This window comes from Cohnella sp. (assembly GCF_041641335.1).
Classification (GTDB): Bacteria; Bacillota; Bacilli; order Paenibacillales; family Paenibacillaceae; genus Cohnella.
The window spans coordinates 1-90,527 of the sequence record NZ_JBEPYQ010000016.1; the positions used below are offsets into that span (position 1 = coordinate 1).

Sequence of the window (90,527 nt, forward strand, 5' to 3'; positions counted from 1 at the left end):
ATTATATCCATTATAGCACATACGTTCGTTTTTCTCACAACAAAAAGGCATCGATTCATCCCCGACTTACACATTCATGTTGAAGTCGGAGTCTTCTCGACAAAGCTGATAAAGCAGCTCACATCAAGTTCAGCGGGTGCGGAATTCCATGAGACGGTAATCTGCAGCTCGTTCCCGGGGTTCAGCGACACGTTGCCGCCAGTCACGAGCGTGGATGTCGAAAGGATCATGTTCGCAGCTCCTCCTAGCCCATGTTTATATTCCAACATTATACAACACAATTCGCTAGATCAGAGAAGTAAAAAAGATGCACCTCTCTCGAGATGCATCCCATTCGCTTAAGTTGGTCGCATAGGTGTCTCCTTATATCCTTTCATAAAGAATGCCAGATCACTAGCGTTTCATTAATGTTATCTGAATTTTCGAGCGAGAACCAGCCTAGGACCAGCTTTCGACGCAGCTGACAAATCGCACCAGAAAACTGCAACATACCAACTAGTAGGTTTAATTCTGGAGGGGACACACGATGATGATAGACCCGAACATTCCGGAGAAAAAGAACAAGTTGGTGAATGCTGCCCTTAAGCTGATGCTTTCCAAAGGATATTACGCCACGACTGTCGATGACATATGTGCGGAGGCCGGCGTCACGAAGGGAATCTTCTTTCATTATTTTAAGAATAAAGAAGATATCGGGAGAGCGACGCTGGGCCATTTTGAAAAGCTGCAAACTCACCTGCTTACCTCCGCGGATTGGGATCGTAATGCCGATCCTTGGGAGCAGCTAAACCGCTACCTGGATATTTTCGTTCTTCTTGCGCACAACCCCGAAGCTCCCGAGAGTTGCTTAACGGCGCTCATGACGCAGGAACTGGCGACGAGCCATTCCGAATTCCGTGCGTTGTGCCAAGAAATATTCGCAAGCAACGCCAAGCCGTTGAAGGATATTCTCGACATGGTCATCGAGAGATACCCGCCTCTGACTCGCGTCGACTGCCAGCAGCTGGCGGATCATTTTCTGGCCGTATACCAAGGCTCCCTCATTCTCGCCAAGGCGAGGCAAGATCGGACAGTACTGGTACAGAATGTGGAACATTTCCGAGCCTATTTGTCCGCATTGTTTCATCGTGATATTTGAGATCTCCCACCCATTCGGCGCGCAGCAATGCGCCCTTTATCATAGATTTGTACATACCAACTAATTGGTATGAAAATCCCTCAGGAAGTTGTGATTCGCATGAAATTGAAACAAGGACAGAAAGCGCCGTTGTTCTCAACGCCAGATGCGCTCGGCTACACGATCGACTTGAACGCATACCAAGGGCATAAGGTGATGATCTCCTTTTACCGGTTTGCTTCATGTCCGTTCTGCAACTTGAGAATCCAACACCTTCTCAAACAATAGGCGTTCGACGATTTCGACTTCGACCGGATCGCACGCTATACGGAACACGACCTTGTCCGACTGCTCAGGGACGAAGGCATCGTCCGCCATCGCGGCAAGATCGAGGCGGTTATTAACAATGCACGGCGGGCGCAGGAGATCGTCATACGAGAAGGTTCACTGGCCGCCTTCATCTGGCGATACGAGCCGGACAGAAGTCAGCTGGCGAAGCCGCAGACCGTATCGACCTCGGCGCATTCGATCGCGCTGTCGAAGGAGCTCAAAAAACAGGGCTGGAAATTCGTTGGGCCGACCACGGTGTACGCCTTCATGCAAGCGATGGGGTTGATCAACGATCATGTCGAGAACTGCTCGATCCGGATAGAGGTTGAGCGCGCACGTCAACATTTTCAGCGTCCAGGGAATGGGTTGGCAATCGTTAAGCGCATCCAGTCCCAATTTGGTACGTCGGATGACCTCACTGGGGTTCATTGACTTAAGTCAATGAACCCCTCCCCCGGTGCAGGTTACAATAGGAACCATTAAGGGGGGCAAGCAAATTGATCAAACTTACAAATGACCAAAACGTTCAACGCACATCGGCGATCGCCGCAGGCGTTTCCTTGTTCATCATGGCCATTGCAGCAGCGTTCTCTTATGGTTATGTTCACACTTCGCTTATCGAGAATGACGACGCCTTGATGACACTGTCAAACATCCAGCAATCAGGCTCGCGGTTTGCATTCGGGATTCTAGGATGGCTAGTGGTTATCCTCACGGATCTGCTTGTATCATGGGCTTTTTATGTATATTTAAAGCCCATAAATCATGAATATTCCTTATTGGCTGGTTGGCTTCGTCTCATGTATACGGCCATTCTCGCAATTGCCGTCTCACATCTTGTCGTTGCCGGCCGTATCGCGCAAGCAGAAACTCCCCCGTTCAACGAATCAATCAACGGAATGGCCTCTCAAACGATGTTATCGATTACAGCTTTCGAATCCATCTGGTCATTAGGATTGATCCTGTTCGGGCTGCACCTGCTGGCCATCGGTTTCATCGCTCTATCGTCTCGGCATATTCCCAAATACGTCAGCATCATGATTGCGATCGCAGGCTTCAGTTACGTGATCGTCCATGTGATGGACAGCTTTTTCCCCCAACTTGAACCTATCGCATCATCGCTGGAAACCCTCCTAAGCATCCCCATGATCGTAGGTGAATTAGGCTTCGGCATCTGGCTTTTGATAAAAGGAAGAAAACGGTCTCATCCGATCGATGAACAGCCTTAAGACCGCTTATTCAAAACGCTTCTTGATGCGGCTAAGCGATTCGGGCGTAATTCCCAGGTAGCTGGCCAATTGATATTGAGGCACTCTGTTGATCAGATCCGGTCTACTTTTCAATAGGGACTTATACCGCTCTTCCGGGGTTGCGGCAATAAAGGCGGCAAATTCATCGCGCACCTCTCCCAGATTTTCTTCGATCATTTTGAGGATCATTTTCTCCAGTGCGGGGTGCATGTCATACATGACTTGCTGCGTGGATAGATCGCCGACGACCAGAACGCAGTCTTCCACGCAACCAAGAGAATATTTGGATGTTTTATCGTCGGCATGTTGGTTAAAAATCGCGACTCCCTGCATTTCCGTAAAAAATTGAAAGGTTGACTCCTTGCCGTTCTCATCCGATGCATATTGCCGAACGCAGCCCTGTAGAACAAAGTAGCATTTGTCGGGGATCTCTCCTTGCCGCAACAAGATCGTTCCTTTCTTGAAAGCAGCCACAGGGATCTCTTCTACGATCCTCGCAAGTTCTGCCTCGCTAAGATCGGTAAAACGCTTTGCGTATTTGATTAGGATATGTTTCATTCAACCCTCTCCATTGAATTGATAATTTCAGTATATCACTGGTCAGTCAAAAGTTTTTCATAAGGTTCACCTTATTATCTTAGAGCTAATTTGAAGGAGCTGTCCCGCAGGTCAAGTTTATGACCTTTTGGAACAGCTCCTTCCGCCGTCCGATTCAACCGAAACGAATCCATGCCGCCGTCTTGTCATCGGCGACCTTCAACCGCGTATACTTGCCTTGCTGAGACTCGTCGTACTCGTTCGCGATCAGCCAGTCGACGTAGCCGGCCAACCCTTTCTCGTCGATCAGCGCCACCATGTCGGCCATCGCCGGAGCCGGCTCTCCCGCCTTGCGGGGAAGGAACAAGCCGTCGGTCACGAGCAGAAGGGAAGCAAGCTGGATGCGATTGAGATAACCATGCTCGACGTAGCGCTCCAGAGCCGGATCGCCGTTCAGAATAGCGTAGCCTTCCGGGGTGTTCGTCTTCAGCCGATTCGTCTTGATAACCTCGTACACGCGGGCGCGCACCTCCTCCGGCGGCAGTCCCTCCAGCGTATACTTCTCCCACAGCAGCCGGGAATTCTCGTCGAAGTGGTCCACCTGATCGTGCGTGACCGTGCGCACCGTACCGTCCTTGTACACCGCGATCAGCATACAGTCGCCCGTCTGCGCGTACTCGATCTGATGCTCCCCGATGCGAACGACGGCGATTCCCGCCGCCCATACCGCTTGCTTGTCGTCGGCATCCACTCCGCGCTCGATCATCTCCGCCCGAATGCGTTCGTTGGCCTGCAGCACCAGGCTCCGCAGCGACGCGTCCGAGCTCTCGGTCTCTTGGAACACGCGCTGCGCCGTACGGGAAGCCAGATATCCTCCCGTCTCGCTGCCGTCCGCGCTGGCCAGCGATGTCGCTCCGTCCAATACGCCGTAAATTCGCCCCTTCTCGTTCACAATCAATGCGTCTTCGTTCCACTCGTTGCATCCCTGCACCGACAGATGTTCGATTTTCACCTTTCATTTCCCCTTCCGGCCGCTAATGCCTCAATCTATTCCGCAGCGCTTCCGATGAGACGGCGGGAGAAGACTCCAGCCATTCCTGATCGCCGCTGTATTTATTCCACGTATTCTCGTCGTCGACGGTCGGATACTTCACGGCGAATCGGTCCTTGAGGCGCATAATCGCGTTCTCCCTCTCGGTCAGCTCGCCCGAGCGCAGCAGGCGTTCGGCGACGTCCCCCCGGGCGGGTACGAGCGAGGCGTCCCGCATGAGTCGGTCCTGCACGCTCTCTTCCAGCATGTACCCGACGCATTCCCACGCGAGATCCTCGTTCCCCGCGCCGGGAGCCAGCACGGCAAGCCCGTTGATCTCCGGAAGCAGGTCCGCCTGCCCCGGTTCCCCCGGAAGCGGAACAATACCGAATTCGAACTTGCCTCCGATATACTTCTCCAGCGTCGGCCTCTTCCTGGACGTCCCGAGCAGCATACCGGCTTTCCCGTAAATAAATTGGCTCATCGCCAATTGGTGCTGAAGCGGAGGGGTGATCCGGTCTTCGTTCAGGTACTCCCTCCACCGCTCGAAGCTTTCGTATATCCGCTCTTCGCCCCGCCCTCCGAGCGAAGGATCGTAAGCCATATTCATGTGATGCCAGGCCATATTCGCATCGGCGACCAGTCCCCAAATATCGGGCAGGCCATCCTGGTCGATATCCTTCGTGAGCGCTTTCCCTGCGGTCGCGATCGCCGGCCAGTCCCGCAGCGTCTCGCTCTGCTGCGCGGCGCTGAACAGATTCCGATTGTCGTAGAGGACGGGCACGCTCCCGCCAAGCGGAACCGCCCACGCGATTCCTTGATTCGAGAAAGCCGCCGCGAACGGTTCCGATACCCGTTCCCACAGCTTCGAATCGATCCGCTCGCCGGCCGGAAGCATCGCCCCTCGGTTGACGAGCTGCATCACGCCGTACGTGCTGGCGATCTCCGCGATCTGCGGCGCCGCGTTGGCGGATACGGCCGTCAGCAGTTCCTCGTACAGCGTTCTCCACGAACGGAACACCCGCAGATTGACATTGACTCCCGGATGCTCCTCCTCGTATCGGTCGAAAAATCCGGCCAGCTCCTCGCTGTAGATCCAGACGCTCAGCGACCGGGATTCGCCCGTCTCGCGTTCCGAGCTGGACCGCTGGCTGGAAGTTACGATCATATAAGCGGCTGCGCAGCCGACGATTAACATAAATCCGACGAGCAGGCTGAATCGCTGTTTCATCTCTGTTCCCCTAACGCGCGTTCGTTATGGAACCCAGTATATCACACGATTACACGTTCATTTCCTTGCGTCCGGATACGAAGTAGGCAATCAGCAGGGAGACCAGGGTCGTCAGCGACAGAATCGACGCCAGCGCCGCGCCCGTGCCGTAGTTGGACGTGAACACTTCGCTGTAGATCGTCACCGAGATTGTCGCCGTCGCCCCGAAGTAGAGCACGATCGTCGAACTCAGCTCGTTGATCGTCGTGACCCAGCTCAGAATGGCGCCCGATGCGACGCCCGGAACCATCAGCCTGGCCGTCGTCTTGAAGAACGTCTTCGCCGGCGGCACGCCAAGGCTGATCGACGCCTCTTCCACGTTGCGATCGAGCTGATGCAGAATCGCCGTGCTCGATCGGATCGTATAAGGGATTTTTCTGACGATATAGGCGATGACGAGAATGATCCAAGTGCCGGTCAGAACGATCGGCGGCTTGTTGAAGGCGATGATCAGACTGATCCCGAGCACCGTTCCCGGCATGACGTACGGCAGCATCACGATGCTGTCCATCGCGGCCGTCAGCTTCGACTTGCGGCGCACCAGAATATAGGCGACCAGCATTCCGACGACGACCATGATGACGATCGAGAGGATCGAATACGTGTACGTGTTGATGATCGCTTTCGGCACGCGGAACAGAATTTCCCGGTAGCTGTCCAGACTGAACCCTTTGTGGAATACCGGCCCCTTCTTCTTGATGAAGGAGGTTACGATTACCGTCGCCTGCGGGATGATGGAGACGCTGACGACGGCCAACGCTCCCAGCGTCAGCAGAAACTTCGGCAGCGGTCGGAGCTGCTTCACCTTGGGCGTGCGCATGCCGGACATCGCGTAGTTTTTGCGCGAGACGATATACCGCTGCGCGAACAGAATCATCGTCGTGCACAGGATAAGCACAACGCTGAGCGTGCTCGCCATCGCCGCGTTGCCGCCCATTTCGCTGATGAACTGCTCGTAAGCCAGAATAGGCAGCGTTTTATACCCTTGCCCGATCAGCATCGGCGTACCGAAGTCGGCGAACGAGGCCATGAACACCATGAGCGCTCCGGCCGACAGCGTCGGGAAGATCAACGGCAGCGTCACGGTGCGCAGCCGTTTCCAGGCGGACATGCCGAGGCTTTCCGCGGCTTCCTCCAAAGACGTATCGATCGTCTTCAGCGCTCCGGATACGTACAAGTAAATATGGGGATAAAGCTGCAGTGTAAATACGAACACGATGCCGTGCATGCCGTAGATCGACTTGATATGAATGCCGATATCGCGCAGGAAATTCGTAATGAACCCGTTGTTGCCCAGCATCAAAATCCACGAGTACGCGCCGATGAACGGCGGAGAGACAAGCGACATAATAATCATAATGTGCATGAGTCCCTTGAAGCGGACATTGTAACGCGTCGTGACGTAAGCCATCGGAACGCCGATCAGAATCGCGAAGAAAGTCGCCAATCCCGACACGGCGAAGCTGTGCCAGAGCGCATTGCGGAAATACTTCAGCGTCGCGAAATCAATGTAGTTCTGGAACGAGAACACGCCGTTCTCGTCGTAGAAGCTCGTCGCCATCAGCGAGAACAGCGGGTATACGATGAACAAGGCCAGGAACACGTAGACCAGCAGGGTCACCCATCCCCAGAAATCCCATACTTGCAGACTAAGCCGTTTCCAGACCGGCGCTTGAATCGTCTTGGCTTGCACGGTATACGGCCTCCTTCCCCGTCTCGTCGAAGATGACCGCCCGATCCAGGCGAAGATCGACGAACACGCTCATCTTCTCCCGCAGCATCCGGCGCGGCTCCACCGAATGAACGGAAGCCTCCAGCTTCTGCCCGTCGGCCAGGCGAATGCCGTAGCTCACCTTCTCGCCGAGGAAAGTCACCGTCTCGATCTCCCCGGCCAGCTCCTCCTCATGCCCGCGCTGCACGGACACGCCGATGTTCTCCGGCCTTACGGAGATCAGAACATCGCCTTCGTATGACGAAGTCAGCTTCATCGTCTTCGACATGCCCTGAACGCCGATCTTGGCCGACCCGGTCGCCGCATTGTACTGGCCGCTCGTTCCGCGCACGAAATTCGACGTTCCGATAAAGTTGGCGACGAAGCGGTTGGACGGGTAGGAATAAATTTCGTGAGGCAGGCCGATCTGCTGCACGCGCCCTTCGCTCAGGACGGCGATGCGGTCCGACACCGCCAGCGCTTCCTCCTGATCATGCGTCACGTAGATCGTCGTAATGTTCAAGTCCTTCTGAAGCTTGCGGATGTCCGAGCGCATCTTGACCCGCAGCTTGGCGTCCAGGTTGGACAGAGGCTCGTCCATCAGCAGCAGGCTAGGACGAATGACAATCGCTCTCGCCAGCGCGATGCGCTGCTGCTGGCCGCCGCTCATATTGGAAGGCGCGCGGTCGCGCAGATGGCCCAGCTCGACCATCTCAAGCGCCTCCATGACGCGCTCCTCGATCTCCTTCTTGCTTACCTTGCGCGCCCGCAGACCGTAGGCGACGTTCTCGAACACGGTCATATGGGGGAAAATCGCATAGTTCTGGAACACCATCCCGATGTCCCGATTGTGCGTCGGCACGTCGTTCATCAGGCGATCCCCGAAATAGAGGTTGCCTTCCTCCTGCTTGTAAAACCCGGCAATCGTGCGCAGCAGCGTCGTCTTGCCGCACCCGCTCGGTCCGAGAAGCGTGAAGAACTCGCCTTCCTCGATTTTGAAGTGCGCGTCGTTCACCGCTTTGCTCTGGCCGAAGTATTTCGTAACGTGTTCGAAGGTAACGCTCTGCATGTTGATCTGTCCTTTCGATTCGATAAAGAAAGGAAGGCAACCCGACCTCGATCATCTGTCAGGCCGCCTTCCGATCCGGCGTTTATTTGTCTTGTCCCGTTACGATCCGGGTAAACTTCTTAATGATCTCGTCCTTGTTCTGGGAAGCCCAGTCGAAATCGTAGTCGACCAGCTTAATGTCCTTGGAAGCCGGAATGCCTTGCGTTTCGTTCGCGTCCGTTCTGACCGGACGGCGTTTGAACTCCTTCTGCAGCATATCCTGCACGTCCTTGCTCACGGCGAAGTCGACGAACGCCTTCGCGTTCTCCATGTTCTTGGCGCCCTTGATGACCGCAAGCCCGTCCGGAACGGCGGAGGTGCCTTCCACCGGATAGATGATGCCGACGTTCGCGCCGCCCTCCAGGTTGCGCAGCGCAGCTTCCTCCAGCGTGACGCCGAGCGTGAATTCCTTGTCGGCTACGCCTTTGTAGACCATCGAAGAGCCGCTCAGCATTTTGCCGTCCAGATTGTCCAGGAAGCTCTTCACGAACTCCCAGCCTTGGCCGTCGTCCCGTCCGAACGCCGACAGGAACGTCACGATCTGCGTGAAGGAGGAGCCGGATTTCGCCGGATCGGCGAAGGCGATCTTGCCCTTCCATTTCGGGTCGAGCAGATCCTGCCAGCCTTGCGGCTCCTCGCCCTCTTTCACGAGGTCCTTGTTGTACATAATGATCATAGGAAGCGCCGAGAACGGCGTAAAATGATTCGCGCTGTCCTTATAGGCGTCGCCGATGTTGGCCGATTCCGTCGTCTCGTAGACTTCGAAATATTGGCCGTACGCGGCCAGGGATTCGGCTCCGCCCCCGAAGAAGACGTCGCCCAGCGGATTGTTCTCTTCCGCTTGCACGCGTTTGAGCAGCTCGCCCGTTCCTCCGGAGATCAGCTCTACCTCGATGCCCGTGCGCGTCTGGAACTCTTTCAGAATCGGGTTGTTGATCTCCGCCTGGTTAGGAGAATAGATCGTCACCTTGCCGCTCAGCTTCGCCGCGCCTTCCGAACTCGCGCTGCTCGCGGACTCGGGCGCTTTGCTCGCCTCCGGGCTTGCGCCGCCTTTCGAATCGTTCGAGCCGCATCCCGCCAACAAGCTGACTGACAGCGCTGTCGCGACCGCGCCGGCGTACCATTTCTTTCTCATGTCGGACCCTCCTCATATCGTGTCCCGCTTGGGATAGCTCTACTATACAAGCCCCCTGGCAGCGCTCTCAATGCGACAAAATTGCAGGATCGTTTAATATTTTGCTGCGATCGCCTCCAAAGATTGCTGCAAATCTTTCGACACTTCCGTCAACCGTTCCGCCAGCTCCACCAGATTGGCGCTCACTTTCAGCTGCTCGGCGCCAAGCGATGCGACCTGCTCGCTATAGGCGGACGATTGCTCCGAAGTCGCGCCGACCTCGCCGATCGCGTCGCCCAGGGTCCGCTGGGCTTCGGTCAACTCCGCCCTTACCTCGGCCATGTCGGCGAGCTGGCCGCGGAACCCGTCCATCCTCCGGCCCACCTCTTCGAATATCGCCTCCGATTCCTTGGCCGCTTCCAGCTGGGCCAGGAACAGCGGCTGCGCTATGGCGAGCAGCGAGCCCGTCTCGCCCGCTTCCCGTTCGACCGCGTCGGTCACGCGCCCCGCTTCGTCGATCGAAGCTTTCGAGCGCTGGGCGAGCATGCGAATTTCATCGGCGATGACCGAGAAGCCCCTACCCGTTTCCCCCGTTGAACGGGCGGACTCGATCGATGCGTTGAGAGCGAGAATATTCGTCTGCTTGGACAGGTTCTCCAGCATTCCGAGAATGCCCCGAATATGGCCAGCGCTCTCTTCGAAACGCGCCGCCCTCGCGGCCAGGGAACGAACGATCCCCTCCGCTTCTTCCGTCTTGCCCGCCAGCTCGCGCATATATTCGGTTCCTTGCGCGCTCACGGCCAGCACTTCCTCCGCCGACCGTTCCATCGCCAGGCTGGACTCCTCGACCTGCCGCATGCGGTCTTCGATGCCCTGCGCCTGAAGCATGCCGCGCTCGGCCTCCACCGCCAGATTCGACGCGCCCTGGGCGATATGCTCGGTGGCGGTCGCAATCTCCTGCGCAGAGGATTCGGTCTGCTTCGAAGACAACGACAAACTAAGCGCATGCTCGTTCAGGCGGTCCGCGGAACCGCGGGTTCGGCCGACAAGCGCGCTTAGTTTGTCCATCATTTCGTTATACCCGTCTCCGAGCTGGCCGATCTCGTCCTTCCGGCCCGACGGCATGCGGCCGGTCAAGTCTCCTTCGCCGCTCAGCTTCATAAGCCGGCTGAGCTTCACGATCGGCTTGCTGATCATGCGCGAGAGCAGATAGCCCGTTCCGGCGGCCAGTCCGAGCGACAGCGCCGCGACGATCAGCGTCATGCGGAACAGCTTATCCACCGCCTCCAGCAGAACCGATACCGGAGTCATGGAGACCAGCTGCCAGCCGACGCCCGGCATTCGGCGCTGCACGACCAGCTCCTCCGATCCGCCCGCCTCTTGGCGATACTCCGCCGCGACGGTCTCCGCGGTCTCTCCCGTTTCGTATCGCCCGCCCAGTCCGTCCTCTTGCGTATCCGCGAATACGCGAGCATCGGCATCGGCCAACAGCGCCCGGCCCGCTCCGCTGTCCAGCAGCTCGGCGAGCAAGTCGTCGATCAGCCCCGCCTTCAGCTCGATGAGCAGCACCATGCTTTGGCCGCCCGCCGCGGCCGCATCGACTTTCCGCGCGAGAGTGAATACCGGTTCCTTCGCGACGCCCGTCTGTCCGGCGGCGGAGACCGGCATCCAGATCGTCTGGCTTCCGGAATCCCAGATGTGCCGGTACCAATCCGAATTCCGCTGCTCCTCGGTAAAGCTGAAGGTCACGGTCGAAATCGAGCGCCCGCCCTCCGCCTCCGGAAGCAAATAGAGGGCGCTGATTCCCGGATTGGCGTACGTGTAGCTGTTCAGCTTATCCGTGATCGTCTGTCCCGCTTCCAATCTCGTCTTATGGTCGCCGCTCGTGGCCATCGCGGCCAATCGGCTTCCGATATCCGGGTCGCCCGCGATCTGCTTGGCCAGCTGTTCGTAAAATCGAAACCACAATTCCAGCTTGTCGCCCGTCTGTCCGACCGCCGTCGTCGCGGACTGCGCGGCCTGCTTCTTCACCGCGTCCGCCGAAATCACGTATGAAGCGAAACCTACCGCCCCGACGGCCAGCACGATGCAGCAGACGAAGCTGGCGAACAATTTGACGCCGATCGATTTCATCTTGATTTTCCCTCCGTTTACTCGCAGTGTTGCGGTTCGCCAGAAGTATAGACGGGGCCGCCGGCGCGGGCAACGGGAGAAAATTGCATAATGGTCGATTATTTTATCACTCGGAACGACGTTGGACAGTTAACCGATCCCGAACCTGCTTCGGTATTCGGACGGCGTGTCCCCGGTATATTTGCGGAAAATTTGGCTGAAATAGCGGGAGTCCTGGTAGCCGACCGCCAGCGCGATCTCGTACACCTTCTCGTCGGGACGCAGCAGCAGCTCCTTGGCCTTCTCCATCCGCAGCTGCGTCAAGTATTCCACGAAGCTGACCCCCGTCTGCTTCTTGAACAGGCGGCTGAAGTTGCTCTCGCTCATCGGGATCGAACCCGCCACTTCCTGCAGCGAGATGTCCTCCTGATAGTGCTCCTCGATATACCGGATCGTCTGCCGCAGCTCCGATTTCAGGCTATCGATATTCGGCAGCTCCGTTAATCGCGTCGCGGGACTCGGAGCGATTCCCGTGTGCGCGGACAGCCTTCGCTCCGCTTCCTCATAGGCGGAGGACAGCTCGTCCAGCGATTCCCGCGGCTCGCTCCAGGCGGTCAGCAAGCCGTCCCGGCTCCCCACGGAAGAGCCGAGCTCCGCGGCGAGCGCAGTCCACTCTTCTTGCGGCGCCCCTTCGCCCAGCAGAACGGCGAGCTTATCCCGCACGCGGGCAAACGTAAGCTCCGTCTCGTACAGCCGATCCTCTGCCGCCGCCAGCCGTTTCTTCTCCTCGGCCCCCCGAGCGCGGCGATCGAGCTCCACGATCGCGACGCGATATGCGCCAAGCGCCAGCGCTTGCTCCCCGAGAAGCTCCTGGAACAGCTCCCTCTCCTTGTCTCCCGCACTGTCCATCAGCAGATCGTAGAACAGCTTGCTCGCCACGATCGTGCCGCTGTCCCTGAACCGGGTCTGGCTCAGCAGACGCTCTACGTGATTGCCGGCTCGGCGCTTGCGCACCTTATCTCCGACCCTGCGAATCACCTGCATCAGCTCGTCTGGGTTGGTCGGCTTCAGGACGTAATCGGCCGACCCGATCTTGAGCGCCCTCTGGGCGTAAGCGAACTCGTCGAATCCCGTCAGGAAGACGATCTCCACCTCCGGCAGCATCCGAACCGCCTGCTGCGCCATCTCCAGCCCGTCCATGCCGGGCATGCGGATGTCCGTCAGGATGACGTCCGGCCTCGTCTTCTCCAGCAGCGGCAGCGCGGCCCCGCCGCTGTCCGCTTCGGCGACGATCTCGCATTGCAGCTCCTCCCACGGGATCGTCGATTTCAACCCTTCCCGCACCAGCCATTCGTCCTCAACGATCATTAGCTTGATCAAGTTCCTCACCCGCGCTCTCTCTTATCGGAATAGTGACTTTGACGACCGTTCCCGCTCCGGGGGCGCTGCGAAGGCTCAATCCCGCCTCTTCTCCGAAATACAGCTCCAGCCGCTTGCGCAAATTGCCCAACCCGATCGCCGTATTGCCCGATTTCGACGAACGGTACGCGCTCCCGGATTCCAGCTGCCTTAGCTGGTCCTCGCTCATGCCCGCTCCGTCGTCGGTCACCGTGAAGACGACCTTGTCCTGCTCCCTGCGGCATTCGATCCGCAGCGTCCCCATTCCCTCTTTCATCTCCAGGCCATGCGTAATGGCATTCTCGACGAGCGGCTGAATGAGCAGCTTAAGCGTATAGTAGGACAGCACCTCGTCGTCGACCTCGACGACGACGTTCAGCTTGTCCCGGTAGCGCATCTTCTGCAGCAGCAAATAATTGCGAATCTGCTGCATATCCTCTTCGATCGTAATGAAGGGCTGCCCTTTGCGAATGCTGAACCGCAGCAGTTCGCCCAGCGAGAGCACCGTCCGGCTGATGTCGTCGATCTTGTGAATGCGCGCCATCCAGTTGATCGAATCCAGCACGTTGTACAGAAAATGCGGGTTAAACTGAGCCTGTATCGCTTTAAGCTCGGCTTCCTGCACGCGAATCTGCTTCTGGTAGTCCTGCTCGATCAACGTGTGCAGCTGCGCGACCATCTTGTTAAAGCTCCGGCCCAACTGGCCGACCTCGTCGTCGTACTGCGTAGGGAAGGTCACGTTCAGATTCCCCGTCTCCGCCTGGCGCATCAAGCCCCCCAGCTTCCTGAGCGGCCTCGTCACGTTGACCGACAGCACGATCGCCAGCCAGATGGACAAGACGATGCCCGCGATCATGATCAGCAGCGTCAGATTGCGGATAACGGCTCCGTCCTTCGTGAGGGAGCTGACGGGAACGACGGAGATCAGCTTGAACCCGGTCACCTGGGACGTATCGTAGACGACCATCTGCGCCTCGCCCTCCGCGTCCGTCGTGCGGAAATAGCCCTTCGTTCCCTTGGATACGCGCGACGCGAAAGCCTCCGTCAGCTTGGCGCCGACCTGATGCTTGGAAGGGGAGCTGGAGATGACGTATCCGTTCCGATCCGACAGATACATCTGGCCGCCCGGAATCTGCTGCGCTTTATTGTACTTGTCGGCCGCTTCGGCTTCCCCGATGTCGATGACGACGTAGCCGAGCGGCTCGTTCGAATTGATGTCCCGGATCTGCCTTCCCGCGCTGAGCACGACGCCGAAGTCCTCCGTCTTCTTCATCGCGTAGTGAGTGTCCCAGACGACGTTCCCTCCCGACAGGCGGGCGATGCGGAACAACCCCCAGTTTTCGTTGTACTCGTTATACTCCCTGGGCAGCAGCTCGCCGGTGAAGTACCGGTCCCCGTTCGTTCCCAGCAAGTAAATCTGAATATCCCAATTTTTGAACCCGATGAACGATTCCAGAATGGCCTGTATCCGTTTCTCGTCCCGATGCTTCTCCTCCGGCCCGCGGTTTCCGTCCTTGGCGAGAACCTCCTGCACCTGTTCGTTCCCGTAGATGTACATGGACAGCTGCTCGATATCCTGAACGAAGTAATCGATGCTGTAGTTGACCTGGGACAGGCTCTCCAGCAGCGTCTGGCAGACCTTGTCCAAAATCATGCGCGAAGATTGGGAATAAGAGAACGCTCCCAAGACGCCGAGCGGAATGATGGCCAGAAGCAGGAAAAAGACAATCAGCTTGTGCTTCAGCTGCATTCCGAGCAAATACGCTCGCCATTTCGACGGCATTCGACGCGCCTCCTCCCATTTCATTCTTATACTAACGATTTCGCCGCCGATGGACAATGGAAATTGACTCTTGCGGCTTACCCTAGAGATACTTAAAGCCCCGTCGGCTGCTGCCAACGGGGCCTTCTTTGTTCTATTACGCCACGCCCTCGGCGGCTCCCTGCTGGAGCTGGTACATGGCGAAGTATTTGCCGCCCTGCTGCATCAGCTCGTCGTGGTTGCCGCGCTCCACGATCTTGCCGCGGTCGAGCACGAGAATCTGATCGGCCGCGCGAATCGTCGACAGCCGGTGCGCGATGACGAACGTCGTCCGGCCGCGCTTCAGCACGTCGAGCGCCGCCTGGATGATCGCCTCCGTCTCGGTGTCGATGCTGGCCGTCGCTTCGTCCAGAATGAGAATGGCCGGATCGAACGCCAGCGCCCGGGCGAAGGAGATGAGCTGCCGCTGTCCGGCGGACAGCGTGCTGCCCTTCTCGATGACCGGCTCGTCGAGCCCTCCCGGCAGCTGCGTGAACATGTCGTACGCGCCGACGTCGCGAAGCGCCTGCTCGACCTTCTCGCGGGAGATCGCCGGATCGTCCAGGCTGACGTTTGAAGCGATCGTTCCCGTGAACAGGAACGGGTCCTGCAGCACGATACCCATATGCTGGCGAAGCTGCTGCTTCGTCAGCTCCTTCACGTCGGTGCCGTCGATCAGAATCCGCCCCCGCTCCACGTCGTAGAAGCGGAACAGCAGGTTCAGAATCGAGCTCTTGCCCGAGCCGGTGTGTCCGACGAGGGCGACCGTCTCACCTTGGCGAGCGGAGAACGAGATGTTCTTCAGCACGTCCTCGCCCGGCTTGTAGCCGAACGTCACGTCCTCGAACACGACATGGCCTTTGTACCGCTCCATCCGGCTGTCGGACACTTCGATTCCCGGCTCGTCAAGCAGGGTGAACACCCGCTCCGCCGACACCCGCGCCACCTCCAGGTTGGACAACTGGTTCACGATGCCGACGATCGGCTGCATCATCCGGTTCATGTAGTCGATGAACGCGTACAGGACGCCGACCGTAACGGCCGTTCCGAGCCAATCCCCGGCGAACATCCAGACGACCGTCATGAACAGCACGTTGCGCAGGACGTTGACCAGGTTGTGCGAGGTGACGGAGTTCAACGTGAGCAGCTTGTTCTGATACTTGTAGTACTCGTCGTTCATCTCGTGGAACTCGCCCATCGTCTCCTTTTCCTTGCGGAAAGCTTGAATGATCGGCATGCCCTGGATCGACTCGTTGATCATGCCGTTGATGTCGCTCAGACGGGAACGGATGACGTGGTTGTACCTTGCCGCGAACTTGCGGTAGATGACGATCCAGACGTACAGAATCGGGATGAACGGCAGCGCGATCAACGCCAGATTCGCGTCCAGCACGAACAACGCTCCGATAATCGCCGCGATATAGATGATTCCGGAGAAGAAATTCGCCAGCACCGACACGTACAGCTCGCGGATCGCTTCCGTATCGTTCGTTACCCTGGCCACGACCTTGCCGGCCGGCAAGTTGTCGAAGTACTGCACCGGCAGCCTCTGAATGTGCCGGAACACGTCGTTGCGCATCTGGCGCACGATCCGGTTGGCCGATACCTGAAGCAGCAGCCGCTGCCAGTAGGCCAGCACGCCGCCGATCAGCAGCAGCCCGACATACGTCGTCGCCAACAGGAAAATGCTGCGAAACTCCGGCTTGTAAAACTCATAGACGTCGCCCTTCGTGAGCTTCGTTGCCGGGTAGCTGAGGACGCTCCCGTCCTCCCGCCCGATCGTCAGCGTTCCGTCCGCGAAGGCTCGCTTTCCGGTATCCGGGACGCCGGACGCGGGAACGAAGTAGTAGCTTCTGCCCGATTGCAGAATACGCACCTCTTCGCCCTTCGCCTCTCCCGCCGCAAAGTGGTCCTCCCGCTTATACCAGCCGTCCCCGTAGGACACGGCGTACTTCTCTCCTTGCTGCACCGCGTACCAAGGCTTCTCGATGCCCATGATGTTCGTATCGATCATCCGCTTGGCGATGAACGGTCCGACCAGCTCTACGCCGACCGCCAGCAGGAGAAGCGCCAGGGCGACGATAATAGGCCGCTTGTAGTTCCATGCGTATTTAAACAGTCTTTTGCCGTTGATGCCCATTGATTTGCTCACCCGCATTCTGTGTTTAATTCTCCGCGACCGCAGCGAGCTGCTGCCGGTCGTACTGCTCTTTGTACCATCCGCCGAGCTTCAGCAATTGCTCGTGGGTGCCTTCCTCCGAGATCCGTCCTTCGTCGAGCACGATGATCCAGTCCGCATGCTGCACCGCGGTCAGCCTGTGCGTCGTAATGATCGTCGTCTTGCCCGCGCGCTCGGTGCGGATGCCCTCCAGAATTTCCGTCTCCGTCTTGGCGTCCACCGCCGACAGCGAGTCGTCGAGAATGAGAATTTCCGGGTCCGCGATGACCGCCCGCGCGATGCTGACGCGCTGCTTCTGGCCTCCGGACAACGCCACGCCCTTCTCTCCGACGAGCGTCTCCAGCCCTTCCGGCAGAAACTCCACGTCCTTGCGGAACGACGCCAGCTCCAGCGCCCGGTTCAGACGCGCTTCGTCTCCCGATGTATCCTCCGTGCCGAACCAGATGTTCTCGCGGATCGACTTGCTGAACAGGATCGGCTGCTGCGGGACGTAGCCGATCCAGCTCCGCACCCGGTTCAGCTCCACCTCGGCGATCGGAGCGCCGCCGATTGTCAGCGCGCCTTCTCCCATCGGGTACTCGCGAAGCAGCTGCTTCAGCAGCGTCGTCTTCCCGCTTCCCGTCCGACCTACGACGCCCAGCGTCTGTCCCCGGCGCAGCGTAAAGGAAATATCGACGAGATTGTCGATCGACGAAGAAGGATAACGGAAGGTCAGCCGTTCGAAGCGAATCGTCTCCGGCACCTCGACCGACACCGGATCTTCCGCGTCCTTGACGTCGGGCTTGGTGCCGAGGGTCTCGTTGATCCGGTCGAGCGACGCGTTGCCGCGCTGCATGATGTTGATCAGCTCGCCAATGGCGAACATCGGCCAGATCAGCATCCCGAGGAACATGTTGAACGAGATCATCTCGCCGAGCGTAATGTCGCCCCGGAAGACGAGCACCGCGCCGTAGCACAGACCGATCAGATAACTTGCGCCCACCAAAATTTTGACCGTCGGCTCGAACAGAGCGTCGATCTTGGCGACGCGAATATTTTTTTCGAACACGTTGTCCGTAGAATCGCTGAACCGCTTCCGGTCCGCCTGCTCCTGCACGAACGCCCGGATGACGCGCACGCCGGACACCGACTCCAGCACCTGGTCGTTCAAGCCGCCGAACGCATCCTGCGCCTGCATGAATCGGTCGTGAATCTTCTTGCCGAAGTGCTGCATCAGCAGCGCCATGATCGGCAGAGGCAGCAGCGCGGCCAGCGTCAGCTTCCAACTGATCGTCGCCGCCATGACGATGAGAATCGTCAGCATGAACAGCGTCGAATCGATCAGAGTCAGAATTCCGAATCCGGCCGTTACCGCCACCGCCCCGAGATCGTTCGTCGCCCGCGCCATCAGGTCGCCCGTCCGGTTGCGCTCGTAGAACGTCGGACTCATTTTCATCAAATGCCGCATCAGCCTCGAACGGAGCAGCCGCTCCAGCACGAACGCCCCGCCGAACAGCTGGTACAGCCAGATGTAGCTAAGAATGTAGCTCGCCAACGTCAGTCCGCCCCAGAAAACGAGCAGCTCCGTCATGCCGGAAGCCGTCAGCGTCTCCGACTGGATTCCGTCGATGGCTACGCCGATCAGCTTGGGAGGGATGATGTCGATAATGCCGACGACCGTCAGCAGGAAGATGGCGATCGTGTATCTTTTCCAGTGCATTTTGAAAAACCAGCTCAATTTCTTAAGTACGATAAACATCCAGGAGTCACACCCTTCTCTATAAGAACGTCTTGCCGCCGCAGAAGCGCCCAAGCCGCTTGAACCGTTGAAGAACAAAAAAGGCATACCGCCGTAAGCGATACGCCTTGAGGATGGTTGCCCATCCCCCGCCGCGAACGGGGCTGAAGCCGACTGTCTAGGACTGCCGTCATTGCCCCGAATGCGATAAAAAAGGCGCGCGATTACGTAACGTAACCGCGCGCCGCGCCACATCTGTCCGGAAAATCCGCCATTCTCCGGTCTGTCAGTGCCCGTTCGCGCGAGGGTTACGTCCTTGCAGTTGATTCATTCCGCCGTTAAGCGGATTAGGTGCCGTATGGATAAAGTTGCGCATGTTCGTAACCCCCCTTTCCGTTCATCAAAAGTATATGAGTCACTTTACCATCCGCGCTTGAACGCTGTCAACGGGCTAACGAAAAATAATTTCAATTTTTTTACTTCTTGGCTGAGCCTGCAAAAATTCTGATAGATTCGGATCCTCCGCCCGTTCCGGCTATAATAGAGTTAGATTTAAGAACGGGAGAGAGCGAACCTTGACGAGCCATTCGGAATCTCATGATCGTCTGACCGCTGAACTATGCTTGCTGGCGGGGAAAATCATTCTACAGAGCGGGGGAGAAACCCATCGGGTCGAGGATACGATGATTCGGATCGCCGCGGCGGGCGGATTTCCCGATTCGCAGAGCTACGTGACTCCGACGGGGATCATCTTCGCCATGGGCGGATCGAATCCCGTCACGCGCTTCGTGCGCATCACGGACCGTTCTACCGACCTGAGCAAAGTCACCTTGGTGAACGACGTCTCCCGGCGGATCGGCGTCGGGGACCTGACCGCGTCCGAAGCGCTCGCCCGGCTTAAAGAAATCGAGTCGGCGCGGGTCGTCTACCCGGATTGGCTGCAGGTCGTATCGGCCGCGATCGCCAGCGGCTGCTTCCTGATCATGTTCAAAGGCGGCTGGCACGACTTCTTCCCGGCCATGCTGGCGGGAGGCGCGGGATTCGCCCTGCTGCTGATCCTTCACCGTCTCGTGCCGATTCGGTTTTTCGCGGAATTTCTGTCCGCTACGGTCATTGGGGGGCTGTCCATCCTGTTCGCCCGCACGGGCTTCGGCCATGAGCTGGATCTGATGATCATCGGCTCGGTCATGCCGCTCGTGCCCGGACTGCTTATTACGAACGCCGTGCGGGATCTGATGGCCGGCCACCTCGTGTCGGGGCTGTCGAAGGGGGCCGAAGCGCTGCTGACGGCTTCGGCGATCGGGGCGGGCATTGCGGTCATGCTGTCCGCGTGGAACTAAGAGGAGGAGACGCACAAGATGATCGCTATACTTGAACAGCTCGCGACGAGCTTCGTCGCCTCCGCGGCGTTCGGTTTGATTTTTAACGTGCCGAAGCGTTCACTCGTCCAATGCGGCATCGTCGGCATGCTCGGCTGGGCGCTGTACGTCGTCCTGACGCAGCAGGGGGTCAACGCCACGATCGCCACTTTGCTCGCAGCGGGATGCGTGGCCGTGCTGAGCCAGATCATGGCGAAGCTGTACCGAATGCCGATTATCGTGTTCAACGTATCAGGCATCATTCCTCTCGTACCGGGAGGGCTGGCCTACAACGCGATGCGCAGCGCGGTGGAGAACGAGTTTGACGCCGCTTTGCAGCTAGGAACGCAGGCCTTCATGATCTCCGGCGCGATCGCGATGGGGCTCGTGCTGTCCGAGGTGATCAATCAGGCGATCCGACGGTCTCGCCTGTAGCCGCTAGCCGGAGTGACGGCTGCGATACAGCAGGTAAATAAAATACGGCGCGCCGACCGCCGCGGTGAACACTCCCGCCGGAACGTCCAGCGGCAGGAAGACGGTGCGGCCGATCGTATCGGCGAGAAGCACCATCAAGCCGCCGACCATCGCCGCAGCCGGCACGAGGCCGTCGAACGAAGGGCCGACCAGCTTGCGGGCGATATGGGGCGCGATCAGGCCGACGAAGCCGACCGCTCCGGCGACCGCGACCGCCGCTCCGGCCAGCGCCACGCTGACCATGAGCAGCAGGAACCGATGAACCTGAACCGGAGATCCGAGCCCCGTCGCCACCTCGTCCCCCAGCTCCTGAACGTTGAGGTGCCGGTGCAGGTAAAGCGCGAGCGGGATCAGCACGAGCACCCAGGGCAGCACCGAGTAGACATCCCCCCAGGAGGAGCCGTAGACGCTCCCCGTCATCCATACGTACGCTTGGCCGGCCGCGTTAACCGGACTGAGCACGATCATCAGCATCGTCAGCGAGCCCGTCACCGCCGAGATGCCGACCCCGATCAGCACGAGCCTGATCGGGCTCACCCCTCTGTTCCAGGCCAGCAGATAGATCACGATCGAGATCAACGCCGCTCCGGCGAAAGCCGCGGCAGGGAGCCACTTGATGCTGACCGCGCCCCCGAGGTACGTAATGAAAGCCACCGCGGCGAACGTCGCTCCTCCGGTAATGCCGATGATGTCGGGCGAAGCCATCGGATTGCGGATAATTCCCTGAAGAATGGCTCCCGCCACGCTCAGCGCGGCTCCGGCGAGCACGGCGACCAGCGCTCTCGGCAGCCTCAACGTATGAAGGATGAGCGACTGCTCCGCCGTTCCGTAGCCGAACAGCGTCCGGACGACGTCCGGCAGAGCCGTATTGCGGCTGCCCAGGCCGATGCTGACGAAGAAAACTAGGATCGCGATTCCCGCTAACGCGAGAAGAATGTACGGCATTCTCCGGCGGGAGGAAGGCGGCTGACCGCCCGGTCTTAGCGGCACAATGTTGGACCGGCTCATTTGGCCTCTCCTTTCGCGCGCAGCCCTTTGCGGGCGATGTAGATGAAGAACGGACCGCCGACCAGCCCCGTCATGACGCCGAGCGGAATTTCGCCAGGCTGGATCAGGAAGCGGGCGGCGATGTCCGCCAGCAGCAGCAGAATGCCGCCTAGAGCGGCGCTGTAAGGCAGCACCCAGCGATAGTCGACGCCGACCAGATAGCGAGCTGCGTGCGGAATGACCAGGCCGACGAAGCCGATGGCCCCGGCCACCGCGACGGAGCTGCCGGCCAGCAGGACGACGGCAAGCGCGATCGCCGCCTTCACGAACGCCGTTCGCTGTCCCAGCCCCTTGGCCATCTCCTCCCCGGAAGCGATGAGATTGACCGAGTGCGCCATCGCCAGGGCGGCGACGCCGGCGCCGAGCATGTAAGGCATCACGGGGTAGAGAGCGCTCAGCTCCTTGCCGGCGATGGACCCGGCCAGCCAGAACAGCACGCTCTGCAGACCCGACTCGTTCAGCACCAGCATGCCCTGGGTAATCGAGGTGAACAACGCCGTCATAGCGGCCCCGGCCAGCACGACCTTCATCGGCGTCATGCCCCCTCTGCCCAGCGAGCCGAGAAAATAAACCGTCAGCGAAGCGACGGCCGCGCCCATGAACGCGAACCATACCAGCTGGCTCATCGAGGAGACCGGCAGAAACTTAAGCGCCAGCACGACGCAGGCCACCGCGCCGGCGTTCACTCCGAAGATGCCGGGAGACGCCAGCGGATTGCGCGTCAGCGCCTGCATCAGAGCTCCGGCGACGGCCAGACTTCCCCCGATCAGCACCGCGTACACCGCCCGGGGCAATCGGGTCGTGCGGATGATGACATGCTCGTTGGAAGACGAATCGTATCTCAGGAACGATTCGACCGTCGCGGGAAGGCCGATTTTCGTCGAGCCGATGGCCACGCTCAGCGCGAAAGCGAGCAGCAGCAGCGCGGCAACGACGATCAAACCGAACGTCTTATAAGAGCTTCGAGACAGTAATGGAACCACGAGAAACCTCCTTCAGGCCGCGAAAGACAGGAAAGGAGACTGCCGACAAGTGACCCGGTCGACAGCCTCGGCATTCCCGCTTTATTTCAGTTCGTAGATCTCATACAGATCTTCCAGCATCTCCACGGCCGCCAGCGGACCGGAGCCGTTATTCCATACGGCCGTATCCACCTCGAACACGCGATTGTTTTTCACGGCCCGGAGATTTTGCCACAGCGGATGCCCGCTCCATTCCTTTCTGAGGTCGAGCCTTCCGTCGTCCCGCGACGTGCTCGTCTGGTCGAAGATCAGATCGGCGTCCATCTGCGGAATGTTTTCCTTGGACGTCAGCTGCACGCCCCAATCCTCGCCCTGCTGGCTGGCCGGACGCGCGATGCCGAGCTCGTCGAGCACGAGCGCCGAGAAGCCGGTGAACACGATTCGAGCGTGGTCTACGCGGAAATCGACGATGCCCGCTTCCAGCTTCAGCTGGTCGCCCATCTTCTCCTTGAACTCGGCGACCCTGGCGCTCCAGTCCTCCAGGAACTTGGCTTCCTCGTCCTTCTTGTTCAGCGCCGCAGCCGTCAGACTGAGCGAATCTTTCCAAATATGCACTTCCTCCGTCATGACGGTGGGAGCGATCGCCGACAACTGCTCGTAGATTTTCTCGTGACGCGTCTTGGACGCGACGATGACGTCAGGCTTTAGCGCGATGAGCTGCTCCAGATCCGGCTGATTCTCCGAGCCGAGATTGGCCGCGCCCTCCATCTTGTCGCGGATATAGTTGTACCAAGGCTGCTCGATCCAGGCTTCGACCGCGCCTACCGGCTTGACGCCCAGCGCCAGGGCGGCGTCCGTCGCTCCCTGGAACAGCGTGGCGACCTTCTCGGGCGTACCCTTCACCTCGGTCTTGCCCATGGCGTGCTCGATGACTCTGACTTCCTCTTCCACGACCACCGTCTCGGACGAGGACGGGGACGCCTTTTCCGATGGCTCCGCTTGCGACGCCTGCTGGGTCTGCGCCGGTGGGGACGACGCCCCTTCGTTCTCTTTCCCGCCGCACCCCGCTAACAACAACGCCATGACAACCGCCGCCAATAGCATCAGCGACAGCTTTCCAAATCTGACCACTCCCGTTTCCTCCTCTTGCCGCAAGTTTGTTGATATTGATTCTCATTATTAATTATAAAAGAAGTCCGAGCGGTGAACATGGAAATTTAAGTTCTTTTTTTGGACTATTCCGGTATCGGGTACGGCAGCCCCAGGTGCTCTCTCAGCGTGCGTCCGGAATATTCCGTGCGATAGACGCCGCGGTTCTGCAGCTCCGGGACGACCTTGTCGACGAAATCGTCCAGGCCCCGGGGAAGCAAGGGCGGCATCAGGTTAAAGCCGTCGGCCGCTTCGCTCCGCAGCCAGCGCTCCATCTCGTCGGCGATCTGCACGGGAGTTCCCGCATACGTAAAATGGCCCCTGCCCCCCGCGGTGCGGAAGATCAGCTCGCGGATCGTCAGTCCCTCTCTGCGGGCGAGATCAACATATTGCTGGAATCTGGCCTGCTGGCCTCTAATCTCCTCCACCTTGGGCAGCCGATCCAGGGGCAGCGGTCCGTCCAGCGGATAGCCGGACAGATCGGTCTGCAGCGTCGCCGACAACGTGTTCAGACCGTATTCCGTCACGGTCAGCTCGTCCAGCTCCCTCATCCGCTCGCGGGCCTCCGCCTCCGTATCGCCGATGAACGGCGTAAAGCCCGGCAGCACCTTCAGCTGCTCTGCGGATCGGCCGTATTTGCCCATGCGGCCCTTCAAATCTTTGTAGAACGCCTGCGCTCCGCCCATCGCGCTCTGCACCGTGAAGACGACCTCCGCCAGCTCCGCGGCGAATTCCTTGCCGTCCTCCGAGGAGCCCGCCTGCACGAGCACCGGATACGTCTGCGGGGAGCGCGGAATGTTGAGCGGTCCGCTCACCGAATAGAAACGGCCCTCGAAGTCGGCCGGACGGATTTTGTCGGTGTCGGCGTAGATTCCGGATTCCCGATCCACTACAAGCGCCCCTTCGCCCCAACTCCTCCACAGCCGCTTTGCGATCTCGACGAACTCCTTGCCCTGCTCGTAGCGCTCCCGGTGCTCGGGATGACGCTCCTTGCTGAAGTTGCGCGCCGTCACGTCGCCCGTCGACGTGACGATATTCCAGCCCGCGCGGCCGCCGCTGATATGGTCCAGCGCCGCGAATTTCCTCGCGATATGGTACGGCTCGTTGTACGTCGTCGACGCGGTCGCCGTCAGGCCGATCCGCTCGGTGACGGCCGCGATGGCCGACAGCAGCGTGAACGCCTCAAGCTGGGGAATGACGCGGTATTTGACCATGCTGTTCAACCTGTACTTCTCCGCCAGAAATACCGAATCCATCTTGCCCCGCTCCGCCGTCTTCGCCAATTGCTGATAGTATTCGAGACTCGTCGCCCTTTCGGGAAAAGCTTCGGGGTGGCGCCAGGACGCTTCATGATGACCCGTGCTCAAAATAAACAGATTCAGATGCAGTTGACGGCCGGATTGGCCCATATCGACACCTCGTTCCCGCCGTCTCGCGGCGATCGGCCTGACGGCGATCAGCCGCGGGACGGCTTGCGAATTTGTTTGGCGTAGGCTTTCGGCGAGCAGCCGATCTCCGCCTTGAACTTCCGGCTGAAATAAAATTCGTCGCTGAAGCCGACGCTCTGGGCGATCGTGCGCAGAGACTCGCCGGACTGCGCCAGCAGGCGCTTCGCCTGCCTGATGCGAATGTCGGTCAAATATTCGATCGGACTTTTGTTCAGCCGCTTCTTGAACGCCTTGGAGTAGTAGTCGGCGCTTACGCCCGCCATATCCGCCAGCTTCTCCCGCGTAATGTAGAGAGGATAATGCCTCTCCATATACTCCAGCGTCCTCTGGATCGCCTGGCCGAGATCGGCCATCCTCTCCCGCCCCGCGTCGCGGAACAAGTCCGCCACGAGCTCCTGGAACAGAATGTTCGCCTTCATATCGTCCCAGGCATTGCCGCTTCGACGCTTGCGCTCCATGTCTTCGATCCGGTCGAACGCGACGTAAGCCGTCTCGCACTCCACCGGACAATCGAGCTGCGCGGGAACGTAATGCCCGTTCTGGGCGGGCTGCAGCGCTCGGAACCGAACGTCGTAATATTCCAGCCGCTCCTGCGGACGAATGGACAGACGGACGGCAGCGCCGGGCGGGAGCAGAATCGCTTTGCCGCGTCTTAGGGGGCGGCTCTGCCCGCCGATCGAGATTTCTCCTTGCGCTTCCTTGAACAGCAGCAGTCCATGCATGGACGCATCGTGGCGCAGCCGGTCTTCGTCCGCCGCGACTCGCTGCACGTCCTCCAGTTTGTACATGTATGCGGCAAGCCGCGACGAGAATTCGGATCGGTCCATCATGGGCGCTTCCCCCTTTCGGCTCTATCGACTACACTTGCAGATGGCCGTAGCCCAGTTCCTGCCTCTTCTTCGCTTCCCTGCGCTGCTTCTCCAGCGCCGCCAGGCCGAACCGTTCGGCCTGACGCGGGTCGACGGCGAAGACGCCGTCGTCGTCCCCGACGATCAGGTCGCCGGGATTCATGCTGGCTCCGCAGACGCTGATCGGGACGTTCACCTCTCCCTCCAGCTCCAGCGAACGCGTCGTCAAAGCGCTGACCCCGGTCGAATAGACGGGAAAGCCTAGCGCGGACAGCGCCCGCACGTCCGAGACGCAGCCGGATACGATCGCTCCCGCCAGCTTCTTGCGAAGCGCCGCATACGTTCGGAATTCTCCCCAGCACGCTCGCTGGTCGTCTCCCGACATGTCCACGACGAGCACGTCTCCCGGCTCGGCCAGCTCCAGCGCATGGCGGATCGCGGCGGCGTCGATATGCGGGATGCGCACGGTCACCGCGTTGCCGAGTATCCGGATCGGACGAAACAGCGGACGCAGCCCCTTCAGAAATCCGAAGTCGGTCAGATGGCCGATCGTCGACGGACTGACCTCCCGATACAGCTCCAGCAGCTCGGGCGTGACGCCCTGCACCCTCGGTTCAATTCTCATCATGACGGTCTCCCCCTTCGGACAGTTAAAGTTTTAGCGACGCGGCATGGACCCGCAGCGGATTCGGAGCCTGCCCCATTCCGAAAGGCATGCTTCCGGCCACCCGCGACCGGGGCTTGAGCAGCGGACGGATCAGTTGCTTCCACGGCCAAGCCTCCGCCTCGAACAGATGACGGCTAGCGGTCCGTCGCGCCTCTTCCGTCAGCCCGGCCGAATCGACCGCCTGCTCCAACGTCTCGCGCAGCTCCAGCCATAGCCGCTTTTCCGGGATGCCGTAATAACGGGACAGACTGTCGAGAACGGCGTAGCCGTTCACCTGAATGCCCAGCGTCTGGAAAAAGGAAAGCAGCTTGCCGGGATCGTCGTGGTACAGGGAGTTCGGATAGTTCGGCCGCAGCTGGTACTCCGGGTCGGCAAGACCGTTTGCCGACAGCCAGGGCACGTGCACGCGCAGCGCGTCGTGATCGCGGAGCAGCAGTCCCTTCACCCGCCCGCGCTCCACGACCAGTACGGAGTTCTGTCCGTGCACCTCGGGCATCATGCCCAGACGGAACAGGCGCAGGACGACCGTGCAGAAAGCAAGCATCGCTTCCCCGAACAGCCGGACGACGGCCGCTTCGGTCTCGGCTTCCCCGCGAGCGCAGCCATTCGTCGAAGACGTGCCCGCCTTCCGAGGAGCCGAACACCGCCAGGGCGGACATCGGAACGAGCCTCACGCCTTCATCGGCCGCCAGTTCAGGCGGATACTGTCTGAGCATCGCCGACAGATGCCGCGGCGCTTCGGCGAACAAGTCCCGGCTCTCCGGCAAGTAAGCCCACCAAGCCGTCTCGTCGCACAGGAACAGACGCCTCCCCAGCTCGGCATCCCTCTCCAGCGCCGACCTCATCAGCCTCTCCGCGCGCCCTCCGTTCATCAGCTTGATTGCCGACAGATAGCGCAGCCCCCCGAGCGAATGAAGGCCGAGCGGCAGCTTGACGTGAAGCCCTTCCCCGCTCTCGGGCATAAGCGACCGCAGCGAAGACGTGGCGTGATAGACGCCCGCCTCTGCGGCCAGCGGCACGCATACGCCGGCGGCCATCTCCTCCCGCAAATGCTCCGCCAAACCCGTCATCTGCCACGGGTGCACGGGGAGCGGAACATAGTCGTCCGCGGCCAGCCCCCGCTTTTCCATCTCTTCCCGTACGCGCGCCTCTTCCTCTTCCGCCAGCAGCAGCCGAGCGGGCTCGGCGTCGCGAGCGCCCTCGCCCGCTACGATATGCTTGCGGCTCACCGCCATCCATCTCAGCGTTATCCCGCCTCCGAACTCCGGCGAATATCGGCGATAATCGGCTTCCGCGAGACCCATCTTGACCTTCGCGACCGGATGGAACGGCCGATCGCGGAAAGCCGCTTTGCGCTCCAGCGCTAGCAGCGACGACGACGCGTCCTGTCCCGGCAGAACGTCTCCGGTCAGCTCGTTCTCCAGCGTCCACGCCGTCTGCTGCAGCGTCTGGGCGATCATATCCAGCAGCCTCTTCGCCGAGTCGGGGTCGACCTCCTGATTTCCCTCGTGCAGATCCAGCGTCCGGGTCATCAGCTCCAGCGGCCCGATTTTTCTCGGCACCGCTCCGCCCTCAGCGCCTGTCGCTAGCTCGTATACTCCCGCATTCGCGACGAGCCGGTACGCCTGAACGACCGCCGGGAATACCGGAAATACCAGCTCGGCCGCCCGCCCATCCCCGCTATTCGCCCGCCACCTGTACACATGGGCTTTCGCATGCGGCCCGAACAACCGATCCGCGGCAGCCAGCGCTCCGTCGATCCGAATCAACTCCCGCCACTCGTCCGGGGAGACGAGCGTGACCCGATCATATCCGTCGAGCATCCCCTCCGCTAGCAGCGCGTTTACAAGATCCTCCATCACCCGGCTCTCCGTCTGCGCCTCCGCCCGCTCTTGCCGGGCTTGGGCCGAACGATCCGTCCCTTTTTCGCTCATCCTCGTCCGCCCCCTTCCCTGCGGTACAGACGGAGCGGATTCGGAACCGCTTTGGGATCGACCTCCGCATCCTTCCACAGGCGTCTTCTTGCCAACTGCTCGATCCGGATCGTCTCCGAGAACAAGTCGTACCGGGCATAGTTGGCAGCATGCTCCGGATACCGCTCCTGATAGTCATAGATCACGTCGGCCGCCAGCTCCCAGAACGCCTCCTCCTTCAGCCCGTACCGCTCGTTCAGGAACAGGCACAGATCGGCGGCGAACACGAAGAAGAAGGCGCTGTGCAGAAAATCCTTAACCGACTCCAGATCGTCGGTCTGCATGTACGAATGCCGGTTCAACGCGCGATGGCGGGCCGGCTCCGGATTCAGCTCCGGGCACAGCTCGGGACGAGTCAGATGCGGCTTGGAGAAACGCAAACCGTCATGGAAGTCCTTCAGAGCCAGCCGGACGGGAAGCCCGTCGCGGTGGATGAGGATCAGGTTCTGGGCATGGGACTCCGTCGCGATTCCGTGGGCGTACAGCATGTGGATCAGCGGAGTCGCCGTCACCTCCAGCACGCGGCGCGTCCAGGCCTCCAGGCCGTACCGGCGCAGCCACGGCTCGATGAAGCTGCCGTCGCCCGCGGTCAGGCACAGCGCGCTCAGCGGAACCGCCCGCTCTCCGGGCCGCAGGTGCGGGTGAACGCTTTGCCTCCAGATCGCGCCCAGGCTTCCGTATGCGGATGCCTGCATCGTCAGGGGCAGCTTTTCGTAATCGTAGGAAATGCCGGCGAACTCCGACAGCAGCGCGAAGTCGAGCTCGCGGGCGACCTCGTCGCTGCTCGCCAGCGCCGCCAGCCAATCCGACACGAGCGGCGCGTTCAGCACCGTGTGCTTCGCCAGCGTCCTTCGGGTCGACGTGTTCACGATGCCGAGCGCCAGCTTCAGGTACGCCTTGTCCTTGCTCGAACGGTTCGCCAGGCTGCGCACCGACTGCTGCGCGCGGTAGCTGTCCGGACCGCTTCCTAGCAGGACTAGCTCCCGGTCCGCCAACTGCCGATGGAAGCCGGGCAGCACGACATGCTCCCACTGCCACGGATGAACGGGCAGCAGGAGATAATCCCCAAGGCTCAGTCCTTGGCTCCCCAGCTTCGCGGCGAAGCTTCGAACCGTCTCCTCCCCCAGCTCCCGCCGGAGGAACGAGTCGTAATCCGCCTCCGCCGACAAGGCCAACAGGCTCCGGACGCGGGAAACCGCCACCCATACGGGGCGAAGCTCCGCGCTGAATTCCGGTCCGAACAAGGCGTTCTCCCGCAAGCCGAACCCGATCCGCGACTTGTAGCACGGATGGTAGGGATGCCCTTCGAGCCAGGCTTCGAGCTCATCGTAATCGGCGTCTTCTCCCGGAGCGTTAAGCCCGGCTCGATAGGCTTGCGCCTGCGCGTCGTTCGCCAGCGTGCGTTCCAGCTCCGCCATGAACGGGACGAGCTGTTCGGTGTTCCGGACCCGGCCCAGCACCTCTTCGGCGAATCCGGCCAATGCGGCCGGGGTTTCGCCCTCGCCGCCTCTGCGGACGACCGAGCCTCGCTCCACCCGAAGACGGCCGAAGCTGAGCATGCGCCTGCCGCGGCATGCGTATTCGACGGGCAGGCCGCGCGAATCGATCCCGGGAACCGAATACGTTCCGCTCCGTTCTCCCTCGGACCGCGGCTCGAAAGAAAATGGCGCAATCCCTTCGTACAAAGCCGCCTCGATCAGTTGGCAGAGCACCCTCTGCTCGACCTCGGCGTAATGATCAGCGTGGAAGACCGGAATCCGTTCGGTCTCTTCCGTTTTGTCCAACGTGTGCACCTGCACTCAGCTCCATTCGGTTCGTTTCTTGTTTCAGAACGGTATATTTCATCCAGACGTTATTCATCAACAACAGAAGAGCGGAGCCGATGAAAATCATCGGCAATCCGAACTGCGACGAGACGGCGCCCATCCCGACCGATCCGACCATTCCCCCGAGGAACAGCGCGCAGTTCAAGTAGCCGTATGCGCTGCTCTCCATCCCCGGCGGGGCATAATGGCGCATGAGCGCGTTGACCGACGGCATCATGCCGCCCAGACAAGCTCCGGTTAGCGCGCGCAGCGCGATCAGCTGCCACAGCTCCTGCACGAATGCTTGCGGAATCAGAAACAGAACCGCCCCGCTCACCGCTCCGACCAGAACGTAACGCGAGCCGAACCGGTCTCCCAGCTTGCCGAGCTGCGGCGCCGTGACCATGTTGCCCACGCCCATCGCCGCCGTGGTAATGCCGGCCAGCAGCACGAGATTGTTCGCCCCCGGCGCCAGCTGCTGCACGTACAGCGGAATGAGGGGCAGCGTGCCCACCATCGCCATGCGGATTGCCGCCGCCGAGACGAGCAGCGAAGAGACCGGCTTGCGGCCGACGATCGTCCGGAAGTCCTGAAAGAACGGCGTCCTCGTCTTGACTTCTTTTTTCTCGAAGCTCTCTTTCACCCAGAAGATGACGATCAACGATGCGATAAAAATACTGATGCCCAGATACAGAAAAACGGCGCTGAAGCCGAAGCGATCGGCCATGATCCCGCCCAGCAGCGGCCCGATCATCGTGCCCGCGACCGCCCCCGAGTGCAGGACGCCCAGCGCGTACCCGCTATGTTCCTTGGGCGTATGGGTCGCGACCAGCGCAATGGCGGAAGGGCTGAAGCCCGACACCACCCCGTTGACGAGCCGGAGCAGCAGCAGATGAACGGGGGCCGCCGCGAAGCTCATGAGCGTAATCGTGACCGCCATCCCGATCCCGGAGCGAATCAGCATCGGCCTGCGGCCGTAACGGTCGGCCAGCCTGCCCCAGATCGGGGCGAACAGGAAAGCCGTCAGCAGGTTCGAGCCATAGATGATTCCCGTCCATAGGCGCACTTGTCCCGGGTCGGTCAGCCCCATCTCCTGCAGATAAAGCGGCAGGAACGGAGCGACGCAGCTCGTGGAAGCCATGGCCAGAAACTGTCCCGCATACAGAATGAACAGGTTGCGTTTCCACTTTTCCACCGGGACGGCACGTTCCTTTCCGATAGATTGCTATGCAGGCCGGAGGCTACCGGGGAATTTTCGGACAGGCGTCGCAATATTCCGCATCCGGAGCCGCCTGGTAGTAGAAGCAGCACGTTCTCCGAATGCGTATGGCGGACGCTCCCGAAGACGGCGCGATCCCGGGCGCTCCCTGGGAAGCCGAGGTCGCGGACTTTCCCGAAGAAGACGCCACGGCCGTGGAACCTCTCGGAGATGCCTCTACCGCGGACGACCGCCATCCTCCGTAAAACCATCCCAGCGGATTCCTCCGCTCCCCGAACGCTTTCCCCGTCGCGCCGCGAATCAAATAGTCGTAATCGGCACAGGCGTCGGCCTTGCCGGAAATTCTTTTTTCGTACAGCGAATACACCCGAACCGCCGCGTTCTCCCACAAAATAGGCAGAGGAATGTTTGCGACCTTCGATACGGTTCTCCATATTCTCGCGATATGTTTGGCGAACAGCCTCGCTATTAATTCCTCGCGCCATCGCTCGCGCATCTCCGCCCTCGGAGTCGTGACCGAGACGTCCGCCGCCAGTAGCCTGATTTGCCCGATCCGGGCCGGCGACGCGTCCAGTGAACAGTTTTCGATCGCCAGATCCACCCCCTTGCCGTACGCCGTCATGGCATACAACGCTGGAACCGCCGCGACGAAAGCGTACCTCTTCGCAAACTGCGAGGCCGCGATCAGGCGGGAAGGCGACGGCAGCGTCTCCGCCAACCGGTCCAGATAAGCCGCGCATCGAGCCTCGTCCAGCAGATCGAGACATGGAATGCGTTCGGACGAATCCGGCGGACTGCCGGTGAGCATGCCGAAACTTTGCGAGAGAACTTCCGCTTCCGCGGGGGTGAATGCCGACTTTTCAATCATGTACGCGCGTCTCCCTTGATGGGGTTTGGAATAGGTACGAATACCGGCGTTTCTCCACGGCCCGCCATGCAGCTCTTCAGATTGGCTTTGGCCGGAAGGGTGTCGCCATCGAGCAAATCGTCGATCAGCTCGCTCAGCCTGCCCGGCGATTGCCGCCGCTCTCTGCGGAGCAAGCGGCTTACGACGCCCCAATAGCGCCGCTCATCCTCCCTGGCATAAGCGGCAATTTCATGAATAAGCGAGCCGAGATGATTGACGATAAAATAGTATTTCGTACGATGCCAAACCACGGCTTCCTCGTACAGCACCGGACTGCTCTCGTCCACCAGGCTTCCGATCCAGCCCGCTTCGGCCGCCTTCCGGCGGTCGACACTGACTCCTTCGAGATCGCGAACGTAGAAGTGGTCGGGCCAGCCGTTCTTCAAGGTCAGCAGCGAGTTTTGCAGATGAGCCTCGAAGCCGACGCCCTGCTCCGCCGCAAGACGAAGAAGCGGCAGCAGAGACAGGCTCAGATAGCGTTCCAGCCACTCGGACCAATCGGGAAGCGTTCCTCCCGAACCGTCCAAGATGGCTCCGACCAGCTTCGGCTCGGACTGTCCCGGATAGGGCTCCAGCAAGGAGGCCAGCACGAACGTCGTCTCTCTCGGCAGACGCAGCGGTCTGTGAATCACCGTGAAGCATGAGGACCACTCCGCAGCCTCCCCCGTCCCAAAAGAGACCTGGCTGCAGCCGATCTCCTCCAGTATGGCGAACCCCTCTCCGGCCGGATCGCCGTCAAGCCGCCGCACGATCTTGGCCGCGTCGAGCGTTCGCCTCGCCTGCTCTGGCGTATTGTCGCGCACGAGATTGGTGATCCTCACGTGCAGCGGCAGCTTGTAGCCGTCTCCCGTGTCCGGGCTCCATACCGTCCTTACCGACGAGGTCGGATAGACAACCGGACCTGCCGGGCCCAAGTCGACGATCTCGGAGCGGCCGATCAGCTCCTGAAGTCCCGGCTGCCGCAGGAGAAAGGCAAGCTGCCAAGGATGCATCGGAAGCAGCGCATATTCGTCCGCCTTGCCGCCCAGTCTCTCCCTGGCCCGCGTAACTGCGTCGGCCGGAGGAGCTTGCCTCTTCTCCCCTACCCTCTCCTCGCTGACATAGCGTCGGTGGACGGCCGCATAGCCGAGCTGGAACGATGCCCCCAGCTCGGGGCTGTACCGCTCAAGCTCGTCTTCGGCGAAGCCCTCCGAGCTTTTCGGGTAGGGGTGGAACGGGTGGCCGAAGAGGAGCGACTGCTCCGACCGGATAAAATCGAGGGGCACATCCGCCGAGCCTTCCCGCTGTCGTGCCCGATCCATGTAGCGGCTCATGTTCCGCAAGCTGCTCTCGGTACGTTCCCTGACCGCGGCAAGATTGGCCGCCCGACGCTCCAGTAGAACGGTCCGGCTTGTTTCCTCCAGCAGCAGCGCGATCAGCCTCTCGCAGCTTAACACGCGGCGCAAGCCGTCCTGCCGTATCTCCTCGAATGCAGCTCCATAATTGTGCTGCCCGATTCGGGAGGCGTATACGAGCGTCCCTTCAATCGTTGTTGCCTCGCCGTCCGTATCCAGAGAAACCTCGAACGTATCTCCCGGCTCCGACGGCCCCATCTTTTCCCGCTTTTTCGCCCTGGGGTCGGCGATTCCGTTCTCTCGGAAATAGCAATTCAGCAGCCCCCTCACGGTCGCGCGCTGCGCCAGATCGCCCGCGCTTACAGAGGCTCTCTGTTCCGCCAGAAGCCCCTTCCCCGACGGCTTTCTCTGTTCCGTATGCGGCCCCTTCTCCGACAGCTTCTTTTGTTCCGTCTGCAGCATAGTCCCCCCCGTCTCCTCTCCGGCTCACTCCGCCGCGCAAGCCGCGTGTACGGCCTCGCCGAAAATGCGGGCGATCTCGTCGATGTCCGTCTCCGTTACGATCAGCGGAGGCAGAAAACGCATAACGGCGGAATGGCGGCCGCCAACCTCCAGAATAAGTCCCCGCCGCAAGCATTCCCGCTGAATGCGGCTGGCCAGCTGCGGATTCGCAGGGCTGTGCCCCAGCCGATCCGCTTCTTTCCCGGCATCCACGATCTCTACGCCGAGCATCAGGCCCCGGCCGCGCACGTCGCCGATCTGGGCAACGCGGCTTTGCAGCTCCTCCATCCGTTCTCGCAGCCGAGCGCCCATTCGCTCCGCATGCCCCGGAAGATCGTTCGCCTTCATGTATCTCAGCGTCGCCAGCCCCGCCGCCATGGCCAACTGGTTGCCGCGGAACGTCCCGATATGCGCCGCCGGCTTCCAGACGTCGAACTTGCTGCGATAGACGACGACCGACAGCGGCAGGCTTCCGCCGATCGCCTTGGACAGAATCAGCACGTCCGGGATGATTCCGGCATGCTCGAAAGCGAACATTTTGCCGGTGCGGCCGAAGCCGGTCTGCACTTCGTCGATGAGCAGCGGAATGTCCCGTTCCTGCGTAATCCGCCGCATCTCGCGAATCCACTCCGCCGGCGCGGGGATCGATCCTCCCTCACCCTGCACCGCTTCGAAAATCATTCCGCAGGGCGGCACGATGCCGCTCTCGGGATCTCTCAACAGCTGCTCGACGTATCGGCTGGAAATCCGGTGCGTCTCCTCTCCGCCGACACCGAACGGACAGCGGTAGGAATACGGGTACGGAAGAAAATGAACGTCGGGAATAAGTCCCTGCACGTTCTCCTTCTGTCCGAGCGTTCCGCTCAAACTCATCGCCGCGTGCGTAGAGCCGTGGTACCCTCCTTGAAAAGAGAGGATGCTCCGCCTTCCGGTCGCCGTCTTGACGAGCTTGATCGCCGCCTCGACGGCATCCCCTCCCGTCGGTCCGCAAAACTGAATGCGCGCATCCTTGGCCAACTCCTCCGGCAGGCTCGCGAACAGTTCGTCCACGAAGGCCTCCTTGACCGGGGTCGTCAAGTCCAGCGTATGCATCGGACGCTTCTGGTCCAGCATCTCCCGGACCGCTTCCAGGACGACGGGATGGTTGTGGCCGAGCGCCAGCGTCCCGGCTCCGGCAAGACAGTCGTAATACGTCCTGCCGTCCATGTCTTTAACGTAAACTCCCTCCGCTTCCTGAATGGCGATCGGAATTCTCCTGGGGTAAGATCTGGCGTTGGATTCCCGTGCGGCCTGGCTTTCGAGATAGCGATCGTTCCTCGACTTCTGTACGGTTCCTTTCACGTTCTCCCATCCTCCTCAGGCATGTTCGCGATTATCCGGGGCTTCCCCGTTGCTCTCCGGAAATCGCCCTTTAACTTTAATAATGATAATCATTATCAATATGCCTGAATATAGATTAGCAACGCGGACGGGTTCCGTAAATTCTCCGATCGGATAATATGGACTATTCATTTGGAGTAAGCTCTGTTTCCGTCAACGTTCCCCCTTGCATCAATCGATTTAGCAAATAAATAAAATCGGCCCCGGACGACTCGACCCTCAACGCCCTCTTCATGTTCTGAATATGCTTCTTGACCGTGTTGACGCTGACGAACAGCTCGCTTGAAATCCTCTTGATCGAATAGTGCGCGCACAGCATGTCCGCAATCTGCCTCTGCCGGCCGCTAAGCGCGCTCATCGGGTCGCCCTGATTTCGCAGCAATCCTCCCGCCTCTCCCGGCGGCGCTTCCCCACTTTCCGCCCCGTCCAGCTCCCAGGTGATTCTGACGTACTCGTTGATGTTGAGACGCATCGTCTGTTCCACCACCATGCGGTGCAGTTCGATTAGCTTCCCCAGATTCGAGCCGTCTCGCGGAGCGGAATCGATGATCAACCTTACTTTGGCTTCTCCCATGCTCTCCCCCTCGCATCCGTCGGTTCGTACCAAAAAAGGAGGCGTCGTCGTTATCCGTTGTCGCCCCCTTCCTGTCGTCTTCGTATTCAATTATGTCGCCGGTCTAAGCAATGCCTCGGCGACTTCGTCCAGAACCCGGCCAATGGCGATCGGCCCGTAGTAGCCGACCCACAGCGTCGTATTCGCGGTGTACACCCGATTCCCTCGCACTGCCTCCAGCTCTCGCCAGATCGGCGTGCTTCGAAATTCTTCCGCCAACTGCAGATTGGAGTCGTCCTCAAGCACGAACAGATGGTCCGCGTGCAAATTCGGCAGCGTCTCCAGCGAGATCGGGAGGCTCGTATTCCCCGCTCCGACGGTCATTCCCGGCGCGGCCAAGCCCAAGTCTCGATACAGCAGCTCCGCCGTGCGGTGCGCCGTCGTGTGCAAGCGAATGATTCGGTCGCGCGGACGCACCAGGGCAACCGTCTTGCCTGCCAGATGGCTGGCCAGCGCCGCTTGCAGCTTCTCGAGCTTTTTCCGGTACCGGTCGATCAGCCGTCTCGCCTCTCTCGTCTTGCCGACGATTCTGCCGATCTTCAGCAGCGTGAAGCGCCAATCCTCGTTCCGATCGAACATGAGCGTCGGCGCGATCATGGACAGCCTGTCGTACAGCTCCTCCTGAAACCTCGTGCAGACGATCAAGTCCGGCTTGGATGCGATAATCGCTTCGAGATCGGGCATCTCCTTCGTGCCGAGCACTTTAACGTCGCTCAGCCGATCCGCCAGATAGGCGGGAAAAGCGGAGTTATCGCTCGTGCCGATGACGCTGCCGACGGGAACCTCGCCAAGCGCCGCCAGATGATCGATATATTGATAGTCGAGAACGGCGATTCTTATCGGCTTGCGGGTCAGAACCAATTCTCCTCTTAAGTGCGGAATCACCCGATGCTTGCCTAAGCTGCTTCCAAAATTACTATAGCCCTGCGGCTCCGGAGCGGCAATGGCGTTTCGCGACGGCCGGGATGGGAAATGGCGACGCTCACCCGTATCAGAACGGTCCTGCTCTCTGTACAGACCGGGAGATACGCCCGCGTGCTTCTTGAACATACGGCTGAAGTGGTAGCCGTCCTCGTAGCCTACCGCCTCCGCGATCTGCTTAAGCGGGACGTCCGTCTGTCGGAGCAGCGCCTTCGCTTTATCCATTCGAAGCTGAATCAAGTATTCGATCGGTCCGATCAGCAGCTTGGCCTTGAACAGCCGCTGCAGCTGCCTGCCCGTACAGTTCAGCGTCGAAGCGAGAGACTCCAGTGTCAACGGCTCGGCGTAGTGGGCGCCGATATGCCGAACGGCCAGGTTTACGAGATCCGCCGTCTCCGCCGCCCTTCCCGCTTCCAACAGCTCCCCAAGTACCTCGTATACGAATTGATGAAACAGCGCTTTGGCGTGAAACTGCTCCAGCGTCCCCGCTCGCTGCCATTGCCTGTGCATCTGCTCGACTTTCTGGCGCAGCGGTATCGGGGTGCGCGGCATAAATCCATACTGCTCCTTGAACGGATCTCCGGGCCAGCGCAGTGGGGACGGTTGACCGCTGCACGGATCGGCTCCGATCGCCTGATATCCGATCAGATAGTATTCGAAGATTTGCGAGGCCTGCGCGATATGAAGAATGGAGTCCCGGCCGGCATGACAGACGAAATCTCTGTCCGCTTCAAACTCCGTGTCGCCGATCCTTACCTTCGCCCTGCCGCAAGAAACGTATAGAAACGCCCCTGCGGGCAACCGATACCCGCTCACTTTTCCCCTCGGACGCACGACAAACTTCCCGACGCTATTCAACTGGAGAGCCGCATAATTCCACGCCATTACATGACTGTGCAAATTCATTTTCGTACCTCCCGCAGACGGTTGTTTCGCTAATACGATTTCGTGATCAGTTTATCATATTGAGAACGATTATCAATACTGTTTATGTCTTGTCTTAATAGTTGGCGTTTCCCCCGTTTGAATTCCCGATTCCCGCTCTTCTCTTTTTTCTCCAGCCCCTCCCCTCTTATTTTTTTCCATATTTTTACTGACTGTGTCCGTCCGTATATCTCATTTTCAGCCTACCTGAGTCATCTGCAGATCCCCCTAGCTGCCGCACTTTACCCGCTTTGAACCATTTCAAGTCTGTCCTGCTCCCCGTTCATGCTTATCGCCGCTCTACGGAATCTATTGTCGTGTTAGTTCCTGTAGCAAGTCTACAATTTCCGCCCATTCATACCTATAAAACCGCCTCACGGGATCCTAGCCTTATTCGTGCCTATAGCCGCTCTACGGAATCTTCGCGCCATTCTTGCCTATAGCCGCTCTACGGAATCTTCGCTTCATTCGTGCCTATAGCCGCTCTACGAATCTTCGCGCCATTCTTGCCTATAACCGCTCTACGAATCTTCATGCCATTCATGCCTATAACCCCTCTACGGAATCTTCGCGCCATTCTTGCCTATAGCCGCTCTACGGAATCTTCGCTTCATTCGTGCCTATCGCCACTCCACGAAATCTATGCTGCTTTGGTGCCTGCAGCCAGCCTACGATAACCTCCATCACCCCTCCGATCATGTGGTCGACCGCCCGCCGTCATGCAGCGAAGCAACCCCGCACCCCCATCTGCCATTCACTCAGGTAAGCCGATTTTGAGATACAAAGGCGTTCATACGGACAGGAAAAATCGTGAAAATTCCTATTTATTCGCAAATTTGAGTTGAAATGAGAACTAATGTTTGGTATGATGTGAATAAGAACAAATGTTCGATTTTGTGGCGGAGGAGAGATTCGATGGCGTCCATTCGCAAGTTTATGGCATTGTTTCCGGACGAGCAGTCCTGTCGGGACTATTTATTCGCCGCTCGTTGGCCGCGCGGTTTTATTTGTACCAAGTGCGGAGAAATGCGGTACTGCTTGATCAAAACGCGGAATGTGTACGAATGCGCCAACTGCAAGACGCAAACCTCCATTACGTCCAATACGCTGATGCACCGCACGAAGCTGCCCCTGCGCTACTGGATGGTCACCCTCTATTGGGTCGCTTCGGGTCAGCGCTGTTCTGCGCGCAAGCTTGCCCAGACGCTGCAAATCCAACAGCGCACGGCCGAAAGATTGCTGCGCAAGGTTCGGCTTGCCATGCACAAGTCGGAGGGTCCGCCGATGCTCGATTTCTGGGTACGCGAGAAACGCTCGGCCCAGCAGCCGATCGTAAGGCGAGCCATGCTGATGATGTACAAGAAGGCCCGCTCCTTCATTCGCAAGTACTACGGCAAACGCGTGTCCAACTGGAACCGGCTTTACTATTATTACGAGTATCGTTTCCGCAACAACAACGGCCACAATCCGATAGAAGCACTCAGTAAGCTGATCCTCGGTACTTGCACGACGATCTACACGTTGAACGAGTACGGGATGCTGCGCGAGCGAAAAAGCGCCTCCTGACCAAGCACGCAGTATGCATACATCAAAAAAGACGCTCCTGCAAACAAGCAGCAGAAGCGACTCTTCCGACCCGGCCGAAAACCGAAGTCGGACGGATAAGAGCTATACGATTAAAATTTCCGCCGGATTGCCGCACCACTCGCAATGCTGGGGCGGAGTCCAGGCCGAGAACGCCGTCGTCTGCAAATTCACCAGATCCGGCGCGTCCTCGTATTCGTCCACGAATTTATCGATCGCCAATTCCACGTGCTCGCGGCATACGCAATACATTCCGTTAATCCCTTCCAGTCCGCAACATCTGCTTCGTATTCCCGTCGGCGCTATTCTTGCTCATTCGCTTTCTCCGCAAGCTTCACGTCCAGCGTCTGCTTCTTGCCATCCCGATAATAGGTTACTTTCATCGATTCCCCGATTTTCTTCGAGTTATACAAGTATTTGCGAAGATCCAGCGTGCTTCCGATCGCCGTGCCGTCCAGCGCCACGATAATATCGTTAAACTTCAGCCCCGCATCAAGCGACGGACCTACGGATTCCAGTACGATCACGCCCTTGCTCACTCCGTCCGGGACGACCGGTTCGGCAGGCTCGAACGCCTCTCCGTCCGATTCATCGGCATCCTCCGGCCACTCTTCCTCTTCCGGATCGTCCAATCCTCTCATCTCCAGGCCGTCCAAATACAGGCCCAGATTCATCGTGTATACGCCCATGTAAGGTCGCGACACTCTGCCTTTATCCATCAGAGCGTTCAGCACGGGAAGAGCCTGATCGATCGGAATCGCGAAGCCGATGCCTTCGACTCCTCTGTCGGCCACTTTCATGCTGTTGATTCCGACCAGCCTGCCGTTCAAGTCGACCAAAGCTCCGCCGCTGTTGCCTTGATTAATCGCGGCGTCCGTCTGGATAACTTCCTGCTCCCAATCATAATTGCCGTCCTGGTTGATCGATACCGGAATGATCCGTTTCGTCGAAGAGACGATTCCCTGCGTGAGAGAATCCCCGAAGCCGAGCGGATTGCCGATCGCGATGACCATCTCCCCGACCCGAAGCTTATCCGAATGACCCAACTCCACGACCGTATCGATCCCGTCCGCGCTCACTTCCAGCACCGCCAGATCGGTAATGATGTCCTTCCCGACGATCTTGGCTTTTTTCCGGTCTCCGTTAACCATTAAGGCTTGAATTTCGCCCGCGTCCTGAATGACGTGCGCATTCGTAATGATGTAGGCTTTGTCGTTCTTCTTCTGGAAAATAACGCCCGAGCCCATGCTCGTATTGTACGGCAGCTCGCCTTCTTCGAAATCCCCGGCCTCCTGAAGCTCCAGCGCCTGGGTCGTCAAGTTAATGATGCTGACGACGGCCGGCCTCACTTTCTCGGAAGCGGAAATAATCCTCTCCGACGTCTCGACGTACGACTGCCCATCCACGATCGCCGGCCTAGCTTCCGACCCGGGGCTCCCTCTGCCGCTTCCGAATGCCAGGAACAGCGCGGCTACGAAGACGGAACTGGTCAGCGAAGAGATCAGGGCGATTCTCAGCGTCGATCCGGGACGGAATCTTCCCGGTCTCGAACCGGAGCGCAGCCAATATCGCGAGCGCCGCCTGACTCGCGTAGAATAGAAATCATCATTGAACAAACTCATGGCCATGCACCGTCCTTCTCTCGGGAAGCTGTCCGCTCCCTCTCTCCGCTGCAAACTTTCTCTTATCTATTCTAGCTAATCGCGGCCGATCTAATCATGCAAAACCCAATTTAATAGGAATGTTTCTTAAGGTTTTGACTAGAATAGTAATAGAATCCATGAGGACAAGCAAGTGATTTCCCCTCAACTTTCACATGTAAAGAAAGGAAGGATATCCAATGAAAACTGCGGAATTCGGCTGGCGTTTCCTCGATCTTGCCTCGCAAGTGTCCGAGATGAAACACGACAACTACAAGCAGCTTCTTGCTCTTAGCACGCTGATTGAGCTTCTGGTCGACAAAGGCATTCTGACGCCGGAGGAGATTCGGCAGAAAGCTTCCGAGATGGAGGCCGAGCTGAACCGGCAGCTTCTATTATAACTCTGCACTCATCCTACGATATCCCATGGCGTAGGGCGGTCGTAGTATGTATCGCAAAGCGCGAATTCATGCTTATGATAGAAAAATCCGTTGTTCTCTAATACTGTATTCACGGTCAGTTTGGCTAAATCCATCAAGTTGTGCTCCTGGCTGAGATGCGCCAGATAGACCCTCTTCAGCCTCCCGGTCAACAGACTGCACAGCGCCTCGCCGGCCGCCTCGTTGGAGAGGTGGCCCATGTCTCCGAGAATGCGCCGTTTCGTATTCCACGGATACCGGCCCATGCGGAGCATGTTGACGTCATGGTTCGATTCGAGCACCATAACGTCCGAATCCTGCAGCTGCCTCATCACCTTGTCGCTCACGTAGCCGAGATCCGTCGCCAGGCTCAGCTTCGCTCCGCCGGCCTGGAAGCAGTATCCGACCGGCTCGGCCGCATCGTGGGAGATGGCGTAGGATTCGATCCGCAAATCGGCGATCTCCATGACGCTGTCGGTCGGGAGAACTCTCCGGTTCCCTTCGGGAATGTCGCCCACCGACTTCTTCATCGCTCCCCAGGTTTTCTCATTGGCGTAGATAGGAAGCTTATGCTTGCGCGCGAAAGCCCCCAAGCCTCTGATATGGTCGGAATGCTCGTGCGTCACGAAGATCGCGTCGAGCTCCTGGCCGGAAAACTCTCTTTCTCTCATCAACTCTTCTATTTTCTTGCCGCTAAGTCCGACATCGACCAACACGCTCGCCGCATCCGAGGACACGACGGTCGCATTGCCTGTCGACCCGCTGGCTAGCACCGTGAATCGAAGTCCCATAATCGCTTTCTGTTCCTCTCCCCGGCTTGACGCCGTTTCTCCTCGGTTCGTTCGTCTACGGATTGGCCGGCGCGTCGCTTTTCTCCACCGTAACTTCGGCGCTGATCGCGTTCACATAATACACTTCTTCGCCATTTTCCAGCAAAACCCTCCAAGACGGCGTCGAAACTTGCTCTTCCAACTCATCGAAGATTTCCCCATGGTAGCCGAGCCGAACTTCCTTGATCACCGACCCCGACGGCAGATTTCTCTCGATCACCTTGGCCAGAGCCTTGGCGGCCGGAAGCACCTGCTGATCCTTGGCCCCGGCAAGCGGCTTGATCTCGATCAAGTCCTGCGTATACGCGCGTATTCTCTGCTCGCTGTAGTACAAAGTGAGGTGAGTATCGAACATCGGCCAGCCGCCCTCCATCCGGTTAAAAACGAAGTAAGAGCCCTCTCGGCTCCCGGGCTGATCGAGCGCGTACTTGTCGAGTTCCGGAATGACTCCGCCCAATACCTTAAACAGCTCTTCGCCGAATACGATGCGCGTCTCCGGAGGAGATACGATCTCCTTGCGCTTGGAAATGCCTTGTTCCGATCGCTGCTTGAACGTATAGCTGATCTCGCGCATGTTCGGAGTCTCGGTCGGGATTTTGGCGTTGTCGTCCACTTGAATGTTGTTTTCCCGCATGAACTGAATCGTCTCCGGAGGAAGGGACGTCCAGTTGACCGTCGTGTTCAGCCTCTCGCGCCATTCGATCCACAGCTGATAACCCAGTACAATATTGAGCAGCAGAAAGGATACGATCAACACGCTCTTAGCCCGTCTCCAGTCCATCCCTCTCCTCCTTCCTCGCCTTGTCGCGGTTTATTTGTCCTTCGTTGCTGCGGCCGCAGTCGAATCCGCCGCGATCGCCACTTCTCCGCCGGCCAATCGAACGGCCCATACCGGGACGAGGACAACCTTATCCTCCAACATTTCCGGCCGGAAGGCCGGGAATACCGCCTCGATCCTCCCTCCGACGGACTCCTTGCTCTTCAGGATGGAGCGCAGCTCGCTGCCGGCGGGAAGCGTCCTGATCTTCTTATTCGACACTTCCTGATCGAGCAGAACCAGCGAACGGGCGTAAGAGGTGACCTGCCCCCGCTGCAGCGTCATCTGCATATAGCCGAAATTCATCACCGGACCCGATACGACGGGAACGTCCCGATAATATTGCTGAAATCGGATATTTGCGTTGTCTTTGACCGGGTCGGTCCCCTGAACCAGCGCATGCTTGGAGTTCCAGCCGCCGTGCTGGTTCACGAAGCCGACCGCGGCGATCAAGTTCTCGACGAGCTCGTCGGCGCCTTCGGTCGGAGCGACAGGGTCCGTGTAGGACAGCCAGGTGCCGCCCTGCTCGATCTTCATTGCCCGTTTGGCATCGTTGTAGAAAGTACCGCTCGGAATCGCCCGCACGCTGCTGGCGTCGAAGAACAAATTGTCCTGCATCTGTTCCGCGGTATAGCGGTCGTATGGCACATCCATGGCCAGCATTCGGGAGATCGGCTTCTCCGGAATGTATATCTCTTCACCGTAGATGACGTAGGGGTCCCAGTACTGCCCAAAACCGACATAGCCTTCGACGTCGCCCACGGTCAAATCCGCTTTCTGCGCTTCGTACACGTTGCGACCGTCCGAGCTGAAGAAGTACGTCCTTACTTCGTCCCGGAGCTTGCTCGTGTAAACCCAGATCCGGTCGATCGAATCCCGGGAGAACAGGAAATCTCCGTCGATCCTGAACACCCGCTGCAGCAATTCGAACGGAATCGCACGACCGAAACGCAGCTCGACGCCCTGATTTTCCCGGGCAATCCGATCCCAATCGACCGCATTCACCGAGTCCCGCTGCAAACTCTTGAACTCACGGCTGCGCAGCTTCTCCAGAATCAGATTGTAATACGGAACGGTGCTCGGATAGAACACCGTATGCCTGTCTTCTCCCAGATGAACAACAAGCTGTTCGGGGAAGATCAGGTCTCTGACCTCCAGCTCCGTGCCGAGAGGCTCGGTCTTCACGTAGTTCAGCTCGGTTTTCACCTTTGCCTCCATGAAGGGCTTGCTGTAAGCCAGCAGATAGCTCTGGTAAAGGCTCATGACGACGAGCAGAAACAGCAATACGGATTTGCCCTTCTCGATCATGCGCTCTCACTTCCTTCCGGCACGATCGGCAGCAACACGGTCACGACGGTACCGACGTTCATCTCGGAGTCGATCGTCATCGAGCCGCCGTGCGCGCGCACGATTTCCCGGGCAATCGACAGCCCCAGCCCCGTGCCGCCCATATTTCGCGAGCGCGCCTTGTCGACGCGGTAGAACCTTTCGAAGATCCGAGGAAGATCCTTCTTCGGAATGCCGATCCCGGTATCCTTGATTGCGATGGCCAGCTGTCCCGTTTCGTTCGTTCTGGCCGTAATATCGATCGAGCCGCCGTCCAACGTATATTTGATCGCGTTCGAGACGAGATTGTCCAACACTTGGTCGATGCCGTCTCGATCCAACAGGGCCGCCTTGTGCGTCTCCTCGACCTTCACCGATACGGTAATTGCTTTCTGACGGAGTTGAAAGGAGAACCGGTCGACGACCTCCTCAAGCATCTCGAGCAAATCGACGTGCTGGCGCAGCAGTTGGTTGCGTCGGGAATCGAACCGGGATAAATGGAGCAAATCGGTAACGAGCCGGATCATCCGCTCGGTCTCGCTGCGAATGACGCCGACGAACCGATCGGCCAGCGGCGGCTCGTCCAATGCCCCGTCGTCCAGCGCTTCCGCGTAGCTCTTGATCGTCGTCAGCGGCGTTCTTAGCTCGTGGGAGACGTTCGCGACGAACTCCCGCCGCGACTGCTCGAGCTTCTCCGCCTCCGTAACGTCCTGGAGCACCGCGATTGCTCCGGCTACCCCTCTGTCTCTCCGCCGGATCGGCGTCAGCGTCACCCGGTAGATCTGGTCTTCCGTCCCGTCGTCCGTCTCGCGGTGCAGCAGCATGGACGATTCCCTGCCCTGCAGCGTCTCCGCGATCGGTTCTTTCGCGATACCGAGCGCCTCGGACAGCGTAATCCCGTCCCGCGGCTCCCGCAGACCGAGCATCGCCCGCGCCCGGCGGTTGGTGACGATGACGCTGCCCACTTCATCGGTGGCAAGCACGCCGTCGCTCATGTTGGATAGAATGGACGCCAGCTTCTCCTTCTCTTCCTCGTTTACCGCCAGCGCATCGCTCAGCCGGTCGGTCATCTCGTTAAAGGCGACGCTGAGCTGGCCGATCTCGTCTCTCCCGAACACCGGCACCCGCTCGTTGAACCGTCCTTCCGCCACCGCGCCCGCTTGGCGGGTCAGCGCCTTGATCGGCGACGTAATCGTTCCTGCTAGCAGCACGCCCAGCACCGCCGTCAATCCGAGCGCGATCAGCGTCGCCGAGACGAAGATACGGTTGATATTTTCCATCGTCTGGTACAGGTCGTTCATCGAAGCGACGATGTAGACCGCTCCGACGATTTTATCGCCGCTGAAAATCGGCTTGGCGATGACCTTGTTGCGGACGTTGTTCTCGTCAATGATCTCTTCCTCGTTGTCCCGGACGCCCTGAAGCGCCCGGCTGACGAGCAGGGATGTATTTTTTCTTCCGATGTAAGATTGAGTGTTGTTGGAGGTGGCCAGTACTTTGCCGCCGGCGTCCAGCACTTGCACCTCGGCCCCGCTATTGGTAAAGAAGTTGCTGACCAGATCGCTCAGCGTCCCCTCCGCTCCCGCCTGCAGGCTCGCTTCGTTGTTCGAATTCGAAGAGGAGAGCATCGTCGTCAACAAATTCGCCTGATCGTTCAGATTGCTGGAGAACGAGTTGATCAGCGAAGTTTTCATCGTGCTGATGAAGTACACCCCGATCAGTTGAACCGCGATCAGAATGAGCAGCAGCACCATCATAATCAGCTTAATCTGAATGCTGCGAAACAACCGAACGCCTCTCATCCGTAATAACCGCCCGCCATCTTCGGATTACGCACCAAGTAGCCCAGCCCGCGTCGGGTCAGAATGATCTCCGGGCGGCTCGGATCGTCCTCGAGCTTCTCCCGAAGACGGCGAATCGTCACGTCCACCGTGCGCACGTCGCCGAAATATTCGAAACCCCATACCGCCTGAAGCAAATGCTCGCGCGTCATGACCTTGCCGCTGTTTTTCGCCAAGTAATGAACGAGCTCGAATTCCCGATGGGTCAGATCGAGAGGCTGATTGTTCTTATAGACCACATACATATCCGTATCGATAAACAAATTGAACAGCCGGATGCCCTGACGCTCGGCTTCCTGCTGCGCTTCTTCGTCCGACCGGGGCGTCTCCACCTTGCGCTGCCGGCGCAAGTGGGCTTTCACCCTGGCGAGCAGCTCCCGCGTTCCGAACGGCTTCGTCACGTAATCGTCGGCGCCGAGCTCCAGCCCGAGTACCTTGTCGATCTCGTTGTCCTTGGCCGTCAGCATGATGATCGGAGTGGACAGTCTCGTCCGTACTTCCCGGCACACGTCCATGCCATCCTTGATCGGTAGCATCAGGTCGAGCAGAATCAGATCCGGCTCCTCCTCGAACGCCAGCCGAACCGCCGCTTCCCCGTCGAAGGCGCAGACGACCTCGTAGCCTTCCTTCTCCAAATTAAACTTCAAAATATCCGCAATCGGCCGTTCATCGTCGACGACCAGAATTTTACCCAACATAGCCTGCACCGCCTCCCTGTTCTCGGAAGCTAATCCTATCCTTCTATCTTAACATAATGCGGGCAAGACCCCAATGGCGTATGTACATCCCCATTCCCAAACCGCTCCTCGACCTGCCAGAATGATTTTGAGGGTATTTTGAAAGAGATATAGACGGCCCGTGAAGCTGTTGGGCTTGCACGGACCGCTCTTATTTATGCTCTTAGGTCTGTCCTTCTTCAATGTACGTTTTCACGGAAGGCGGTTCGTATGCGCGAAACTTGTCCAGCAAGCCCGTTGGGCTGGAATCGGAGAGAACCATGGACGCATATTTGTCCTGAAGAAACTGCTGCTCGTTCATATGCCCGAAAAACGCCAGCAACAAATCAAAATACCGATCGATGTTCAAAATGCCGCAAGGCTTCCTGTGGAGCCCCAACTGCCCCCAAGTGAAAACCTCGAAAAACTCTTCCATCGTCCCAGGACCGCCCGGCAAAGCGATAAACCCGTCCGCCAGATCGGACATTTTCGTTTTTCTTTCGTGCATGGAATTCACGACGATAAGCTCCGTCAAGCCGCGGTGGGCGATCTCCCTGTCCTCCAGCATCTTCGGAAGCACGCCGATCGCCTTGCCTCCCGCTTCCAGCACGGCATCCGCGACCGTCCCCATAATGCCCACGCTTGCTCCTCCGTAGACAAGCGTAATTCCCTGCCGGGCCAACTCTTTACCCAGTTCGACCGCACCTTCCCTGTAGGAAGGGAGAGCCCCCATACTGGAGCCGCAAAACACCGCAATACTTTTCATTTCTATCCCTCAAATCCACATGATGTTCTCCACAAAAAGTATACAGAAGCGAATGCGGCAGTTCCACTGCGTCACTTAGTTCTCTTGTTTCTCAAACATCACTTCCATTATCAGCAAAGCCCCGAGTTTGAACCCGTGCTCGAACGATGCGGCCAAATCCATTTCGATGGTCTGGACGCGCAGGTCAATCAGGTTTTCCAACTGCTTATATTCGTCCTCGGTCAATCGCTTCCTCCACACCCCCATCTCCTCCGAGATTCTGCGCCCAATCTCCCGATAAACAATGTTCTTTGACACGATCTGCCCTACCGGACATAAGTCTCCGTTGTATAGATCCTTCAATACGCTTTTCATTCTCCGACGACCTCCCGCAACCGTTTTTTTCTCCCCCTTAAAAATTATGCGAAAAACGCATAAAAATCAATATGCAATTTCCGCATAAACTAAGATAGCTTTGGGTGATGATAAATGTTTATACGAATTAGAGCGTTACGAGAAGACAAAGACTGGACGCAGAAAGAAATCGCCAATCTGTTGAAAGTAAGCCAGACCACCTATTCACGGTATGAGACTGGGGAGTTGGATTTGCCAACCTCTGCGCTGATCAAACTAGCTGACCTCCACCAAACTAGCACCGACTATTTGTTGAACCGAACAGACCGCAAGGAGCCTTATTCGGCTAAAAAGAAGTAAATCGCCGAATACCAGTAGGGTAGCGCCGCTCCTTTTAGTCCCACGGACTGATCCTTCAGCCAACGATTGTTCAGTTTGATCAAGCCGCCATGCTCGACAGGCGCGGCGTGGTCGTCAACCTTGGGCAGCTCGAGAAAATGCAGTTCTATATCCTCAATAAACGGGATACCGCTCCGATCTTCCCTTAAATGGGCGATTACGAACAAGCTCTGTGTGATATAATAAATCTAGACGGTCTAGCTGAATAGAGGGGAGGATTGTGTATGCAATGGCAACTTCAGGACGCGAAAAATCAGTTGAGCGCGGTCGTTAAAATGGCTGGTGACGAAGGGCCGCAAATCATTAGCGTACGAGGAAAACCCGCTGCTATCGTTCTTTCTATGGATGAATACCACCGACTAACGAAACCCAAAACCCGTCTGACGGACTTCTTTAAGGATTCTCCTCTGCGCGACCTCGAGCTCGATTTGGAAAGAAACAATGACCTCGCGAGAGAGGTAGAGCTATGAAATATCTCTTAGATACAAATGTTATTTCGGAATTAATAAAAAAGAACCCTCATCAGAAAGTGCTGCATTGGATCGATGAACGCGACGAATCTGCGCTGTTCCTGAGTGTAATAACATTCGGAGAACTACAAAAAGGAATTAGTAAACTAGACGATAAGGATCGGGCTACTCGACTGCAAGCATGGATTGACAATGACCTAACCGCCCGGTTCGAAGGACGTATTCTTCCCCTCGATCTCGATGTTATGTTGGCATGGGGACAACTGCTTGGAAACTCAGAAAAGAACGGAGTCGTACTCCCTCTCATGGACAGCCTGATTGCCTCCACTGCGCTTGCTCATAATTTAACCGTTATAACGCGAAACGTAAAAGACATAGAGCGTTGTCAAGCACCCGTTTATAACCCATGGGATTAAACAAAACGCCGCGTACCTGTTAGGGTAGCGGCGCTTTATTTATGCCCCGCCGCGGAATTTGAACCGCAAACGGAGCTGCTTAAGATTTACAGGTAACTGGTCGGGTTTTTCAGCTTGCCGTTTAGATGGACTTCGAAGTGCAGATGAGTCCCGGTAGATCGCCCGGTGCTGCCCATAATGCCGATGACGTCGCCCTTCTCTACGATCTGACCCTTCTTCACGCTGATGCTCTTCAGATGGCCATATACCGTTTTGAATCCATTCTTATGATCAATGATGATGGCATTGCCCAGGCCGCCTTTCTTGTAACCGGCGAATTCGACGACGCCTTCGTCGGCGGCCATAATGTTGCTCTTGCCGATGAGGTCGATGCCGTTGTGCATCCGTCCCCATCTGGAGCCCATATAGCTCGTGATGCGCGCGCCGGCGACCGGCCAGATGAATTTGCCCGAGCCTTCGCCCCGGATCACTTTCGTTCCTTTCAGAATGATCGTCGGGATCGGCTCTTTCAACACTTTGCGATCGATCTGCTCTTCTTCGATCAACGCCCCGTTGCGCTTCAGCAAGCGGTAGGTGACCTGCTGACTGCCTTCCGTGCCTTCCTTAAGCACTTTCTGCTGGCCGAGCTTCATCGAATCGCTCTTCTGGTATTCGATCGGCGGCTCGATGACCTCGATCTCCGTCACTTCTTCCTCCGAGTTGACGTTCAGAATCGGAGGCTCCTCCTCGGACAGATCGAGCACGTCGCCGATGTTGATGAAATCGTTCTTGATCCACGTATTGTTCTTGTAGATCAGTTCTTCGGAGATTTTCAGCTTCTGCGCGATGCAGCCGATGCAATCTCCCTTCTTCACCGTATAGGTCCGAGGAATCGGTTCGCCTTCCGTCAACGTCTTGAACAACTCGTCCGGATCGGATAGCTGCGCGGGGTCGATGTCGGATTCGACCGTCTCGACCTTCTCGACGAAGGAAACGGCGGTTACGATTCTCTTGGGCGTATCCGCTGCTTCCGCCTCGTCTTCCGTTGCCGCCGCATTCACGGACAGAGAACGAACTTCCATATCGCCCTGCTTCGCTACGAGCCTCGCGGGAACGTACTTGTTCTTCACCCGCTGCAGCAGCTTCTTGGCGGTATCTTCGTCGCGGACGACGCCGACCACTTCTCCGTCTACGACGACTTTGACGCCGACGGCGTGGGTTTGAAGCATGCTTTCGAGACGATTCAGCGTCGCCTCGTCGTCGGTCTTCTTCTTGTAAGCCCTTTCAGCCGTGTAGGTGACCTGATCGTCATTCAGCACCAACTGTGCAGGGGTGTCGGCGTGCTCCAGCTCTTCCGCCTTCGCTGCGATCAGCTGTTCGACTATGTCCGGGCTGCTGATCTCTCCCGCGACTTCGCCGTTGACTACAACCTTATAGTAGTCTACCTTGTTCGCTTCCACGTAGTTGAATCCTACGACAGCGGCCGCTATGGAGATTGCGATGCTGCTTGATGCTATAAGGATTGGCTTGCGGTATTTGCGTATAGGATGAGTCTCTCTTGCGTTAGTCTCCGTACGGGTCTTTCCGTTCCTCTGCGCGAATCGAACGAAGCGGAAGGTTTGCCGCGCTGCGGCAAGGATTTTCCGGATCCGATCCGTTCCCCTGAAATCGGCCATGATCTTCCCCTTTTCCCTTGCTTTCGGTGTTCTTCTTCCCGGTTATGGCAATTGCTCGTACCTCACTTTAGCATAGGTCTTAGGACTCTATCAACCGTTTGGACGGATTAGAATTATGAAAAATGGAAATAGCCGCCGGTTGACAACACCCGCGGCCACATAATTTGTAAGCGCTCTAAGCCCTAGAGTCAAGCCTATTCTTCCAACGCCGGCTCCCCTTGCAGCAGCCTCATCATCTGCATATACTCCTCGTCCGTCAACGACGTCCTCAGCATGTCCTGCAGCTCCTCCAGCTCCTCCGGCGTCAGCCCGTCTTGCAGCGAATTCGACAATTGTCGCAATTGCTCCGGGTTCAGCTTCGAGACGACGAGCGAGTAGAGCGACTGTCTCTGTTCGTCGGTCAGCTGCCCGATCGACGATTCGTCCCCGAACACCGGCACCGCCTCGTCCGGCGGACTCTCCTCTCCGTAGTCCGGCTCCGCTCCGGCCGGCTCCGGAGGCGGGACCGCCTCGTCCGTCGCTTCTCCTCCGTCCGCTTCGCTTCCGCCGACGGACGGCTGCGACGAAGGCGACGGGGAAGACCGACTCTCGCCTTGCGTTTGCTGAGACGCTCGAGAAGGCGATTCGGCCGCTTCCTTCTGCGGAGCTCGCTCCGCTCCCCACAGCGTTCCCCAGACGCCCGACAAAGCGAGCGGCTGCACCTCAAGCGGCAAATTCAACTGCTTGAGCACCGATTCCATATAGCTGTTCACGATATAACCTGTCGTCCATATGCATAGGAAGCTGAGCAATAGAGCCGTCGCGACCAGCCGCAGAGCCCAGCTTATCCACTTGAACATTCCCGTACCTCCTACGTCCTGCTTGAGTTTCATAGTTTTTAGTATGGGCAAACCTCCTTGCAAACATTCATAGGAATGAATGAAAGAAAGAGCGGCTCCCTGTTCGGGAACCGCCCTTCGCGTTAAGCCGCTTCCGCCGCCATCGACGACGTCATCGTCCGTTGTTTGCGGGAACGCCTGAAGTAGAGCAATTCGTACATCACCGGCACGACGACAAGGTGAGCAGAGTCGAGCTCGTCAGGCCGCCGATGACGACGACCGCCAGGCCGCATTCCTTCCTTTAGCCATCGATAAGGATACCCATATTTTTAGCCGTACCGGCGATAATTTTCATAGCGCTCTCCAGATTTGTCGTGTTCAGGTCCGGCAATTTAATTTCAGCGATTTGCCGCAGCTGCTCCTGCGTAATAGAACCTACTACCGTGCTTCCCGGTTTTGCGGCGCCTTTGTCTACTCCGGCGAACTTTTTCAGGAGAAAAGAAGCAGGTGGAGTTTTCAGCACAATTTCAAACGAACGATCTTCATACACCTTGATTTCGGCAGGGATCACTTGTCCCAGCTTGCCTTTTGTCTGTTCGTTGTATTGCGTACAAAACTGCATTAAGTTTATCCCTGTTGGCGCCAGATCCTTACCTACTCTTGCCGGATTCGCTTTTCCGGCTTCCAATTCCAGCTTTAGAATTCGTTTAACCTCTTTATTTTTGGCCATTGTTCCTCACCTTACCTTGGTTTTGAATATGGAATGTCCCACAACGTGCAGTTTAAAGGATTACGCTGCGTGAACCTCAAGAGCTAATCCAAAAAAGAAGGCTACGAAGGAGACTGGCCCAAAAGTACTTCTAGCTCACGTTGAGAACAGCTCGCTTGCGAGAAAAACAAGCATTTCATGAAAATGGCGGCAACAGGGTCGTTATCCCTGTGCCGCCATTTCGCGTTTTTGGTCTATTGCTGCTTTCTTGAGAAAACGCCGGAATCCCCGGTTGTTCTTCATATCCGTTCGGAGCGGATTGTTGACATTTGGGATAGCCCCTTCCGGGCAACGCCGGCTCAGTCTGCTTTATTCAATTCCTTCGATCCACTTGCTCACTTTGTCCTCGTTAGCCTCGACCCACTTACGGGCCGCTTCCTCTTCGCTTGTGCCGCTGAAGATGTCGACCATGACCGCTTCCATGTCGGCCGGCGTCCATTCGAACTGGTCAAGGAAGAGATACGCTTCCGGGTGATCCGCTTTTAATCCCGATCTGACCAACGTGTGAATCTGCTCGTCCCCGCCGTACACGTTCTTCGGATCTTCCAAATACTTCAGGTCCATCTCGGCGAACATCCAGTGAGGCGTCCAACCCGTAACAACGATCGGCTCTTGCTTGGCGTAAGCGTCCTGAAGCACTTTGGCCATCGCCGCGGACGAGCTCTCCAGCAGCTTCCAATCCTTCAGCCCGTACTCCTCGATTGCCTTGCTCGTCGCCGTCATAATGCCCGCGCCGGGCTCGATCCCCGTAATCGTATAGTTCAGCGATTGGGCGATGTCGCCGTTCAAATCCTCAATCGAGGAAATGTCCATGTAGGAAGGAACGGTCAGTCCAACCTTCGTGCCGTCGAGGTTGACGCCAAGATCCTCGAACTTATCCTTGTTCGGCTCGTAATAGTTCTCTCCGTGCGTGCTCGGCAGCCAAGCCGCCACCATCGCGTCGGCGCTGCCGTCCGCGATGCCGAGGTACATCGGACCCGCGTCGACTTGAAGCATATTCACCTTGTAGCCCAGCTTGCTCTCCAGCACTGCCTTCACGACGTTCGTGCTGGCGATTTCGGAGTCCCACGCGACGTAGGCCAGCGTAATCTCCTTATTTTTCGCCGGGGAACCCGACGCTCCGCCCTCGTTGCTCTCTTTGGAGCATCCCGCAAGCACGAGCGCGAAGACCAGTACGGCTGCCAACAACGGATTTACGCTTTTCTTCAAATTCATCACGATCCTTTTCGTTTAGTTTTCACCAGATTTTGCGTGATCCGATCGAGGATGATCGCAAGCACGACTACGGCCAAGCCCGCTTCGAAGCCGACTCCCGTCTTGGCCTGGGTCACGGCGCGGTACACGTCTGCCCCTACGCCCTGCGCTCCGATCATCGAAGCAATGACGACCATCGACAGCGACAGCATGATCGTCTGGTTGACCCCCGCCATAATCGTCGGTGCGGCGATCGGAAGCTGAAGCTTGAACAGCTTCTGCAACGGCGTCGAGCCGAAGGCGTCGGCCGCTTCGACCAGATCGGCGGGGACTTGGCGTATGCCCAGATTCGTCAGACGGATCGTCGGCGGAATGCCGAAGATGACCGAAGCGATGACGCCCGGAACGACGCCCAGGGAGAAGAAGGCGACCGCGGGCAGCAGATAGACGAACGCCGGCATCGTCTGCATGAAGTCCAGCACGGGCGTTACGACCTTCTGCACCTTATCGCTTCGGGCGCAGGCGATTCCCAGCGGAATCCCGATCACGATGGAGATGATCGAAGCCGTCAAGACGAGTGCCAGCGTCTCCATCGTGTTCTCCCAATAGCCCAGGTTGTAGACGAGATACAGGCCGAGCAGCGTGAAGACCGCGATTCTCGTTCGCCCGATCCAATACGCCAACCCGGTAAACAGCACGATCAGCAGCAACGGAGGAACCTCGTTAAATCCGTCCGCCAATCCGTTCACGATCGTGCCGATGAACGCCTTGATGCCCTGGAACACCGGTCCGGCGTTTCCTTCCAGCCATTTCTCGATCGCTTCGACCCACTTGCCGATCGGAATTTTCGGCAGATCGAGCGCCGATAGCCAATAAAGCATACTCACGTCGGATCACCGCCCGCTCCCGTTCGGTCGCCGCTGCCGCTCAAGGCGGAGAGTACCGCTCCGCGGATGATGATGCCCAGCAATCTGCTCCTGTCGTCGACGACGGCGACCGGAATTTTCGCGACGCTTACCGCGTCGAACAATTCGCTCAGATGCACGTCCGGTCCGACCGTCGTCACCTCTCGAATAAGAATGTCTTCCAAGCCTTTGCCCGCCTTCACCGCTTCCGCCGAAGCTTCGGCGGTCACGGCTCCGATCAGCTGACGGCCCTTATCGACTACGTACAGGTTCGAGATGCCCCGGTCGCGCATCAGCTGCAAGGCCACTCTTGGTCCGCGATCCGGCGCGATCGTCTCGGCGCGCACCATGACATGGGACGCCGTCAGCACCTTCGACAGATCGACGTCTTCGACGAAGCGCTCCACATATTCGTTCGCGGGATCGGTCAGAATCTGTTCCGGCGTGCCGACCTGCACGACCGCGCCGTCCTTCATGAGCGCGATCCGGTCACCGATGCGCAGCGCCTCGTCCAGATCGTGCGTGATGAAGATGATCGTTTTCTTCATCGATGCTTGAAGCTCCAGCAGCTCGTCCTGCATCTCCTTGCGGATGAGCGGATCGAGCGCGCTGAACGCTTCGTCCATGAGCAGAATCTCGGGATCGTTCGCCAAGCCGCGGGCCAATCCCACGCGCTGCTGCATCCCTCCGCTCAATTCGTCCGGGCGCTTCTGCTCCCAGCCTCCGAGGCCGACGAGCTCCAGTGTCTCCATCGCCTTCTTCCTCCGCTGCTCCTTGGGCACGCCCTGGATCTCCAAGCCGTATTCCGCGTTTTCCAGCACCGTGCGGTGAGGAAACAAGGCGAACTTCTGGAACACCATGCCGATCGTCTTGCGTCGTATCTCGCGAAGCTGCTCCGCGCTAAGCTGAACAATGTCTGTCCCGTTGACGAGCACCTTCCCGGACGTCGGTTCGATCAGACGGTTAAGCAAGCGAACGAGCGTCGACTTGCCGCTGCCGGACAACCCCATAATGACGAAAATTTCGCCGCGCTCGATCGTGAAGCTCACCCGATTAACCCCGACGGTGAGCTTCGTCTCTTTAGCGATTCGATCCTTGGTCCAACCTTGTTCGAGCAGCCGAATCGCCCGTTTAGGATCGCTGCCGAACACTTTCGTTAAAGCTTGAACTTCTATAATCGCCGTCACCGCTTATCCCCCTTTCCGTTGTTTCTCTCCTGTTTCTCTCGTACAGCCGCTTTTACAAGTGTAGACGTCCGGTCTCGGAGGGGTCAAAACGGATATAACATCGTATAGAACGTACAGTTTTAACTTTACACACTTATTTTACTGTATGCTCTCATTTCCTTAAACATCCTCCCGAACCGTATTCTTTACTTACGATCGACTCTTTTCTACAATAGAAGTCAGGCATCACCGACCGCTCGCGGAGAGACGGGGATAGGAGTGTAAGGCATGGCGACTTTCGAAGGACTATCGGAAGAGCAGATTAAAATCATAGAGAAATCGCGCCGAAGAGTCGTGGATTCAATCGGCAACAATATGGATTTATACGGGGTCACGACTTCGATCGGTCATCTGTACGGCATGATGTATTTCCACGACGGTGCCGTTACGCTGGACGAGATGGGCGAGGAAATGGGGCTCAGCAAGACGAGCATCAGCACGGGAATGCGCACGCTCGTCGACCTGAAGATGATCAGCAAAATCTGGGGTAAAGGCTCCAGAAAAGATCTGTACGAGGTCGAAGAAGATTGGCATCAAAATTTCGTCGATTACTTCTCTATCAAGTGGCGCAAGTCTATGGAAGTGAATATGTCGTCGTTGAACAAGTCGATGGCGGAGCTCCGGAAGATGCGCGATCAGGATCCGGACAACGAGAAGCTGGCCGAGTTGATCGAGTACGACATGACGAAAATGGCCCACGCCCTCCGGTATTACAGATGGCTGGACCGTTTCATCGACGCGCTCGAGTCGGGTGATATTTTCAATTGGGTGCCGAAGGAAGAGGAATAAACGAGCGCAGGCCATCGTTTATTTCTTCTTTTCTTCCTTTGCGGCCTTCTCAAGACGGAGGAACCGCTTCAGGTCCGCTTTGCGGATCGGGAGCGGTTCTTTCCTTAGGAGCTTCGCAATCGACAGGACAAGAAGCAACAGCACCAAGGTAAAAGGCAAAGCGGAAATCAGCGAAGCGGTCTGCAAGGCGTCAAGGCCGCCTGCATAAAGAAGAACGCTCGCAATGGCCGCCATAAGAATTCCCCACACGAACTTGGCGAACCGCGGCGGATTGCGGCTTCCCTTCGACGTCATGCTGGACATGATGAAGGTCGCGGAGTCCGCCGACGTCACTAAGAAAGTCAAAATAAGAAGGATTGACAGAACCGAAGACAAGATCGTTAGCGGCAGAAATTCGAAGGTCTTAAAAAGCGCCGAGGAAACATCCATCTGTACGGCGTCCGCTATGCCGGCATTTTTGTGGGCATCGTTCCACAGCGCCGTTCCTCCGAATGCCGCAATCCAGATACAAGCAAGGGCCGGAGGAACGGTCATGACTCCCATGATGAATTCCCGGATTGTCCTCCCCTTGGACACTCTGGCGATAAAAGCCCCGACGAACGGCGACCAGGAAATCGCCCATGCCCAATAGAAGATCGTCCAATCCCGAACCCAGGTTCCGCCCCGATAAGGCTGCAGCCGCAAGCTGTAACCGATGAAGTTGGAGATGTAGTCCCCGACCGCAAGGGTGAAAGTTTCGAGAATGAACAAGGTAGGTCCCGTTACGAATACAAAGAGAAGAAGCACGATCGCAAAAACCAGGTTCAAGTTGCTCAAATACCGAATCCCTTTATTCAATCCGGTCGTTGAGGACAGCATATAGGCGCAGAAAACGACGCCGATGATCGCCAGTTGGACCCAGAAGGAAGTGCCGGTGCCGAACACGGCATTCAATCCGCCATTCATTTGGAGAGCGCCTAATCCGATGGATGTGGCGACTCCCATCACCGTTGCAATTACCGCAAATGAATCGATTGTATTCTTCACGCCCGGCTTTTGCCCTGCGATGGGCTCCAGCGCCGTTGAGATTAGTCCGTCTTTCTGTTTTCGGTACTGCATGAAAGCGATGACGAGACCGACCAAGGCGTACACGGACCATTGACTGATTCCCCAGTGGAAAAAGGAGTAGCCCATCGCGACTCTCGCCGCTTCGACCGTCCGTCCTTCCAGGTCGGCGAACGGCGTCGAGAGGTAATGGCTCATCGGCTCCGCCACTCCCCAGAAGACGAGCCCCACGCCGAATCCGGCGGAGAACAGCATTCCGATCCAGGTGAAGAAGGGAAATTCGGGTCTCTCCTCTTCCCCGCCCAAACGAATCGCGCCGTACTTGCTCAACGCTAATCCCGCCAAGAAGAGAATAATGAGAAATACCGACAACAAATAGAACCAACCGAAATTGATCGTCGTGAAATCGAACAGCGTCCCGGCGACCCGGCCGAACGGTGCGGGCATAAGGCCCCCCAGCAGCACTAATACGATCAATATGGACGCCGACACCGAGAATACGGGATTTTTCCAAGCCTTGTTCTTCATATCCATTCCGCCCTTATGTATTTTCCTGGCTTATTGTTCCCGGATACGGGCGGAATTGATACTCCTCGCCTAAAAGCCGTTCAGCGCTTCGCGCCAAACTGAAATGAGAAGAAGGATATCGACCTTGGATTTAATTTTTGAACAGCACTACAGTCCATACAAGCAGAGATGTAGTTTCAATCGATTTAAAGCGGATTTCCCGCTCTATTTCCGCGATTCTCCCGTTTTGGAGAAATTAAAAGCGGGTTTTCCGCTCTATTCCGCGATTCTCCCGTTTTTGGAGAAATTAAAGCGGGTTTTCCGCTCTACATCTGCGTATTTTCCCCATTCGACAAAATTAGCGCGGGTTTTCCGCCCTAAATTGTTCCGTCCATTCCCCCAGCCAAAAAACCTCAAATCCCCCCTTAGCTAAGAAGGATCTGAGGTTCTTCGGCGGCTATTCCTTACCGACGCAACACCTCTGCCGAAAGGCTTCTTTCGTCGTTACTCTCCGTAAATCTTGGCGACCTGATTCGTCTGCTCGCGGTTGCGGCCGACCGAGAAAATGGCGATGGGAATGCCCGTCAGCTCGGTAATGCGCTCAATGAAACGCTGGGTCGTCTCCGGCAGATCGCTGATCTGCTTCGCTCCGGAAATGTCCTCGTTCCAGCCCGGAAGCTCCTCGTACACCGCCTCGCACTCCTCCAGCAGCTTCAGGTTGGCCGGATAGTGCTCCATCAATTCTCCGCGGAACTTGTAGGCCGTGCAGATCTTCACCGTGTCCAGACCGGTCAGTACGTCCAACGAGTTCAGGCTGAGTCCCGTGATGCCGCTGACGCGGCGGGCGTGGCGGACGACGACCGAGTCGAACCATCCGACGCGGCGGGGACGTCCCGTTACGGTGCCGTACTCGTGCCCTTTGTCGCGAATCCATTGGCCGATCTCGTTGTCCAATTCCGTCGGGAACGGACCGTCTCCGACGCGAGTCGTATACGCTTTGGCCACGCCGATGACTTCCCGGATCTTGGACGGGCCGACGCCGGAGCCGATGCACACGCCGCCTGCCGAAGGGTTCGAGCTGGTCACGTACGGATACGTTCCTTGGTCGATGTCGAGCATGACGCCTTGCGCGCCTTCGAACAGCACTTTCTTGCCGGTGTCGATCGCGTCGTTCAAGACGACCGACGTATCGGTCACGTACGGACGAAGCTTCTCGGCCAACTCCAGGTACTCGTTGATGATGCCGTCCGCATCGAGCGCTTCTCCGCTGTACATTTGGGTAATGACTTGGTTTTTGTCCGCAATAATGGCGCGGGCCTTCTCCGCGAACGCTTCCGGCACCATCAGATCGGCGATCCGAATGCCGTTGCGCGCCGCTTTATCCATATAGCAAGGACCGATGCCTTTGCGAGTCGTGCCGATCTTGTTGTCCGCCTTGCGGTCTTCCTCCAAGGCGTCAAGCACCAGGTGATACGGCATAATGACGTGGGCGCGGTCGCTGATCTTCAAATTGTCGGTGGAAAATCCGTTGTCCTGGATGTACTTAATTTCTTCCACGAGAGCGGCCGGATTGATGACCATTCCGTTCCCGATGACGCAGAGCTTGTTCTGATTGAAAATTCCGGATGGAACCATTGTTAACTTGTATTTCTTGTTATCTATGAGAATAGTATGCCCGGCGTTATTCCCGCCTTGATAACGGGCGACGACGTCGGCCTTCTCGGCCAAATAGTCGGTAATCTTGCCTTTACCCTCGTCTCCCCATTGCGTACCAACGACAACGACTGTTGACAATGCAATCCCTCCATCCGAATGCGTCTGGCGCACATCGGCATGATAATGCCGCCCGACTATCGCCAATCGCGATCAGGCAGCATGATTAGTTTATCAACTGTACCGAGGGAAGTCAACGCAAAAACGAACAATGCCGCAACCGCCCATATGAATGTTCGGAATTCAGCTTCAATAAACGGGATTATGCGCTGCCGGCATAGGCTTCGCCATGCGATCGGTCCAGACTGACGAACTTGTTGAAGTTTTTCAGGAACACGAGCTCGACCGTTCCGACCGGGCCGTTCCGCTGCTTGGCAATAATGATCTCGATGATGTTCTTCTTCTCGGATTCCTTGTCGTAGTAATCGTCCCGATACAGGAACGCGACGATGTCGGCATCCTGCTCGATCGAGCCCGATTCCCGGAGGTCGGACATCATCGGCCGTTTGTCCTGCCGCTGCTCTACGCCCCGGGACAGCTGGGACAGCGCGATGACCGGCACTTCCAGCTCACGGGCGATCTGCTTCAGCGTACGAGAAATTTCCGAAACCTCCTGCTGACGGTTCTCTCCGGCTTTGCCGCGGCCCTGGATGAGCTGCAGGTAGTCGATGAGAATCATGCCGAGGCCTTTCTCCTTCTTCAGACGCCGACACTTGGCCCGGATGTCCGACACGGTAATGCCCGGCGTGTCGTCGATATAGATCTGCGCTTCCGATAAGGAGCCGATGGCCATCGACAGCTTCTCCCAATCGTCGCCTTCCAGGTGGCCCGTTCTCATCCGTTGGGCATCGACGTTGGATTCGGCGCAGATGATCCGCTGCACGAGCTGGGCGGCGGACATCTCGAGACTGAAGATCGCCACTGTCTCCGAAGCTCGAACGGCGACATTCTGCGCGACATTCAGCGCGAAGGCCGTTTTCCCTACGGAAGGACGGGCGGCCACGATAATCAAGTCGTTCTTTTGAAATCCGGCGGTCATCCGGTCAAGATCGACGAAACCGGAAGGAATGCCGGTTACGCCTCCCCGGTTGTTATACAGAAACTCGACGCGCTCGAACACTTCCATCAACACGTCGCGAATACTGATGAACCCGGTGGACGTGCGCCGGTTGGAAAGCTCCATGATACGCGCTTCGGCGTCGTTCAGCAGCACGCCTACGTCGTCCTCGGTCGCATAGCCGTTGGAGACGATCTGCGTCGCCGTGCGGATCAGGCGGCGAAGAATCGCTTTCTCTTCGACGATCGTTGCATAGTATTCCACATTCGCCGCCGTTGGAACCGCGTTGGCGAGCTTCGTTAAATAAATAATTCCTCCGACCTCTTCCATCTGCCCCATGTCCTGAAGCCGGGAAGCTAACGTAACGAGGTCGATCGGCTGATTGTCGTCGTTCAGAGCCACCATCGCGTCGTAGATGCGCTGATGGGCCACGCTGTAGAAATCATCCGACTTCAGACGTTCCATGGCGGAGACGAGAGCTTCGGCTTCCAGCAGGATCGCGCCGAGCACGGCCTGCTCCGCTTCCATATTTTGCGGCGGGACGCGGTCGTACAGCATCGGCTGCTCCACGTTTCCGTTCATCGGATCATTCCTCCACGACTTGTACGCTTAATGTGCCCTTTACGTCAGGATACAGTTTGACCGCGACTTTCGTAACGCCCAGCACCCGAATCGGATCGTCCAGCTCGATCTTTCTCTTGTCGATCGAGATGTTCAGCTTCTCGAGCGCTTCCGAGATTTGCTTGCTCGTAATGGCTCCGAACAGACGGCCGCCTTCTCCCGCCTTCGCCTGGATGACGACGGTCATCTCGCCGAGGCGCGCGGCGAGCTCCTGCGCATCCTTCTTCTCGTTGTCTTTCTTTTTCTGGGCCGATGCCGCTTGCTGGTTCAACGTTTTCTTGGCGCCCTCGGTAGCGATCTGAACGACCCCTTTAGGCAGCAAGAAGTTGCGCGCGTAGCCTTCCGATACTTCCTTGATCTCGCCCTTCTTTCCTTGGCCCTTCACGTCTTGCAGGAAAATAACTTTCATTCGAATAACCCCTCTTCCTTTTCGAGTTCTTGTAAAGCTTGCTTCAGCTTGTTGGTCGCTTCCGCAATCGTGCCCTGCAGCTGAGCCGCGGCGTTCGTAAAATGGCCGCCGCCCCCGAGCCGTTCCATGACGATCTGAACGTTGATCTGTCCCAGAGACCTGGCACTGATGCCGACGAGCCCGTCCGGCCTTGTGCCGATGACGAACGACGCCTTGATACCCGTCATGTTGAGCAGCGTATCCGCCGCCTGCGCGATCAGCAGCTGCGGCACTTGCTTACCGGAGTCGGCCGCCGCGATCGCGATGCAATTGCGGAACGTCTCCGCATGACGGATCAGCTCCGCCTTGCGGATGTATTCGTCCAGGTCCTCCTTCAGCATCCGCTGGATCAGCGCCGAATCGGCGCCGTTGCGGCGGAGGAAGGAGGCCGCCTCGAACGTGCGCGAGCCCGTGCGAAAGGCGAAGCTCTTCGTATCGACGGTGATGCCGGCCAGCAGAGCCGTCGCCTCGCGCATGTCGAGCACGACGCGTTCGTGAATGTATTGCAGAAGCTCGGTCACCAGCTCGCACGTCGACGAAGCGTAAGGCTCCATGTAGACGAGCACAGCCTCGTCGATGAACTCCTCGCTGCGCCGGTGGTGATCGACGATGACGATCCGTTCGGTCGCCTGAAGCAATCGCGGTTCGGCGACCATCGTCGCCCGATGCGTGTCGACGACGACGGCGAGCGAACGCTTGCCGATCAGGTTAAGCGCCTGCTCCGGGGAGACGAACCGCTTCATCAGCTTCTCGTCTTCCTTCAGCATATCCATCATCCGCTGGATCGAAGGATTGACGCCTTCGAGCACGATGTAGGCCTCTCTTCCGTACAGCTGCGCCGCCTTCAGCACCCCGATCGCCGCGCCGATCGCGTCCATGTCCGGCATTTTGTGACCCATGACGATAATATTGTCGCTTTCCTTCATCAGGTCGCGAAGCGCGTGTGCGATGACCCGGGCACGCACCCTCGTCCGCTTCTCCACCGCGTTGCTCTTGCCGCCATAGAAGCTTTGGCGCTGACCGAACTTGACAACCGCCTGATCGCCGCCCCTGCCGAGCGCGATGTCCAGACTCCCCTGGACGAGATGCCCGAGCTCGATCACGTCGTCCGAACCGGACGCGAAGCCGATGCTCAGCGTCATCGGCAGCTTCTGTTCGATCGTAATTTCCCGCACGTCGTCCAACAGCTCGAACCGCGACTGCTCCAAAGCCTTCAAGGTGCCTTGCTTCGTAATGACCATATACCGATCCGACGACAGCCGGCGCAGCAGCAGACCGTACTTCAACGCCCATTCGTTGATCTCCCCGGTCACCTTGGACAGCATAAGCGCGCGCTGCTGCTCGTCCATGCCCTGGGCCACTTCTTCGAGATTGTCCATCATGACGATTCCGAGAGCGAGCTTCTCTTCCTCGTACCGCTTCTTCAGCGTAGAGCGTTCGGTAATGTCCACGACGTACAGCACCCGCTCGCTCGCCTTCAGTTGAAGCTCGAACACCCGGCCGCCGATCGTAATCTCGTGGCCCGGCTCCTTGTCCTTGCCCGACGGCTGCAGCACGGGAAAACTCGCGAACAGCGACTCGCCTACGATCGAAGCTTTGCCGATCACCGTAGACATGTAGGCGTTATGCCACTGGATCTCATGGTCCTCGTCGAAGATCGCGATCCCGATGGGAAGATGGCCGATCACGTCGTTGCCTACGCTCTTGATTCGGTAAGAGAGCGTCAGCACGTAGTCGTCCAGATCTCGCCGGAACGCCTTCTCCGCGAGAATACCGTATACGGCGACGATCCCGCCCAGCACCAGGCCCAGCAATCCGAGCAGCCACTGATACCAGGCGAGAGCGACGGTCATCATGAATATAAGCACCAGCGCCCAGACAATATGCATGCCGTGCCAGCGCTGCACGAGAAACTTGGGCATACCCGCTCCGCTCCCGTCTAATGTTTATCGGAAGACGGCCCCTGCAGGCCCGCTCATCCGACGAACGCCTTATTTCTCGAAATATTTCCGTATAGGAAACGCCGTGTCCAACAGCCCGATGATAAACGCATGAGGTATAAACAAAATCGGCAAACACAGCAGCAGAGAAATCGCCCTCGGCCATTTCTTGACGCTCGTTAAGAAGAAGACGAAACCGATCGCCTGGATCGTGAACGCGAGCTCCAGAATCGGAATGAGGTTCGATACGGCGATCCACCAATAACCGCTCGACTCTTCCGACATGGCATACATGGCAATGATCGCGATCGCGAAATACAGCACCATGCTCCTCGGCAGCTTCCAGGTCTTGGCCTGGGGCAACGCCGGAGCGTCGAACGGAACGCTGCGCAGAGAGAGTCGGGACAACCCGTGCGTGACGATCGCAACGAGGAACGACGATACGAGCAGCAGCATCGGAAGAATCGCCATGAAGTAATCGACGAACTGGGTCGCCGCATCCGCGGCCCATCCCGCTTCGAACAGATTGGCCGTCTCGAACTGCTTGAAGTTGTCCGCCAGCATAGCCGTTAATTCCGCTTTCATGTCGATATTGGACAGTGCGGAGAAGAGCGCCAACACGAGCAGCATCTGGGCCAGAACGATGACGAAGCCCGCCGTAACGGCCGATCTGGCCGAGCTTCCGCGCTTGTACAGATGCCCCATGGCGATCGCCGGGACGAGAAAGTACAGAGCCAGCGTCACCAGCATCGTTCCCATGGCCGCGCCCGACAACAGGAAGACGGCCAGCCCGATCGGAACGAGGTGCACAACGAACGATCTTAAATCCAACATCGTATATAGAACGACGAAGGGCGTCATGACAAGAAACAAAGTAATGGCATTTAAAGGCGTTACCAGGGTTAGCAACAATAATACCGCCGCCGCGCTCCAAGCGAGCGACTTCCAGCTCATCTTCAACCGATTCACCTCTTGCGGATATGTTCGGACAGCTCTGATAGATCCTTGTAGTGATCCTCGAGCTGGTGACCTTCTTGTTTAAGTTTGGCTAGCTTGTCCGCAATGGCGCTGTCCAGATCCCGGTACGGAATGCCGAGCCTCCGGCCCAGAATGTACGAGCTGGCGATCAGTCCCGCCAGACTGTCGACGACCCGGGAAGTGCTTCCATCCCAGATTGCTTTGAACAACCGGGACATTTGGTCCACGACTTCGGTTTTCAGCCATTCGATCATGCGCGTTCGAGTCGCTACGTCCAAATCTCGTTCCATCGCTATTCCTCCTATGCTCTTCGACTGTACCTAGATGCATAAGCCCGGAAAGCTGCAAATTCCATTATATCATAACTCCGGCTTCTCTCGGCAAGCAATAGACAGAGAACCCGGCCGCGGGGACCGCAGCCGGGTTCTCCATATATTCCGCTCGGCATGGCGTCTTAAGCGGTCGTCAGCTTAAACGTCTGCCCCTCCTGCGTCAGCTTCCAGCCGCGGTCCTTCAGCGCCGACACCGGCACGTAGTTCCGCTCTCCGACGGACAGCAGCTCCGTGCGGCTTCCATCCTCCCAGACGAGCCGATGGCCCCGCTCCAGGATCAGCTCTCCGACGGCCGGATCGGGTACGGCTGCCTGCCTGGAAGCCGCTCCCGACGATACCGCAGCCGTCCGTTCGGCCTTATTCCACTGCACCGAATAGCCTTGCCCTTCCAATGCGTCCAGGTCCACGTAGTTGGAGCCGCGATATTCCAGCAGCGTCAGCTTGCTCTCCCCCCAGAGGAGAGTCGGTCCCTTGGACTTTACGCGCACGAACTCGCTCTTGATCGGCTGGCCGACGCGGATATCCTTATGAAGCCCTTCCTCGTCGAGCGCGACCTGGCCGTTCACGAGCACGTACTCGATTCCCGCGGAGATCAGCTCAGGCTTGGCCACCGTCGAGCGGTCGCTGATCGTGTCGTAGTCGAACACGACGATGTCGGCGTCCATGCCTTTGGCGATGCGGCCCTTCTTCTGCAAGGCGGGAGCTTGCTTCTCCAGCCGCTGCGCCGGAAGCAGCGACATCTTGGCGATCGCGTCCGACAGCGAGATGACCTGCTGCTCGCGAACGTAGAGCCCGACCGTCCGGGCGAACGTTCCCGACGCCCGCGGATGGTTGTTGAAGCCCGGCTCCAGAATGGCGTCGCTGCCGATCATGACATACGGCGCTTTCAGCGAGTCGATGACGTCCTGCTTCGGAATCGCGTATGCGACCGCCAGCTTGCCTTCCTTCTGGTATTTGCGGAACGTCTCCTTCGTCAGCCGCTCCTCCGTCCCGGCGATCTGCAGATCCTCGTAGGAAATGCGGAAGCGCTCCTGCCACCCCTCGTCGAACCTCGCCGAATTCAGGTACGTGCCCCAATAATCGTAAGGATAGATACAAGCGGTAATGTCCAGCCCTTCCGCGATCGCGTCCTCTACCATCTGCAGCGACTGCTGCATCGAGAACGTGCCGCCGGTGCTGTTGATATGATCGATATGTACCGCGGCGCCCGAGGCGCGAGCGTAGCCGATCAGTTCATTCAGTGCGTCGATGTTCGTCCCCGGTTCTTCCATATCCGAATATCTGGCGTGAAAATAAACCGGAACGTTATACTTCTGCGCCAGCTTCATCAGCGGCAATATTTCCTTGTCGTTCACGCCGGGAACGTACTCCAGGCTGAACGAGATGCCGAGCACGCCGTCGTTCAGCGCCTTCTCGGCCTGGTCCACCAGCTTCTGCGTCTGCTCCGGCTTGGCCGTGTCGTAGCGGCTCAGCTTGAACTGGTTGCGCGCTTGCGTGTAGAAGAACGAAGCCCCGAAATGCAGCGGCGTCCTGTTGCGTTCGTAATACGGGTACCATTTCTCCGGACTGGCGGTTCCGCCGTGCATGGCGATATTCGCGGTCACGCCGTCGGCGATCTTGTTCCAGACGCCAACCGGGTTCGGATCATAAGACAGATTGTCAATAAAACCCGGGGCTACGATGAGTCCCGTCGCGTCGATGACCCGCTTGCCCTTGAGCTTGCGGTCGGTAACGAGCGCGATTTTGCCGTCCTGCACGGCGACGTTCAGTCCTTCCCGGTCCAGCCTCGTCTCGGGATTGATGACGCGGCCGCCCGCGATGACGATGTCGTACGTCTGCTCCAGCTCGGACGAGGTCGGCGCTTCGATCTCCGCCTCCGGCTCCTCCGCCGCGGCCGGCTTCGATGCGGCCGGGCCGGACGAGCCGTCCGCGGGCTTCGCCGGGTCGTTCCCGGCCGTTCCTTCGCTGCCCGCCAACGGAGAAACAGACGGCCCTGAGCCGCTTCCCCCTGTGAACAGGGAGGAAGCCGCCCATATGCCGCCTGCGATAACAAGCATGGAAAGCGCGATTAGAATCGGATAAATCGTACGATTGCGTGAATTGCCCCGACTGTTTGTCATCGTTCCTCCGCCATTGTCCAATATTTTCCTAGGCTTCCCTCTTCAGTCCTTTTTCATTCGGCGCGGCGGTCAGCAATTTCGCAGTATAGTCGATAATATCGCTGCGGCGCACGATGCCGATGAAGTGACTCATATCGTCCACCACGGGGACGAAGTTTTGCGTCTTTGCCAAAGAGATCAGATCGACCATGTTCGCGTCGATGCGAACCGGCAAATTATTCAATCTAAGCGGAACTTCGCTGAGCCGCACGCGGTGAAGCTGATCGAAGCTCAAATCCGGATTCGCCTTCAAGTACCAGAGCAAATCCCCTTCCGTAACCGTCGCCTTGTACTCGCCCTTCTCGCTGATGACGGGAACGGCCGTGTACCGGTGACGCTCCATCCGCTCCAGCGTCTGGCGCAAGGTCGCCTCTTCGCTGACGCTTACCACTTCTTGCTTGGGCAGCAAAAAAAACGCGATATTCATAAGTTCGTAAGTTCCTCCTTCGCAGCAACGAAAGACCCGCGAATTCCGGGCGCGGTATTCTCATTATACCACGGCAAGGCGATGCTCTACCATGGAACCGCGCTTTTTGTCCGTTTATAGGGGTTGCTCAAAAAGTCCGCTTTTGATCACGAAGCCTCTCGGGAAGCAGACTCGACATCGAATCTTGAATTCAGCCGGTTCTTCCGGTGCTCACGTAGCTTCCACTACGCTCCGCTCCTCACACCCGGCCTTCATTCAACCTTCTCGGTGCTGAAAACCGAACTTTTTGAGCTCGAACTTATAGCGAACGGTCAGGAGATGCACCGGATGGCGCCTCATCCTCTTTGCCGGGAACGGTGAGCCCGTCTTTCGGCGTCTCCGGGTCGAGCCATGCCGCGATCGTCGTCCGAACGGAGGCAAGATCGCCCTCGTCGACGACGAAGTACCACAGATTTTGCGATCCCATCCGCTTGCCCTCGCCCTTCAGCGTATAATTCTGGATTTCATGGCCGGTTTGCAGAAATTTCTTGGCCAGATCGTTCATCGCGGAAGGCGGCAAGTCGGTCTGGAAGTTGTCGCCTACGATGTCCAGAACTTCCGGGATTTTGTTCCATTGCTGCAGAGAAGAAGCCTTGTGAATAAGCTCTTCCAGGAATACGCGGTTCCGGTTGGCGCGAGCCATGTCCCCTCCCGCATCCTCGCGGTAGCGGACGTAGTTCAACGCTTCGACTCCCGTGTAGCTATCCTTGTTCGCCTTGACCGTGAATTTCTCGTGGCCGTAGCCTTTGTTGACGATATCTTTGCCAATCGGCAGATGAATGCCTCCGAGCGTGTCGACGACCTGCACGAAACCCTGAAAATTAATGGAAGCGTAATGGTCGATCTGCGCGTCCAGCAGCTTCTCGACGCTGTTGACGGCCATCTCCGGCCCTCCGAAGGCGTAGGCGTGCGTGATTTTATCCCTCTTGTTCTCGCCTACAATGTCGGCATACGTATCCCGCGGGATAGACACCATAAGAACGTTGCCGTCTCCGGGGCGCACGACCGTATAGATCAGCGTATCCGAGCGGCCGCGCTCCTTCGCCCTCGCGTCCACGCCCATCAGCAGCATGCTGAACGGCTTCTCCACTTCCGGCTCCTCCACGATCGGCCGGTCGGTTAACGGCTTGTAAGAATTCGCGAAGCTTGACTCCACTTTATCCGACAGAAAAATATCGTACCCGAGCGCCGACAAAGCCCCCCGGTTCGCGTAACCGATGCCCGCCAGGACGATCAGCAGCGCGGCCGAAGTGGCGACGATTTTGTGCCAACGACGCAGCTTGCGCATACAACCTCTCTCCTTCTCCTATCTGTTGTTCGGTCTATTTGATCTATCTCTCTCTGTTCAGCCAGACCCCTAATATACGATCCTCGAATAAGGATTGTTACATATGAACCTTAAACTTTCATGAAAACCATTGAATCGCTGCCACGCGAACCAACATTCACCTGAGTTTCCGGCGAGTGCCTACCCCGACTAAAGTACGGGCGCCGTACTCATCCCAAGGCCGTTTTTCGCACATCCCCTCCGCGGTATACTTCAACTCATGCGCAGTACTTTGAGGAGGATTGAACGAAGATGAAAGAAGCGGTTCTACAGCTTCGGAACGTAACGAAAACCATCGGCAGACGCACGATCGTCAGCGATCTGTCGTTCGACATTCCCGCCGGAGAGGTATTCGGGTTCCTCGGGCCCAACGGCGCGGGCAAAACGACGACGATCCGCATGATCGTCGGTCTCATCTCGATGACCAAGGGGGAAATTACCGTTAAAGGCGTGTCCGTGCGCAAGCAGTTCGAACAGGCCATGACCCATATCGGCGCGATCGTCGAAAATCCCGAAATGTACAAGTTCCTGACCGGTTACCAGAATCTCGTTCATTTCGCGCGTCGCCACTCCGGCGTCACGAAGCAGCGGATCGACGAGGTCGTGCAGCTGCTCGGCCTGCAAAACCGCATCCACGAGAAAGTGAAGCGCTACTCTCTGGGCATGCGCCAGCGCCTCGGCGTCGCTCAAGCGATTCTGCACAAGCCGTCCGTGCTCATTCTCGACGAGCCGACGAACGGTCTTGATCCTGCCGGCATTCGCGAGCTTAGGGATTACTTGCGGAAGCTGACGCAGGAGGAAGGACTCTCCGTGATCGTCTCCTCCCACTTGCTGTCGGAAATGGAGCTGATGTGCGACCGGGTGGCGATCATCCAGGGCGGCAAGCTGATCGACGTCCGCTCCCTTCAGGAAGCGAAGCATTCGATGCAGACCAAAATCATCGTGGAATCGAGCGACATCGAATCCGCCCATCGGCTGCTGTCCGGAGCGTTTAATCATCAGGGCGTCACTCTGGCCGGGGATCGGATCGAGATTACGGCCGATCGCAGCCTTATCCCGGATATCGCGAGATTGCTCGTGAAGGCGGGACTGGACGTGTACGGCATTCATGCGTCGCAGCAATCGCTTGAGGATCAGTTCTTGGAAATTACCGGAGGTGAGATGGTTGTCTAGCTTGGGGAATTTGATACGGAACGAAAATATGAAAATTTACCGCCGTCCCCGCACGTGGCTGATGGTCGGCTTCCTCGTGCTCGCGTTGGGATTGATGAGCGGATTGATGAAGTGGGATGAGAGCCGGAGCTCCGGAGGCGATTGGAAAGCCAGCTTGACGCAGCAGAACAGTCATTACCAGACCCAGCTGGCCGAAAGCAAAGACATGGACTCCGATTACAAGGAGTACCTGACGAAGGAAATCAAGATTAACGAATACTACCTGGCCAACGACATGAATCCCCATGCTCTGTCGCTCTGGGATTACGTCAACAGCTCCGCCGCGCTCGTCATGCTGATCACGATTCTGACCGTCATCGTCGCGGCCGATATGATCGCCGCCGAATTCACGTGGGGTACGATCAAGCTGCTGCTCGTAGGTCCGGCCTCCCGTTCGAAAATCATGCTGAGCAAATATATCTCGACGATGACGTTTGCCCTGCTGCTTCTCCTTCTCTCTTTCGTGCTCGCCTTCGCGGCCGGAGCCGTGCTGCAAGGTTTTGACGGGCTCAGCCTTCCGCATCTGAACGTAGGAGCGGACGGCGTCGTCCACGAGAGCTCGATGGTCGTCAATTCGCTGCAGAAATACGGCTACGCCGTCATCTCGCTGCTGATGTACGTGACCCTCGCGTTCATGATCTCCGCCGCGTTCCGCAGCTCGTCGATGGCGATTGCCTTCTCGTTGCTGTTCATGCTCGTCGGCAACACGGTCACGATGCTGCTGAGCGGCTACGAGTGGTCGAAGTATCTGCTATTCGCCAACATCGACTTGACGCAGTATTTGCCCGGCAACTCTCCGCTTCGGCCGGAGATGACGCTCGGCTTCTCGATTACGATGCTCATCGCCTACTACGTCGTCTTCCAGCTTATCGCATGGACTCTGTTCACGAAACGGGACGTGGCGGGGTAATCATCGGTTGCGTAAATCGAATAGCCCCTTCTGACAGGAAAGCCGAGCCGGATCAGTCCAGGACTGAAGCCGACTCGGCTGCTTTAATTATATTCCAAACAAGCTTCATCCACTGCTGCGCCTCATCCGACTTAAAAGCCAGATCATCTAGCAACCCGTTAATTTCGGGGTAAGACCATCCCCAACATTTTCTTGTTTCTCCTTGAAATAATGACATTGCCCCGATAGGGCACTTTTTTCGATCCCACTATCTATCAGTTTCATTCAATATCAATATCTCGATAGCGAGGAACACGGGGGTTATGGGATAACAGTATTGAACTTCGATTTCCTGTCCCACTTTTAAATCCGCGATCGTAGCAAGCTGTTTCTCTTGGTCAGAAATTCGGCGAAACACATGGGTTCCGATTTCGGACAAGTATACGTTCCCAATCTCTCTGATTCCGGCTGGGCCACGCGGTTCAAATTTCAGGATTGCGGCCATTTCCATGCCGCCTATAATGCTCTTTTCCAAATCATCCTGATCGACCTTTTCGATTTCGGTAATTTGGGTTCGATGGATATAAACCGAATCACCTTCCCACTTTTCCAGCGGTATGTCAAATGCCGAGTTGTAATAGATCTTCGGAGGTTCAGGGGTGGAGTTGGAAACAGTCGGGTTTGGATTCCTCTCTGTGTCCTTCTGTAGTAGGCGCGGCAGGAGGGACAATGGTATTACCATGCAGAATGAATATGGAGTTAATTCTTCTGGCGCAGATAAATATTCGAATGCAAGTTTGAAATAAAATCAGAGTTCGACGGTTGCCCACATCAAGTAGCACCCGTTGAATCTGTAAAGGTACCGCCTGGCGGGACGCGAAGGTCTTCATCCGCATCCGCACCAGAATAAGATACACTAACATTCAATTAGTTATTGAACTATTTTTCCGAAAATATTATGGAATTGTAGCAGCCGTTATACTGACATTTGCAAGCGATGCGGCTCCGTTGCCGAGGTAAATAAATTGCACGAACATCCACTTATACGCTGGTGCATAAAATGTCTGTTGGAACTTCTGCCAGCCCGAACCGACTGAGGGGTTCACCGCCGCGGAAAGGGAGCTTCCGGCCTCATCGTAATTGTCGCTATACAAGATCGCGGAACCGCCGTCGGATTTCGCCCACTACGTTAAAGTGTACTCGCCGCTCTCGACGGGAAACCACATGTCATCCACCATCCACGCGAAGATTCGCGGGTCGTCCTTATATTGGGCCACCGTTGCTTTGGTTTGATCGATCTGATCGGGGTGTCCTGCGCCAAGTGGAGGAATTCTGAGGTTGTACATGATTTTCAACCTGTCTCGTCCAACGCTTTCCATGTATTGGCCAATCTTTCCATGTAATAATAGGAGAACACAACCGTTGTTCCCGCATCCTTCGCCATTTGGAACCGGGACGGAGAATCTACGCCATAAGCGATGACGGGGTTGAACTTTTCGTCTTGCTCACCGGGGGAAATGCCAAAGTTGATATCCCCGTCACTGTCCATGGTCTGGAAATACATAGCTTTGCGTATCGGCAAAGTAATAGAACGTGCGGCCGAGATCGGGGTTCGTAAAATTGATGTGATTCACATTGTTCTGAATCTCCTTGCCCAACCGATCCTTCAGGAAAAGATCGTCCATTTCGAGGTATTTGGAGAGATCGCGTCCGACCGTTCCGTTAAAAGCAAGCTGCTGAGACACGTGGTTCAGATTGGCGAGCGTATTGACAAGGGAAATTTGCACCTGCTTTAAGTTGCTGTGCACCCCGTTCTGAATTTTGTTTTCCAGAATCGACGTAATCGAGAAGTACGATATACCGCCGCTCAGCACGAGTGGAATGATCGTACTTAGCAGCAGTACGATGGCAACCCTGTTTTTCAGCGAATGTAACGAAAAGTTTCCCATTTCTTGGAAACGACAACCGCCATTCCATCGCCTCAACCACCTTGCTCCGTTTTTTTCCAGCCATTACAACACGAGAGTTAGATGGGTTGGCGATCAACTCTGCGATGATAGGGGCTTTTGGAAAAAAATACAGTCCGTGGTTATACGCTAAAGCGGAATACCCTCCTTATTTGTGGGACATAGACTGGTTTTGGAAAAATAGAGCGGATCCTCCGCTTTAAATTCGGTAAAAGCTAATTTTTTGAAAAATAAAGCAGACTATCCGCTTTAACAGCACTGAATTGGCCCTGCAGCTGAAAATAAGTCGGATTATCCGCTTTATTATCAAATGTGGAAGCAGGAGATCCTAATCGCCCTGCATGGCTTATAAAAAAAGAGCGGGCTATCTTTTTCGACTGCCTCATACGATCCTGAAATCACCTCTTAACGGGTTTACCGTTCCCATTTCAGGATCGTATAGCATCGGAAGGAGATAGATGCCCTTTACCCTGCATCCATCGATAATCGTTCGGTACGACTCTCTTACTTATGAAAAGCCCCCTGCTCATGCTTGCCGCTATTTGATTCCCGAATGGATGAAGCCGTTCATGAACTGCCGCTGGAAGAACAGGAATCCCAGCATCAGCGGAGCCACGACGATAAGCGTCGCCGCGCTGACCTCGGTCCACTGCGCCCCGGTCTCGAACGATTGCGCGAAGATGGCCAGACCGACCGTAAGCGGACGGTTCTCGACGGAGTTCGTCACGATGAGCGGCCAGAGGAAGTTGTTCCAATGGTAGCTGACCGAGACGAGGCCGAAGGCGATATAGGCCGGCCGCGCCAGCGGAAAGTAGATTTTCCACAATATCCGCCACCTGGAATACCCCTCCACGCGCGCCGCTTCGTCAAGCTCCGGCGGAATCGTCATGAACATCTGCCGCAGCAGGAAAATGCCGAAGGCCGAGGCGAAATAAGGAATCATGATGCCGAGCTTCGTGTCCAGCAGGGATAATTCGCTGAGTACGTTGTAGTTGGGGAATACGAGCACGTCCGCGGGAATCATGATCTGCGCCAGGAACAGCAGAAACACGACGTTCTTCCAGGCAAAGTCAACCCGAGCGAACGCGAAAGCGGCCATCGTGACGGTCAAAATCTGAACCGCCAAGATGCCAACAACGATGACGACCGTATTGACGAAATATTGGGCGAAGGGCGCCCCCGACCAGACCGTCGCGAAGTTGTCCAACGTAAAGTTGAATGAAAACGAGGCGGACAGCGCCTCCTGCTTCGGACGGAACGCCGTAACCAGCATCCAGACGAACGGCACGAACCAGACCGCCCCCAAGGCGATTAACAGCCAGAAGCCGATATTCCAATTGCGCAATTTCATTCTATCGCCTGTCTTCCCCTCAATGATAATGGATCTTCTTGTCCAGACCGAAAAAGTTGAGCGCGGCGAACAGCAGCAGCACAACGATCATCACAAGAGTGAGCGCCGACGCCATCCCCTGATCCCAGAAACTGAACGCCGTCTCGTAAATGTAGTAGAGCAGCAAGCTGCTGGCGTTGTTCGGGCCGCCCTTCGTCATGACGAACAGATGGTCGACGAGCTTGAACGCGTTCGTTAAAGCGATGATCGATACGAACAGCGTCGTCGGCATAAGCAGCGGAAACGTGATCTTACGGAATATGGTCCAACTGCTCACTCCGTCCATCTGCGCGGATTCGTACAGATCCGGAGGAATGTTCTGCATGCCGGCCAAATAGAAAATCATCAGATAACCGGCTTCCTTCCAGATCATCATGAAGATCATCGCCCACATGACGTAGTCGGGAGAGCCGAGCCAGTTGATCTCCCCGACGTTCAAGCCCTGCATCGCCCTGTCGAGCAATCCGTACTTCGGCGTGTAGATGAACAGCCAGATGTTGGCGACGGCGATCATCGGAATGAGCGTCGGATAGAAAAAGGCCGTGCGCATGAAGCTCGTCCCGCGAATCGCTTTATTGGCGAATATCGCCATGAGCAGCGCCAGCGCGATGGAGGTCGGAACGACGCCCAGCGCGAACAGCGCGTTATTGACCATCACCTTCGCGAACACCTCGTCCCCCAGCATGCGAACGTAGTTGTCCACTCCCGCGAACATGGGGACGGGCGTCGCCAGATCGGCCTCATAGAGGCTGAGGCGGATCGTCTTGGCGATCGGATAGAACGTAAACAGAAACAGGAAAACAAGCGACGGCAGCAGCAGCAACCAGGCAAACGCGTTCGTTTTCCATCGCATCGTCAATCTTCCCAAAGGTAAACCTCCCAAGCCTTGTATTCGATCGCTGCCGAGCGACGGAAGTCCCGCCGCGGCGCCGCGGCGAATCCCGCGACGGCGGCGGGACTTCCGTCCCGTACGCTCGACCTACTTGTTGAACGGAGCAAGCGCCTTGTCCGCTTCTTCCTGCGCTTTCTTAAGCGCCTCGGCCGGTTGAATCGTTCCGGTCATAACCGCTTGCAGTTGGTCGCTGAGCGCCTTCGACACTTTGCCGTTGTTGTGCGTGGACAGCTCGGCCGCCGCGTATTCCAGTTGGTCGCGCGCCACCAGCGCCGGCGGGAAGTCTGCCGCGTAGGCTTTCATCCGCTCGGTCTCGTACGCGGATTTCTTGACGGCGACGTAGCCGGTGTCGATGCTCCATTGCGCCGCGCGCTCCGTCTCGGTCATGAACTTGATGAACTCCCAGGCCGCTTCCTGCTTCTTCTCGTCGATCCCTTTGAAGATATAGAAGTTGCCTCCGCCGGTCGGGCTGCCGTAGCTCTTGCTCTTCGGCAGGAAGCTGACGCCGAAATCGAACTTGGCGTTGTTCCTGACGTTCGACAAGTTGCCGGTCGTATGATACATCATCGCCGTCTTGCCTTCGAGGAAGTCGGAAGGCACCGTTCCCCAATCGGTTACTCCCTCCGGGACGACCTTGTCCTTCATCGCGAGGTCCGCCCAGAATTGCAGCGCTTCGACGTTCTCAGGCGTATCGAACATGACCTTCTTGCCGTCCGGGCTCATCAGATTGTCGCCGTTCTGCAAGGCGAACGTCTGGAACATCCAGTAGGCGAAGCCGGACACCGGAATTTCAAGACCCCACGTGCCGTCCTTCTTCAGCTTTTTGGCGTAGTCGCGCATTTCTTCCCAAGTCTGCGGCGCTTTCTCCGGGTCGAGTCCGGCCGCCTTGAACAATTCCTTGTTGTAATACAGCACGATCGTGCTCCGTTGGAACGGAATACTGTACGTGTGGCCTTCGGTTTGCGAGTTTGCCATGAATGCCGGATAGAAGTCCGACAAGTAATCTCCGCTTTCCTTGGCGATAAAATCGTCCAGGGGAAGGATCGCGTCCATGTCAAGAAGGCTGTACAGCTCCGTTGACAGCAGCACGGCGACGTCGGGCGGATTTTTGCTCTGAACGCCGGCTTGCGCCTTGACCGTCGTGTCCGCGTAGCTGCCCGTATAGACCGGCTTGACGGTAATGTGCGGGTGAAGCTGCGTAAATTCCTTGGCCATGCCCTCGATCGTTGCCGTAAGCGGTCCGCCTACCGCGATCGGATAATAGAAAGTAAGTTCGACGTTTTCCTTCGGTTCTTCGCTCGGAGACGCCTGTACCGGTTCGCTGGACGGACTTGCTTGCTCGGATGGGCTCGCAGGAACGGAGGGCGAAGACTCGTTCGCCGAATTGCCGCAAGCGGCCAACGTCATGAACGCTGTAGTGAACGCGATTCCCTGAATCAATTTCTTTGCCGACATTGTACATTCTCTCCTTTGACGTTTTCGTCATTTTTACTTTAATCGTCACTTATTTCCGGTAAAGCAGAAGTTTGTCAACCCAATGTTAAATTGATGCTTCTTCTTTGCTTGCGCGGATCAGCTCGGCCAGCCGTTCGAGCGTTCCCCATACGTAATCCGCCCGAACCGTCGACTGCTGGGCGTCCGTTGCGGTCGCGACGCCGGTCAGCACGAGAGCCGTCCGCATGCCGTTCGCCTCGCCGAACCGGATGTCCGTCTCCAGACGATCTCCGATCATCAGGCAGCGTTCCGCGGGCAGCCCGCTCCATTCCAGCACTTTGGCCGCGAAATAGGACGAGGGCTTGCCGATGACCGCCGAAGGCGCGACGCCGCTCGCGGCTTCGATCGCCTTGACCATCGCCCAGGTGTCCGGAATGACATCTCCGGGAACCGGGCAGTTCGGATCGGGATTGGCCGCGATCAGCTCGGCGCCTCCGCGGACCGCTTTCATCGCGCGGTGAAGCTTGCCGTAATCGAAGCTCATGTCCATTCCGACGAGCACGTGCGTGGCCTTCTCCGGACGATTCGTCATGCGTACTCCGTACTCCGCCAGCTCCGACGAGAACGCCGGATCCCCCACGACCAGGACGATCGGCTTCGGCTCCAACTCGTGCATGTAAACGGCGGCCGCGTAAGCGGCGGTCACGATTTCGTCCAGCCGCGCATCCAGCCCGAGCCGGTTCAGACGTTCTTGGCATTCTCTTCTCGTGCGGATCGTCGTGTTGGTCAGAAACCGCACCTGCTTGCCCGCTTCCCGCAATGAAGCGATCGTGTCCTTGACGCCGGGAAGCAAAGTCTCGCCGAGAAAAACCGTGCCGTCCAAGTCGAAAAAATACCCTTCATAGTTGATTGCGTCCGGCAACTTGCTCGCAGCTCCCCTTTCGAGAAAACGCAAAAACCCCTTATTCTTCGGACGGCATGACGACAGCTCCAATGAAACGGATAGCCGTCATGCGTCCGGTGAATAAAGGGTTTTCTCCTCGTCTCGTACCCTTGTTATTCGGTTGTTCGACTTCAGGTACAGTGTAGCAAGCGAATGTTATCCGTTCATTAGAGAAGTGTAAACCCGCTGTAAGATCTTCCTAGAGCGGGGTTGCATACACGCCCTAGTCCAGCAGTCCCGCCTTCAGCAGGAATCGCTTCAGCATAACGGCCGCCTCGGCGCGCGTAGCTTGACCGTCCGCTTGCAGCAGACCCGCCGGCGTTCCGTTCATGAGACCGGCCTTAACGGCGGCGGCGACATCGCCGCGCGCCCAGCCGAGCTTGGCTGCATCGCCGAACGATTGCAGAACTCCCGCCTGCTCCGCAGCCGGCACTTGAACGTCGATGCCCGCGTAAGCCAGCGCGCGAATCAGCATCGCCGCCTGCTCTCCCCTCGAGATCGGCTGGCCGGGACGGAACGTTCCGTCGCTTCGTCCGGTTACAAGACCGGCGGCGACTGCGGCGCTGACATCTTCCGCGTACCATGCGCCGGAAGGAACGTCGCCGAATTCCGAATTCGCCTTATCCGCGACAAGCCCAAGCGATCTTACGAGCAGCGCGGCGAATTCCGCGCGGGTGATGCTGCGATTGGCGTCGAACCGATCGCCGCTTACGCCGTTGATCACAAACCTGCCCGCCAGCAGCTCGATATCGGATCGAGCCCAGTGTCCGGCCAGATCGCCGAACCTGCGATCCTGCTCGACGATCGCGTAGATGCCGGTCTCGCCTTGCCTGAATTGGGCCATCGAGCGGCCGTTCCTGTCGGCAAGCGCGGACGGCGCGAAGCCGATTCTCTGTGCTTGAAGGTTCAGCCTGACGCCGGATGCGCGCTTCGCGTCGACGGTCTTGCCCGCGGCGACGGACGCAGACCCGAACGGCGCACGGATTGCTTTGCCGCTTGCATCAAGCGCCTCGACCTGGAATTCCAAGACGTCGGATGCCAGCTTGCCTCCCGCCTTGGCGATCGCGGAGACAGCCGCTTCCAGCTCTGCGCCGCTCAGCTTACGGATCGTGAAGCGGAGCTTGACGCTGCCGGGTTCGACGCCGAGCCGGGAGGCCAGCTCTTCGATTCGCAGCGTCGACAGCGGGAGCCGGTATTCTCCGTTGCCGACGGAGACGATCAACGTCTTGCCGCTCGCCGCCGTTCCGTTCGGGAGAGCCGACGCTTCGACTTCGACCGTCGCTCCAGTAGAAGAGGAGACAACCACCGTCGAAGCCTGATTGAACGCTTGCTTGAGCTGTTCCGAATCCGCTATCCCGTTCGTCGCTTCGAGAGCGGCGACATTGACTCCGGTCCCTTCGCCTGCGCCCGTGCCGCTATTGCTGCCGGTTCCATTGTTTCCATTGTTGCCTCCGGTGCTGCCTCCATTATTACCGCCGTTATTGCCTCCGTTGTTCCCGCCGCCATTATTGCCGTCGGTCGATTTGACCTCGATGGTGACCGGCTGCGTATACAGATCGTACAATTTCGTCGGATTCGTCGATGCCGTGTAGCGCAGCAGCGCGTGCGCCTTGCCCGCCTTCAGCGCAGTCACGACGTTGCCTTCCACCTTCAGCACGTCCTCGCCGTCCAACAGCACGACTGTCGGAGCCACCGCCTTCGTCGTAGAGGCAAAGGCCGCCGAATCGCCTTCGGCTTCCGTCCGTCCGTACAACCGTGCCGTAGCCGTCAATGTCGCCTGCTCGCCCGGTTTCAACGCGTACTCGGACCGGTCGGCTTGCAGCGAGTAGGCCCAATCTTTGGACCACGCGGCATAGTCGGTCGTGAGCGCATAGGCGCCATTTTCGAAGAACGTCTCGTAGGCGTTCCGATTGTTAAGCGTCCAAGGAGAGACGATAATGCCGCGGTGTTTACTCGCTTCCAGGTAGTTTTTGCCCATATTGATATAACCGGGATTGTAGGTCGCATGAATCGGCTGAACGATCCGCTGCGTGTCCCGGAGCGCTTTGCCTACATTCCCTTCGGTCGCGAAGCCGCTCGCGAGCAGTCCCACTGGCATTTCAGGCATCAAGGCGGCGAACCGCTTCAACTGATCCGGACTGAACGACATGACGTTGAGGATGTCCTCCGCGTCCTTCTCCTTGATCAGATCGACTAACACTTCGACCGCGCGTGGGTTGGACGTCTTGATTTCGGCGTAGATCATGATGCCCTGCTCCTTAGCCAAGTCGATCTGCTCGTCCAGGGTCGGAATTTTCAATTCGCCGTATTGGGGGAATCTCCCGCTCACGTTGGCATTCAGCTGCCGAAGCTCCGCCAGGGTGAAATTCTCGACATTCCCGCTGCCGTTCGTCGTATTCTGCAGCACCGTATCGTGAATAATGACGAGCCGGTCGTCCTTCGTCACGAATATATCGTTCTCGATGAAGTCCGCTCCGTACAGGATGGACAGCTTGTTGCTCTCGATCGTATTTTCCGGCGCTTCCGACGGAATGCCGCGATGTCCGATGACGTACGGCTTGCGCAGCAGCGTCGTCTCGTTCGAGTAAACTTTCAACGCTTCGAGCGCCATCGCCGGAGAACCGGTGACGATCCCGTTCACTCCCGCCGTGATCAGCCGGTGAGCGGCGACTTTGCCGTCGACCGGAGAAGCCGCTTGCTTCGCCCATACGACGATAACCCGCTGCTGCAGATAGTCGACGTTCTCGACGGTAGCGACGCTTTCCGGCATAATCGCGATCTTGGCCAGGCTGCTCGTCGTGATGCGGCGGATGTCCAGCAGCTTGTCCTGCGACGGATTAAACGTCCGGCTGAAATCGACGATTCCGCGCATCATCGGGTACGCTTGGCGGACGCGCTTCACCAGTTCTCCGTTCTCGGACACGACGAACGCGTCCTCGATTTCGTTCTCTTGCGCGAACGCGGCCAGCCGATCGGCCGCTTCCTCGGAGCAGACGGCGAATGCCGGAATCATCCGCGTGCCGATCTGCTCCAGCGCCGATTCCAACGTGCCGATCCGGCGAAGTCCGGAGGCGTCGGTCCAGTTGAGCTCTCCGTCGACATGGAGGATCACCGTGGCCGGCAGCGTCGTTCCGGTTAAGCCGGCCAGTTGCTCGGCGCTGTCGATATCGGCGACAATCGTCGGGGCCATGGAGATCTTCGTCTCCGGCTCGGCGACGACGGCGAACCGCTCGGACGGCATCGGCGGCAGCGCCTCCTGCTGAAGAGTAATCCGAATGTTATCGACCTTCGTTCTGCTGCCGTTGACTTGCAGGCCGATCGCGCCTTTATTATAGGCGGTCGCGGCGTCCGTGTTAACGATCACGCGCCCGTCAATCAGTTCTTGAACTCGATTGCCGTAAGCTTTGACCGTGTAACGATACATTTTGCCGGATGCGATCGCTTCCGTATGCGATCCCGTATCCATGACGTTCCACGCGTTGGCCGGCGTCCGCTCTGCGAACTCGACGCCGTTGGTCGCCGTCGCTCCCTGCCGTACGGCCATCTGATAATAGGGATAATTGCCGTTCTGCACGCGGTACATCAGGGAATGCCATCTCGCCGCGTCGTTCGCGGCCAGGTGGGTCATGTCGGCTTCGATCTTGTAATCGCCGAACAGCTTCAGATAGTCCGGCAGCAGCACGCGCGACGGATTATCCGGCGTAGCGAGCGCATTAATCTCGAACGCTCCGTCCTTCACCGCGGCGTTGGCGGCCGTCGTTCCTTCGATCCTTCTCCAGTCCGGCGGCAGCGTTCCGTTCGTCAAGCCGTCGAAATTTTCCTCATACAGGACGTACTCCGACTCCTGGGGCTCCTTGGCCACGACGAGCAGCTCGATTGCCGCCCCGTCCTTACTAGCGGTTGCCGGGAACACACCCTTGCGCAGCACCTCCATCCGTCCTTCCGCGAAGACGAGAGCGTCGCTGTCCGACGACCAGGTCAACTGATCGCCCGCGATCGTCCCCGCGGAGAAATCGCTGAAGCCCGCCTGGAATTCGACGGTTCCCAGCTCCGTCGATACCCCCGCGTCAGCCAGCAAGTAACCTTGCCCGTGCGCCAGGGTCACGACTTGCGCCCCGCTTGTCGAAGGCGTCACCACGATCGGGAACGAGGCCTCCGCATTGGCGAATACCGCCTTGACGGTCGCGCTGCCCGCCTGAATCGGATACAACTGTCCGTTCATGATTTTAACGATGCTGTCATCGCTCGAATAAAGCTTGAGCTGTCCCGGAACGAGCGGCTCCGTCAGCCCGTCTGAATAATCCACCGAGCCGGCGATGCTGATCGGTCCCGTCAGCGCCTCCACGGTCGAAGGCGCTGTCAAGTCAAGCCGTTCGGCCGTCAGTCGAGTCACCTTCAAATTATCGAACGACACTTTGGCTTGGTCGACCTGGAAGCCGACTTTGCCCCGCTCCGCCAAGTTCGACGTCGCGGTCATGTCCATGAGCAGCGTATAATCGGAAGCGTCCTTCGTCTTGATGTACTCTTTGACGTTGTTGCCGAACACCCTTACCTTCATCGTATAGTCTGCGTTCAGGGCAAGCGGCTGCCCCGGGCCGTCCTTCATAACGACCCAGCCGTTATCCGGCTTGCGGTAAGCCAGCTCGAAGGTGCCGTTCTGCCGAATCGCCATTTGGTTGTATGGAGTCGTTCCTTCGGACGGAACTCTGAACATGATGGACGCCCATCTGGCGGAGTTAAGCACGCTTTCGAAGCGGATATCCGCCTCGACGACATAGTTGTCCCATTGCACCGGCGCCACGACGCGGGACTGCTTGCCCGAGGCGCTGCCGCTGAACGTGATTCTGCCTCCGTACACGTCTTGCGTGACGGAAAATTCGCTGCTGCCCGTATTGACGTTCGACACCCATCCGTACGGAAGCGTTTCGGCCGCGGTGTCGTCGAACGTCTCTAAGAGCAGCACCGGATCGACCGGCGCCGTGACCGGAGCTTCGTCGCTGAGAATCAGTGTTCCGTAACCGCTCGTATCGTTCCAGAACGATGACGACTGATAGGCGCTCCAGTAACTGGACGCCACCTGTGCCGCATCCTCTCCGAACCGATCCGTCGCGCCGATCTCGAAGCCCAACTCCTTCGTCAGATTCGGATCCATCTCCAACAGCTCCCACGGAATGGCCGTCTCCAACGTCCAGCCGCTGCCGTCGGAATGAATCGCGCGCAGAATCCGTTTCTCGTTTTTGCCGCTATGATTGTTCAGCGCCGCGCCGAAATAAAATTTCGGCGTCGCCGACTGAGGCGCGAACACGAAACCGGCCTGCATATCCGCAGCCGCGAAGGGAGCAGACCGGTGCAGCGTCGGATCGAAGAACAGATTGATATTGTCCTGCTCGAACCAGTAACCCGGCTTGTCGCTCGCAGGCGTGGCATCCTCCACTCTGACGCCTACGTACAAATACTGGTTGTCCCACAGCATGCCGAAGCGCGGCGCTTGTCCCGGCGCTCTCCCGATAGGAACGTCCATCGTCTGATCGAGGCTCCACACCGCGTCGTCCAGCCGTCCGTCGATGGCCGGGGCGTGCGTCGTTTTCCGAACCTCCATCGATTTGCGTCCTGCGTCCGCCGCGCTCGCGGTCGATCCCGACAAGCCGAACAACGTACTGCCCAGCAGAGCGATCGTGATCCAGACGGATAACAGCCTTGTTGCTCTCTTCATAGCACTCTCCCTCTCATAGAATCCTAGTTGGACTGGCACGAGAGAACGACAAAAACCCCTTCCCGCATGGAAAAGGAAGCGGCGCCGTTATACGGCTCTTCCTAATCCGCGCAACAAAGGGGTTTTCTCCACGTCTCGTACCCTCGACTATTCGATTGTCTATTGCTAGTTTCTACTATAACGGGCGATTGTTATTGCAGCGTCAACCCGAGATCAAAGTTCGATTAAAGCTCGTGGGCGCCTTGGGCCCACAACTGGCGGCTCCCCATCGACACCGCGCTGGCTCCCGCCCGCAGCGCCGTCTCGATCTCCGACTGCTCCCGGATCAGGCCGCCGACGATAATCGGCACCGAGACTGCGGCGCGAAGCTCCGAGATGACCCGGGGAATAAGCCCGGGCATAATCTCGACAGCGTCCGGCTCGCTCTGCCGGATGTTATGGATGCCTTGCTCCAATGCGGAAGTGTCGATGATGAACAGGCGCTGTATGGCGAGCATTCCGTACTTCTTGGCGTTCTTGACAAAATGGCTCTTCGTCGAGATGATGCCGTCGGGCTTGATCCGTTCGGCCACGAACTTCATCGCCACCGGGTCCCCGCCCAATCCGGCGATAAAGTCGACGTGCAGGAATACTTTCTTGCCGGCGCTCTTCGCCCGGGCTACATAATCTTCTGCCGTAAACAAATCGCCGATCAGCAGAAACACGACCGGCCAATCCACGCCCAGCGCGGCCGGCAGATGCTCCGGCTTGCGCACGGCGGCGACGCGCTTATCCGGTCCAAACTCAAGTTGCGGCTCCCTCGGCATGCGAGTTCCTCCTCGTCGATCCACCTTTCTCTCCACCATATCAGATGAATGTCAGCGAGGTGTTAACTGGCGGTTATTTGCCGATCCTTTCTACTTCGCCGCTGAGGTAGCGGAGCTCCTCCTCCGCCTCATGACCTGGCAAGTTTCCCGAAAGATACTTCCAAGTAGGTAGACTGCCCTCGTCCGACTCGCCCGATAACGCAAAGAGACACGACCATAGAATGGCCGTGTCTCTTTGCTGCGTAAAGCTTACTCCGTCGTGTATGGCAGAAGAGCCATTTGACGAGCGCGCTTGATCGCAACCGTCAACATGCGTTGGTATTTCGCTTTCGTGCCCGTCACGCGGCGAGGCAAGATTTTGCCGCGCTCGCTGATGAACTTGCGAAGAAGATCCAACTCTTTGTAGTCGACGTGCGTGATTTTATTTACGGTGAAGTAGCAAACCTTCTTGCGCTTGTTGCGTCCGCCGCGGCGGAACTTGCGCGGCTCGCGTTGTTCGCGATCGCCGCCTGGGCGGCCACCTTGCGCTGGGCGCTCTTCACGTGCTTGTGGTTGTGCTTGTTGTTCGCTCATTTGTTCTCCGTCCTTTCCAGTTAAAATGGCAATATTGAAGAACGTACACTGTGTAATTCCCCGATACCCCTTGTTCTAATTGAGTTTTTATTGATTACACACACGTCGCTGTGTAAATCGTGAATTCACTTTTCTTAAATTACCACAAATACATCTAAAAATCAAATGTTTAATCGGGCCACGTTCCGCCTCGATAATTGTACGTACTTATACAACATCCTCGGTGTATATACTAATGGTGGGGTACAGTCCCCTCCTTGCATTTAGAGCAAATAGGCTACCACGATTGTTAGTTATGGTAGTCTATTTGTCTCTCCAGAACTAAACAGGCAGAAATTTAAACGTTCCCAGACGAAAGATGTATATGTAATTTTTGTACTAAGCCCTCGTTGTCCTGTTATTTTTCATACTATACGCTAACTTTCCGTAGACGGTTTCCTGTTTTTCATCCTCTCCTTCAGCGATACTTTAATGCGATAAAAGCTGTCGGCGCCAGCGCCTTGGTAGCCTGTACGAGAAGTGATACAGCGACTCTAATGGTATCCTTCGCATATGCGGGTGGCGGCATCGGTTAGTTCGTCGTCGGTATGAGCGGCCGACAGAGAAAAGTGGACTGCGCGCCGTCCCGGCGGGCAAGCCGGTTATCAATCATACCACGCCCTGGCCAAAGAAGGCTTTGAACACGTCGCAAAAAATACGAATTAGCCGCGAGATGAAGGACGAAGTGTACAATCTGCTTTTTCCTAGCACCAAAATCCCTAATCAGATAGGCGAAAAAAATCCCCGCCTATGAAGGCAGGATCCTCATTCAATTTACTCTGGACATTTGGAAAAATTCGCTAAACCATATCGCTAAATTCTTCGAAAAATCCGCTAAACGGGTCTTCCTTGCTCAACATCCCTCACGTATCGGTTCACGTGTTCCACAAAATCGGGGTTCGTGGTACATACACATTTTTAATGGTCAGATCCTCGCCTCTTGCTGGGCAATTCGGCATGGTTCAACAATTCAAGTTTCACGGGAGTGAAATTCCTTTTTGCAACCAGAAAAGCGATGGACAAATGTCCGCCGCTAAAAGCTTACCCTGTTTTCTTTGCAAATAGTCGTAAATGCCGCGCAAGAGGCAGCATGCCGAACGTGACTTGCACCTCTGCCTCGCCCAGCGCCTTCAGCATCCCGGGCAAACCAGCGCGCCTTGGCTTGGATGGTTTTGGGGTATACGCATCGTCAAGTGAAAAAACGACCGCCTTCTTTTTAAAGAATACGATCGTTTTCACTTGCTGTTTTATTGATATTGCCGTGGCTGCAAATTCTGATTCTGCCAGCTCTGAGCCGTTGGCCAGCCCGCACTCTGCAAGCCGGGTTGTTGTTGCGCTGTTTGTTGAAGCTGAGAACAAATTTGCATCGCCTGCTGCATCTGCTGTATGGCAGTTTGATGTCCTTGCAGAACAAATTGAATGGTTTGAACCGCTTGACGTTCTTTCTGGGCCAGCTGATCCAGTTGGGCGGCGTTTTGCTGCTCCTGTTGCAACATTTGCTGATACATGTTGCTCGATTGCTGCGTTTGCTGGATCAACTGTTGAATAATCTGCGCGCATTGGCTTGCTTGCTGTGAAAGGTTTTGTTGATACACGATCATTGACCTCCTTCAATATGGTAGGACTTCGTCCCCCAAAGGTTATTTTGTGCAAGCGCCCATTTTTCATGTAACGCCTATATTGTGATCTCACACTTCATTTTAATGAAACTGCACATCAATTTGCCGTTGGGTATCGGCTTTTAATTTCGGCATTCGAACTTCAAGGACACCGCTGCGATACGTTGCTGTCGTTCCTTCCGTTTGAACGCGTGATGGCAAAGACACCGACCGTTGGAATCGTCCGACAAACCGTTCTTTGCGATGTATTTGTTCCTGTTTCACTTCATTCGCTTGCTTTATGGTCCCACTAATTGTAAGCATGTTTTCATCCACATCGATATGAAGGTCTTCTTTTTTATCCAAACCAGGGATTTCACAAGAAGCAATCACTTCATGTTCATTCTCAAATACATCAATACGAGGGGTTGCAAATCCTAGACGCGCGCCGATTTCCGGAAGACCTTCGTTAAAAATTTTTTCCAAATCCCTTCTCCATAGATCGGTATTGCGAAACGAATCCCAAGGAATGAGCGGCATGTAATTTCCTCCATTGTCATCATTTTTTCAAGCTTTATTTTGTACTCTTCGGGAAATATTATTCTTTGCTACACTGCATTGTTGAATTGAAATATGCTTTTTTGGGTCGCGACTCCCGGCAAGAGCCCCTGAAAAAATTGTTGAGAGTTTGTTTACCGCAATGTTACCGACACATTTAAACTGTTCCCTTAAATGCGGGTAATTGAACAATAACGTTTGTGCCTAGATCAGAGCTATCGATTTTCAAAGAGCCTCCCATTTTTTCGATCATAACTTGACTAAAACTGAGCCCAAATCCAATGGCGTCCTGTTTACTTGTAATAAACGGTAGGATGATTCGGGACTGCAGATCTTTTGGAATTCCTGCTCCTTGATCGCGAACAATGATGTGGATGTGATTATCCGTAATGTTAATTCGGAGCGTTAAGACAGAACCTGGGGGACTTGCATCTAATGCATTGTTAATGATTTCTTGCAGCGCCGCTCGCAGCAACTTGGGGTGTCCAAACACAAAACCGTTTTGCTCCGGAAATTCCAGAGCGAAACGTACTGTTTTCTCCAATGCTTGGACCTGTATATCTGGAATCCATTCTTGCATAAATGAAAGAAGAGAAATAGGAACAAATTTCCATTCGAAAGGTTTTCCAAAGAGCAAAAATCGCTGCAACGCTTTGTCGATCGTCTGAATTTGCTCATCAAGCAGTTTAAAGTATCCGGCCAATTTCTGATGAGGTGGAGATGCCGCGAATTGTAAAACGGAAACATGATCCTTCAAACTTTTTTCCAGAAGTTGAAGCGTCCCTTTGATTACCGTTAAAGGATTTAGAATGATATTGGCTGTGCCCGCCGCCATATGCACAATGGTTTCCCTTCTTTCTTTCTCGCATTGTATTTTCACGTACTGTTGAAAATCTTGGATATCGGCCATCAGAACAAAACATTCCCCTTTTAGCTGCGGGTATACATAGGTGATCATGGATCGTACTTTGCCATCTAACCTCTCTTGCACGAGTACTCCCGAGTAATTCTTTTTATCCTGCAGTACTTGCCCCACGATCGATTGTAATGCCGAGTGTTCAGGGAATTCTTCTCCGGAGGTTACTGTGTACCAGGTATTCATGGTTGTATTTAAAAATAAAATTTTGGCTTCTGAATCGACGATAGCCAGTCCAATATCCATTTGATCTGAATTCATGAGGAACTCTACGATTTGCCTCATCACCATTAACTTCCTTCCCGGCCACTTATCGTGTGCAGAACTACAGTAAAAAAGCCAGCTAATTTCTCGTCACGAAGTGGAACCCGATTTCTAAGATTATACCTATAAGCCGTTACAGAGCGATGGGAAAGGATACGGTAAAAGTTGTACCTTCGCCAACCTCGCTTGCAACCTCAATATTCGCATTGTGATACTCTGCAATCTGATAACAAATGGATAGCCCGAGACCTGTCCCTGTCTCTTTCTGTGTAAAAAAAGGTTGTCCGATCTTTTGCAACAATTCTTGCGGAATTCCAACACCATTATCCCTTATGCTTACTTTAACCCATTCATCGCATTGCACTTGTTCGATCCAGACGGTTCCCCCTTCAGGCATCGCTTCAATGGCATTCTTAATCAAATTAATAAATAACTGTTTGATTTTATTTCCATCGCACCGGATCTGCACGGGTTCCTTGGTTGGATGAGAGTGAATTTCTACATTATGTAATGTGGCCTGCGTCTGAAGTAGCACGACGATATCCTGAATCAGTTTAGAAAGATCATGCTGTGTCATGTTCATCTCTTGCGGTTTGGCTAAAGCCAGTAGTTCATTTAGAATAAGTTCGATACGAGTTAATTCTTCCTTCATAATATCGTAGTACCTACTTCCTTTTTCTTTGCCGGCGCTTAACAATTGCAGAAATCCTTTCAGCGCGGTAAGCGGGTTTCGAATTTCATGCGCAATTCCCGCGGCCATTTGACCCGCTATGGATATTTTGTCTGCCTGATGAGCAGATTGCTTGGCTGCATCAAATTCGGTAATATCATGCATGACACAAATGCCGCCCACAATTTTATTTTGAACAATGATCGGCTTCCCATGACAGAGAATGAGGCGATGCTCGCCATTCGACTTTTTAACCACCATTTCTAATTCCCGGAAACTTTCGCCTCGATACGCCCGATAAAGTGGGACGCGTTCCTTGCTCAACAGCGTTTTTCCATCTGTTTGATACAATCCGTATACAGAACTCCAGTGTTCGGGCGAAAGAGGTATCTTTACAAAGTCGTGCAATTGTCTTGCGGCTCTATTCATACTTGTCAATATCCCATTTTCATCACAAATCACAACGCCGACATCCATTGTTTCTACAATATCACTCATGACACGTTCTTGAGTAGCTAGGACGTCTTCCAGCGTCTTTCGGCTCGTTATATCCCGAAAAACCTTTACTATCTCACGAACATTGCCCGAATCGTACCGCAGCGTGTTGCTTACGACCTCCACCCAAACAGAGGAGCCGTCTCTTCGACGTAATCGTAAAATGTTGCTATAACCGTCTTCATTCATCCACTCTTGCGAGCCCAATTTTTCTATATCGGGAGGATAGGGGTATCGCCAACATTTTAACGAATTTATACGCTAAGCTCATTCTTAGCTTTGACAATATATATTCACATATGTAGCCCTATTGAGTCATTCTTTCTATGTGATAAATATCAGTAGCGTTGCATTAAATCTCACATCGAAATGTGTCGGGTATTACCCGTCTAAATTGTGCTAAATATGTAAAATATAAGTCGTGCACAATAGAAAAAATCTCCTAAAATTAGAGGTACA

At 57.0% G+C, this 90,527-nt stretch carries 77 protein-coding genes and 2 pseudogenes; 14 read left to right on the forward strand and 65 right to left on the reverse strand.

Annotated features, from left to right (window positions below; genetic code table 11):
* Positions 1–74 precede the first annotated feature (74 nt).
* Positions 75–230, reverse strand: coding sequence for a hypothetical protein (locus tag ACESLM_RS07130; RefSeq protein WP_372630870.1), 156 nt, complete (start codon positions 228–230; stop codon positions 75–77).
* 296 nt (positions 231–526) lie between these two features.
* Between ACESLM_RS07130 and ACESLM_RS07135 the strand changes: the two genes are divergently transcribed.
* From ACESLM_RS07135 to ACESLM_RS07150, 4 genes and pseudogenes are all read left to right on the forward strand, one after another.
* Positions 527–1,138 carry a TetR/AcrR family transcriptional regulator gene (locus tag ACESLM_RS07135; protein ID WP_372630871.1) on the forward strand — a complete coding sequence of 204 codons (612 nt, stop codon included), beginning with the start codon at positions 527–529 and terminating at the stop codon, positions 1,136–1,138.
* Between the two features lie 99 nt (positions 1,139–1,237).
* The gene (locus ACESLM_RS07140) at positions 1,238–1,405 is read left to right on the forward strand and encodes a redoxin domain-containing protein (protein WP_372630872.1); all 168 of its coding nucleotides are present in this window, start codon (positions 1,238–1,240) and stop codon (positions 1,403–1,405) included.
* 12 nt (positions 1,406–1,417) lie between these two features.
* Positions 1,418–1,879: pseudogene (locus ACESLM_RS07145) on the forward strand (DNA-3-methyladenine glycosylase I); the annotation flags it as partial.
* 65 nt (positions 1,880–1,944) lie between these two features.
* The gene (locus ACESLM_RS07150) at positions 1,945–2,676 is read left to right on the forward strand and encodes a DUF4386 domain-containing protein (RefSeq protein WP_372630873.1); all 732 of its coding nucleotides are present in this window, start codon (positions 1,945–1,947) and stop codon (positions 2,674–2,676) included.
* 6 nt (positions 2,677–2,682) lie between these two features.
* On the opposite strand, the gene ACESLM_RS07155 is transcribed toward ACESLM_RS07150, so the two are convergent.
* From ACESLM_RS07155 to ACESLM_RS07205, 11 genes are all read right to left on the reverse strand, one after another.
* Positions 2,683–3,255: a Crp/Fnr family transcriptional regulator gene (locus ACESLM_RS07155; RefSeq protein ID WP_372630874.1), complete on the reverse strand. Its 573-nt coding sequence runs from the start codon at positions 3,253–3,255 to the stop codon at positions 2,683–2,685.
* A gap of 154 nt (positions 3,256–3,409) precedes the next feature.
* Positions 3,410–4,246 (reverse strand): protein phosphatase 2C domain-containing protein, encoded by an 837-nt coding sequence (locus ACESLM_RS07160; protein WP_372630875.1) that lies wholly within the window; start codon positions 4,244–4,246, stop codon positions 3,410–3,412.
* Positions 4,247–4,268: 22 nt separating this feature from the next.
* Positions 4,269–5,495 (reverse strand): ABC transporter substrate-binding protein, encoded by a 1,227-nt coding sequence (locus ACESLM_RS07165; RefSeq protein WP_372630876.1) that lies wholly within the window; start codon positions 5,493–5,495, stop codon positions 4,269–4,271.
* A 49-nt stretch (positions 5,496–5,544) separates the two neighbouring features.
* On the reverse strand, positions 5,545–7,227 hold the full coding sequence (locus ACESLM_RS07170; RefSeq protein WP_372630877.1) for an ABC transporter permease: 1,683 nt from the start codon (positions 7,225–7,227) through the stop codon (positions 5,545–5,547).
* A complete protein-coding gene (locus tag ACESLM_RS07175) occupies positions 7,184–8,314 on the reverse strand; it encodes an ABC transporter ATP-binding protein (protein ID WP_372630878.1) in 1,131 nt (376 codons plus the stop codon). The genes ACESLM_RS07170 and ACESLM_RS07175 overlap by 44 nt, the downstream gene beginning before the upstream one ends.
* 82 nt (positions 8,315–8,396) lie before the next feature.
* Positions 8,397–9,488 (reverse strand): ABC transporter substrate-binding protein, encoded by a 1,092-nt coding sequence (locus tag ACESLM_RS07180; protein ID WP_372630879.1) that lies wholly within the window; start codon positions 9,486–9,488, stop codon positions 8,397–8,399.
* A 93-nt stretch (positions 9,489–9,581) separates the two neighbouring features.
* A complete protein-coding gene (locus ACESLM_RS07185) occupies positions 9,582–11,600 on the reverse strand; it encodes a methyl-accepting chemotaxis protein (protein WP_372630880.1) in 2,019 nt (672 codons plus the stop codon).
* Between the two features lie 129 nt (positions 11,601–11,729).
* Positions 11,730–12,968: a response regulator gene (locus ACESLM_RS07190; protein WP_372630881.1), complete on the reverse strand. Its 1,239-nt coding sequence runs from the start codon at positions 12,966–12,968 to the stop codon at positions 11,730–11,732.
* A complete protein-coding gene (locus tag ACESLM_RS07195; RefSeq protein WP_372630882.1) occupies positions 12,937–14,760 on the reverse strand; it encodes a cache domain-containing sensor histidine kinase in 1,824 nt (607 codons plus the stop codon). The genes ACESLM_RS07190 and ACESLM_RS07195 overlap by 32 nt, the downstream gene beginning before the upstream one ends.
* Before the next feature lie 136 nt (positions 14,761–14,896).
* Positions 14,897–16,936, reverse strand: coding sequence for an ABC transporter ATP-binding protein (locus ACESLM_RS07200; RefSeq protein ID WP_372630883.1), 2,040 nt, complete (start codon positions 16,934–16,936; stop codon positions 14,897–14,899).
* A gap of 7 nt (positions 16,937–16,943) precedes the next feature.
* Complete coding sequence (locus ACESLM_RS07205) at positions 16,944–18,695, reverse strand: ABC transporter ATP-binding protein (protein WP_372630884.1); 1,752 nt, start codon at positions 18,693–18,695, stop codon at positions 16,944–16,946.
* A 554-nt stretch (positions 18,696–19,249) separates the two neighbouring features.
* Between ACESLM_RS07205 and ACESLM_RS07210 the strand changes: the two genes are divergently transcribed.
* Together ACESLM_RS07210 and ACESLM_RS07215 are read left to right on the forward strand one after the other, a co-directional pair.
* Positions 19,250–20,014, forward strand: coding sequence for a threonine/serine exporter family protein (locus tag ACESLM_RS07210; protein ID WP_372630885.1), 765 nt, complete (start codon positions 19,250–19,252; stop codon positions 20,012–20,014).
* 18 nt (positions 20,015–20,032) lie between these two features.
* Positions 20,033–20,467: a threonine/serine exporter family protein gene (locus tag ACESLM_RS07215; protein WP_372630886.1), complete on the forward strand. Its 435-nt coding sequence runs from the start codon at positions 20,033–20,035 to the stop codon at positions 20,465–20,467.
* Between the two features lie 3 nt (positions 20,468–20,470).
* Here the strand turns inward: ACESLM_RS07215 and ACESLM_RS07220 are convergent, their stop codons facing one another.
* The 15 genes and pseudogenes from ACESLM_RS07220 to ACESLM_RS07290 form a co-directional block, all read right to left on the reverse strand.
* Entirely contained in the window at positions 20,471–21,514 is a 1,044-nt protein-coding gene (locus ACESLM_RS07220) for a FecCD family ABC transporter permease (protein ID WP_372630887.1), read from the reverse strand.
* A complete protein-coding gene (locus ACESLM_RS07225; RefSeq protein WP_372630888.1) occupies positions 21,511–22,536 on the reverse strand; it encodes a FecCD family ABC transporter permease in 1,026 nt (341 codons plus the stop codon). The genes ACESLM_RS07220 and ACESLM_RS07225 overlap by 4 nt, the downstream gene beginning before the upstream one ends.
* Positions 22,537–22,617: 81 nt before the next feature.
* Positions 22,618–23,619 carry an ABC transporter substrate-binding protein gene (locus tag ACESLM_RS07230; protein ID WP_372630934.1) on the reverse strand — a complete coding sequence of 334 codons (1,002 nt, stop codon included), beginning with the start codon at positions 23,617–23,619 and terminating at the stop codon, positions 22,618–22,620.
* A 131-nt stretch (positions 23,620–23,750) separates the two neighbouring features.
* Positions 23,751–25,073 (reverse strand): LLM class flavin-dependent oxidoreductase, encoded by a 1,323-nt coding sequence (locus ACESLM_RS07235; RefSeq protein WP_372630889.1) that lies wholly within the window; start codon positions 25,071–25,073, stop codon positions 23,751–23,753.
* A gap of 47 nt (positions 25,074–25,120) precedes the next feature.
* A complete protein-coding gene (locus ACESLM_RS07240) occupies positions 25,121–25,942 on the reverse strand; it encodes an AraC family transcriptional regulator (protein ID WP_372630890.1) in 822 nt (273 codons plus the stop codon).
* 28 nt (positions 25,943–25,970) lie between these two features.
* On the reverse strand, positions 25,971–26,588 hold the full coding sequence (locus tag ACESLM_RS07245; RefSeq protein WP_372630891.1) for an RraA family protein: 618 nt from the start codon (positions 26,586–26,588) through the stop codon (positions 25,971–25,973).
* 22 nt (positions 26,589–26,610) lie between these two features.
* Entirely contained in the window at positions 26,611–27,171 is a 561-nt protein-coding gene (locus ACESLM_RS07250; protein WP_372630892.1) for an IucA/IucC family C-terminal-domain containing protein, read from the reverse strand.
* A gap of 112 nt (positions 27,172–27,283) precedes the next feature.
* Positions 27,284–28,561, reverse strand: a pseudogene (locus tag ACESLM_RS07255) (IucA/IucC family protein); the annotation flags it as partial.
* Complete coding sequence (locus tag ACESLM_RS07260) at positions 28,558–30,384, reverse strand: IucA/IucC family protein (protein WP_372630893.1); 1,827 nt, start codon at positions 30,382–30,384, stop codon at positions 28,558–28,560. The pseudogene ACESLM_RS07255 and the gene ACESLM_RS07260, both read right to left, overlap by 4 nt.
* Positions 30,338–31,600: an MFS transporter gene (locus ACESLM_RS07265; protein ID WP_372630894.1), complete on the reverse strand. Its 1,263-nt coding sequence runs from the start codon at positions 31,598–31,600 to the stop codon at positions 30,338–30,340. Before ACESLM_RS07265 ends, ACESLM_RS07260 begins: the two co-directional genes overlap by 47 nt.
* A 46-nt stretch (positions 31,601–31,646) precedes the next feature.
* On the reverse strand, positions 31,647–32,492 hold the full coding sequence (locus tag ACESLM_RS07270; RefSeq protein ID WP_372630895.1) for an IucA/IucC family C-terminal-domain containing protein: 846 nt from the start codon (positions 32,490–32,492) through the stop codon (positions 31,647–31,649).
* On the reverse strand, positions 32,489–34,327 hold the full coding sequence (locus ACESLM_RS07275) for an IucA/IucC family protein (protein WP_372630896.1): 1,839 nt from the start codon (positions 34,325–34,327) through the stop codon (positions 32,489–32,491). Before ACESLM_RS07275 ends, ACESLM_RS07270 begins: the two co-directional genes overlap by 4 nt.
* Before the next feature lie 24 nt (positions 34,328–34,351).
* Complete coding sequence (locus ACESLM_RS07280) at positions 34,352–35,707, reverse strand: aspartate aminotransferase family protein (protein WP_372630897.1); 1,356 nt, start codon at positions 35,705–35,707, stop codon at positions 34,352–34,354.
* 163 nt (positions 35,708–35,870) lie between these two features.
* Entirely contained in the window at positions 35,871–36,320 is a 450-nt protein-coding gene (locus ACESLM_RS07285) for a response regulator transcription factor (RefSeq protein WP_372630898.1), read from the reverse strand.
* A 90-nt stretch (positions 36,321–36,410) separates the two neighbouring features.
* Positions 36,411–38,186, reverse strand: coding sequence for an ABC transporter substrate-binding protein (locus ACESLM_RS07290; protein ID WP_372630899.1), 1,776 nt, complete (start codon positions 38,184–38,186; stop codon positions 36,411–36,413).
* A gap of 933 nt (positions 38,187–39,119) precedes the next feature.
* Here ACESLM_RS07290 and ACESLM_RS07295 point away from each other — a divergent pair.
* Complete coding sequence (locus tag ACESLM_RS07295) at positions 39,120–39,770, forward strand: transposase (RefSeq protein ID WP_372630900.1); 651 nt, start codon at positions 39,120–39,122, stop codon at positions 39,768–39,770.
* Positions 39,771–39,872: 102 nt separating this feature from the next.
* On the opposite strand, the gene ACESLM_RS07300 is transcribed toward ACESLM_RS07295, so the two are convergent.
* Together ACESLM_RS07300 and ACESLM_RS07305 are read right to left on the reverse strand one after the other, a co-directional pair.
* On the reverse strand, positions 39,873–40,040 hold the full coding sequence (locus ACESLM_RS07300; RefSeq protein WP_094047158.1) for a CxxH/CxxC protein: 168 nt from the start codon (positions 40,038–40,040) through the stop codon (positions 39,873–39,875).
* A gap of 50 nt (positions 40,041–40,090) precedes the next feature.
* A complete protein-coding gene (locus tag ACESLM_RS07305) occupies positions 40,091–41,410 on the reverse strand; it encodes a S1C family serine protease (protein ID WP_372630935.1) in 1,320 nt (439 codons plus the stop codon).
* Positions 41,411–41,628: 218 nt separating this feature from the next.
* On the opposite strand from ACESLM_RS07305, the gene ACESLM_RS07310 reads away from it, so the two are divergent.
* The gene (locus ACESLM_RS07310; protein ID WP_094047159.1) at positions 41,629–41,829 is read left to right on the forward strand and encodes a hypothetical protein; all 201 of its coding nucleotides are present in this window, start codon (positions 41,629–41,631) and stop codon (positions 41,827–41,829) included.
* A gap of 8 nt (positions 41,830–41,837) precedes the next feature.
* Here ACESLM_RS07310 and ACESLM_RS07315 read toward each other — a convergent pair whose 3' ends face one another.
* The 7 genes from ACESLM_RS07315 to ACESLM_RS07345 form a co-directional block, all read right to left on the reverse strand.
* Complete coding sequence (locus ACESLM_RS07315) at positions 41,838–42,638, reverse strand: MBL fold metallo-hydrolase (RefSeq protein WP_372630901.1); 801 nt, start codon at positions 42,636–42,638, stop codon at positions 41,838–41,840.
* Positions 42,639–42,693: 55 nt separating this feature from the next.
* Positions 42,694–43,458, reverse strand: coding sequence for a two-component system regulatory protein YycI (gene yycI / locus ACESLM_RS07320; RefSeq protein WP_372630902.1), 765 nt, complete (start codon positions 43,456–43,458; stop codon positions 42,694–42,696).
* A 30-nt stretch (positions 43,459–43,488) separates the two neighbouring features.
* Positions 43,489–44,802, reverse strand: coding sequence for a YycH family regulatory protein (locus ACESLM_RS07325; RefSeq protein WP_372630903.1), 1,314 nt, complete (start codon positions 44,800–44,802; stop codon positions 43,489–43,491).
* Positions 44,799–46,622: a cell wall metabolism sensor histidine kinase WalK gene (gene walK, locus ACESLM_RS07330; protein ID WP_372630904.1), complete on the reverse strand. Its 1,824-nt coding sequence runs from the start codon at positions 46,620–46,622 to the stop codon at positions 44,799–44,801. The genes ACESLM_RS07325 and walK overlap by 4 nt, the downstream gene beginning before the upstream one ends.
* Positions 46,619–47,359: a response regulator YycF gene (gene yycF, locus ACESLM_RS07335; protein ID WP_094047164.1), complete on the reverse strand. Its 741-nt coding sequence runs from the start codon at positions 47,357–47,359 to the stop codon at positions 46,619–46,621. Before yycF ends, walK begins: the two co-directional genes overlap by 4 nt.
* A gap of 202 nt (positions 47,360–47,561) precedes the next feature.
* On the reverse strand, positions 47,562–48,143 hold the full coding sequence (locus tag ACESLM_RS07340; protein WP_372630905.1) for an LOG family protein: 582 nt from the start codon (positions 48,141–48,143) through the stop codon (positions 47,562–47,564).
* A gap of 75 nt (positions 48,144–48,218) precedes the next feature.
* Positions 48,219–48,497, reverse strand: a complete 279-nt coding sequence (locus ACESLM_RS07345; RefSeq protein WP_372630906.1) for a DUF6809 family protein — start codon at positions 48,495–48,497, stop codon at positions 48,219–48,221.
* A 114-nt stretch (positions 48,498–48,611) separates the two neighbouring features.
* On the opposite strand from ACESLM_RS07345, the gene ACESLM_RS07350 reads away from it, so the two are divergent.
* From ACESLM_RS07350 to ACESLM_RS07360, 3 genes are all read left to right on the forward strand, one after another.
* Positions 48,612–48,836 (forward strand): helix-turn-helix domain-containing protein, encoded by a 225-nt coding sequence (locus ACESLM_RS07350; RefSeq protein WP_372630907.1) that lies wholly within the window; start codon positions 48,612–48,614, stop codon positions 48,834–48,836.
* 263 nt (positions 48,837–49,099) lie between these two features.
* Positions 49,100–49,345: a type II toxin-antitoxin system Phd/YefM family antitoxin gene (locus ACESLM_RS07355; protein WP_372630908.1), complete on the forward strand. Its 246-nt coding sequence runs from the start codon at positions 49,100–49,102 to the stop codon at positions 49,343–49,345.
* Positions 49,342–49,761 carry a type II toxin-antitoxin system VapC family toxin gene (locus ACESLM_RS07360; protein WP_372630909.1) on the forward strand — a complete coding sequence of 140 codons (420 nt, stop codon included), beginning with the start codon at positions 49,342–49,344 and terminating at the stop codon, positions 49,759–49,761. The genes ACESLM_RS07355 and ACESLM_RS07360 overlap by 4 nt, the downstream gene beginning before the upstream one ends.
* An 86-nt stretch (positions 49,762–49,847) precedes the next feature.
* Here ACESLM_RS07360 and ACESLM_RS07365 read toward each other — a convergent pair whose 3' ends face one another.
* The 6 genes from ACESLM_RS07365 to proV form a co-directional block, all read right to left on the reverse strand.
* Entirely contained in the window at positions 49,848–51,200 is a 1,353-nt protein-coding gene (locus ACESLM_RS07365; protein ID WP_372630910.1) for a peptidoglycan DD-metalloendopeptidase family protein, read from the reverse strand.
* 410 nt (positions 51,201–51,610) lie between these two features.
* Positions 51,611–52,255, reverse strand: a complete 645-nt coding sequence (locus ACESLM_RS07370) for a hypothetical protein (RefSeq protein WP_372630911.1) — start codon at positions 52,253–52,255, stop codon at positions 51,611–51,613.
* Positions 52,256–52,535: 280 nt separating this feature from the next.
* Positions 52,536–52,964 carry a 50S ribosomal protein L11 gene (gene rplK / locus ACESLM_RS07375; RefSeq protein ID WP_372630912.1) on the reverse strand — a complete coding sequence of 143 codons (429 nt, stop codon included), beginning with the start codon at positions 52,962–52,964 and terminating at the stop codon, positions 52,536–52,538.
* A 348-nt stretch (positions 52,965–53,312) separates the two neighbouring features.
* A complete protein-coding gene (locus ACESLM_RS07380) occupies positions 53,313–54,212 on the reverse strand; it encodes a glycine betaine ABC transporter substrate-binding protein (protein WP_372630913.1) in 900 nt (299 codons plus the stop codon).
* A 5-nt stretch (positions 54,213–54,217) separates the two neighbouring features.
* On the reverse strand, positions 54,218–55,078 hold the full coding sequence (locus ACESLM_RS07385) for an ABC transporter permease (protein ID WP_372630936.1): 861 nt from the start codon (positions 55,076–55,078) through the stop codon (positions 54,218–54,220).
* 2 nt (positions 55,079–55,080) lie between these two features.
* Positions 55,081–56,289, reverse strand: a complete 1,209-nt coding sequence (proV, locus tag ACESLM_RS07390; protein WP_372630914.1) for a glycine betaine/L-proline ABC transporter ATP-binding protein ProV — start codon at positions 56,287–56,289, stop codon at positions 55,081–55,083.
* 267 nt (positions 56,290–56,556) lie between these two features.
* On the opposite strand from proV, the gene ACESLM_RS07395 reads away from it, so the two are divergent.
* Entirely contained in the window at positions 56,557–57,117 is a 561-nt protein-coding gene (locus tag ACESLM_RS07395; RefSeq protein ID WP_372630915.1) for a GbsR/MarR family transcriptional regulator, read from the forward strand.
* Positions 57,118–57,135: 18 nt separating this feature from the next.
* On the opposite strand, the gene ACESLM_RS07400 is transcribed toward ACESLM_RS07395, so the two are convergent.
* The 10 genes from ACESLM_RS07400 to ACESLM_RS07445 form a co-directional block, all read right to left on the reverse strand.
* Positions 57,136–58,689, reverse strand: a complete 1,554-nt coding sequence (locus tag ACESLM_RS07400; RefSeq protein ID WP_372630916.1) for a BCCT family transporter — start codon at positions 58,687–58,689, stop codon at positions 57,136–57,138.
* Between the two features lie 483 nt (positions 58,690–59,172).
* Complete coding sequence (locus ACESLM_RS07405; RefSeq protein WP_372630917.1) at positions 59,173–60,462, reverse strand: adenylosuccinate synthase; 1,290 nt, start codon at positions 60,460–60,462, stop codon at positions 59,173–59,175.
* A 181-nt stretch (positions 60,463–60,643) separates the two neighbouring features.
* On the reverse strand, positions 60,644–62,020 hold the full coding sequence (gene dnaB / locus ACESLM_RS07410) for a replicative DNA helicase (protein ID WP_094047180.1): 1,377 nt from the start codon (positions 62,018–62,020) through the stop codon (positions 60,644–60,646).
* A 4-nt stretch (positions 62,021–62,024) separates the two neighbouring features.
* Positions 62,025–62,468 (reverse strand): 50S ribosomal protein L9, encoded by a 444-nt coding sequence (rplI, locus tag ACESLM_RS07415; protein WP_372630918.1) that lies wholly within the window; start codon positions 62,466–62,468, stop codon positions 62,025–62,027.
* Positions 62,465–64,429, reverse strand: coding sequence for a DHH family phosphoesterase (locus ACESLM_RS07420; RefSeq protein ID WP_372630919.1), 1,965 nt, complete (start codon positions 64,427–64,429; stop codon positions 62,465–62,467). Before ACESLM_RS07420 ends, rplI begins: the two co-directional genes overlap by 4 nt.
* Positions 64,430–64,498: 69 nt before the next feature.
* Positions 64,499–65,401, reverse strand: coding sequence for a DUF2232 domain-containing protein (locus tag ACESLM_RS07425; protein WP_372630937.1), 903 nt, complete (start codon positions 65,399–65,401; stop codon positions 64,499–64,501).
* A gap of 11 nt (positions 65,402–65,412) precedes the next feature.
* Positions 65,413–65,715: a MazG-like family protein gene (locus ACESLM_RS07430; protein WP_094047184.1), complete on the reverse strand. Its 303-nt coding sequence runs from the start codon at positions 65,713–65,715 to the stop codon at positions 65,413–65,415.
* Positions 65,716–65,879: 164 nt separating this feature from the next.
* Positions 65,880–67,877, reverse strand: a complete 1,998-nt coding sequence (locus tag ACESLM_RS07435; protein ID WP_372630920.1) for an amidohydrolase family protein — start codon at positions 67,875–67,877, stop codon at positions 65,880–65,882.
* Positions 67,878–67,905: 28 nt separating this feature from the next.
* A complete protein-coding gene (locus tag ACESLM_RS07440; protein ID WP_372630921.1) occupies positions 67,906–68,343 on the reverse strand; it encodes a CBS domain-containing protein in 438 nt (145 codons plus the stop codon).
* Positions 68,344–68,641: 298 nt separating this feature from the next.
* Positions 68,642–69,670 carry an LCP family protein gene (locus tag ACESLM_RS07445; protein WP_372630922.1) on the reverse strand — a complete coding sequence of 343 codons (1,029 nt, stop codon included), beginning with the start codon at positions 69,668–69,670 and terminating at the stop codon, positions 68,642–68,644.
* A 291-nt stretch (positions 69,671–69,961) separates the two neighbouring features.
* On the opposite strand from ACESLM_RS07445, the gene ACESLM_RS07450 reads away from it, so the two are divergent.
* Positions 69,962–70,882, forward strand: a complete 921-nt coding sequence (locus tag ACESLM_RS07450) for an ABC transporter ATP-binding protein (protein ID WP_372630923.1) — start codon at positions 69,962–69,964, stop codon at positions 70,880–70,882.
* Complete coding sequence (locus ACESLM_RS07455) at positions 70,866–71,831, forward strand: ABC transporter permease (protein WP_372630924.1); 966 nt, start codon at positions 70,866–70,868, stop codon at positions 71,829–71,831. Before ACESLM_RS07450 ends, ACESLM_RS07455 begins: the two co-directional genes overlap by 17 nt.
* 1,163 nt (positions 71,832–72,994) lie before the next feature.
* Here the strand turns inward: ACESLM_RS07455 and ACESLM_RS07460 are convergent.
* From ACESLM_RS07460 to ACESLM_RS07520, 13 genes are all read right to left on the reverse strand, one after another.
* Positions 72,995–73,156: a hypothetical protein gene (locus tag ACESLM_RS07460; RefSeq protein WP_372630925.1), complete on the reverse strand. Its 162-nt coding sequence runs from the start codon at positions 73,154–73,156 to the stop codon at positions 72,995–72,997.
* 192 nt (positions 73,157–73,348) lie between these two features.
* Positions 73,349–73,759, reverse strand: coding sequence for a hypothetical protein (locus ACESLM_RS07465; RefSeq protein ID WP_372630926.1), 411 nt, complete (start codon positions 73,757–73,759; stop codon positions 73,349–73,351).
* Between the two features lie 556 nt (positions 73,760–74,315).
* A complete protein-coding gene (locus tag ACESLM_RS07470; RefSeq protein ID WP_372630927.1) occupies positions 74,316–75,128 on the reverse strand; it encodes a carbohydrate ABC transporter permease in 813 nt (270 codons plus the stop codon).
* Between the two features lie 19 nt (positions 75,129–75,147).
* A complete protein-coding gene (locus ACESLM_RS07475) occupies positions 75,148–76,020 on the reverse strand; it encodes a carbohydrate ABC transporter permease (protein ID WP_372630938.1) in 873 nt (290 codons plus the stop codon).
* Positions 76,021–76,146: 126 nt separating this feature from the next.
* The gene (locus ACESLM_RS07480; protein ID WP_372630928.1) at positions 76,147–77,514 is read right to left on the reverse strand and encodes an ABC transporter substrate-binding protein; all 1,368 of its coding nucleotides are present in this window, start codon (positions 77,512–77,514) and stop codon (positions 76,147–76,149) included.
* A gap of 85 nt (positions 77,515–77,599) precedes the next feature.
* On the reverse strand, positions 77,600–78,415 hold the full coding sequence (locus ACESLM_RS07485) for an HAD-IIA family hydrolase (protein ID WP_372630929.1): 816 nt from the start codon (positions 78,413–78,415) through the stop codon (positions 77,600–77,602).
* A 244-nt stretch (positions 78,416–78,659) separates the two neighbouring features.
* Positions 78,660–84,149: a glycerophosphodiester phosphodiesterase family protein gene (locus ACESLM_RS07490; RefSeq protein WP_372630930.1), complete on the reverse strand. Its 5,490-nt coding sequence runs from the start codon at positions 84,147–84,149 to the stop codon at positions 78,660–78,662.
* A gap of 224 nt (positions 84,150–84,373) precedes the next feature.
* Positions 84,374–84,955: a glycerol-3-phosphate responsive antiterminator gene (locus ACESLM_RS07495; protein ID WP_372630931.1), complete on the reverse strand. Its 582-nt coding sequence runs from the start codon at positions 84,953–84,955 to the stop codon at positions 84,374–84,376.
* A gap of 249 nt (positions 84,956–85,204) precedes the next feature.
* The gene (gene rpsR, locus ACESLM_RS07500) at positions 85,205–85,528 is read right to left on the reverse strand and encodes a 30S ribosomal protein S18 (RefSeq protein WP_094047191.1); all 324 of its coding nucleotides are present in this window, start codon (positions 85,526–85,528) and stop codon (positions 85,205–85,207) included.
* Between the two features lie 1,286 nt (positions 85,529–86,814).
* Entirely contained in the window at positions 86,815–87,162 is a 348-nt protein-coding gene (locus ACESLM_RS07505) for a hypothetical protein (protein ID WP_128630790.1), read from the reverse strand.
* 105 nt (positions 87,163–87,267) lie between these two features.
* On the reverse strand, positions 87,268–87,705 hold the full coding sequence (locus tag ACESLM_RS07510; protein WP_005836070.1) for an Hsp20/alpha crystallin family protein: 438 nt from the start codon (positions 87,703–87,705) through the stop codon (positions 87,268–87,270).
* A 175-nt stretch (positions 87,706–87,880) separates the two neighbouring features.
* On the reverse strand, positions 87,881–88,924 hold the full coding sequence (locus tag ACESLM_RS07515) for an ATP-binding protein (RefSeq protein ID WP_372630932.1): 1,044 nt from the start codon (positions 88,922–88,924) through the stop codon (positions 87,881–87,883).
* A gap of 112 nt (positions 88,925–89,036) precedes the next feature.
* On the reverse strand, positions 89,037–90,257 hold the full coding sequence (locus ACESLM_RS07520) for an ATP-binding protein (RefSeq protein ID WP_372630933.1): 1,221 nt from the start codon (positions 90,255–90,257) through the stop codon (positions 89,037–89,039).
* Positions 90,258–90,527: the final 270 nt, after the last annotated feature.

Coding starts and splice junctions, on each gene's coding strand:
- ACESLM_RS07385 (WP_372630936.1), bottom strand. CDS start 55,078: ATGCTTTATTGGCTATCGGCGCTCGATCTGCCGAAAATTCCGATCGGC.
- ACESLM_RS07370 (WP_372630911.1), bottom strand. CDS start 52,255: ATGTTCAAGTGGATAAGCTGGGCTCTGCGGCTGGTCGCGACGGCTCTA.
- ACESLM_RS07135 (WP_372630871.1), top strand. CDS start 527: ATGATGATAGACCCGAACATTCCGGAGAAAAAGAACAAGTTGGTGAAT.
- yycI (WP_372630902.1), bottom strand. CDS start 43,458: ATGGACTGGAGACGGGCTAAGAGCGTGTTGATCGTATCCTTTCTGCTG.
- ACESLM_RS07520 (WP_372630933.1), bottom strand. CDS start 90,257: ATGAATGAAGACGGTTATAGCAACATTTTACGATTACGTCGAAGAGAC.
- ACESLM_RS07420 (WP_372630919.1), bottom strand. CDS start 64,429: ATGCCCAAGTTTCTCGTGCAGCGCTGGCACGGCATGCATATTGTCTGG.
- ACESLM_RS07220 (WP_372630887.1), bottom strand. CDS start 21,514: ATGAGCCGGTCCAACATTGTGCCGCTAAGACCGGGCGGTCAGCCGCCT.
- ACESLM_RS07425 (WP_372630937.1), bottom strand. CDS start 65,401: ATGAGCTGGAAGTCGCTCGCTTGGAGCGCGGCGGCGGTATTATTGTTG.
- ACESLM_RS07235 (WP_372630889.1), bottom strand. CDS start 25,073: ATGGGCCAATCCGGCCGTCAACTGCATCTGAATCTGTTTATTTTGAGC.
- ACESLM_RS07130 (WP_372630870.1), bottom strand. CDS start 230: ATGATCCTTTCGACATCCACGCTCGTGACTGGCGGCAACGTGTCGCTG.
- ACESLM_RS07140 (WP_372630872.1), top strand. CDS start 1,238: ATGAAATTGAAACAAGGACAGAAAGCGCCGTTGTTCTCAACGCCAGAT.
- ACESLM_RS07310 (WP_094047159.1), top strand. CDS start 41,629: ATGAAAACTGCGGAATTCGGCTGGCGTTTCCTCGATCTTGCCTCGCAA.
- ACESLM_RS07480 (WP_372630928.1), bottom strand. CDS start 77,514: ATGTCGGCAAAGAAATTGATTCAGGGAATCGCGTTCACTACAGCGTTC.
- ACESLM_RS07245 (WP_372630891.1), bottom strand. CDS start 26,588: ATGATGAGAATTGAACCGAGGGTGCAGGGCGTCACGCCCGAGCTGCTG.
- ACESLM_RS07355 (WP_372630908.1), top strand. CDS start 49,100: ATGCAATGGCAACTTCAGGACGCGAAAAATCAGTTGAGCGCGGTCGTT.
- ACESLM_RS07290 (WP_372630899.1), bottom strand. CDS start 38,186: ATGAATTTGCACAGTCATGTAATGGCGTGGAATTATGCGGCTCTCCAG.
- rpsR (WP_094047191.1), bottom strand. CDS start 85,528: ATGAGCGAACAACAAGCACAACCACAAGCACGTGAAGAGCGCCCAGCG.
- ACESLM_RS07345 (WP_372630906.1), bottom strand. CDS start 48,497: ATGAAAAGCGTATTGAAGGATCTATACAACGGAGACTTATGTCCGGTA.
- ACESLM_RS07200 (WP_372630883.1), bottom strand. CDS start 16,936: ATGCGGGTGAGCAAATCAATGGGCATCAACGGCAAAAGACTGTTTAAA.
- ACESLM_RS07400 (WP_372630916.1), bottom strand. CDS start 58,689: ATGAAGAACAAGGCTTGGAAAAATCCCGTATTCTCGGTGTCGGCGTCC.
- ACESLM_RS07195 (WP_372630882.1), bottom strand. CDS start 14,760: ATGCCGTCGAAATGGCGAGCGTATTTGCTCGGAATGCAGCTGAAGCAC.
- ACESLM_RS07465 (WP_372630926.1), bottom strand. CDS start 73,759: ATGGGAAACTTTTCGTTACATTCGCTGAAAAACAGGGTTGCCATCGTA.
- ACESLM_RS07495 (WP_372630931.1), bottom strand. CDS start 84,955: ATGCCGAGGGAGCCGCAACTTGAGTTTGGACCGGATAAGCGCGTCGCC.
- ACESLM_RS07475 (WP_372630938.1), bottom strand. CDS start 76,020: ATGCGATGGAAAACGAACGCGTTTGCCTGGTTGCTGCTGCTGCCGTCG.
- yycF (WP_094047164.1), bottom strand. CDS start 47,359: ATGTTGGGTAAAATTCTGGTCGTCGACGATGAACGGCCGATTGCGGAT.
- ACESLM_RS07165 (WP_372630876.1), bottom strand. CDS start 5,495: ATGAAACAGCGATTCAGCCTGCTCGTCGGATTTATGTTAATCGTCGGC.
- ACESLM_RS07285 (WP_372630898.1), bottom strand. CDS start 36,320: ATGGGAGAAGCCAAAGTAAGGTTGATCATCGATTCCGCTCCGCGAGAC.
- ACESLM_RS07270 (WP_372630895.1), bottom strand. CDS start 32,492: ATGATTGAAAAGTCGGCATTCACCCCCGCGGAAGCGGAAGTTCTCTCG.
- ACESLM_RS07155 (WP_372630874.1), bottom strand. CDS start 3,255: ATGAAACATATCCTAATCAAATACGCAAAGCGTTTTACCGATCTTAGC.
- ACESLM_RS07315 (WP_372630901.1), bottom strand. CDS start 42,638: ATGGGACTTCGATTCACGGTGCTAGCCAGCGGGTCGACAGGCAATGCG.
- ACESLM_RS07490 (WP_372630930.1), bottom strand. CDS start 84,149: ATGAAGAGAGCAACAAGGCTGTTATCCGTCTGGATCACGATCGCTCTG.
- ACESLM_RS07175 (WP_372630878.1), bottom strand. CDS start 8,314: ATGCAGAGCGTTACCTTCGAACACGTTACGAAATACTTCGGCCAGAGC.
- walK (WP_372630904.1), bottom strand. CDS start 46,622: ATGAGAGGCGTTCGGTTGTTTCGCAGCATTCAGATTAAGCTGATTATG.
- ACESLM_RS07300 (WP_094047158.1), bottom strand. CDS start 40,040: ATGTATTGCGTATGCCGCGAGCACGTGGAATTGGCGATCGATAAATTC.
- ACESLM_RS07275 (WP_372630896.1), bottom strand. CDS start 34,327: ATGCTGCAGACGGAACAAAAGAAGCTGTCGGAGAAGGGGCCGCATACG.
- ACESLM_RS07295 (WP_372630900.1), top strand. CDS start 39,120: ATGGCGTCCATTCGCAAGTTTATGGCATTGTTTCCGGACGAGCAGTCC.
- rplK (WP_372630912.1), bottom strand. CDS start 52,964: ATGGCCAAAAATAAAGAGGTTAAACGAATTCTAAAGCTGGAATTGGAA.
- ACESLM_RS07205 (WP_372630884.1), bottom strand. CDS start 18,695: ATGTTTATCGTACTTAAGAAATTGAGCTGGTTTTTCAAAATGCACTGG.
- ACESLM_RS07305 (WP_372630935.1), bottom strand. CDS start 41,410: ATGAGTTTGTTCAATGATGATTTCTATTCTACGCGAGTCAGGCGGCGC.
- ACESLM_RS07445 (WP_372630922.1), bottom strand. CDS start 69,670: ATGCGCAAGCTGCGTCGTTGGCACAAAATCGTCGCCACTTCGGCCGCG.
- ACESLM_RS07215 (WP_372630886.1), top strand. CDS start 20,033: ATGATCGCTATACTTGAACAGCTCGCGACGAGCTTCGTCGCCTCCGCG.
- ACESLM_RS07350 (WP_372630907.1), top strand. CDS start 48,612: ATGTTTATACGAATTAGAGCGTTACGAGAAGACAAAGACTGGACGCAG.
- ACESLM_RS07440 (WP_372630921.1), bottom strand. CDS start 68,343: ATGAATATCGCGTTTTTTTTGCTGCCCAAGCAAGAAGTGGTAAGCGTC.
- ACESLM_RS07250 (WP_372630892.1), bottom strand. CDS start 27,171: ATGCTTGCTTTCTGCACGGTCGTCCTGCGCCTGTTCCGTCTGGGCATG.
- ACESLM_RS07230 (WP_372630934.1), bottom strand. CDS start 23,619: ATGCTATTGGCGGCGGTTGTCATGGCGTTGTTGTTAGCGGGGTGCGGC.
- ACESLM_RS07340 (WP_372630905.1), bottom strand. CDS start 48,143: ATGAAAAGTATTGCGGTGTTTTGCGGCTCCAGTATGGGGGCTCTCCCT.
- dnaB (WP_094047180.1), bottom strand. CDS start 62,020: ATGAACGGAAACGTGGAGCAGCCGATGCTGTACGACCGCGTCCCGCCG.
- ACESLM_RS07460 (WP_372630925.1), bottom strand. CDS start 73,156: ATGTACAACCTCAGAATTCCTCCACTTGGCGCAGGACACCCCGATCAG.
- ACESLM_RS07510 (WP_005836070.1), bottom strand. CDS start 87,705: ATGCCGCTCATTCCTTGGGATTCGTTTCGCAATACCGATCTATGGAGA.
- ACESLM_RS07185 (WP_372630880.1), bottom strand. CDS start 11,600: ATGAAATCGATCGGCGTCAAATTGTTCGCCAGCTTCGTCTGCTGCATC.
- ACESLM_RS07450 (WP_372630923.1), top strand. CDS start 69,962: ATGAAAGAAGCGGTTCTACAGCTTCGGAACGTAACGAAAACCATCGGC.
- ACESLM_RS07515 (WP_372630932.1), bottom strand. CDS start 88,924: ATGAGGCAAATCGTAGAGTTCCTCATGAATTCAGATCAAATGGATATT.
- ACESLM_RS07240 (WP_372630890.1), bottom strand. CDS start 25,942: ATGATGGACCGATCCGAATTCTCGTCGCGGCTTGCCGCATACATGTAC.
- ACESLM_RS07470 (WP_372630927.1), bottom strand. CDS start 75,128: ATGAAATTGCGCAATTGGAATATCGGCTTCTGGCTGTTAATCGCCTTG.
- ACESLM_RS07430 (WP_094047184.1), bottom strand. CDS start 65,715: ATGGAACGAGATTTGGACGTAGCGACTCGAACGCGCATGATCGAATGG.
- ACESLM_RS07435 (WP_372630920.1), bottom strand. CDS start 67,877: ATGACAAACAGTCGGGGCAATTCACGCAATCGTACGATTTATCCGATT.
- ACESLM_RS07180 (WP_372630879.1), bottom strand. CDS start 9,488: ATGAGAAAGAAATGGTACGCCGGCGCGGTCGCGACAGCGCTGTCAGTC.
- ACESLM_RS07325 (WP_372630903.1), bottom strand. CDS start 44,802: ATGATCGAGAAGGGCAAATCCGTATTGCTGTTTCTGCTCGTCGTCATG.
- rplI (WP_372630918.1), bottom strand. CDS start 62,468: ATGAAAGTTATTTTCCTGCAAGACGTGAAGGGCCAAGGAAAGAAGGGC.
- ACESLM_RS07395 (WP_372630915.1), top strand. CDS start 56,557: ATGGCGACTTTCGAAGGACTATCGGAAGAGCAGATTAAAATCATAGAG.
- ACESLM_RS07360 (WP_372630909.1), top strand. CDS start 49,342: ATGAAATATCTCTTAGATACAAATGTTATTTCGGAATTAATAAAAAAG.